Origin of the sequence: Allobosea sp. RAF48 (genome assembly GCF_052114025.1) — a bacterium.
Taxonomy (GTDB): Bacteria; Pseudomonadota; Alphaproteobacteria; order Rhizobiales; family Beijerinckiaceae; genus Allobosea.
Map to the genome: position 1 here is coordinate 1 of NZ_JBFRDZ010000005.1, position 112,540 is coordinate 112,540.

The 112,540-nt window shown below is 65.4% G+C and carries 105 protein-coding genes, 1 tRNA gene and 2 pseudogenes (1 of these 108 cut by a window edge); 61 read left to right on the top strand and 47 right to left on the bottom strand.

Going from position 1 to position 112,540, the window contains the following annotated elements; translation table 11 throughout:
* The 5 genes and pseudogenes from AB4Z10_RS10875 to AB4Z10_RS10895 form a co-directional block, all read left to right on the top strand.
* Positions 1-297, top strand: a pseudogene (locus AB4Z10_RS10875) (dihydrolipoyl dehydrogenase); the annotation flags it as partial.
* A gap of 147 nt (positions 298-444) precedes the next feature.
* A complete protein-coding gene (locus tag AB4Z10_RS10880) occupies positions 445-831 on the top strand; it encodes a GlsB/YeaQ/YmgE family stress response membrane protein (RefSeq protein ID WP_441470417.1) in 387 nt (128 codons plus the stop codon).
* A gap of 65 nt (positions 832-896) precedes the next feature.
* On the top strand, positions 897-1,175 hold the full coding sequence (locus AB4Z10_RS10885) for a GlsB/YeaQ/YmgE family stress response membrane protein (protein ID WP_441470418.1): 279 nt from the start codon (positions 897-899) through the stop codon (positions 1,173-1,175).
* A 101-nt stretch (positions 1,176-1,276) separates the two neighbouring features.
* Positions 1,277-2,284: a lipoyl synthase gene (lipA, locus tag AB4Z10_RS10890; RefSeq protein WP_441470419.1), complete on the top strand. Its 1,008-nt coding sequence runs from the start codon at positions 1,277-1,279 to the stop codon at positions 2,282-2,284.
* Positions 2,285-2,297: 13 nt separating this feature from the next.
* Positions 2,298-2,774 carry a type II toxin-antitoxin system RatA family toxin gene (locus AB4Z10_RS10895; protein WP_441470420.1) on the top strand — a complete coding sequence of 159 codons (477 nt, stop codon included), beginning with the start codon at positions 2,298-2,300 and terminating at the stop codon, positions 2,772-2,774.
* Positions 2,775-2,851: 77 nt separating this feature from the next.
* Here the strand turns inward: AB4Z10_RS10895 and AB4Z10_RS10900 are convergent, their stop codons facing one another.
* Positions 2,852-3,340: a CinA family protein gene (locus tag AB4Z10_RS10900; protein ID WP_441470421.1), complete on the bottom strand. Its 489-nt coding sequence runs from the start codon at positions 3,338-3,340 to the stop codon at positions 2,852-2,854.
* A gap of 4 nt (positions 3,341-3,344) precedes the next feature.
* Positions 3,345-4,580, bottom strand: coding sequence for a bifunctional 2-C-methyl-D-erythritol 4-phosphate cytidylyltransferase/2-C-methyl-D-erythritol 2,4-cyclodiphosphate synthase (locus AB4Z10_RS10905; protein WP_441470422.1), 1,236 nt, complete (start codon positions 4,578-4,580; stop codon positions 3,345-3,347).
* 107 nt (positions 4,581-4,687) lie between these two features.
* Here AB4Z10_RS10905 and dusB point away from each other — a divergent pair, with 107 nt between their 5' ends.
* From dusB to hflX, 7 genes are all read left to right on the top strand, one after another.
* Positions 4,688-5,716, top strand: a complete 1,029-nt coding sequence (gene dusB, locus AB4Z10_RS10910; protein ID WP_441470423.1) for a tRNA dihydrouridine synthase DusB — start codon at positions 4,688-4,690, stop codon at positions 5,714-5,716.
* 27 nt (positions 5,717-5,743) lie between these two features.
* Positions 5,744-6,883, top strand: a complete 1,140-nt coding sequence (locus AB4Z10_RS10915; RefSeq protein ID WP_441470743.1) for a two-component system sensor histidine kinase NtrB — start codon at positions 5,744-5,746, stop codon at positions 6,881-6,883.
* Positions 6,884-6,891: 8 nt separating this feature from the next.
* Complete coding sequence (ntrC, locus tag AB4Z10_RS10920) at positions 6,892-8,343, top strand: nitrogen regulation protein NR(I) (protein ID WP_441470424.1); 1,452 nt, start codon at positions 6,892-6,894, stop codon at positions 8,341-8,343.
* A gap of 120 nt (positions 8,344-8,463) precedes the next feature.
* Positions 8,464-10,746 carry a sensor histidine kinase NtrY-like gene (locus AB4Z10_RS10925; RefSeq protein ID WP_441470425.1) on the top strand — a complete coding sequence of 761 codons (2,283 nt, stop codon included), beginning with the start codon at positions 8,464-8,466 and terminating at the stop codon, positions 10,744-10,746.
* Positions 10,746-12,113 (top strand): nitrogen assimilation response regulator NtrX, encoded by a 1,368-nt coding sequence (gene ntrX / locus AB4Z10_RS10930; protein ID WP_441470426.1) that lies wholly within the window; start codon positions 10,746-10,748, stop codon positions 12,111-12,113. The genes AB4Z10_RS10925 and ntrX overlap by 1 nt, the downstream gene beginning before the upstream one ends.
* Before the next feature lie 203 nt (positions 12,114-12,316).
* Positions 12,317-12,565, top strand: a complete 249-nt coding sequence (gene hfq / locus AB4Z10_RS10935; protein WP_055726983.1) for an RNA chaperone Hfq — start codon at positions 12,317-12,319, stop codon at positions 12,563-12,565.
* A 1-nt stretch (position 12,566) separates the two neighbouring features.
* Complete coding sequence (gene hflX / locus AB4Z10_RS10940) at positions 12,567-13,949, top strand: GTPase HflX (protein WP_441470427.1); 1,383 nt, start codon at positions 12,567-12,569, stop codon at positions 13,947-13,949.
* Between the two features lie 113 nt (positions 13,950-14,062).
* Here the strand turns inward: hflX and mazG are convergent, their stop codons facing one another.
* Complete coding sequence (gene mazG / locus AB4Z10_RS10945; protein ID WP_441470428.1) at positions 14,063-14,899, bottom strand: nucleoside triphosphate pyrophosphohydrolase; 837 nt, start codon at positions 14,897-14,899, stop codon at positions 14,063-14,065.
* A gap of 98 nt (positions 14,900-14,997) precedes the next feature.
* Here mazG and arfB point away from each other — a divergent pair, with 98 nt between their 5' ends.
* Both arfB and AB4Z10_RS10955 read left to right on the top strand, forming a co-directional pair.
* Positions 14,998-15,417, top strand: coding sequence for an alternative ribosome rescue aminoacyl-tRNA hydrolase ArfB (arfB, locus tag AB4Z10_RS10950; RefSeq protein WP_441470429.1), 420 nt, complete (start codon positions 14,998-15,000; stop codon positions 15,415-15,417).
* Position 15,418: 1 nt separating this feature from the next.
* The gene (locus AB4Z10_RS10955) at positions 15,419-15,994 is read left to right on the top strand and encodes a regulatory protein RecX (RefSeq protein WP_441470430.1); all 576 of its coding nucleotides are present in this window, start codon (positions 15,419-15,421) and stop codon (positions 15,992-15,994) included.
* Positions 15,995-16,015: 21 nt separating this feature from the next.
* Here the strand turns inward: AB4Z10_RS10955 and AB4Z10_RS10960 are convergent, their stop codons facing one another.
* Positions 16,016-16,162, bottom strand: coding sequence for a hypothetical protein (locus tag AB4Z10_RS10960; protein ID WP_441470431.1), 147 nt, complete (start codon positions 16,160-16,162; stop codon positions 16,016-16,018).
* A 72-nt stretch (positions 16,163-16,234) separates the two neighbouring features.
* Positions 16,235-17,212, bottom strand: coding sequence for a Bug family tripartite tricarboxylate transporter substrate binding protein (locus tag AB4Z10_RS10965; RefSeq protein ID WP_441470432.1), 978 nt, complete (start codon positions 17,210-17,212; stop codon positions 16,235-16,237).
* A 162-nt stretch (positions 17,213-17,374) separates the two neighbouring features.
* Between AB4Z10_RS10965 and AB4Z10_RS10970 the strand changes: the two genes are divergently transcribed.
* Positions 17,375-17,872: a class I SAM-dependent methyltransferase gene (locus AB4Z10_RS10970; protein ID WP_441470433.1), complete on the top strand. Its 498-nt coding sequence runs from the start codon at positions 17,375-17,377 to the stop codon at positions 17,870-17,872.
* A gap of 111 nt (positions 17,873-17,983) precedes the next feature.
* On the opposite strand, the gene AB4Z10_RS10975 is transcribed toward AB4Z10_RS10970, so the two are convergent.
* The 4 genes from AB4Z10_RS10975 to AB4Z10_RS10990 form a co-directional block, all read right to left on the bottom strand.
* Complete coding sequence (locus AB4Z10_RS10975; RefSeq protein WP_441470434.1) at positions 17,984-18,904, bottom strand: M23 family metallopeptidase; 921 nt, start codon at positions 18,902-18,904, stop codon at positions 17,984-17,986.
* A gap of 82 nt (positions 18,905-18,986) precedes the next feature.
* Entirely contained in the window at positions 18,987-20,120 is a 1,134-nt protein-coding gene (locus tag AB4Z10_RS10980; protein WP_441470435.1) for a helix-turn-helix transcriptional regulator, read from the bottom strand.
* A 39-nt stretch (positions 20,121-20,159) separates the two neighbouring features.
* Entirely contained in the window at positions 20,160-21,560 is a 1,401-nt protein-coding gene (locus tag AB4Z10_RS10985) for an HlyD family type I secretion periplasmic adaptor subunit (RefSeq protein ID WP_441470436.1), read from the bottom strand.
* Positions 21,560-23,275 (bottom strand): type I secretion system permease/ATPase, encoded by a 1,716-nt coding sequence (locus AB4Z10_RS10990; RefSeq protein ID WP_441470437.1) that lies wholly within the window; start codon positions 23,273-23,275, stop codon positions 21,560-21,562. Before AB4Z10_RS10990 ends, AB4Z10_RS10985 begins: the two co-directional genes overlap by 1 nt.
* Before the next feature lie 863 nt (positions 23,276-24,138).
* Here AB4Z10_RS10990 and AB4Z10_RS10995 point away from each other — a divergent pair.
* Positions 24,139-25,548 carry a calcium-binding protein gene (locus AB4Z10_RS10995; protein ID WP_441470438.1) on the top strand — a complete coding sequence of 470 codons (1,410 nt, stop codon included), beginning with the start codon at positions 24,139-24,141 and terminating at the stop codon, positions 25,546-25,548.
* Between the two features lie 475 nt (positions 25,549-26,023).
* Here the strand turns inward: AB4Z10_RS10995 and AB4Z10_RS11000 are convergent.
* A tRNA-Ser gene (locus tag AB4Z10_RS11000) sits at positions 26,024-26,113 on the bottom strand.
* Between the two features lie 367 nt (positions 26,114-26,480).
* On the opposite strand from AB4Z10_RS11000, the gene AB4Z10_RS11005 reads away from it, so the two are divergent.
* The 5 genes from AB4Z10_RS11005 to AB4Z10_RS11025 all read left to right on the top strand — a co-directional run bounded on the left by AB4Z10_RS11005 (position 26,481) and on the right by AB4Z10_RS11025 (position 31,900).
* Positions 26,481-27,644, top strand: a complete 1,164-nt coding sequence (locus AB4Z10_RS11005) for a septal ring lytic transglycosylase RlpA family protein (RefSeq protein WP_441470439.1) — start codon at positions 26,481-26,483, stop codon at positions 27,642-27,644.
* 48 nt (positions 27,645-27,692) lie between these two features.
* Entirely contained in the window at positions 27,693-28,913 is a 1,221-nt protein-coding gene (locus AB4Z10_RS11010) for a D-alanyl-D-alanine carboxypeptidase family protein (RefSeq protein ID WP_441470440.1), read from the top strand.
* Between the two features lie 196 nt (positions 28,914-29,109).
* The gene (gene tmk / locus AB4Z10_RS11015) at positions 29,110-29,748 is read left to right on the top strand and encodes a dTMP kinase (RefSeq protein WP_441470441.1); all 639 of its coding nucleotides are present in this window, start codon (positions 29,110-29,112) and stop codon (positions 29,746-29,748) included.
* Between the two features lie 430 nt (positions 29,749-30,178).
* Positions 30,179-30,916 carry a VOC family protein gene (locus AB4Z10_RS11020; protein WP_441470442.1) on the top strand — a complete coding sequence of 246 codons (738 nt, stop codon included), beginning with the start codon at positions 30,179-30,181 and terminating at the stop codon, positions 30,914-30,916.
* Positions 30,917-31,288: 372 nt separating this feature from the next.
* Entirely contained in the window at positions 31,289-31,900 is a 612-nt protein-coding gene (locus AB4Z10_RS11025; RefSeq protein ID WP_441470443.1) for a hypothetical protein, read from the top strand.
* A gap of 197 nt (positions 31,901-32,097) precedes the next feature.
* Here AB4Z10_RS11025 and AB4Z10_RS11030 read toward each other — a convergent pair whose 3' ends face one another.
* Entirely contained in the window at positions 32,098-32,520 is a 423-nt protein-coding gene (locus tag AB4Z10_RS11030) for an acyl-CoA thioesterase (protein ID WP_441470444.1), read from the bottom strand.
* Between AB4Z10_RS11030 and AB4Z10_RS11035 the strand changes: the two genes are divergently transcribed.
* Positions 32,484-32,819 carry a bacterial transcriptional activator domain-containing protein gene (locus AB4Z10_RS11035; RefSeq protein WP_441470445.1) on the top strand — a complete coding sequence of 112 codons (336 nt, stop codon included), beginning with the start codon at positions 32,484-32,486 and terminating at the stop codon, positions 32,817-32,819. The two genes, AB4Z10_RS11030 and AB4Z10_RS11035, sit on opposite strands and share 37 nt — an antisense overlap.
* 1,317 nt (positions 32,820-34,136) lie before the next feature.
* Here the strand turns inward: AB4Z10_RS11035 and AB4Z10_RS11040 are convergent.
* The 3 genes from AB4Z10_RS11040 to AB4Z10_RS11050 all read right to left on the bottom strand — a co-directional run bounded on the left by AB4Z10_RS11040 (position 34,137) and on the right by AB4Z10_RS11050 (position 39,038).
* Positions 34,137-34,787, bottom strand: a complete 651-nt coding sequence (locus AB4Z10_RS11040) for a DUF6008 family protein (RefSeq protein WP_441470446.1) — start codon at positions 34,785-34,787, stop codon at positions 34,137-34,139.
* Between the two features lie 545 nt (positions 34,788-35,332).
* Positions 35,333-37,789, bottom strand: a complete 2,457-nt coding sequence (locus AB4Z10_RS11045; protein ID WP_441470447.1) for a hypothetical protein — start codon at positions 37,787-37,789, stop codon at positions 35,333-35,335.
* Positions 37,790-37,898: 109 nt separating this feature from the next.
* Complete coding sequence (locus AB4Z10_RS11050; RefSeq protein WP_441470448.1) at positions 37,899-39,038, bottom strand: tyrosine-type recombinase/integrase; 1,140 nt, start codon at positions 39,036-39,038, stop codon at positions 37,899-37,901.
* A gap of 87 nt (positions 39,039-39,125) precedes the next feature.
* Here AB4Z10_RS11050 and tmk (AB4Z10_RS11055) point away from each other — a divergent pair, with 87 nt between their 5' ends.
* The 5 genes from tmk (AB4Z10_RS11055) to AB4Z10_RS11075 are packed head-to-tail and all read left to right on the top strand — an operon-like array spanning position 39,126 to position 44,099.
* The gene (tmk, locus tag AB4Z10_RS11055; RefSeq protein WP_441470449.1) at positions 39,126-39,836 is read left to right on the top strand and encodes a dTMP kinase; all 711 of its coding nucleotides are present in this window, start codon (positions 39,126-39,128) and stop codon (positions 39,834-39,836) included.
* A complete protein-coding gene (locus AB4Z10_RS11060) occupies positions 39,836-40,906 on the top strand; it encodes a DNA polymerase III subunit delta' (RefSeq protein ID WP_441470450.1) in 1,071 nt (356 codons plus the stop codon). The genes tmk (AB4Z10_RS11055) and AB4Z10_RS11060 overlap by 1 nt, the downstream gene beginning before the upstream one ends.
* Positions 40,907-40,927: 21 nt before the next feature.
* The gene (gene metG, locus AB4Z10_RS11065; RefSeq protein WP_441470451.1) at positions 40,928-42,487 is read left to right on the top strand and encodes a methionine--tRNA ligase; all 1,560 of its coding nucleotides are present in this window, start codon (positions 40,928-40,930) and stop codon (positions 42,485-42,487) included.
* Positions 42,487-43,287 carry a TatD family hydrolase gene (locus AB4Z10_RS11070; RefSeq protein WP_441470452.1) on the top strand — a complete coding sequence of 267 codons (801 nt, stop codon included), beginning with the start codon at positions 42,487-42,489 and terminating at the stop codon, positions 43,285-43,287. The genes metG and AB4Z10_RS11070 overlap by 1 nt, the downstream gene beginning before the upstream one ends.
* A gap of 8 nt (positions 43,288-43,295) precedes the next feature.
* Entirely contained in the window at positions 43,296-44,099 is an 804-nt protein-coding gene (locus AB4Z10_RS11075; RefSeq protein ID WP_441470453.1) for an MBL fold metallo-hydrolase, read from the top strand.
* Between the two features lie 293 nt (positions 44,100-44,392).
* Here AB4Z10_RS11075 and AB4Z10_RS11080 read toward each other — a convergent pair whose 3' ends face one another.
* The 3 genes from AB4Z10_RS11080 to AB4Z10_RS11090 all read right to left on the bottom strand — a co-directional run bounded on the left by AB4Z10_RS11080 (position 44,393) and on the right by AB4Z10_RS11090 (position 48,609).
* Entirely contained in the window at positions 44,393-45,487 is a 1,095-nt protein-coding gene (locus AB4Z10_RS11080) for an ABC transporter ATP-binding protein (protein WP_441470454.1), read from the bottom strand.
* Positions 45,488-45,489: 2 nt separating this feature from the next.
* Complete coding sequence (locus tag AB4Z10_RS11085) at positions 45,490-47,208, bottom strand: ABC transporter permease (RefSeq protein ID WP_441470455.1); 1,719 nt, start codon at positions 47,206-47,208, stop codon at positions 45,490-45,492.
* A 75-nt stretch (positions 47,209-47,283) separates the two neighbouring features.
* Positions 47,284-48,609: an ABC transporter substrate-binding protein gene (locus AB4Z10_RS11090; protein ID WP_441470456.1), complete on the bottom strand. Its 1,326-nt coding sequence runs from the start codon at positions 48,607-48,609 to the stop codon at positions 47,284-47,286.
* A gap of 264 nt (positions 48,610-48,873) precedes the next feature.
* Between AB4Z10_RS11090 and AB4Z10_RS11095 the strand changes: the two genes are divergently transcribed.
* The 6 genes from AB4Z10_RS11095 to AB4Z10_RS11120 all read left to right on the top strand — a co-directional run bounded on the left by AB4Z10_RS11095 (position 48,874) and on the right by AB4Z10_RS11120 (position 54,133).
* On the top strand, positions 48,874-49,656 hold the full coding sequence (locus AB4Z10_RS11095; protein WP_441470457.1) for a DeoR/GlpR family DNA-binding transcription regulator: 783 nt from the start codon (positions 48,874-48,876) through the stop codon (positions 49,654-49,656).
* Positions 49,657-49,776: 120 nt separating this feature from the next.
* Complete coding sequence (gene phnD / locus AB4Z10_RS11100) at positions 49,777-50,766, top strand: phosphate/phosphite/phosphonate ABC transporter substrate-binding protein (RefSeq protein ID WP_441470458.1); 990 nt, start codon at positions 49,777-49,779, stop codon at positions 50,764-50,766.
* 38 nt (positions 50,767-50,804) lie between these two features.
* Positions 50,805-51,620: a phosphonate ABC transporter ATP-binding protein gene (gene phnC / locus AB4Z10_RS11105; RefSeq protein ID WP_441470744.1), complete on the top strand. Its 816-nt coding sequence runs from the start codon at positions 50,805-50,807 to the stop codon at positions 51,618-51,620.
* A complete protein-coding gene (phnE, locus tag AB4Z10_RS11110) occupies positions 51,617-52,423 on the top strand; it encodes a phosphonate ABC transporter, permease protein PhnE (RefSeq protein WP_441470459.1) in 807 nt (268 codons plus the stop codon). Before phnC ends, phnE (AB4Z10_RS11110) begins: the two co-directional genes overlap by 4 nt.
* Entirely contained in the window at positions 52,420-53,253 is an 834-nt protein-coding gene (gene phnE, locus AB4Z10_RS11115; RefSeq protein WP_441470460.1) for a phosphonate ABC transporter, permease protein PhnE, read from the top strand. The genes phnE (AB4Z10_RS11110) and phnE (AB4Z10_RS11115) overlap by 4 nt, the downstream gene beginning before the upstream one ends.
* A complete protein-coding gene (locus tag AB4Z10_RS11120) occupies positions 53,231-54,133 on the top strand; it encodes a TIGR01459 family HAD-type hydrolase (protein WP_441470461.1) in 903 nt (300 codons plus the stop codon). The genes phnE (AB4Z10_RS11115) and AB4Z10_RS11120 overlap by 23 nt, the downstream gene beginning before the upstream one ends.
* Before the next feature lie 60 nt (positions 54,134-54,193).
* On the opposite strand, the gene AB4Z10_RS11125 is transcribed toward AB4Z10_RS11120, so the two are convergent.
* The 4 genes from AB4Z10_RS11125 to AB4Z10_RS11140 form a co-directional block, all read right to left on the bottom strand.
* On the bottom strand, positions 54,194-55,192 hold the full coding sequence (locus AB4Z10_RS11125) for an extracellular solute-binding protein (protein WP_441470462.1): 999 nt from the start codon (positions 55,190-55,192) through the stop codon (positions 54,194-54,196).
* 82 nt (positions 55,193-55,274) lie between these two features.
* A complete protein-coding gene (locus tag AB4Z10_RS11130; RefSeq protein WP_441470463.1) occupies positions 55,275-56,915 on the bottom strand; it encodes an ABC transporter permease in 1,641 nt (546 codons plus the stop codon).
* Positions 56,912-57,970 (bottom strand): ABC transporter ATP-binding protein, encoded by a 1,059-nt coding sequence (locus tag AB4Z10_RS11135; protein WP_441470464.1) that lies wholly within the window; start codon positions 57,968-57,970, stop codon positions 56,912-56,914. Before AB4Z10_RS11135 ends, AB4Z10_RS11130 begins: the two co-directional genes overlap by 4 nt.
* Before the next feature lie 57 nt (positions 57,971-58,027).
* Positions 58,028-58,822: an inositol monophosphatase family protein gene (locus AB4Z10_RS11140; RefSeq protein WP_441470465.1), complete on the bottom strand. Its 795-nt coding sequence runs from the start codon at positions 58,820-58,822 to the stop codon at positions 58,028-58,030.
* Between the two features lie 56 nt (positions 58,823-58,878).
* Between AB4Z10_RS11140 and AB4Z10_RS11145 the strand changes: the two genes are divergently transcribed.
* The 6 genes and pseudogenes from AB4Z10_RS11145 to AB4Z10_RS11170 form a co-directional block, all read left to right on the top strand.
* Complete coding sequence (locus AB4Z10_RS11145) at positions 58,879-59,739, top strand: DeoR/GlpR family DNA-binding transcription regulator (RefSeq protein WP_441470745.1); 861 nt, start codon at positions 58,879-58,881, stop codon at positions 59,737-59,739.
* Between the two features lie 277 nt (positions 59,740-60,016).
* Positions 60,017-60,274, top strand: coding sequence for a hypothetical protein (locus AB4Z10_RS11150; RefSeq protein ID WP_441470466.1), 258 nt, complete (start codon positions 60,017-60,019; stop codon positions 60,272-60,274).
* Positions 60,275-60,301: 27 nt separating this feature from the next.
* Entirely contained in the window at positions 60,302-60,565 is a 264-nt protein-coding gene (locus AB4Z10_RS11155; protein ID WP_441470467.1) for a hypothetical protein, read from the top strand.
* Between the two features lie 45 nt (positions 60,566-60,610).
* Positions 60,611-60,991, top strand: a complete 381-nt coding sequence (locus AB4Z10_RS11160) for a SpoIIAA family protein (protein ID WP_441470468.1) — start codon at positions 60,611-60,613, stop codon at positions 60,989-60,991.
* A gap of 92 nt (positions 60,992-61,083) precedes the next feature.
* Entirely contained in the window at positions 61,084-61,695 is a 612-nt protein-coding gene (locus AB4Z10_RS11165) for an IMPACT family protein (protein ID WP_441470469.1), read from the top strand.
* A 61-nt stretch (positions 61,696-61,756) separates the two neighbouring features.
* Positions 61,757-62,005, top strand: a pseudogene (locus AB4Z10_RS11170) (glucose dehydrogenase); the annotation flags it as partial.
* An 89-nt stretch (positions 62,006-62,094) separates the two neighbouring features.
* Here the strand turns inward: AB4Z10_RS11170 and AB4Z10_RS11175 are convergent.
* Positions 62,095-63,420, bottom strand: a complete 1,326-nt coding sequence (locus tag AB4Z10_RS11175; protein ID WP_441470470.1) for an aspartate aminotransferase family protein — start codon at positions 63,418-63,420, stop codon at positions 62,095-62,097.
* A gap of 134 nt (positions 63,421-63,554) precedes the next feature.
* Here AB4Z10_RS11175 and AB4Z10_RS11180 point away from each other — a divergent pair, with 134 nt between their 5' ends.
* Positions 63,555-64,346: an IclR family transcriptional regulator gene (locus AB4Z10_RS11180; protein WP_441470471.1), complete on the top strand. Its 792-nt coding sequence runs from the start codon at positions 63,555-63,557 to the stop codon at positions 64,344-64,346.
* Between the two features lie 8 nt (positions 64,347-64,354).
* Here AB4Z10_RS11180 and AB4Z10_RS11185 read toward each other — a convergent pair whose 3' ends face one another.
* From AB4Z10_RS11185 to AB4Z10_RS11235, 11 genes are all read right to left on the bottom strand, one after another.
* Positions 64,355-65,302 carry an ABC transporter permease gene (locus tag AB4Z10_RS11185; RefSeq protein ID WP_441470472.1) on the bottom strand — a complete coding sequence of 316 codons (948 nt, stop codon included), beginning with the start codon at positions 65,300-65,302 and terminating at the stop codon, positions 64,355-64,357.
* A complete protein-coding gene (locus AB4Z10_RS11190) occupies positions 65,299-66,177 on the bottom strand; it encodes an ABC transporter permease (RefSeq protein WP_441470473.1) in 879 nt (292 codons plus the stop codon). The genes AB4Z10_RS11185 and AB4Z10_RS11190 overlap by 4 nt, the downstream gene beginning before the upstream one ends.
* 46 nt (positions 66,178-66,223) lie before the next feature.
* A complete protein-coding gene (locus AB4Z10_RS11195; protein ID WP_441470474.1) occupies positions 66,224-67,765 on the bottom strand; it encodes an ABC transporter substrate-binding protein in 1,542 nt (513 codons plus the stop codon).
* A 35-nt stretch (positions 67,766-67,800) separates the two neighbouring features.
* Complete coding sequence (locus AB4Z10_RS11200) at positions 67,801-69,309, bottom strand: M81 family metallopeptidase (RefSeq protein WP_441470475.1); 1,509 nt, start codon at positions 69,307-69,309, stop codon at positions 67,801-67,803.
* 349 nt (positions 69,310-69,658) lie between these two features.
* Positions 69,659-70,621, bottom strand: coding sequence for an ABC transporter ATP-binding protein (locus AB4Z10_RS11205; protein WP_441470476.1), 963 nt, complete (start codon positions 70,619-70,621; stop codon positions 69,659-69,661).
* Positions 70,618-71,430 carry an ABC transporter ATP-binding protein gene (locus AB4Z10_RS11210; RefSeq protein WP_441470477.1) on the bottom strand — a complete coding sequence of 271 codons (813 nt, stop codon included), beginning with the start codon at positions 71,428-71,430 and terminating at the stop codon, positions 70,618-70,620. The genes AB4Z10_RS11205 and AB4Z10_RS11210 overlap by 4 nt, the downstream gene beginning before the upstream one ends.
* Positions 71,427-72,305, bottom strand: coding sequence for an ABC transporter permease (locus AB4Z10_RS11215; RefSeq protein WP_441470478.1), 879 nt, complete (start codon positions 72,303-72,305; stop codon positions 71,427-71,429). Before AB4Z10_RS11215 ends, AB4Z10_RS11210 begins: the two co-directional genes overlap by 4 nt.
* Positions 72,302-73,243 (bottom strand): ABC transporter permease, encoded by a 942-nt coding sequence (locus AB4Z10_RS11220; protein WP_441470479.1) that lies wholly within the window; start codon positions 73,241-73,243, stop codon positions 72,302-72,304. Before AB4Z10_RS11220 ends, AB4Z10_RS11215 begins: the two co-directional genes overlap by 4 nt.
* Before the next feature lie 175 nt (positions 73,244-73,418).
* Positions 73,419-75,017 (bottom strand): ABC transporter substrate-binding protein, encoded by a 1,599-nt coding sequence (locus AB4Z10_RS11225; RefSeq protein WP_441470480.1) that lies wholly within the window; start codon positions 75,015-75,017, stop codon positions 73,419-73,421.
* A gap of 375 nt (positions 75,018-75,392) precedes the next feature.
* The gene (locus AB4Z10_RS11230) at positions 75,393-76,700 is read right to left on the bottom strand and encodes an alanine racemase (protein ID WP_441470481.1); all 1,308 of its coding nucleotides are present in this window, start codon (positions 76,698-76,700) and stop codon (positions 75,393-75,395) included.
* Positions 76,691-78,151, bottom strand: coding sequence for a M81 family metallopeptidase (locus tag AB4Z10_RS11235; protein ID WP_441470482.1), 1,461 nt, complete (start codon positions 78,149-78,151; stop codon positions 76,691-76,693). The genes AB4Z10_RS11230 and AB4Z10_RS11235 overlap by 10 nt, the downstream gene beginning before the upstream one ends.
* Before the next feature lie 179 nt (positions 78,152-78,330).
* Between AB4Z10_RS11235 and AB4Z10_RS11240 the strand changes: the two genes are divergently transcribed.
* The 5 genes from AB4Z10_RS11240 to AB4Z10_RS11260 all read left to right on the top strand — a co-directional run bounded on the left by AB4Z10_RS11240 (position 78,331) and on the right by AB4Z10_RS11260 (position 82,947).
* On the top strand, positions 78,331-79,836 hold the full coding sequence (locus AB4Z10_RS11240) for a M81 family metallopeptidase (protein WP_441470483.1): 1,506 nt from the start codon (positions 78,331-78,333) through the stop codon (positions 79,834-79,836).
* Positions 79,837-79,988: 152 nt separating this feature from the next.
* Positions 79,989-80,834 carry a transporter substrate-binding domain-containing protein gene (locus tag AB4Z10_RS11245; protein ID WP_441470484.1) on the top strand — a complete coding sequence of 282 codons (846 nt, stop codon included), beginning with the start codon at positions 79,989-79,991 and terminating at the stop codon, positions 80,832-80,834.
* Positions 80,835-80,853: 19 nt separating this feature from the next.
* Entirely contained in the window at positions 80,854-81,513 is a 660-nt protein-coding gene (locus AB4Z10_RS11250) for an amino acid ABC transporter permease (protein ID WP_441470485.1), read from the top strand.
* 7 nt (positions 81,514-81,520) lie between these two features.
* The gene (locus AB4Z10_RS11255; RefSeq protein WP_441470486.1) at positions 81,521-82,174 is read left to right on the top strand and encodes an amino acid ABC transporter permease; all 654 of its coding nucleotides are present in this window, start codon (positions 81,521-81,523) and stop codon (positions 82,172-82,174) included.
* Entirely contained in the window at positions 82,174-82,947 is a 774-nt protein-coding gene (locus AB4Z10_RS11260) for an amino acid ABC transporter ATP-binding protein (RefSeq protein WP_441470487.1), read from the top strand. Before AB4Z10_RS11255 ends, AB4Z10_RS11260 begins: the two co-directional genes overlap by 1 nt.
* Positions 82,948-83,149: 202 nt before the next feature.
* Here the strand turns inward: AB4Z10_RS11260 and AB4Z10_RS11265 are convergent, their stop codons facing one another.
* The 4 genes from AB4Z10_RS11265 to AB4Z10_RS11280 all read right to left on the bottom strand — a co-directional run bounded on the left by AB4Z10_RS11265 (position 83,150) and on the right by AB4Z10_RS11280 (position 88,429).
* The gene (locus tag AB4Z10_RS11265; RefSeq protein ID WP_441470488.1) at positions 83,150-83,770 is read right to left on the bottom strand and encodes a sarcosine oxidase subunit gamma; all 621 of its coding nucleotides are present in this window, start codon (positions 83,768-83,770) and stop codon (positions 83,150-83,152) included.
* Positions 83,763-86,747 (bottom strand): sarcosine oxidase subunit alpha family protein, encoded by a 2,985-nt coding sequence (locus AB4Z10_RS11270; RefSeq protein ID WP_441470489.1) that lies wholly within the window; start codon positions 86,745-86,747, stop codon positions 83,763-83,765. The genes AB4Z10_RS11265 and AB4Z10_RS11270 overlap by 8 nt, the downstream gene beginning before the upstream one ends.
* Positions 86,744-87,019, bottom strand: a complete 276-nt coding sequence (locus AB4Z10_RS11275; protein WP_441470490.1) for a sarcosine oxidase subunit delta — start codon at positions 87,017-87,019, stop codon at positions 86,744-86,746. Before AB4Z10_RS11275 ends, AB4Z10_RS11270 begins: the two co-directional genes overlap by 4 nt.
* 159 nt (positions 87,020-87,178) lie before the next feature.
* Entirely contained in the window at positions 87,179-88,429 is a 1,251-nt protein-coding gene (locus AB4Z10_RS11280; protein WP_441470491.1) for a sarcosine oxidase subunit beta family protein, read from the bottom strand.
* A gap of 55 nt (positions 88,430-88,484) precedes the next feature.
* On the opposite strand from AB4Z10_RS11280, the gene AB4Z10_RS11285 reads away from it, so the two are divergent.
* The 7 genes from AB4Z10_RS11285 (at position 88,485) to AB4Z10_RS11315 (ending at position 95,891) form a co-directional block, all read left to right on the top strand.
* Positions 88,485-89,486, top strand: coding sequence for a GlxA family transcriptional regulator (locus tag AB4Z10_RS11285; protein WP_441470492.1), 1,002 nt, complete (start codon positions 88,485-88,487; stop codon positions 89,484-89,486).
* Positions 89,487-89,574: 88 nt separating this feature from the next.
* Positions 89,575-90,396 (top strand): transporter substrate-binding domain-containing protein, encoded by an 822-nt coding sequence (locus tag AB4Z10_RS11290; RefSeq protein WP_441470493.1) that lies wholly within the window; start codon positions 89,575-89,577, stop codon positions 90,394-90,396.
* Positions 90,397-90,513: 117 nt separating this feature from the next.
* Entirely contained in the window at positions 90,514-91,254 is a 741-nt protein-coding gene (locus tag AB4Z10_RS11295; protein ID WP_441470494.1) for an amino acid ABC transporter permease, read from the top strand.
* A gap of 131 nt (positions 91,255-91,385) precedes the next feature.
* Positions 91,386-92,252, top strand: coding sequence for an amino acid ABC transporter permease (locus AB4Z10_RS11300; RefSeq protein WP_441470495.1), 867 nt, complete (start codon positions 91,386-91,388; stop codon positions 92,250-92,252).
* The gene (locus tag AB4Z10_RS11305) at positions 92,249-93,007 is read left to right on the top strand and encodes an amino acid ABC transporter ATP-binding protein (protein ID WP_441470496.1); all 759 of its coding nucleotides are present in this window, start codon (positions 92,249-92,251) and stop codon (positions 93,005-93,007) included. The genes AB4Z10_RS11300 and AB4Z10_RS11305 overlap by 4 nt, the downstream gene beginning before the upstream one ends.
* Before the next feature lie 98 nt (positions 93,008-93,105).
* Complete coding sequence (locus AB4Z10_RS11310; protein WP_441470497.1) at positions 93,106-94,716, top strand: FAD-dependent oxidoreductase; 1,611 nt, start codon at positions 93,106-93,108, stop codon at positions 94,714-94,716.
* Between the two features lie 8 nt (positions 94,717-94,724).
* The gene (locus tag AB4Z10_RS11315) at positions 94,725-95,891 is read left to right on the top strand and encodes an NAD(P)/FAD-dependent oxidoreductase (RefSeq protein WP_441470498.1); all 1,167 of its coding nucleotides are present in this window, start codon (positions 94,725-94,727) and stop codon (positions 95,889-95,891) included.
* A gap of 24 nt (positions 95,892-95,915) precedes the next feature.
* Here AB4Z10_RS11315 and AB4Z10_RS11320 read toward each other — a convergent pair whose 3' ends face one another.
* On the bottom strand, positions 95,916-96,386 hold the full coding sequence (locus AB4Z10_RS11320) for a chromate resistance protein ChrB domain-containing protein (protein WP_441470499.1): 471 nt from the start codon (positions 96,384-96,386) through the stop codon (positions 95,916-95,918).
* The gene (locus AB4Z10_RS11325; protein WP_441470500.1) at positions 96,383-97,354 is read right to left on the bottom strand and encodes a Fe-Mn family superoxide dismutase; all 972 of its coding nucleotides are present in this window, start codon (positions 97,352-97,354) and stop codon (positions 96,383-96,385) included. The genes AB4Z10_RS11320 and AB4Z10_RS11325 overlap by 4 nt, the downstream gene beginning before the upstream one ends.
* Before the next feature lie 96 nt (positions 97,355-97,450).
* Here AB4Z10_RS11325 and AB4Z10_RS11330 point away from each other — a divergent pair, with 96 nt between their 5' ends.
* The 3 genes from AB4Z10_RS11330 (at position 97,451) to AB4Z10_RS11340 (ending at position 101,085) form a co-directional block, all read left to right on the top strand.
* Positions 97,451-98,437, top strand: a complete 987-nt coding sequence (locus AB4Z10_RS11330; protein WP_441470501.1) for a chromate resistance protein ChrB domain-containing protein — start codon at positions 97,451-97,453, stop codon at positions 98,435-98,437.
* Between the two features lie 15 nt (positions 98,438-98,452).
* Entirely contained in the window at positions 98,453-99,868 is a 1,416-nt protein-coding gene (gene chrA / locus AB4Z10_RS11335; RefSeq protein WP_441470502.1) for a chromate efflux transporter, read from the top strand.
* 191 nt (positions 99,869-100,059) lie between these two features.
* Positions 100,060-101,085 (top strand): HAD family hydrolase, encoded by a 1,026-nt coding sequence (locus tag AB4Z10_RS11340; protein ID WP_441470503.1) that lies wholly within the window; start codon positions 100,060-100,062, stop codon positions 101,083-101,085.
* 291 nt (positions 101,086-101,376) lie between these two features.
* On the opposite strand, the gene AB4Z10_RS11345 is transcribed toward AB4Z10_RS11340, so the two are convergent.
* The 8 genes from AB4Z10_RS11345 to AB4Z10_RS11380 all read right to left on the bottom strand — a co-directional run bounded on the left by AB4Z10_RS11345 (position 101,377) and on the right by AB4Z10_RS11380 (position 107,434).
* The gene (locus tag AB4Z10_RS11345; protein ID WP_441470504.1) at positions 101,377-102,273 is read right to left on the bottom strand and encodes a ribokinase; all 897 of its coding nucleotides are present in this window, start codon (positions 102,271-102,273) and stop codon (positions 101,377-101,379) included.
* 17 nt (positions 102,274-102,290) lie between these two features.
* Positions 102,291-102,737, bottom strand: a complete 447-nt coding sequence (gene rpiB / locus AB4Z10_RS11350; RefSeq protein WP_441470505.1) for a ribose 5-phosphate isomerase B — start codon at positions 102,735-102,737, stop codon at positions 102,291-102,293.
* A gap of 62 nt (positions 102,738-102,799) precedes the next feature.
* Positions 102,800-103,588, bottom strand: coding sequence for a transporter substrate-binding domain-containing protein (locus tag AB4Z10_RS11355; protein ID WP_441470506.1), 789 nt, complete (start codon positions 103,586-103,588; stop codon positions 102,800-102,802).
* Positions 103,589-103,615: 27 nt separating this feature from the next.
* Complete coding sequence (locus AB4Z10_RS11360; protein WP_441470507.1) at positions 103,616-104,368, bottom strand: amino acid ABC transporter ATP-binding protein; 753 nt, start codon at positions 104,366-104,368, stop codon at positions 103,616-103,618.
* A 14-nt stretch (positions 104,369-104,382) separates the two neighbouring features.
* Positions 104,383-105,051: an amino acid ABC transporter permease gene (locus AB4Z10_RS11365; RefSeq protein WP_441470508.1), complete on the bottom strand. Its 669-nt coding sequence runs from the start codon at positions 105,049-105,051 to the stop codon at positions 104,383-104,385.
* A gap of 9 nt (positions 105,052-105,060) precedes the next feature.
* On the bottom strand, positions 105,061-105,744 hold the full coding sequence (locus tag AB4Z10_RS11370; protein ID WP_441470509.1) for an amino acid ABC transporter permease: 684 nt from the start codon (positions 105,742-105,744) through the stop codon (positions 105,061-105,063).
* Between the two features lie 8 nt (positions 105,745-105,752).
* A complete protein-coding gene (locus AB4Z10_RS11375) occupies positions 105,753-106,664 on the bottom strand; it encodes an NAD(P)-dependent oxidoreductase (protein WP_441470510.1) in 912 nt (303 codons plus the stop codon).
* Positions 106,665-106,684: 20 nt separating this feature from the next.
* Entirely contained in the window at positions 106,685-107,434 is a 750-nt protein-coding gene (locus tag AB4Z10_RS11380) for a FadR/GntR family transcriptional regulator (RefSeq protein ID WP_441470511.1), read from the bottom strand.
* 329 nt (positions 107,435-107,763) lie between these two features.
* On the opposite strand from AB4Z10_RS11380, the gene AB4Z10_RS11385 reads away from it, so the two are divergent.
* From AB4Z10_RS11385 to cysG, 6 genes are all read left to right on the top strand, one after another.
* Positions 107,764-108,738, top strand: coding sequence for a Gfo/Idh/MocA family protein (locus AB4Z10_RS11385; protein WP_441470512.1), 975 nt, complete (start codon positions 107,764-107,766; stop codon positions 108,736-108,738).
* A 297-nt stretch (positions 108,739-109,035) separates the two neighbouring features.
* Entirely contained in the window at positions 109,036-109,392 is a 357-nt protein-coding gene (locus tag AB4Z10_RS11390) for a DUF2849 domain-containing protein (protein WP_441470513.1), read from the top strand.
* 3 nt (positions 109,393-109,395) lie between these two features.
* Entirely contained in the window at positions 109,396-111,066 is a 1,671-nt protein-coding gene (locus AB4Z10_RS11395) for a nitrite/sulfite reductase (RefSeq protein WP_441470514.1), read from the top strand.
* Positions 111,053-111,577, top strand: coding sequence for a DUF934 domain-containing protein (locus tag AB4Z10_RS11400; RefSeq protein WP_441470515.1), 525 nt, complete (start codon positions 111,053-111,055; stop codon positions 111,575-111,577). Before AB4Z10_RS11395 ends, AB4Z10_RS11400 begins: the two co-directional genes overlap by 14 nt.
* A gap of 2 nt (positions 111,578-111,579) precedes the next feature.
* The gene (locus tag AB4Z10_RS11405) at positions 111,580-111,831 is read left to right on the top strand and encodes a hypothetical protein (RefSeq protein WP_441470516.1); all 252 of its coding nucleotides are present in this window, start codon (positions 111,580-111,582) and stop codon (positions 111,829-111,831) included.
* Positions 111,828-112,540, top strand: the 5' portion of a protein-coding gene (cysG, locus tag AB4Z10_RS11410; protein WP_441470517.1) for a siroheme synthase CysG. It continues 745 nt past the right edge of the window; 713 of the gene's 1,458 nt are visible here — the first part of the coding sequence; it begins with the start codon at positions 111,828-111,830; its stop codon lies off the right edge, out of view. Before AB4Z10_RS11405 ends, cysG begins: the two co-directional genes overlap by 4 nt.

Consider the following 112,540-nt stretch of genomic DNA (forward strand, 5'->3'; position numbering starts at 1 on the left):
GCCGCCGGCCATGAGATCAAGGTCGGCCGCTTCAACTTCGTCGCCAACGGCAAGGCGGTCGCGCTCGGCGAGGACAGCGGCCTCGCCAAGACGATCTTCGACGCCAAGACCGGCAAGCTGCTCGGCGCCCATCTGGTCGGCCCGGAAGTGACCGAGCTGATCCAGGGCTTCGTCGTCGCGATGAACCTCGAGACGACCGAGGAAGAGCTGATGCACACCATCTTCCCGCATCCGACCCTGTCGGAGGTGATGAAGGAGAGCGTGCTCGACGCCTACGGCAAGGTGCTGAACGCCTGAGGGTTCACCTTCGGGCGCTGGGCTCGCGGCGGTCGTTGGGGTACTCGCGCGTCATGCTCGGGCTTGACCCGAGCATCTCGTGACAAGAGTACGCCTGAGCCTCATCCTGCAAGAGATTCTCGGGTCGTCGCTTTGCGCCGCCCGAGAATGACGCTTCGACTTGGCGCCGGCCTGCCTGCGCTCCATATTGGCGCCATGCCGCCTCGCACCCGCAAACCGCCCAAACCCGACCGCGTCGTTCGCGACGAAGAGGTTGAGGTTCTGCCGCCGCGCCGGACGCTGCCGCTCGACTGGAGCGTCGTGTTGCCGACCGTGGCGTTCGGAACCGTCACGGGCTTCGTCGCCAGCCTCGTGGTTGGTGGTGGCGGGTTGATCCGTCATGCCGTCGTCGGCGTGCTCGGCATGCTGGTCGGGCAGGGCATCGTGCGGCTGACCGGCTGGCGGCTGAATACCGGCTACGGCTTTCTCGACGATGCCGGCATGGCTGTGCTGGGCGCGATCCTCGTCATCCTGCTGGCGCGCTTCATTGCCTGACCGGAACCGCCGGCCGCCGTCATCGTTATCCGGCGCATTCGCGCATGGCTAGGGGGACTTCTTCGATGGAAAGCTTTGCCGCCACCATGGCCCAGCCGGGCTACGGTTTCTTCATGACGCTGCTGATCGGCGTGCTCGCCGGCTGGATCGCCGAGCGCCTGACCTCGTCCGATCACGGCCTCTTCACCAACATGCTGGTCGGCGTCGCCGGATCCTTCGTGGGAACGAGGGTGGCAGAACTCCTGCAGATTCCGGTCTTCGGCTTCTGGCGCACGCTGATCGCAGCCATTGCCGGCGCGGTCATCATCATCGCGATCTGGAATGCGGCCCGCAGCCGCAGTTGAGGCCGTCCAGTGCGGCCCGGCAGTTGCGGGAGCGAGCTTTGGGGATTAGCTAGGGAGGAGCCGGCAGTGCCGGCTCCTGCTTTTGAAGCCCGGACCCCGACATGGCGCTTGTTCTCGACCTGCTGAACCGCGATCCGCGGCCCAACGCCGGCAATCCGAAGGCGCAGCCGGCCCCAGTTGCGGGCGAGGTGCGCCATCCGGAGAAGCAGAAGCGCCCGGAAAACCCCGTCCTGCGCAAGCCGGACTGGATCCGCGTCAAGGCGCCGGGCTCGCCCAAATGGGCCGAGACCAAGGCGATCGTGAAAGCCGAGAAGCTGGTCACGGTCTGCGAGGAGGCCGGCTGCCCGAATATCGGCGAGTGCTGGGAAAAGAAGCACGCCACCTTCATGATCATGGGCGACACCTGCACGCGGGCCTGCGCCTTCTGCAACGTGAAGACCGGCGTGCCGCAGGCTCTCGACCTCGAGGAGCCACGGAAGGTCGCGGAAGCCGTCGCCAAGCTCGGGCTCGAACATGTCGTCATCACCTCGGTCGACCGCGACGACCTCAAGGACGGCGGCGCCCAGCATTTCGCCGAGGTCATCCACGCGATCCGCAAGGCCTCGCCCGGCACCACGATCGAGATCCTGACGCCCGACTTCCTGCGCAAGCCCGGCGCGCTCGAGGTCGTCGTGGCGGCCAGGCCCGACGTCTTCAACCACAACCTCGAAACCGTTCCGGGCAAGTACCTCAAGGTGCGGCCGGGTGCGCGCTATTTCCATTCGCTCAGGCTGCTGCAGCGGGTGAAGGAGCTCGATCCGACGATCTTCACCAAGTCCGGCATCATGGTCGGCCTTGGCGAGGAGCGGAACGAGGTGCTGCAGTTGATGGACGACCTGCGCTCGGCCGAGGTCGATTTCATGACCATCGGCCAGTATCTCGCGCCCTCGCGCAAGCACCACGCCGTGATCCGTTTCGTCACGCCCGACGAGTTCAAGAGCTTCGAGACCATCGCCTATGCCAAGGGCTTCCTGATGGTGTCCTCGACGCCGCTGACCCGCTCCTCGCACCATGCCGGCGAGGATTTCGCGCGGCTGCGCGCGAACCGGGCGGCGCGGCTGGGCCAGTAACGGCAGCGCTGCCATGCCGATGTTCAACAGCACCCGCCGGGTGAAGCATTCGCCCGAGCAGATGTTTGCGCTTGTGGCGGATGTCGAGAAGTACCCGCTGTTCCTGCCGCTCTGCGAGGGGCTGGCGGTGCGTCGGCGCACGTCGCGCGAAGGCGGCGGCGAGGTGCTACTGGCCGACATGACCGTCGGCTACAAGGCCATCCACGAGACCTTCACCAGCCGCGTCACGCTCGATCCGGCGAACCTCAAGATCCTCGTCGAGTATGTCGACGGTCCGTTTCGCCATCTGGAGAACCGCTGGACCTTCAAGCCGCTCGAGACGGGCTGCGAGGTCGGCTTCTTCATCACCTACGAGTTCGCCAGCCGCATGCTCGGCATGCTGATGGGCGCGATGTTCGACAAGGCCTTCCACAAGTTTTCGGAGGCCTTCGCGCGCCGGGCCGATCTGGTCTATGGCGGAGCCGCGTCAAAGGCAGTGACGGGTACCTGATCTCGACGCGCAGCCGACGCTCGGCCAGCGGTTGATGCCTCCCGGCGATCTGGCACCGCCTTCCCCGCTGAGGCAGTTCAGCGCGCAGCGTCCCGCAGCAGCTCGAGCGCGACGATCACGGAGAGCCGCCGGATCTCGTCGCGCGACAAATTCCCGAAGCGCATTTCGCGGTGCACGGTCCCGGCGGACGTCGCACAGGCAAAATGCACGAGGCCGACCGGCTTGCGCTCCGTTCCTCCGCCCGGACCTGCGACCCCGGTGATCGCGACGGCCAGATCGGCGGACAACCGGGCGCGGCCGCCTTCGGCCATGGCGCGCGCCACCGGCTCGCTGACGGCACCATGCGCTTCGAGCAGTTCAGCCGCCACATCGGCGAGTGCCGTCTTGGCTGCGTTCGAATAAGTCACCAGACCGCCGTTCACGACATCGGAGGAGCCGGCAATCGCCGTAAGCGCTCCCGCGACGAGGCCGCCTGTGCAGGATTCGACGGTGGCGACCCTGAGACCGGCTTCACGGCACATTGCCAATACGGTCTCGGACAGCGTCGTGACTTCGGCATCGAACATCGCGCTACTCCGCTTCGGGCAACCGGATCGTCGCCGTTCCCAGTGCGACGAGGCCCTCGCGCCGGCCCGTGAAGCCCATGCGCTCGGAGGTCGTCGCCTTGATTGCGACCTTCTCGACCGGAATGCCGGCGGCCGCTGCAATCGCAGCGCGGATGGCCTCGCGATGCGGCCCTACCTTCGGTGCCTCGCAGACGATCGTCAGATCGAGATGGTCGATGCGCCCGCCGCGCAGGCGCACCCGTTCGGCGGCAAAAGCCAGGAACTGCGCTGAGGCAGCACCGCGCCATTGCGGGTCGCTCGGCGGGAAATGCGTGCCGATATCGCCATCGGCCAGCGCACCGAGCAGGGCATCCGTCAGGGCATGGAGCGCCACGTCGCCATCCGAATGGGCGACGACGCCGTGGTCATGGGCGATCCCGACGCCACCGAGCCAGACATGGTCGCCCGGACCGAAGGCGTGGACGTCATAGCCGGTGCCGACCCGCGTCACGAGCGTCTGGCCGGGGCGCGCATCCGTGCGGCGGAAATCCGCGGCATGGGTCAGCTTGATGTTGGCGAGTTCGCCCTTGAAGGTCGCGACCAGGTGGCCGGCCCACTCCATCAAGGCCGCATCATCGGTGAAGCCGTGCAGCGAAGCCGTTTCGGCTGCCTCATGCGCCGCCAGGAGGGGCCTGAAGCGGAAAGCCTGCGGAGTCTGGACGGTGACGAGCTGGTCGCGCGACGGGGTCTCTGCGACATGGCCGCCGGCGTCGATGCGCTTGACCGTGTCCGTGACCGGCAGCGCGGGGATGGCCGCCAAACCGGTTTCGCCGAGCGCGCGGATCGCCGCGCCGATCAGCGCCTGCGAGACGAAGGGGCGGGCGGCGTCGTGGACCAAAACGATACCGTCGAAACCCTCGCGTGCAAGCGCGAGCAATCCGCGTCGCACCGAATCCTGCCGGGTCGCACCGCCCAGCGTCGGAGCCGCAAGCCGGTCGTCGTCGACCCCGGCGACAGCATTGGCGTAGCGGATTTCGTCGTCCTCACCGATGACGACCACCACGCGGCCGATCGCGCGTTCGGCCAGAAACGGGGTGAGCGCGCGCGCGAGGACCGGAACACCGTCGACGAGCCGATACTGCTTCGGCTCGCCTGTGCCCGCGCGCAGCCCGCGCCCGGCAGCGACGAGCAGGGCCGCCACCGGAATGCGGCTATCGGCGCGGCCGGAAGCGGGGATGGATTCTGCAGGATGGCTGTTCATGCGGCAGCCATAGCCAATTCCGTCCGCACAGGGCAGGGGGTCTGTTGTCGCTGCAGTGCAACATAAATCTGTACACCCTTGCGCTCCTGCAGCATTGTCCAATAAATATGCATGCTGAAAGTTGCCTCAAAAGCAGGCTGGGCCGTTTGAACATCGCAGGAATATCAATCGAATCCCGCGCCTTTCTGGCGCCGATGTCCGGCGTGACCGATATCGTCATGCGCCGGCTGGCAGCACGCCGCCATGCCGGGATCGTCGTTTCGGAAATGGTGGCATCGGACGAATTTGTCCGAGGCAGCGAGGAAGCGCGCATCCGCGCCGAGGGCGAGGGTGTCTCGCCCCATGTCGTCCAGCTCGCCGGATGCGACCCTTATTGGATGGGCGAGGCTGCAAGGCTGGCCGAGGCCAACGGTGCGGCGATCGTCGACATCAATATGGGCTGCCCGGCAAAGAAGGTGACCGGTGGCTGGGCAGGCTCTGCGCTGATGCGGGATCTCGATCACGCCGTGGCGCTGGTCGAGGCGGCTGTCGCCGCCACCACGGTGCCCGTGACGGTCAAGATGCGGCTGGGCTGGGACGACGCCTCCCGCAACGCCCCCGAGCTCGCGCGCCGCGCCGTCGCCGCAGGGGCGCGGATGATCACCGTCCACGGCCGCACCCGCCAGCAATTCTACAAGGGCAAGGCCGACTGGCGCGCCATCGCCGCCGTGCGGGCGGCCGGTGATTTTCCGCTGGTGGCGAACGGCGACATTCACGATGTCGCCGATGCCGAAGCCTGTCTCGCCGAGTCGGGAGCCGACTTCGTCATGGTTGGACGGGCGGCACTCGGGCGCCCCTGGCTGGTCGGCGAGATCGGGGCCGCACTCGACGGCCGCAAGCTGGCGCCCCTGACCTTGGCCGACAAGCTCGGCGTCGCGCAGGAACACTATGAAGGGCTGCTGACCTTGATGGGAACGGCGCATGGCGTGCGCCACGCCCGCAAGCACCTCGCCGCCTATGCCGACGAGGCCGTGGCGGAGGGCTGTGAGCCGAATCCCGAGCTGCGGCGGACGCTGCTCACTTCGGAAGATCCTCGCCAGGTCCTCGCGGCGCTTGCGGGGCTGTTTTCGACGGAACGAAGCCGCGAAGCGGCATGAGACGGAAAGGAAGGGCCGATGACGGCGATGTTTGCCGACAAGGGGCTCGCGAGCGGGCGGACCTATTTGCTCGACGCTATCGAGGTTCAGACGTTGAATGTCCTGCCGATGCCGGTCCTGGTCATCGGCGAAGGGCACGTGGTCATCTACGCGAACACAGCGGCTGAGGATTTTTTCCAGTCGAGCGCCGCCGTGCTCAAGCGCCAGCGCATCGACGATCTCGTCGCCTTCGGCTCGCCGATCCTGGGATTGATCGAGGAGGTGCAGCGCCGTGGCGCGAGCGTCAGCGAATACCGTCTCGACTTTGGCTCGCCGCGCCTCGGCAGTGATCGTACCGTCGATGTTTTTGCCTCTCCGTTGCCCAGCCAGGGCGACGCCGTCGTCCTGATGCTGCAAGAACGGACAATTGCTGAAAAAATGGACAGGCAATTGACGCATAGAGGGGCAGCTCGTTCAATCACCGCACTCGGCGCCATGCTCGCCCATGAGATCAAGAACCCGCTTTCGGGCATCCGCGGAGCGGCGCAATTGCTCGAAGGCTCGATCTCGGATGCGGATCGAATGCTGACCCAGCTCATCTGCGACGAGACCGATCGCATCGTGAAGCTGGTCGAGCGTGTCGAGCTCTTCGGCGACGAGCGGCCGAGCGAACGCGACCCGGTCAATGTCCATGACGTGCTCGATCATGTGAAGCGCCTGGCGCAGTCGGGTTTCGCCCGCCACATTCGCTTCTCCGAAGTCTACGATCCCTCCCTGCCGCCTGTGTCCGGCAATCGCGATCAGCTCGTCCAGGTCCTGCTGAATCTGGTCAAGAACGCCGCCGAAGCCATTGGCGGACATGCGATCGACGGCGAGGTCACGCTGTCGACGGCCTATCGCCCGGGCATCCGCATGCAGGTTCCCGGATCGTCCGAAAGGATCGCGCTGCCGCTCGAAATCGTCATCCGCGACAACGGCCCGGGCGTGCCGCACGACCTCGTCCAGCACCTGTTCGATCCCTTCGTCACCACCAAGGCACAGGGAAGTGGCCTTGGACTTGCACTCGTCGCCAAGGTGATCGGCGACCATGGCGGAATCGTCGAATGCGAGTCCGTCCCCCGCCGCACGCAATTCAGGATCCTTCTGCCGCTGCACCAGCTTGGTCAGGGCAGTCAACGCAAGGCCTAATCGAACACATGCCGACCGGTCATATCCTCGTTGCCGACGACGACGCCGCGATCCGCACCGTCCTCAATCAGGCGCTCGCCAGGGCCGGCTATGAAGTCCGCACCACCGGCCAGGCCGCGACATTGTGGACCTGGGCCGCTCAGGGCCTCGGCGATCTGATCATCACCGACGTCGTGATGCCGGACGGGAACGCCTTCGACCTGCTGCCGCGCATCAAGCGCGTGCGGCCCGAACTGCCGATCATCGTGATGAGCGCGCAGAACACCTTCATGACGGCAATCAAGGCGTCCGAGCGCGGCGCCTATGAATATCTGCCGAAGCCCTTCGACCTGAAGGAACTCGTCGCCATCGTCGGCCGCGCCATGTCGCGGCCCCGCGGCGAGACCGCACGCAGCCACGCCGCCGAGCCCGAGGACATCCCGCTGATCGGCCGCTCGCCCGCGATGCAGGACGTCTACCGCGCGCTCGCCCGCCTGATGCCGATCGACCTGACCGTGATGATCAACGGCGAGTCGGGCACCGGCAAGGAGCTGGTGGCGCGGGCGCTGCACGACTACGGCAAGCGCAAGAACGGTCCTTTCGTCGCGATCAATATGGCGGCGATCCCGAAGGACCTGATCGAATCCGAATTGTTCGGTCACGAGAAGGGCGCCTTCACCGGGGCGCTGACGCGCTCCTCCGGCCGCTTCGAGCAGGCGGAAGGCGGCACGCTCTTCCTTGACGAGATCGGCGACATGCCGATGGAGGCACAGACCCGCCTCCTGCGCGTGCTCCAGCAAGGCGAGTACACGACCGTCGGCGGGCGCACGCCGATCAAGACCAATGTCCGCATCATCGCGGCGACCAACAAGGATCTGCGGATCTCGATCGCGCAGGGGCTGTTCCGCGAGGACCTGTTCTTCCGGCTGAACGTCGTGCCGATCCGGCTGCCGCCTCTGCGCGAACGCGTCGAGGACATCCCGGATCTCGTCCGCCATTTCTTCTCGCTGGTCGAGAAGGAGGGACTGCCGCGCAAGCAGGTCGATTCGGAAGCGATGGACGTGATGCGTCGCTACCGCTGGCCCGGCAACGTCCGCGAGCTGGAGAATCTGGTCCGCCGCCTGGCTGCGCTTTATCCACAGGAGACGATCACCGCCCCGATCGTCGAGGCCGAACTGCAGCCGGCAGCGGCCGGGGCGGGATATTCGAGCAGCCCGGCCGCCCCGGAACGCGCCGAGACCCTGTCCGGCTCTGTCGAACGCCATCTCAGCCAGTATTTCGGCGGTTTCGGCGAGAACATCCCCCCGCCGGGCCTCTATCACCGCATCCTGCGCGAGATCGAGCCGCCGCTGATTGCCGCGGCGCTGGCCGCGACGCGCGGCAACCAGATCCGGGCTGCCGAGCTGCTCGGCCTCAACCGCAACACCCTGCGCAAGAAGATCCGCGAGCTCGATATGCAGGTTGTCCGCTCGCCGCGGTGAGCGGCCGGAACGCCCGCCTTGTCCATGTCATATTTTGACAACACCGTTGCGGCGGCGCATCAGTCGCGCCCGTAGGTGCCGCCATGCTTCGGCGGCGCCGCATCGGAGTTGTCAGAACACGTGTCCGCTTCCGCAACTGAAGCCAGAATGATGCCGCGCGGCGAGGAGAAATCCCGCCGCGTTTCCGGCTGGATCGGCGGGATCATCGTCTTCCTGGCGCTGGTCTCGGCGCTGCTCACCTTCCTCGTCCTGTCGGGCGCGACGCCGATCGCCCCGGTGCATGAGGTCGTGATCGGCGTCTTCGTCCTCAACGGACTTCTGATTCTGGCCCTCCTGGTCGTCGTCGCGATCGAGGCAGCCGTGCTGATCCGGGCCCGCAAGGCGGGCGCCGCAGCCGCCGGGCTGCATGTGCGGATCGTCGGCCTTTTCAGCATCGTGGCAGCCTTGCCGGCCGTGCTCGTCGCGATCATCGCAACCGTCACCATCGAACGTGGCCTGGAGCCCTGGTTCTCGGACCGGATGCGGGATGCGATCTTCAAGTCGGTCGAGGTCGCGGATGCCTATGCCGCCAGCCAATGCCGCTCGCTGGGCCGCGAAATCCGTGTGCTCGCCGATGATTTGACGCGCGCCAAGCCCGCCTATGACGCCGACCGCAAATGGTTCGAGAATTTTCTGACCTCGCGCGCAACGGCGCTCGGCGTCCCGGTCGCTGCGATCATGCAACCGCCGGACAAGGTCCTGGTGCGCGCCAACATCGACGTGCTCAAGGACGCCCCCAAGCCCGATCAGGCCGCTTTCGACGACGCCCAGTCGGCGCCCGAGCCGATCTGCGTCATTCCGCGCACCGGCAGGGTCTTTGGCGCGGTGATGAAATTGCCCGCCTATGACAACAGCTTCCTGCATATCGCGCGGGAGGTCGATCCGCTGGCGGTCGAGTTCCCGGCGGTCGCTCGCGGCGCGGCTGTCGAATACCTCTCGATCGACGCCCGCCGCAAAGGGGTCCAGGTCGCCTTCGCTTCGATGTACGGGCTGATCGCGCTGATCCTGCTGCTCTCGGCAATCTGGCTTGGCCTCAGCTTCGCCAACGGGCTCGTCGCTCCGATCAGGCGGATGATTCACGCGACCGACCAGGTCTCCAGCGGCAATTTCTACGTCCAGGTGCCGATCCGAAGATCGGAGGGCGATCTTGCCCATCTCGGTGAGACCTTCAACAAGATGACGGCGGAGCTGCGCCGCCAGCGCGACAGCCTGGTGACGGCGAGCGAGGTCATCGACAGGCGCCGGCGCTTCACCGAGACCGTGCTCTCCGGCGTCTCTTCCGGCGTGCTGAGCCTCGACGGCGATGGCCATATCACGACGATCAATCGCTCGGCCGAAGCGCTCCTCGGTACGGGTGGTCGCCTGCTGGGCAAGCCGATCGCCGAGATCGCCCCCGAGGTCGCGGCCCTTGTCGCCGAGGCCCTGCAGGGCAGGCAGCGGCAGATTTCGGGGCAGGCGACGCTGACGCGCGCCGGACAGGAGCGAATGGTCAACATCCGCGCCGTACGCGAAGGCGAGGGGCTCAGCGCCGGTCTCGTGGTGACGCTCGACGACATCACCGACCTCGTCTCCGCCCAGCGCACGGCCGCCTGGGCGGACGTCGCGCGACGCATCGCGCATGAGATCAAGAATCCGCTGACGCCGATCCAGCTTTCGGCCGAGCGGATCAAGCGCCGTTTCGGCCGCGTCATCATCGAAGGCAAGGATGTCTTCGACCAATGCACCGACACGATCGTGCGGCAGGTCGAGGATATCCGGCGCATGGTCGACGAGTTCTCCTCCTTCGCCCGCATGCCGAAGCCGTCGCTGGCGCGCGAGGACATCGTCGAGACGGTTCGTCAGATCGTCTTCCTCTGGCGGGTCGGCAATCCGGAGACGACGATGGAGGAGAGCCTGCCGGCGGAAGCCGTCTTGGCCCGTTTCGACCGCCGCCTGATTTCCCAGGCCCTCACCAATGTCATCAAGAACGCGACGGAAGCGATTGAGGCGGTCCCGGCCGACGAGCGCGGCCGGGGTCGCATCGATGTCCGCGTGGAACGGCGTGACGACGGGCGCGTCGTCATCGAGATCATCGACAACGGCAAGGGGCTGCCGGCCGACCAGCGCCAAAAGCTGCTGGAGCCCTATATGACGACGCGCGAAGGCGGGACCGGTCTCGGCCTCGCCATCGTCGGCAAGATACTGGAGGACCATGGCGGCGGCATCGAACTGCTCGACCGCCCGGACGCCTCCAGCGGGGCGAGGGGCGCCCGTATCCGCCTCTGGTTCCCCGAAGCCGGCCCGTCCGAGGCCGATGGCGGCGATGATGCCGCCCAACCGGGCACCGGCCCGGTCAATCACGTTTCGCAGAATGGGATAGGTTGATGAGCGCTGACATCCTGGTGGTGGACGACGAAGTCGATATCCGCGATCTGGTCGCCGGCCTTCTCGAGGACGAAGGCTACCGGACCCGCAAGGCGGGCTCGGCCGACGAGGCGCTGGCCGCGATCGCGGCGCGGCGGCCGAACCTCGTCTTCCTCGACATCTGGCTTCAGGGCAGCCGCCTCGACGGCCTGCAGGTGCTCGAGCTGATCAAGGAGAGCCACCCGGATCTTGCCGTGGTGATGATCTCCGGCCACGGCAATATCGAGACGGCCGTTTCCGCGATCAAAAGCGGGGCCTACGACTTCATCGAGAAGCCGTTCAAGGCGGACAGGCTCGTCCTTGTCGCGGAACGGGCGCTGGAAGCGTCGCGGCTGCGCCGCGAGGTGCGGGAGCTCAAGACCCGCTCGGTCCAGGCCAACCGCATCGTCGGCCGCACGACCGTCGTCAACCAGCTCCGCCAGACCATCGAGCGGGTCGCGCCGACCAATGCGCGCGTCCTCATCACGGGCGAGCCGGGCTGCGGCAAGGAACTGGCGGCGCGAACGCTCCACGAGGCGTCGACGCGCTCGCACAGCCCCTTCGTCGTCATCAATGCTGCGACGATCACGCCAGAGACGATGGAGGAGGAGCTCTTCGGCGTCGAAAACGGCGACGGTCGCTCGCGCCGGATCGGCGCGCTTGAGGAGGCGCATGGCGGCTCGCTCTATATCGACGAGATCGGCGACATGCCGCGCGAGACGCAGAACCGCATCCTGCGCGTGCTGGTCGACCAGAATTTCCAGCGCGTCGGCGGCGCGACACGGGTCCATGTCGACGTCCGCATCATCTCCTCGTCGAGCCGCGATCTTGCGCAGCTGATCGCCGAGGGGCACTTCCGCGAGGATCTCTATCACCGCCTCAGCGTCGTGCCGATCCGCGTGCCCGCGCTCTCCGAGCGGCGCGAGGACGTGCCGGAGCTGATCGAGTTCTTCATGGACCAGATCTCGGTGGCGAGCGGCCTGCCCAAACGGCGGATCGGCTCCGATGCGATGGCCGTTCTGCAGTCGCATGAATGGCCGGGCAATGTCCGCGAGCTGCGCAACAACGTCGAGCGGCTGATGATCCTGACCAAGGGCGACCCGACTGCAGAGGTTACGATCGAGATGCTGCCGGCCGAGGTCGGAGCGATGGTGCCGACGACGCCGTCGGGCTCCGGCGGCGAGCGGCTGATGAGCCTGGCGCTGCGCGATGCGCGCGAGATCTTCGAACGCGAGTATCTGATCGCCCAGATCGCGCGCTTCTCGGGCAACATCTCGCGCACCGCCGAATTCATCGGCATGGAACGCTCCGCATTGCACCGGAAGCTCAAATCGCTCGGCGTCGGCTAGGCCTTTATTCGCGGGCATGTGTGCGCGCAACGCAAGCGCACATGCGAAAAAACGCGGTATTGCTGCACTTGCGTTGAAAGCAAACTCGACGATCTAATGGCTCGTCGGTGTTCCGAGGCTGGCGGAATGCGCCGCCGGCCTGAACGGAACGAACTGGATCGCGGGCGTAAACCGATCGACGATCCCAACAACAGGGACTTCCTATGGCCGCAGAGCGGGCACAGAACCTTCAGGACACCTTCCTCAATCATGTTCGCAAGCAGAAGATTCCGCTGACTATTTTCCTGGTCAACGGCGTGAAGCTGCAGGGCGTCGTCACCTGGTTCGACAATTTCTGCGTGCTGCTGCGCCGTGACGGTCACTCGCAGCTCGTCTACAAACATGCGATCTCGACCATCATGCCCGGTCATCCGGTGCAGCTGTTCGAGCCCGAGGACACGGACAAGAACTGACTTGGCGGCAAGCCGCGACAGCGACAAGGAGCGGGCGGCCGTGAAGCCGCTCGACGAGATCGAACGCGACATCGCGGCGAATACGCGCGCCTTTGTCGTGGGGCCCTATCTGCAGAAGCGCGGCGTCGCAGCCGACGCCAACCAGCGCTCCTTCGCAGCGCGCCTCGACGAGGCCGTAGGCCTTGCGGCCGCGATCGACCTGACGGTCGTGGAGCCGGTCCAGGTGCTGCTCACAGCGTTGCGCCCCGCGACCTATCTAGGCAAGGGCAAGGTTGACGAGCTCGCCGAGCGCATCAAGATCGAGGAAATCGGCCTCGTCGTGATGGACTGCGCGCTGTCGCCGGTTCAGCAGCGCAACCTCGAAAAGGCCTTCGGCTGCAAGGTCATCGACCGCACGGGCCTGATCCTCGAGATCTTCGGCCGGCGGGCGCGGACCAAGGAGGGCGCGCTCCAGGTCGAGCTTGCGCATCTCAACTACCAGAAGAGCCGATTGGTGCGGTCCTGGACCCACCTCGAACGCCAGCGCGGCGGATTCGGCTTCCTCGGCGGCCCCGGCGAAACCCAGATCGAGGCCGACCGGCGCATCATCCAGGAGCGCATGACCAAGATCGAGCGCGATCTGGAGAGCGTGAAGCGGACCCGTTCTCTGCACCGCGCAAGCCGGAAACGCGTGCCGTATCCGATCGTTGCGCTCGTCGGCTACACCAACGCCGGAAAATCGACGCTGTTCAACCGGCTGACGTCGGCCGAGGTGCTGGCGCAGGACATGCTCTTCGCCACGCTCGATCCGACGGCTCGGGCGATCAAGCTGCCGCATGGCGCACGAATCATGCTCTCCGACACCGTCGGCTTCATCTCCGACCTGCCGACGCAGCTCATCGCCGCGTTCCGCGCCACGCTGGAGGATGCGATCGAGGCCGATGTGCTGCTGCATGTCCGCGACGTCTCGCACGAGGACACGCAGGCGCAGGCCGCAGATGTGCAGGCGATCCTGCGCGACCTCGGCATCAACCCGGATGACGGCCAGCGCGTCATCGAGGTCTGGAACAAGGCAGATCTGCTCGATCCCGCCGAGCGCGAGCGGCAGCTCGGCGTTGCCTCGCTGCGGCCGGCCGAGACGCGCCCGGTCCTCGTTTCGGCGCTGACCGGCGAGGGAATCGATCGCCTGACCCGCGCCATCGAGACCCGGATCGCCTTGAGCCGCCCGGTCTACGCGCTCGAGCTCGCGCCTGGCGATGGCAAGTCGCTGGCCTGGCTGCACGCCAACGGCGAAATCCTGGAGCGTGAAGACGCCGAGGATGGCGGGCTGAAGCTCATCGTCCGGTTGCCGCCGGAGCGGGAAGGAGCCTTCACCGCTCGCTTTCCCGAGGCCGTTCGGCAGTAAGGCCGACAGGCTTCGTTCTCGGGCGGAGCGAAACGCAGACCCGAGAAACTCATGACGAGAGGCGCTGGTTTCCGAGATGGTCGGATCGAGCCCGACAATGACGGCTGTTCCGGCTAGCCGCCTGCCTTCTCATCCTGCTTCACACGCTGCCAGAGGGCTTCCAGCTCGTCGAGCGTCACATCCTTGGCGCTGCGCCCCTGGGTTTCGAGCTGCTCCTCGATGCCCTTGAAGCGGCGTTCGAACTTCGCATTGGCAGCGTTGAGGCAACCTTCGGGGTCGGCGTTGACATGGCGGGCGAGATTGGCGACGACGAAGAGCAGATCGCCGATCTCCTCCTGGATCGCCGCCTTGTCGCCGCTGGCCAGCGCTTCGTCGATTTCCTGGGTCTCCTCGCGGATCTTGTCGAGCACGAGCCGGGCATTGTTCCAGTCGAAGCCGACGGTCGAGGCGCGGGCCTGCAGCTTCCAGGCGCGGGTGAGGGCGGGCAGGGTGTGCGGCACGCCGGCGAGGACACTTCTGTCCTCCTGCAGCGGCGGCAGGCCGGCTGCTTCGCGCGCCGCCGCCTTGGCGGTCTTCTCCTCCGCCTTGATCCGGTGCCAGAGCACCTTCACCTCCGCCGGCGAGAGATCGCGCACATCGCCGAAGACATGCGGATGCCGGCGGATCAGCTTGCTGGTGATCGCTTGCACCACATCGGGGAAGGCGAAGGACCCTTCCTCCTCGGCCATACGGGCATGAAAGACCACCTGCAGGAGCAGGTCGCCCAGCTCATCCTTGAGGTCGAGCTTGTCGCCGCGCGCGATCGCATCGGCAACCTCATAGGCCTCCTCGACGGTGTAGGGAGCGATCGACGCGAAGTCCTGCTCCAGGTCCCAGGGGCAGCCGGTCCCCGGCGTGCGCAGCGCGGCCATGATCGCGATCAGGCCGTCGATCTCACGAGAAGGCTTCAACGCTGCATGTCTCCGTGGATTCGGGCAGGGCATTGCGCGACAATGGGAAACCGGCTTTTCGCTGAGGCAATGCGCAAAACTTTGATAATCCTCCTCCCATGATTCAAGCCACCCCGTCCATCGCGATCGACGAGAGCGAGATCGAGGAAAGCTTTGTGCGTGCGTCGGGCCCGGGCGGCCAGCACGTCAACAAGGTCTCGAGCGCGGTTCAGATCCGCTTTGATGCGCGCCATTCACCATCACTGCCGAATGATGTCGCGATCCGGCTGATGAAGCTCGCCGGCAGCAAGCTGACGCAGGACGGCGTCATCGTCATCGTCGCGCAGACGCATCGCAGCCAGAAGCGCAACCGCGAGGAGGCGGTGGAGCGTCTGCTTGAATTGATCCGCGCCGCCGCCGTGCGCCCTCAGATCAGGCGTGCGACGAAGCCGACCAAGGCATCGAAGGAACGCAGGCTCGCTTCCAAGGAGAAGCGCTCGGGCGTCAAGGCCGGACGGCAGAAGCCGGGATCCGACTAGCATGGCAGAGCAGGACGAGGGGCGAGGGCAGGGCGCGCGCCCCGCCCGGGCACCACGGCGAATTACGTCGGATTATCTCCAGCGCGCGGCGATGCACTATCTCGAACGTTATTCCGCGCCGGCCGCGCAGTTGCGCCGGGTGCTGGCGCGCAAGATCGTTCTGAGCTGCCGCCATCATGGTGAGGACCCGGCGCTTCACGGCGCCGCGCTCGATGATGTCGTCTCGCGCTGTATTGCCTCCGGGCTGGTAGACGACCAGCGTTTCGCCGAAGCGAGGGCTGCAACGCTCCGTCGCAGGGGCCGTTCGGCGCGCGCCGTCGCCGCCACGCTCGCCGCGAAGGGTGTGGCCCGCGAGCTCGTGGAACGGGTCAGCAGCGTCGACGACGACGAGGAGTTGGCCGCCGCCCGGAAAGCCGCGCGGCGCAAAAGGCTCGGTCCGTGGTCGCGCGGTGACCGGGCCGCGAGCCGTCAGAAGGACCTCGCAGCGATGGCGCGAGCTGGCTTCGCGATCACGGTTGCCCGTGTCGTCATCGACGGTTCAGGAGACGAGGATGCGAACTGCGGCACGCCGATCTGATGGACCGCCAAGCGCATCCAATCAGGTCGGAATGCAACGTTGCTTGGTCGCATCCCACACCCCATCCTGACAGGGCACGGTCGCGAAATCGGTAAAGAGACCTACCGCCAGTAGCGCGGCAAAAGCGGCCAACGCGATCGCCAAGCCAATGACGGCCAGTCTCATCATGCTCCATTCCTCTCCATCGGGCCCATCGTTCAGGCCGACGTGACAAGGAAGGGTGGCAGCAAGCTGCCGGCCTCACTCCAGCTTGACCTGCGCCTCCTTGACGACCTTGCCCCAACGCTCGACCTCGGCCGTGACGAAGCGACCGAAGGCTTCGCCGCTAAGGCTCGGGATCGGCGAGCCGTTCTTCTTCCAGGCCGCATCGATGGCCGGCGACTTCAGCGCTTTCTCGACCTCCGTCCGCATCCGCGCGACGATCTCAGGCGGCGTTCCCCTGGGAGCCCAGAGCGCATACCAGGTCGAGACCTCATAGCCGTCGAGCCCGGCCTCTCTGGCAGTCGGAACATCTGGCACGGCCTCCGAACGCCTGGGCGCGGCGACGGCCAGCGCCCGCAAGGCGCCGCTCTGAATCTGGGCTGCCGAAGAACCGAGCCCGTCGAACAGGATATCGACCTGCCCGGCGACGGTATCCTGCAAGGCCGGCCCTGCGCCGCGATAGGGCACATGGGTCAGCTTTGTTCCCGTCGACAGCTGGAACAGTTCGCCGGCGAGATGATGCGTCGTGCCGTTTCCGGCCGAGGCGTAGTTCAGCTTTTCCGGGTTCTTCTTCGCGAAGTCGATCAGCTCGGCCACGGTCTTGGCCTGAACCTTGTCAGGATGGACGACGATGACCTGTGGCGGCTGGGCGATGACCGCGATCGGCATGAAATCGGCCTCGATGCTGTAGTCGAGCTTCGGATAGAGCGCTGGCGCGATGGCGTGATGCGCCGCCCCGACGAAGAAGCTGTATCCGTCGGGCTTTGCCTTTGACGCAGCGGAGGCCCCGACCGTCCCGCCAGCGCCACCGCGATTCTCGATGATGATGCGCTGGCCCAGTTGCTGGTCGAGTTGCGCTGCAAGCGGCCGTGCAAAAGCGTCGGTACCGCCGCCGGCAGGGAAAGGCACGATGAAGGTGATCGGCCGTACGGGCCAGGCTTCCGCCCATGCAGGAGCATGCAAGGCCAGAACGGATGCGGCAGCGGTCGCCGCGATGAAATATCGCTTCGTGATCATCAGCTCTCTCCCTGGGCAAGGCTCTTGCTGGCCTTCGCTGCGTATCCGACGATGCGGACTGTCCTGGGGATTAGGCCATCGGGCCAATCCGTTTGGCAAGCGCGGGGCCAAGGGGGTACCGGTCGCGCGATCTCGACTTTGGGCATTGGCAGGCGAGGCACCATGAGCCGGCTCGACAGTTTCATTCGCCGCCTGGAGGCTCAGCGCAGTGTGCTGAACTGGGCAGCTGATTTCGTCGCGGACAAGGACGGCTTGATCCTGGAGCTGGGCCTCGGCAATGGCCGAACATACGACCATTTGCGCGAGAGGTTGCCGGGTCGCGCGATCCATGTATTCGAGCGCTCGCCCAGCCCCAATCCGCGATCGATGCCGCCGCAGCACCTCCTCATCGTCGGCGAGATGGAACAGACGCTGCCGGCCTTCGCGGCCCGGCATGGCGCCGCGGCGAGTTTGATCCATGTCGATGTCACGACGGGTGTGCCCACGCGCGACCGGGTGGCCTTTGCATGGCTGCCGGAACAAGTGGCGGCGCTCGCGCGCCCCGGCGCGCTGATCGTCAGCGGCTGGCCGCTCGACGATCCGGCGTTCGAGGCGGTGCCGCTTCCCATCGACATACCCGAAGAGCGCTACTTCGCGTATCGGCGCCACGGCGCCGGCTAAGTCGACGGCGGAAGGGGTGCCGAAGACGTCAGCCGGCAGATCTGCGGAGCAATCGCGGCTTTCGGCCCGACGGCCGCCGATGGCTCATGCGACCTGCCGGTAAGTCCGGCTCTATTGAAGATCGATATCGAAACTGCGTTCGAGAACCACATTTTTATCGTGGAACACCGTATAGTTGGCGCGATAAGTGCCTCTATCCCATCCGGCTGCGGGCTTCCGGAGACCGGCAAAGATCAAGGTTTGCGCCTGATTTCGCTCAAGCGGCTGGGCTTCATGCTTGGCAAGCACCTGACCGGACGGACTGCTGACGACCATGGCCTGGACATCGCCGACCTTGAGGCCGATCCCACGGGCATAGGCGACGAGCGCAGGGGCCGTGATGCCGGGCGGCTGTTCGGCGTCTCCCGCCTCCAGCATCTCCATTGTCACGGAGGCGGCGGCAAAGCCCGCATTCAAGACCCACCGCGGCCTGTAGGCGAGCAGGGGAACCAGTGCGGGGTCCCAAAGCATGCGACCTCCTCCGCATGAGTTCGGCGATGCCTCGTGAGCGAAAGGATCTGCGATCTCGCCGCGATGACGGACGATGAAATGAAGATGCGGATATTCGGTCAGACCGGACAGGCCGACCCGTCCGATCGCCTGACGCGCTTCGACCCGGTCGCCGACCTCGACGCGCAGGCTGCCGCGAGCCATGTGGCAATACTGCGTCTGCCAGCCGGCGGAATGCTCGATCACGACGGCGTTGCCGCATTCGGACCCCTTCACCGACGCTGCGCCGTTGCCGCGGACGGACACGTCGGCCATGCCGTCGCGCCGGCGGACGACCCGGCCGGCGGCAGCAGCCAGCACTTCGACCCCTGCTCGCTGCGCGGCCATGTTCGGCAGGCGGAAATCCGTCCCGTTATGGCCGTCATAGGAGAGGGTGCCGCATTGATAGTCGCGGGCTGAGGATGTGGGGTCCGTATCGACGTAGTTTTGAATGAAGCAGCTGCGTCCGAGCTCGCAGGCGACGGGCAAGGCGAAAACCGGCACCTCCTCGGCAAGAACGACTGTCGGGAAAACGAGAAGGACGACGGCATTGGCTACGCGAAGGCAACAGCCGCCGATCATGAAATCAAGCCTCCTCGTGCCGAAACCGGTCCGGCTTAATGCATGAATTGGGAAGATGTATTTCGTCCGGGAACAGTTGATCCCGGCACCCTTCGGCGAACGGCGACAATGTCAGAATATAGAGCAGGAAAAACTCGATCTGCCGATTGATTCCGAGCTTGAGCATGATGCGTTTGATATAGGTCCTGACTGTCGCTTCGGTCAGCTCCAGGGTCTGGCCGATCTTCCATGGCGGCTCGCCACCCAGGATGCGCATCACGATTCTTTCCTCGGCCCAGGGCAGGCCAAAGGCCGTCGCAATCCGCTTGGCCCCCGCGGCCGGGTCGATCTGCGGGATGACGACGAGCAGCCGGTCCATATGCCGCTCGGTGGGGGCAGCGCCGATCCATGCGAACGCAAAGGCGCGGTGGTCGGTCGACAGGGGAATGATCGTGTTCGTCCAGCCCCGCCCTGAGCGGGATGCCATCGTATCGCGCAGCGCGTGGCGCAAGAGGTTGTTGACGAGCGAGTTCGGGCCGGCGAGGGCGCCATGATCGAGGCGAACCGGGTTCTTCGCCAGAAGCATCTGCCGGCCGGCGTCGTTGGTTTCGAGGACGCGCAGTTGATGGTCCACGGCGAATGCCGGAAAGGCCAATTCCTGCAGGAGGGTGTCCAGGCTCAGGTTTTCGTGTCGCCGCTGCGTGAAGCCCTGGGTCGTCGCCCAGATCACGCTTGCGGCGCGGGATACGCAGACCATCTCCGTGGCCGAGAGAGAATGCGGCCGCCAGCCCGCCAGGAAAACCAGATCATTCCCGTCGCTGGCGGGCAGGCACCCTGCCAGCGCGTGCTCGGCCTCGTCCGGCTCCTTGCCGAGCAGTTCCGCGACCAGCGCATCGGTCGAATCGACGGCGAACAGACCGCTGCCCTGCCAATCCGGCCTGCACACCAGGCGCGTGATCACATCTGCCGATGGCTGCACATCGCCGTCAAGGCCGACACGAACCGCCGCGACGGCGAAGCCGCTCGGCCGGGAAAGCGTCAGGACAAAGCATCGCTTGCATTCGAGCAGTCCGAGCATCGCCCGTCCGAAAGCTTCCAGAGCGAGAAGCGTCGCGGCTCTGCCCGGCTGCGCCGGCGTGGTGGAATCGTCCCGCAACATCGAGGCCTCCTCAGTCGCATTGATCCCCCGCCGTGTTGGTCAACTCTCCTTGAAGGCGCGCTGCATGCGCAGCATCAACGGCTGCAGCAGGTATTCCGCGAATGTCCGCCGACCGGTCTCTATGAAGATCTCGACCGGCATGCCCGGCTGAAGCGAAGCGAAATAGGGAGTGAGCTCCGGCGTTTGCCGGAGGTCAACCTCGGCCTTGTAGAACGACTTGCCTGATCTCGGTTCGATGAGCGCATCAGCCGTAACCATCGTGACGGCGCCGGTCAGCATGGGCGTGCGTCTGGAGTTGAAGGCGAGAACCCGCACGCGAGCCGGCTGTCCGACCCTTACCTCGTTCCGATCGCTCGGCTTTACCTCGCCCTCGACGATCAGACGGTCCTGCATCGGCACGATGTCGAGCAGGGTTTCACGCGGATTGAGGACCGCGTTCAGGCTGCGCGTGTTGAGGCCGACGACCGTGCCCGCCTCAGGGGCGCGGATCTCGCTCCGACTGAGCATGTCCCGCGCCGCCTCTATTCGGTGCCGCGCGTCGGCGATCCGTTCACGAGCGGCGTGGCTCTGCTTGGCGACATCCTCGAGCCAGGTGTTGACGGTTTGTCGACGCCTATCCTCCAGCTCGGCGATCTTGCCTCTTGATTGGGCCACCGACGATGCGTTCGTCGCCATCTGGGCTTCGACATCGGCTTCCGCTCGCTTGAGGGCGAGAACTTTCGGTCTTCGCGCCAGCCCCTTCGCCAAGAGAAAGTCTGAATCCTTGATTTCCTCCTGGAGGTAGGCGAGCTGTCGCCCCAAGCCTCCAGAACCGCTCTGGAGTCCCCGGATCGCCTCTTCGAGCTGCAATATCTGCTGATCGATGAGCTTGCGCTCCCCTTGGAGCGAAGTGGCCCTTGCGGCGAATTCGGAAAGCTGGGTCGCCATTGCAGACCGCGCCTCCCTGCTTGTCGTATTGGTTTGCAGCTCGTCGGGGAAGGAAACCTCGGCAGCGCCAGCCTGTTCCGCCTCCAGGCGGGCCACCGTCGCAAGATCGGAGAAGAGCTTCGCTTCGAGGACGCCGAGATTGGCTTCGATCTGCGTCGTGTCGAGCTGGGCAAGGAGCTGACCACGCTCGGCCTGCTCGCCTTCATGGACAAGAATAGCCTTGACGATCCCTCCTTCGAGGTGCTGCACCGCGCGATGCTGGGACAATACCTTGACCACGCCGGGCGCGATGACCGCGCTCGCAAGCGGCACGGTTGCAGCCCAGATGCCGAAGATGCCGAAGAGAAGGATCACCAGCGCGGCCCCCCAGCGGACGAGGGAGGCGGTGTCTGACCGGGGAAGCTCCGGTACCTGCTCCAGGTCGGTGCTTGCGGCCCGGATCAGCGCGGCGGGCCGGCCGTCCTGGGCTACGCTCAGCCCACGCGAAAGGGACGGAAGGTCGACGGCAGGCATCAGCGCCTCCTGTCAACAATGTCGGACCTGACCTTCTCACTCGGGACAGGATGTGAATGCCGCATCGGCGTGGCGCCGGCCATGGTCTGCGGGAGCACCTGGCAGGGAGGCCCGAAGGCAACCTGGGCGCCGTCCCGCAAGAACAGAATCAGGTCTGCCACAGTGAAGAGCCGCGGGCGATGCGTGACGATGACGAGCGTCGCTCCCCGCGCTTTCGCCTCGCGGATCGCTGCGCACAACGCCTCCTCGCCATCCGGGTCGAGATTGGAATTGGGCTCGTCCAGCAGGATCAGCTTGCGCTTGCCGAAGAGCGCGCGCGCCAGTCCGATGCGCTGGCGTTGCCCGCCTGAAAGCTTGTTGCCATCCCGGCCGATGTCGGTCTCATAGCCGTTCGGGAGAGACAGGATCATCTGATGAGCGTTGGCTTGCCTGGCGGCGCTGATCACGTCCGTATCGGTTGCCGTTTCATCGAAGCCGGCGATAGCTTCCGCGACCGTGCCACCCAATAATTCGACATCCTGCGGCAGGTACCCGACGTAGCGTCCGAGTTGATCCGGGTCCCAGTGCTCCAGCGAGGCGCCGTCCAGACGAATCGTGCCCGTCGTCGGCCTCTCAAGGGCGGCAATCATCCGCAGGAGTGTCGACTTGCCCGCACCGGTCGGGCCGATGACGACGATGACGCTGGCCGGGAGGCAGCGGAAACTGATGCCGGCCAGGATAGATCGCCTCGCATTCGGGTTGCGAAAGGTGACGGCATTGATGTCGAGCGCGCCCAGCGGAGGCGGCAGGAGCGTTCGGCCCTGGCTTACAAGGGCGGAAGCGGCGGCGCTGCTGACATGCCCCCAGGCATCGCGCGCCGAAGTCAGCGTGCGCAAGCCGGCGACGAGTTGCTCCATTGGCGCCAGCGTGCGGCTGATGAGGATGGAGCTTGCCATCATGCTTCCGCTGAGCACCTCGTTCTGCAGCACGAGCCAGGCACCGGTCCCGATAGCGGCGACCTGAAGCACGATCCGGATCGCGCGCGCGACGGAGGCGATCAGGGCCACGTGCTCATTCGCCTTGACCACGGGCACCAGCGCGGCGTCGTTGAGCCGGAGGAATTCGCGGATCGCCCCGTGCGTCCACCCCATCGCACGGACGAGATTGGCATGAGCGACGATGCCGTCCAGCGCACGCTGCGCGCGCAGGGCGGTGCCCGAAGCCTGCACCAGCTCGGCGCGCGCCACGCGCCCGCTCACAAACGCCAGGAGGAGCAGGAGCAGGGAGCCGATCAGCGCGATCGTGCCGTACCAAGGGTGAATCAGGAAGAGCACGGCGACAAAGGCCGGCAGGAAGGGCGCGTCGATCAGGGTCGAGGCGGTGCCGCTCGACAGGACGTTTCTGAGTTCGCGCACCCGCACCATGTCGTGAGTGCCGCCCTCGTTGCGCTTAGCCGAGTCCGCGATCGCGGCCTTGAGCACGAGGGGCGCGAGCAATCGCTCGAAGCCGACCGCAAAGCGACCGAGCAGGCGGTTGCGCAGGATATCGAAGCAGGCGCTGAAGCCGAGCGCCGCGACGGCAAGGCCCGTCAGCCCGACGAGCGTCTCGATATTGCCGCTCGTGATCACCCGGTCGAAGACCTGGATCGAATAGAAGGGCAGGATCAGCAGCAGCAGGTTGATCGCGACGCTGAAGACGACGACCCACAGCAATGAACGCCACCCCGGAATCGCCATGAGAAGCCTGCGACCTCTCAATATGGCGGTGTCGGCGGTGACCCTGGTGCGAAACCCGGAAGTCGTGCGGCCTGCAGACGCGTCGGACATGTGTCCTCGGACTGAAAGAAGCGTTTGCGCGATATGGCAGGAGGATGACGCCGACTCGGACAAGCCGATTCACGGACGCGATCATGCTCCGGCGCAATGGAGCGAGGCGGGAGGCAGCCTTCAGATCGCGCCGTATCGCGATTTCACCTGAAGCTGTCGGCCTCTGGCCGGGGGCGGCGAGCCCCTGTTGCACAGTCGTGTTGCTATCGAGAAGTTCTTCAGCGCCCACGCCACCGCAGCCATGATCTCGCCTCCCTTGATCCAGCACGCCCCCGTCGTGGATTGCCGCAAACACCGGGCTCGGCCGGGCGCCGCTTTGCTGCCACGGAAGGCGGCCCGAGAGCGGACAAGCGACGCTAGGGAAGCTTATCCTCCGGCATAATCCCCATTTGGTGACAGAAACGGTTTGAGGCGATGAACGCCTGCAAGTCTCGCGATCTGAGCATCCTGGACACCCGGGGCATCCGTGCCTTTGCGTCGATCGCCACGCGGAATCCATTCGACGGCGATTTGTTTTGATCGCTGCGCAAGTTGCAGCGTCTAACGCTCGGATTCTCGAAGATAAAACCAATTAGACTTGCGAAATGACGACAGAATAGCGTCGGCGTCGCCGGCTTTTGTCTCCAAATGGGGATTGCGTCGCCCCCCTGTATCTCCCTAGCTTCCGCCACCTTCGCAAATCTCTCGATCCGTAACGATCGATACCCGGCGCACGACAGCGCATGGGCGGTCGCTTGCCTATGCGAGGGCCATCTGCAGCAGGGAGAACTGCCATGGCGATTATCAATGGTACACCCGGCGACGATATCATCCCCCCTCCCGATACCAGCGGTGACGACATCATCCATGGCTTCGCCGGCAATGACACGATCGACGCCGACGGCGGCAATGATTTCGTCAGCGGCGGAGCCGGCGACGACAATATTCTCGGCGGCGTCGGAGACGACACGCTGGATGGCAATGCCGGCAACGATACGATCAGCGGTGGCGACGGCGACGACGTCGTCAACGGCGATGCCGGCAACGACATCCTGTCCGGCGACGCCGGCAACGACACCATCAGCGGCGGCGCCGGAGACGACAATATTCTCGGCGGCGTCGGCAACGACACCCTGTCCGGCGATGCCGGAAACGACACGATCGGCGGCGGTGACGGCGACGACGTCATCAACGGCAACGCCGGCGACGACACCCTGTCCGGCGATGCCGGCAACGACACCCTCAACGGCGGCGCCGGCAACGACACCATCGATGGCGGCGATGGCGACGATGTCCTGAACGGGGCGGCAGGTGCCGACACGCTGAACGGAGGGGCGGGGGTCGACACGATGGACGGCGGCGCCGGCAACGACACGCTGAATGGCGATGCCGGCGACGACGTCATGAGCGGCGGCATCGGCAATGACACGCTGAACGGCGGCGACGGCAATGACGTCATGAATGGCAACGCCGGCAACGATACGATGAGCGGCGATGCCGGCAACGATACCATGGAGGGCAATGCCGGTGCCGACGTGATGGATGGCGGTGATGGCGACGACAACCTGAGCGGCGGCGACGGCGACGACACCCTGGACGGTGGGGCAGGGCTGGATACGCTCAGTGGCGGCGACGGCGATGACACGCTGAGCGGCGGAGCGGGAGCGGATACGCTGAATGGCGACGCCGGCAACGACGAGCTGGCTGGCGGCGACGGCAACGACACGGGCAATGGTGGCGACGGCGACGACGCCCTGGCCGGAGGGGCCGGAAACGACACCCTCTCGGGCGACGCCGGGGACGACGAGATCAGAGGTGACGCCGGCAGCGACGAACTCCATGGCGGCGACGGCAACGACGAGATCGACGGCGGCAACGGAGCCGACAACCTGTACGGGGATGCTGGCGACGATCTGCTGACGGGCGGTGCCGGCACCGACACCTTCCATTTCGGTGATGGCGCAGACACTCCGTTCGGCGACGACGAAGTCACCGACCTCAATGCAACGGACGAGGACACCATCCAAATCGACGTTGCCGACCCGACGACGGTCTCGGTGACGGTGGATGATTCCGGCTCGAGCGTCGTTCTGGATTTCGGCTTCGGCACGATCCAGATCGACGGCGTTTCCGGCGGCGGCACGTTCACATCGATCGACGACATCAACAACGCGTTGGGATACGACGCCATCACGCTCGTGTGACGTCGCCTTGCCAAGGGTGGCGGCGAACCGCGGCGCCACCCGCCGCGAATCTCGGCCTCGCGTCCCGCGGAAGCCCATTGGCGTCACGGTGCGGTGTTTGCCACATCATGACGCCGGCACGGCCGGGATTTCCGTGCGCGGGCAGCCGTTGCCGACCCCATGCAGGTCCGGACGGAGCGCCGAGTCGTTTGCGGGTTTCTTCCATCTCGGCGTCGCAACGGACGCTCTCGAATCGCGCTCGCGGCCTCGCCTCGGGAAGGCCCTTTGCCTTGAGCGATTTCCCACGGTCCCCAGACTTGAACACGTGCTGCAAGCCGGCCGGATGTTTGGCTCGAAGGAGCAGGTTCCGTCTCGCGCATGGAGGCGGTCAGACATCTCGTCTCAGCCCCCGGCGCAGCGTCCCGGTATGGCAGTTGCAGGAATTTTGCTTGAGACGCCACGGGCTTAGAAGGAAACCAGCGACTTGGAGATGCGCTGGCGGAAGGGGTGGGATTCGAACCCACGGTGGGCTTGCACCCACGGCGGTTTTCAAGACCGCTGCCTTAAACCACTCGGCCACCCTTCCGGCCATGGTTCAATGCAATCGGGGCTGCCGATTTGCAAGGGGCCCGTGAGGCGTAAAGCGCAACTTCCCGATAAAACGAACATACATCCCGATCGCAATCCAAGCGCCGGGCCTTCGTCGTCGATAGTGGCGATAAGGTCACTGCCGGTGGAAAAAGTGGCGAAGTTCTGTCGGGCCGGTTGACACCCGTCACCGTTCGAACACCTTTGTGCCCGCTCAAAGGCAGGGACGTCCTGTTCAGCGAATCCTCAACGCAGGTATTTCGCTGTTTAACGATCCCTTAAAGGAATTGACCGAAAACTCGGTCAAGCCGTGCATGCGGCTTGGGCGAAGCCGTGGTTTTTGGCGCAGAAAGCGGAAGAGCAGAATGATGCGAGACGCTAGCCTTTCGGCCAAGCAGCTCCCCTCCAGCGTGACCGGATCGCCTCCAGCGTCTTCTTCCGTCTCGTCCATTGCGCGTCTGGGCTGCGTCGTGCTGGCCGGGCTGTTCGTCGCCAACTGCGCAGGCAATCAGACTGCGGGCCGCCGCTCCAAGGAGATCGGTGCCTTCCCGCAGTGGAAATACGGCCCCGCCAGCCCGCGCGTCGTCGCGGATGGCGAGGAGGTGCCAAAGGGGGGCGGTCGCCAGCTCGTCGGCAAGGCCTATTCGGTCGCCGGCAAGCGCTACGTGCCCTACGAAAAGCCGCTTGGCTATTCCGCGGTCGGCATGGCCTCCTGGTATGGCGAGGCCTTCCACGGCCGGCGCACGGCCAATGGCGAGGTCTATGACCGCAACAGCATCTCCGCCGCGCATCCCACCATGCCCCTGCCGGCCTATGCGCGTGTCACCAACCTTTTGAACAATCGCTCGATCATCGTACGCGTCAACGACCGCGGCCCCTACCACGGCAATCGCCTGATGGACGTGTCGCAGAAAACCGCCGACGCGCTAGCCTTCCGCCATCTCGGCACCGCGCGCATCAAGATGGAATATCTCGGCCAGGCTTCGCTCGCCGGCTCCGACGATAATCTCCTGCTCGCCACGCTCCGCACCGACGGCAGCCAGGCGCCGATCCCGGGCACCAGCGCACGGACGATGGTCGCCAGCACGGAAGGGGTCGCCACCACGCGCACGCGCAGCGCCGATATCGACGCCCCGGCCCCAGCCCCGGTGGTCGAGCTCGAACCTGCTCCGGCGCCCGCGATCAGCCAGCCTGTCGCCCAGGCCTATGCACCGCAGGCGACGCGGACGATCTCGCCCTCGTCGCCGGTCATGGCGACATTGGCCTCGGCCGGTCCCGCGGCTGCTGAAGCCACGCCGGTCCGTGCCGCCCCGCTGCCGCCGAGCCGGCCTTTCGATCTCGATACCATCGCCAACGCCGGAAAGCCGGTTGCGGTTCCGACGGCACTACGCTCCACGCTGCCGCCGCCGCGCGCGAGCATGGCCCGCCTCTTCACGGCGCCCGAGAAGGCTCCGGCAGAGCGCCTCGCCAAAGGCCATCCGCTCAACCAGGTGGCTCCCCAGACTCTTCAGTCGCTAGCGCGCAACTGACGCCAATCGCCTTGACCTGATACCGGGCGCTCTGCTTCACATTGAGGCATGAGCGCCTTTTGTCGTCCCAACCCGTATGCCGCGGCCACGCCGCCGGTTCGGTGGCTGGTCGCTCGCCTGCTTGTCCTCTTCATCGCGCTGGGGTTTGCCGCTGCGGTCCAGGCGCAGAGCTTTCAGTCGCAGGCGCCTTTCGCTGTCCTGCTCGATTCGGATACCGGCGCCGTCCTCTACGAGAAATCGGCCGACGAACTGATGGTCCCGGCCAGCATGGCTAAGCTGGCAACGGTGCTGGTCGCCTTTCAGGATATCAACGCCGGCCGCTTGTCTCTCGACAGTGAGATCGGCATCTCCGAAAATGCCTGGCGCAAGGGCGGCGCGCCCTCGGGCGGCTCGGCGATGTTCGCCATCGTCAACAGCCGCATCAAGCTGTCCGACATTCTGCAAGGCATCATCGTTCAGTCCGGCAACGATGCTTCGATCGCTCTCGCCGAAGCCATCGCGGGGGATGAAGCGACGTTCGGCCGAATCATGACCGAGCGGGTCCGGGGGCTCGGCTTGACGAAATCCGTGTTTCGGAATGCGACCGGCATGGCCGACCCGCAACAGCGGGTGACGGCGCGCGAGCTCGCCTTGCTCGCCGACCACGTCATCAAGACCTATCCGGAACTCTACAAGATCTTCGGCCAGCGCGAGTTCACATGGAACAAGATCAGGCAGCAGAACCGCAACCCGCTGCTGACGATGGATATCGGCGCCGACGGGCTGAAGACGGGGAACATCGACGAGTCGGGCTTTGGCCTCGTCGGCTCGGCCGTCCAGAACGGTCAGCGCCTGATCGTCGTCGTCAACGGCCTCAAGACGGCGCGGGACCGGGCAAGCGAGGCCCGCAAGCTGCTGGAATGGGGCTTTCGCGCCTTTGAACGTCGACAGCTCTTCGCCAATGGCGAGATCGTCGGAGAGGCGAGCGTCTATGGCGGGGAAAAGGGGCGCGTCGGGCTGCGCAGCAAGGGCGCCATCAGCCTGCTCCTGCCGCGGGGCAGCACTGAGCGCCTGGCTGCGCGCATCGTCTATCGCGGCCCCCTAGCGGTTCCAGTCCAGGAAGGGGCGGAAGTTGGCCGCCTCATCGTGACGCGCGGCGATATCAAGACCTTGGACGTGCCCCTCTACGCGGCCGAAACCGTGCAGGCCGGCACGCTGCAGAGCCGCGCACTCGATGCGCTGTTCGAGGCCACGACCGGCTGGGTCCGCAAGGCGCTGGGCCGGAGCTGAACGGATCGACATGGACAAGGGACGTTTCATCACCCTCGAAGGAGGTGGTATCCACCCCCGTCAACTCTCACTTCAGCATGAGGCCCGTAATTTTCGATGCTTCCTGATATGAGAGTCCTCGACTGTCTCACTCCTGCTAACAAGAAAAGCTCCCCAATTCCGTAGCGAGAATTCTATTGGGCTTATGAGAGATGTGATGAGAACCGCTGGTTTAATGGTGGCGCTGGAAGGCGTGGATGGCAGCGGAAAGACCGGGCTAGCAAAAATGCTGGTCGAAAAGCTCCGCGAACTCGGCCGGGATGTCATCGCTACACGCGAGCCAGGCGGCACGCCTGCTGGCACCGCGTTGCGGCAACTTCTTTTAGCTGAACAGGCTTACGATTGGACGCCGACAGCGGAATTGCTCTTGATGAATGCCAGTCGACGTCAGCACGTCGACGAATTAATTCGCCCCGCACTTGATTCGGGAAGCATTGTCCTCTGCGACCGATTTGTGGGCTCAACTCTCGCCTATCAAGGGGCTGGACGAGGGCTTTCCGAGGCACTCATTCTAGATCTCCACAGGCTGGCCATCGATGACCTATGGCCACATCTGACCCTGGTACTGGATATCGACCCTGAAGTTGCATTGGCGCGAAGCAAGAGGCGATTGGCCGAGTCGCTTAGCGATGAAAGTCGATTTGAGGCCTTAGATCTCACTTTTCACAGACGAGTTCGGCAGTCATTTTTGGATCAAGCCACGAGATTTCCATATTCCTATCGCGTGATCAGCGCCGATCAATCGCCCGAAGCCGTTTTCGCGGAAGCCTTCGCGTCCATTCAAGCTGTGATCTGAAAATCAACGCTTCAATACGGCCTCTCGCGCCGAAGTTGATCTCGCTTCCAGCGGTATTTTTCCTTCAATCGCGATTATTCGAGCGGTGGCTCTTGGACCAGATCGCCCACGCTCGCCTCCAGCGCCTGCGCAATTTCCGATAGGCTTACGGCCGTAGGATTGCGTTGGCCCATTTCCAGAGCGCCCGGCCCGTCTCCGTCGCCAAAACGGTCGAGCTATGACGATGATCTCAGGACGGCCATGAACCGTGGTCCGTCTGTTGGATAGGCCGAGTGCGTTAGAGTTAGGTCATTGGTCGTAAGGTATTCTATCTGAGCCTTCGAACATGCCCATGAAAGCGGTTTCCGCCCACCGCTGAAGGTTGGATCTTGACAGGATCTATCAAGAAGGCGCTGCTCATTCGGACACTCCGTGTATGGGGAGCACTCGAATGACAGCGAGTCAGGGCAAATTCGTCCGCTTCGAACTGCATGCGCTGGATCCATCCTCGGCCTTGACCTTCTACGAAAAGGTCCTTGAGCCATCTGGGCCAAATAACCTTCGGGAACTCTTGCCGCAAAACGCCTTCAAGGTTCGATACGTGCATGCAGAACGTCCCGAAAACGCAGGTAGAATAGCTGGAACAACCTGGATCGGATATATAGAAGTCGGCAATCTTGACGATTGTTGCGCGAAGGTTGTTCAAATTGGAGGAAAGCTCAAGGCCGGCCCATTTCAAACCGCTGGCGGCCGAGCTGCTATAATTGAGGATAATTTCTCTGCTGTATTTGGCGTGTTGGAGCGTGAAAATTCTAGATCAGACGATAGCGAGCAAGCTAAAATTGTGGCGTGGCATGAGCTTGTAACGAGGGATTTTAAAGAGTCATTTAAATTATATTCAGATATATTCGGGTGGACGCGCGGCGATGAATTGGATTTAGGAGATATAGGTAAGATTCTATTAATCATTTGCGGAGGAGATACGATAGGGGCTTTTGCTAGCTGTGCGAATTCATCAGTGAAATCTTACTGGAATTACTATTTAAATTGCTCAGATATACAATCGAGTGCTAAAGCAATTGAAGTGAACGGCGGAGCGATTCTGAGAGGTCCGATATCAGTGCCTGGAAATCAGGTTGCTGTCGAAGCAGTCGATCCTTTCGGAGGGCCATTTGGGCTGTTGGCGTAGAGGCCAGAGCAGCGAACTATTTTCGGCTGGCTACATCTCGCTTATCTGCTGTTTCGGGTGGTTTTTGGCCGCACCTTTATCCTGCGTAGCGGCGGGGACCGCTTCGTCGACGCGGCTGATTTCGAGATCGAGACGTGGTCCTAATGGACGAACCTCGGCCTCATCGCAGGCCCTTCTCCCCCAACCGAATGCAGCAACTTCTTCACCGCCGGAGGCTACCAACCCGAGGGAAAGGGAAGGGGCTCTGGTTTCTCCAACCCGAGATCGACCCGTGACTTTAAAGCAATAGCCACACCATGTTCGAGCGATAGAGGGCAGGTCCCATAAATCTAAAGTCCTTGTCAACGTTGTGCGTATGCAAGGAGATCCAAGTTGGCGACTGCACCACAAAGTTACAGAATCGGGGCCGCGCCTATGTTCCACGTGGCGCCACACCATTTTCCGCCGGCAGCGGAATATATCATCTACTCCAAACCCATCTTTACGCTCCAGATCGGCACACAGAGCGAAGTTCTAGAGTTCTCCGCCGAAATGCATGTGCGCTGCTCCGATCCGCAGATCGGGCCAGATAACAACCGCCAAGTTGCCGTCGAAGTTGTAAAGTGGGAGGCGAGGGGGCGAAGCGGTATCCTTGGCGTGGAAGTGACATTTGCATCGGTGCGCGATAAGGGCAGTGTTGTTGTAGCAGGAAGCCCAGCTGCGGATCTTCCCGGCAAAATGAAACTCTGGATCGACTCCGCGATTTATGTCGATGGTCGCAAAATCGAAGAACATGAGGGTCGAGCGGAGGGGTGGGGGGTCTCTTCATTCCCTCCCAGCGAAGGTGACCTGTTTTCACTTACCAAAAGCCCTCAACGATCTCATGACCTCGCCGTGCTAACCGGCGGTCAAGTGCACGGTCTTTTGTCAGTTGGCGCTGTGGCGTGCGCCTGTTCCTCGTCGTCGCTCTTGTTCTCAGCTCCGTCTAGCACCGGATCGCCCTAAGCAGGTGTGTCTCGATAGGCCACGCGAGCTGGGGATCCATTGTCGGGGAGGTCATTGTAAAGACCGAAGCCTTGCACAGCTGAGATTATAGGCTCAGTTCGCTTCTTGTTGTCCGCTCAAACGTAACCTGAGCGATGGGATGATTTTGGGCCGCGGCTTCATCTGAAGCTCCGTGGCGGTAAGTGCCCGCAATTCGCTTACCCGAGTTTGAGAGTCGGTGACGCGTCAACCTCCGGAGGGATGGGGACTGCACGGTATTCTTGCAACGCTCTGGTCAAGGCAGGCGGGAGCTCAGCGGGAATAAGCCCGCTGCTCGTGGCGCGCATGCAGGCGATCTCCTGAAAACCCCGCGCAGCTAGGGTTTGAGTCCGCTCCCGAAGCAGGAGATATTCAAAGCTCAGCCCGATGCGATGAGCGTGGTGTTGCGCAAGGCGCATCGCGACTTCAACTTCGTCGAAGGCTCGTAGCTCCTCATAATATTCGCATGACACCTTCAGTGTGACGAGGCGGAGATCGCTCGCGAGATCGTTTAAGATCTGCGGCACATGTTCCCGCAAGAACATCTCCCGGCAACGACCTTGCCATGAGACATGCCGCGCGTAGTACACATTGCCCACCACGTTCGTCTCGCCGCCGCGACCATGAGCGTGCGCTCCAGTACGGCCAAAGTGTTATCGAAGCGGACCCGTTACGAGAAAGTGTTCAGCGCGACGTGATGCTTCTTCTTGTCCTCAGTGGGCAGCAAGCGAAGGCGCTCGTTGCCTATCAAAAGCTAAAGAGCGTTCTGAGGACGGATCTTGGCATCGAGCCGATGCCAGATACCAAACAGTTGTATCAGGAGATCGAGTCCAGGGCGATCTTCGATCGCCTGGATAGTTACCTATTGTCGCATTTTGGATCTGCACAAGCGCAAGCCTAACCGAGCTGCATGCGACGGCCCTCGCCGATGCTCCGTCGAGGGCTTTTGACCTTTCAATTTTTGCAAGTTGGCCGTGAGCCACCCGTGATAGCTTCGGAACAAGGCCACTACTTCGCGTCCAAGTGTACGAGACAATCCGGAGGTCTGTAAGCCTTAAGTCTGTCACCCATGACTTCAGCGGCTCGTATTCCCCCCCCTGTCTTGGAAAAGACCTTCGTGCTCAAGTTCTGGTTCGAGTGGAGCGAGCTCGAAGCTAGCCACTGGCGCGGAAAGGTCCGCGACGATCAGGTAGACCCCAGGGGCATTTACCGGCCTGTCGCAAATCCCGAGAACGCTCTCGAATTCGTGCGTGACGCGCTCAGTCGAGCGACGCCGGCAGCTTACGCCATCGTCTCAGATCCCGGCAATGATTCAGCCACCGCTAATGCCGAAGTGCGACCGTTGCGGAGGGCCGTTCTCCTTTTTCACGAGATAATTCGGAGGAGCATATGACCTCCGCCGCATCGGAGAGCTGCGCATCGCATGAGCTCAAGGGAGCTCCTGACGAAAATTCCGTGGAGGCGTTCCCGCTCCTGAAGGACCCAATCACCATCGTCGCCATCCAGAAATGGCCCAGCGTAAGAATCGACTGCAGCGCCAATCTCTTCCTCGTCGGCGGTGCTGAGATCAGCACCTTGGGGTTTGCCCAGTGCGCGTTTCGACAGTCTCTGCAGTGCTCGAGTGTCGACCTGCACCGAATTGGAAGGCTCTAAGAGAACATCTTCTCCGATCGTAACTAGCCTGCGGCCGTTTCCTTTGCCTCCGAGGTCCAGCAATTTGCGGATCCGCCACACAGCTGTATTCATGGCGGATCGCGCCTTGTCCGGCTCCATCTCGCCCCAAAACAAGTCAGCAAGACGTTCACGGCGATGTGGCCGCCCCATGAACTCGAAAAGATAGCAGGCAAGAAGGCGCCCAGCAGGACCGAGGTCCGATCTGATTACAGCGCCGTCGACCGAAAACGAAGCTCCGCCTAGCAATGTGACATTGAGCATGGCGCCCCCCATGCAACGAAATCGTACAACCCCTGCTTATCGGCAGAAGCCGATTGCAACCGATCTGGATCGAAGGGTCAATGGATCACGGGAGGATCACGGCTGGTCGCACAGGCCTTTGGCCTCATTTTTGGAGGTTGGGTCGCGGAGCTCAAAAGTCATCTACTGCTCAGGCTTCAGAAGAGCAGGCTAGGCCATCCGGATGGCAGCCATGATCCCCCGGAAGATCGGCTGACATCTCGGTCGTGCTGCCGCTATGCCCAGCGGGGCCGTCACGCCGCCATCAGGCCTGGGCGGGGGCCTTAGAGCGCCAATGTTTCATTAACCCGATCATGGCGAATGGCATCGGGAGCAAATTCATCGCGAAATGCCAAGTAACTCGGCATCCGACAGCAAATTCACGATTTCCAAGAGCATTCACACCACCGAATAAAGTGCTCAACCCGATCGGCTTGCCTATAAAGAAGGCCGTCGCGGTAAGCATGATGTGCTCATAGAGATGAAATGCCTCGATATAGAAGGCCCAGCGAATCCATTTGCTTCGAACGCAATAGTAGAGTGACGCAATTCCCACGAGAAAGATGCTGTTTCCGACAAGATGCAGTAACTCCATGCCGAGCATCATGCGTCGGGCCTCGTCGGCTGTTGGGAAGAGCAGTAGGCCGGTCTGGCTTACCAGTTCGGTCACCCAGGGTGACATCCACGGTGTATCGCGGCCGCAAATATTGGAAAGATCGCCCAACACCCACACAGCGAATTGGAAGGCGTGCTCAGCAAAATGCCCGACTTGAAATAGCAGGCCAAGCGCAGCGATGGTGCCAAGCAAAACCGCCAAATTCAGTGTCTGCCGATCGGGATGGAGGCCGCGCGCAGCGATAAGGGCGGAGGGTGGATCGCCACGCCATGACGTGGAAGGGTCTGCGTGTGGGTTCATGCTCGCCCTCTTTTCGCGGATAGGCCGTAGGGTCTTGGTACGCCCAGCCCCGGAGGCCGTTTGATAGGCCAGCCTCATCACGAGAGAATCTCGGAGTACTCGGGAGCTTAAACGGACGGAAGCTTACCGCTCGACGGGCTCAACTGCTCCGCCAATTCGACCACGAGCGAGATATTGCAATTGTCCTACGGGTCGTGCTCACTCCGCAGACCGGCAATGGCTGCTCTCAGTCACCGAGGAGAGGGGACTCCCCTAATTCTCTGCTCCTCTGACCTCGACACTCATTCAGCAGTCGAGGTCGGGAACTCTCGCCCTTTCCGGAAACGCCAGATCTCCCCAGAATGCGAGAGGTTCATCATTGGCATCGCCGCCTTGCCCCACGATACGGGAGTTCATCGAAAGCGAAAGACCGACATCCCGCCCTAAGCAACCTTTGAGCGAGCGAGCCGAGCCAATGTGTGGAATCGTCTCTTGTGCAGGAGAGCCTCCAAAGACACCGATGCAAAGTGTCCGCAGGCCCGACATTCTAGGGTGTGCAGCCGATCTTACCGGCAATCGACATGGTCGCCCGCCCAGCGCGACGGAAGTTCCTGTGAAACGGGGGGCCTCGATCGAGGGGCCCCTTCGTCTGCGTGCGGGCACCGGTAGTCCGCTGCTGTGCCTCGGGGAGGGACTGCAGCTATGTGTCCGCCCAAACTCGATTTAGGATCCTGGCTGCGATGGCAGACTTGTCTTGCGGCAGGAAGCGCCCGTAATGATTCGCGATCATCTCCGGTGTGTCCTGGATCGCGTAACTTGCCTGCTCGTATGACCCGCAGCAGTTCCCTGATCCGGTTGCGGCCGTGCTCATGCATAGCGTCGCAGGCTGCGTACCAGTCGGCCTTGGCCGTGGCGATATCGGCGGCAGAGATCAGGCCGGGAATGGGCTCGAGATTGGTGGCGAGAGCAGGCGTCTGTCGCAGCCATCCTGTTTCAGCTTTTACGAGAGAGAGGGCGATCACGAGCATGTCGACCTCCCATTGCGTGAAAAAGCCGCGTCGGCGTTCTCGCCAACCGAGATACCAATCCCACACCGCCGGAAAGACGAGCATCGCAAAGGTGAGGCGTTTTGCTGTGGCGCCGAATCCGGCGACGTCACCCTTGGGGTCGGCTGTTAGAGCGCCGAACATAAGGGCGAAATGTTCGACCTTCTGCGAAGCCGTCTCGGCATTCCAGACGCCATTCCGACGCAAGCCGGCCGCGGTCAACGTGGAGGTCTTGAAACGCAAGAGCTCTAACATCTCGCGACGGAGTCGAGCGGGCGCTTCGGTGAGCGCGCTGCGGCGAGCACGGTCAACAGTAGAAGTCCTTTCCCCAGCGGCCTCCAAGCCGAGATCAGTGAACCGCAGGGCGTAGCGCTGCTTTGCAGCGGCTGATTGATACCGTCGATATTCGGTGCTGCCGCTGATGATGACTCGTCGGACCCAGGTGAGGATCTCCTGCTGCTCGTCCGGGGCACGACGCGCAAAATCAGCGGGTAGGTGCCACGCGAGACGGCGTCGCTCGTATTGCGGGAGAGGGACCATGCCGAGCTGTGTCACCTTCGCGCTTTGGTTAGGTAACTTGGCGGCGAAGTAGCCTTGCGGCAGCACATAGCGACGCTCGATGGCGGCTAGAGCTGAGAAGCTCGCAGCGGTAGCAGGCTTCGATGCACCTCGATACCAGTGCGCCAAGGTATTGAGCGAGGGAGGAGCGCTCGAAGAGGCCAAGGCCGCATGCAAGCGGCGGATGCTCTCCCTATGCCTTGCCATATGCAGGCGAAGCGCCGCATCGAACGTTTCCGGCTCGGCCCAGACCGTCCATAGTGGCGCAGGGGACGCCGGCGGCGAAGTTCGCCTCTCATGCGCTGATGTCTGACTCTGCAGTGAAGATTGGCCTCGTCCGATGGCTTGGCAAGGTGCATATGTGGCAAGATAAGCGATCAGATTGTCGAGGTTCTTGCCCCAAGTCGCTTCGCTCTCCCCGGAGAGAAGGTTCGCTCGGCCCCGTGCCGCGCGCGCGGGCCCCTCGACAAGGAGGCGCGATTTGACACGCCGGATGGCAGCTAGGCACGCGGCTTCGATCGCTTGGAAGTCGGCCGGCGTCAGCCCTGCCGACTTGACGCGCCGCCGCACGCGCCCTGGCTCGCTAAGGGCTGCCAAAACGAATTCGTCGGCGAGCAGATGGCGCCGCTGTCGTTCGATATGCCGCAGGACCTTTGTCAGTGTGTAGTAGATCTCTTCAATCGATTTTGTCGTTAGTCTCTTTGCATGTGGAGGGCGTGTGTCAGTCACCGATCTCGACGACGGAGCCGCTTGCTGCGCCCGCAGTTTCGGCATGCGAAGTCCTTGGCGCTGAGCTGCTTCGGCCACGATCAACAACAACGATGCGTGCTTCGAGATGTACGAGGCCGGCGCGTGGATCGCGCTGCACAGCTCTTTTAAATTGACGATCGGTTCAGTTGTCAGCTTACGGCGAGGTATCGGCTGAGTTTTAACAATCGCGATGAGAGCAGCCTTGCGTGCATCCAAGTCGCTGTAACGTGTATTGTCTGTCCGATCGCCGAGCCAATGCTCGAAATCGCGCAAAGTCTGGAATGATATATCCTTCAGCGTAGCCGGTGAGTGTCTGGAAGAATAGGGAGAAATGCCGTCATCAATAAAGCGCAAGAAATTGCGCAGGCGCCCAACATCCCCGATTACGGTCCCTTGATCTAATCCGGTCGCGATCTCCCAATAAGCGACAAGCAACTCCTCAGCGATCTGGCGGAAAGGCCTGTCGGCCCACTCTACCAATCTCAAAATCTGAGGTTGCCCTTTTCCTTCCACAGGCATGTGCCGGAAGCTCAGGGTGGCACGGATCGCCGCCCGCTCCGTCTCCACGTCCAGAGCGAGATGTGGCGAGTTCGTGGGCCGCCCCGTGACGACTTCACCTACTACCCCAGCACAATCCGGTTTCTGCGGCGGGTCAAACGCGTCAGGCATCGAGATAGGCCGACTGAAGTTCTGCGATTGCCATCGAAATAAGAGATCTGTGCTCAGAAATGTGGTCGAGATATATCATCGTCGTCTCGATGGAAGCGTGACCTAATCGCTATTTTACTTCTCGCAGTGGATCGAAGAAGTAAGTGCGATGTCCTCTTGATCCTAGTTCACGCTCAATAATCTCCTGCTTCACTTGACTCTTGATCAGCATTGACAACGTGACGATCGCGTAAGTGTGGCGCAGACAGTGCGGCGAGCAGTGAATACCTCTCGCGGCAAGTTTAGAGCTGGCCTTTGCGAAATCCTTCCCCCAGCGATGGTAGGAGAGTGGATCGCCATTCTCGGCGAGCCATAGAGGCGCGTCGGTCCGCTCAATCAAAGTTTGTTCGCCGGTCCTCGCGTCGACTTCCTCCTTGAGATAAGTGCTCTCCAGTCGCACCAAGCCGCGCCGGACCCTATCGATGAGCGAGTCGACCGCTATGGCGCGCTCTTGCACGACATAGTGCGTGACGCGCTTTACCGCTTGAATTGGCCAGTAGATCGTCCGTTGCTTGTTTCCCTTTCCGACGATCACCCCCTCGAGGTAATTGCGACCTCGGTGCCGTGGGTGATCGGGGTTGGGGACCTGAGAGACTTTGAGGCTGGCGAGCTCCGCTACTCGGACCCCCGTCCCAGCACAGACGGAGCAACCGGCCTGCATCCGCTGGCTTGTGGCTTCACCGAGAAACAGGCGGAATTCGGAGGGCGATAATGCTCGCACCGGCGGCGCCGAGATGCCGCGCTCCTTCAAATCTGATGGCTCGAAGCCGATACCGTCGATATAGCCCTTTCGTTCGGCATAGCGGAGAAAGGGATACCAATGGTCGACCCACTGGTTCCAAGTGCCCTTGGTGATGGTGGGCCGATCCGTGCCTCGGAAAGCGCGGTGCATGAGATTCATATGCGCCAGCTCGGTGCAATCTTGCCAGCGCAGGTTGCGTCCGTCGAACCATCGAATGATGGCCTTCAGTGCGCTAGATCGCGTCATGCGGGTGTGGGGAGACGGCGTTTTTAGCCCTTGCTCGATTTGCCATCCATTGACTTCTTCTAGATAAGCCCCGTTGTCGTCGTAGAGGAATTGGATTCCTGCAATGTTGTTTAAGCCAGCGAGTCGCTCCGTGGTCGTGACCCGTTCACAGCAATCTGGATCCAAGGCTTGATGAAGCAGCTCTTGAACGCACCCAGGCGCGATGCTGACACCTTCGACCACCTTGCCTCCCGGCCGGTTCGTGCGGACTGTCTCGAAGATCGAAGGCAGTCTAGAGTCCTGAAGTGAAACAAAAGTTAGCTTCATCTCATGAGCGAAATGGATTCGAAGGAAACGAGGGGGCAGCCGACCAAGCCCGGATTCTACGTTGAGCTGATAGATCCGCTGGAGGGGTGTATAAGCGGGGAGGGCGCCGGCAAATCGACGCTGGCGCGCGCGCTGGCTGCGCGGCTCGGAGACGCCGGCTTCCCGACGCGGACGACGCGTGAGCCCGGCGGCTCGCCCAAGGCCGAGGCCATTCGCGAGATGATCCTGGCCGGGCAAGCCAAGGACTACGGCGCCTTTGCGGAGGCCCTGATGTTCTCGGCCGCGCGGATCGACCATATCGACAGCCTGATCCGCCCTGCGCTGGAAGGCGGCGAATGGGTGATCTGCGATCGCTTCATCGATTCCACGCGGGTCTATCAGGGCGTGCTGGGCAAGATCGATCCGATTCTGCTGGCCGAACTCGAATCCGTGACCATCGCCGGGCTGATGCCGGATCTCACCCTGATCCTCGATCTCGATCCCGAAATCGGCCTTGCCCGCGCCGCAAAACGTCGTCGTCCGGGGGAGGCGGTCGATCGCTTCGAGGGCGAGACGCTGGCCTTCCATCGCAATCTGCGCCAAGCCTATCGCGACATTGCCGCCCGCGAGCCGCAGCGCTGCGTCGTGCTCGATGCGACGCTGCCGCCCGAGGCGCTCGCCGAAGCGGCATGGAAGGCGGTGGGCGAGCGCCTTCAGATCAGACCGGAAGCGTGATGCGAGAGACCAGCGACGAACCCGACCGGCTGCCGACCGCGCCGCATCCGCGCGAGACGTTGAGCCTGATCGGCCACGAGGCGCAGGAGCGAGCCTTCCTCGACGCCGTCACGTCCGGCAGGATGCATCACGCCTGGCTGCTCGGCGGGCCGGAAGGCATCGGCAAGGCGAGCTTCGCCTATCGCGCGGCGCGCTTCATGCTCGCCGCTGGCGATCCGAGGACGCGGGCGGCGCAGAAAACCGATCTCGCCATGCCCGAAGGCGACCCCGCCTCGCGGCGCATCATGGCGCAGTCGCATCCCGATCTGCATCTGCTGCGGCGGCTGCCGAAGCCGGACGGCAAGAGCTACACCAGCAACATTCCCGTCGATGCGGTGCGGCGCGTGATCGATCGCTTCGGTGCGAGCGCCGCCGAAGGTGGCTGGCGCGTCTGCATCGTCGATTCCGCCGAGGATATGGAGCGCTCCGCCGCCAATGCACTGCTGAAGTTGCTGGAGGAGCCGCCGCCGCGGGCGCTGTTCCTGATCGTCGCCCATGCGCCGGGGAGGATGCTGCCGACGATCCGCTCTCGCTGTCGCCTTTTGACCTTCGCCCCGCTCGATGAGGCCGGTGTGATCGAGGCCGGAAGCCTGGCGCTCGCGCGCATGGAGGCGCCGTTCGACGCCTCCGCATTGCGCCGCGCCGCGGGCCTCGCCGAAGGCTCTGTGCGGCGGGCGCTGACCTATGTCGATCCGGAGACGCTCGCTCTGGTCGAAGCGGTGAGGGCGCGTCTCGACGCGTTGCCGCATGTCGATACCCCGGCGTTGCTGGCCCTGGCCGAGGATGTCGCCGGCAAGGCCGGCGAGCGCGATTTCGCGGTGATGATCGAGACGGTGCAGGGCTGGATCTCCGATCATCTCCACGCGCATGCTGCAGCGCAACCGGCGCGCCTTGCACCACTTGCCGAGGTATGGGAAAAGCTGGGACAGCAGGCGCGAGAGGTCGAGACCTACAATCTCGACCGTCGACCGCTGGTGATGACGATGTTTCATGATCTGTCGGCTGCGGTTTCCCGCTCGCGCGCAGCGTGAAGCGAAGCTCTCGGACAGACGATGGCAACCGCCCCGAAATTCTACCTGACGACCGCGATCCATTACACCAACGGGCCGCCGCATATCGGCCACGCCTATGAGATGGTGGCGGCGGACGCGATCGCGCGCTTCAAGCGGCTCGACGGCTTCGACGTCTTCGCCATGACCGGCACGGACGAGCACGGCCAGAAGGTTCAGCGTACGGCGGCCCAGAACGGCCTGTCGGCGAAGGAGTTCGTCGACAAGATCGCGGCGCGCTTCCAAGAGATGGAGCAGCGCCTCGGCTGTTCCTTCGACCGCTTCATCCGCACCACCGACCCCGACCACGAGGTCTCGACCGACGAGCTCTGGCGGCGGATGGAAGCCCATGGCGACATCTATCTCGCCAAGTATTCCGGCTGGTATTCCGTGCGCGACGAGGCCTTCTACGGCGAGGAGGAGACCACCCTCCAGCCCGACGGCACGCGGCTGGGAGGGCAGGGCACTCCGGTCGAATGGGTCGAGGAGGAGAGTTATTTCTTCCGGCTCGCCAAGTACCAGGACGCGCTGCTCAAGCTCTACGAGGATGTGCCGGACTTCGTCTCGCCCGAGACACGGCGCAATGAGGTCGTCTCCTTCGTCAAGGGCGGGCTCGAGGACCTGTCGATCAGCCGCACGACCTTCGACTGGGGCCTGCCGGTTCCGGGCGACCCGAAGCACGTCATGTATGTCTGGGTCGACGCGCTCAACAACTACCTGACCGGAACGGGCTTTCCCGATCCGGCGAGCCCGCGCGCGCATTACTGGCCGGCCGATGTCCACATCATCGGCAAGGACATCGTGCGCTTCCACACGGTCTACTGGCCTGCTTTTCTGATGTCGGCGGGGCTGCCGCTGCCGAAGCGTGTCTTCGGTCACGGATTCCTGCTGAACAAGGGCACGAAGATGTCGAAGTCGCTCGGCAACGTCGTCGACCCCTTCGACCTCGCCGCGACCTATGGCGTCGACCAGCTGCGCTATTTCTTCCTGCGCGACGTCTCCTTCGGCCAGGACGGCAATTACAGCCACGATGCCATCGTCGGGCGGATCAATGCCGATCTCGCCAATGATCTCGGCAATCTGGCGCAGCGCTCGCTGTCGATGATCGCCAAGAACTGCGAGGGCAGGGTGCCGCATTGCGGGGCGCTGACCGAGGCGGACGAGGCGATGCTCGCCATGGCCGACGGCGCGCTCGCCAGGGCGCGGACCGCGATGCTCGACTATGCCCTGCATAACCTGCTGGCCGATCTCTGGGCTGTTGTCGCAGAGGCGAACCGCTACTTCGCCGCCAACGAGCCCTGGCGCCTGACCAAGACCGATCCGGCGCGCCGCGACACCGTGCTCTACGTCACGATCGAGGTGATCCGGCAGGTCGCAATACTGGTGCAGCCGGTAATGCCGGAGGCGGCGGGCAAGCTGCTCGATCTGCTCGGTGTGCCCGCCGATGCGCGCAATTTCGCTGTCCTGGGCGAGGCCGGCCGTCTGGTCAGCGGCACGCCGCTGCCGGCGCCGAGCGCCGTATTTCCGCGCTACGTCGAGCCCGAGGACGGTCAGGCCGCGTGATGGTCATCGACACACACTGTCATCTCGATTTCCCGGACTTCGCCGCGGAACTGCCGGCCTATGTCGCGCGGGCCGAAGCCGCAGGCGTCAGCCGGATGGTCACGATCTCGACCCGCGTCGCGCGTTTCGCGGATTATGCCGCGATCGCGGAACGCTTCCCGTCGGTCTGGTTCTCGGTCGGGACGCATCCGCACAATGCGCATGAGGAACTCGACGTCACAGCCGAACGGCTGGCGGAGCTGTCGCGCCATCCGCGCTGCGTCGCCATCGGTGAGGCGGGGCTCGACTATCACTACGATTCCAGCCCGCGTGATGCACAGGGGCAGGGACTGCGAACCCACATCGCCGCCGCCCGGATGACGCAGCTTCCGCTCGTCATCCACGCCCGCGAGGCGGATGACGACATGATCGCGATCCTGCGGGAGGAAACCGGGAAGGGCGCCTTCCCGGCCATCCTGCATTGCTTCACGGCCGGCGAGGCGCTCGCCATGGCCGGCGTCGAACTGGGCTTCTACGTGTCCTTCTCCGGCATCCTGACCTTCAAGACCTCGGAGAACCTCCGCCGTATCGCGCGGATGGTGCCGCGCGAGCGCCTGCTGGTCGAGACGGACGCCCCGTATCTGGCCCCCGTTCCGTTCAGGGGCAAGCGCAACGAGCCGGCCTATGTCGTTGAAACGGCGAAGGTTCTGGCGGATGCGATCGGTGTGTCCTTCGACGAGGCCGCACGGATCACCAGCGAGAACGCCCGGCACTGCTACTGGAAGATGGACCACGCCGCGCCGGTCGCGCAGGTCGCCTGATCCGCGCCATGACGCTGACGGCTACGATCCTCGGCTGCGGTTCCTCGGGCGGCGTGCCAAGGCCGGGGTCCGGCTGGGGCGCATGCGACCCGAGCAATCCAAAGAACCGCCGGCGGCGCTGCTCGATCCTGCTGACGCGCTCGGGGCCGGACGGCGCCACACGCGTTCTGGTCGATACCTCTCCGGATCTGCGCGAACAGCTGCTGTCCGCCGAGGTGGAGGCGCTCGACGGCGTGCTGATGACGCATGACCATGCCGACCACCTCCATGGCATCGACGATCTGCGCGCGCTCGTCCTGCATATGCGCCAGCGCATCCGCATCTATGCCGACACGACGACGCAGGCCTCGCTGCGCTCACGCTTCGGCTATCTCTTCGAGACCCCAGCAGGCAGCTATTACCCGCCGATCCTGGATGTCGATCAGATCACGGCTGGCCGCAGCCAGACCATCGATGGCGCCGGCGGGCCGATCGAGGCGCTGCCATTCCGGGTCGAGCACGGGCCGAACTACGAGGCGCTCGGCTTCCGTTTCGGCTCCCTGGCATATCTGCCGGATGTCAGCCTGATCCCGCCAGCGGCGTTGGAGACCATGGCCGGCCTCGATGTCCTCATCCTGGACTGCCTGCGCGAGACGCCGCATCCGAGCCATTTCCATCTGGCGCAGTCGCTCGCCGCGATCGCCGAACTGAAGCCGCGGCGCGCAATCCTGACCAATCTCCATGTCGATCTGGATTATGCCAGACTTACCAGTCGCTTGGCGGACAATATCACAGTGGCGTTTGATGGAATGACGCTGACGATTGCCGGGTAAGGCACCAGTTTCGACACCCAAGACTGTTCCATAATATGTCTTATGCGAATCGCTTGTGTCGAAAGCAGATTCCATTTCCAGGTGCGGCTTGTGGGAGAAATCCGCGAGTTACGCCGCGAGTGCTTTTGGACGGCCGTCGCCTATCGGCATTTCGATCCGCACGAACGCCGCCGGATCTCCCCTGCATGCCAAGAAGCTGTCGGTTGACGCGAGCGCGCGTGAGCTTGGTCCAGTCGACGCCGTTGATGGAGCAGATCATCGAGGCGCCGGCGCCGCTTCCGGCAGGAGCACGGCTAGCAATCCAGCCACTGCAGCGACTTCGTGGAGAGCCGCAGCGAGACGTCGGTGCCGACCCCGAAAACCGTACGGCCCGACTGAAAGGGCATATCGACCGAGACTTCCGTAGCACCGACGAGGACGCCGTAGCGCATGCTGGAGCCCAGAAACTCGCAGCGGGCGATCCTGGCCGGCAAGGACAGAGCATCGCCTGCGCCCGTCCCCGGAAGCTCCAGCGCGGCATGTTGCGGGCGGAACAGCAGCTTGGCATGGTCCGGCACCGATGCCTCGCCGGCCACCGGAAATGCGATCCCACCTTCGAGCTCGAAGCGCTGCGCGTCACCGCTGCCGACGATCTTGCCGGCGAGGATGTTCGCTGTGCCGAGGAAGTTCGCGACGAACAGATTTGCCGGGCGCTCATAGAGCTCCATCGGGGTGCCGACCTGCTGGACGATACCGTCGTTCATCACGGCGATGCGGTCGCAGATGGTATTGGCCTCCTCCTGGTCATGGGTGACGAAGATCGTCGTCAACCCGAGCCGTTGCTGCAGGTCGCGCAACTCGCGGCGCACCTGCACGCGCATCTTCGCGTCGAGATTGGAGAGCGGCTCGTCGAGGAGCAGCACCTTCGGCTCCACGGCGATGGTGCGCGCCACGGCGACGCGCTGCTGCTGCCCTCCCGACAACTGCGAAGGCCTCCGACCGGCCAGGTGCGAGAGCCCCACCAAGCTGAGCGCAGCCTCGACCCGCCGCTCGATCTCGGCCTTGGGAACGCCCCTTTCCTCCAGCCCGAAGGCGACATTGGCGCGCACCGTCATATGCGGCCAGAGCGCATAGGACTGAAAGACCATGCCGACATCGCGCTTCCAGGGCGGAAGTGATGAAATATCCCTGCCGCCGATGACGACGCGACCGGTATCGGCCTGGTTGAAGCCGGCGATCAACCTGAGCAGCGTGGTTTTGCCGCAGCCTGACGGCCCGAGGAAGGCGAAGAATTCACCCGGCCGGATCGCCAGGCTCACATCCTTCAGCACATGGTTGTCGCCATAGGAGAGGTTGACGCTCTCGATATCGACGGAGACGGCGGGCGTGGCGATCGCGGATGCGGTCATGGTCAATGGCCCTGCCCTCTGGCCTTCTGGCTGCGTTCGATGATGAGATGCGACAGGAAGGTGCAGAGCGCCACGAGCAGGACGGCCACCACGCCGAGCGCCGCACCGGGCCCCCTGCCCGCCGCCGACTGCATGAAGACGTAGAGCCCATAGGCCAGCGGAGCGTCGGAGTTGGATTGCACCAGCATCAGCGTCGCCGAAAGCTCGACCGCCGCGGTCGAGAAGCTGGTGACGAAGCCCGCCAGGATGCCGCCCGTCATCAGGGGCACGACGATCCGGCGGACGGTTCGCGCCTTGGTCGCCCCGAGATTCTCCGCCGCTTCCTCGAGCGAGGCCGAGATCTGCTGCAGCGCCGCGTAGCAGGCGCGCAGGGCATAGGGCAGCCTCCGTATCGCCAGCGCGAGCACGATGGTGACCCAGAGCGCCGCGAGCGGCGTACCGTCCGGCAAGGTGATGCCGTAGAATGTCCGCAGATAGCCGATGCCGAGCACGACGCCGGGAATGGCGAGCGCCGCGGAGGCAGCCCAGTCAAGCCATTCGCGGCCGATCAGCTTGGTCCGCAGCACGAGATAGGCGATGGCGACGCCGATCACCACGTCGATCGCGCCGGCGAGCGTCGCATAGATCAGGGTGTTCTTGATGTAGAGGGAGCTTTCGCCGAAGACGCGGGCATAATGGGCGGTCGTGAAGCCATCGGGCAGCGGCGAGAATGACCAGACCGTCGCGAAGGACAGAACCAGAAGGCCGAGATGCGGGGCCAGCACCAGCCCCAGGATCAGGATGACGATGCCATAGCCGAGCACGGCTTCGCCCCGCGTCATCCTGCGCTTCGTCAGGCCGCCGCCGCCGCGCTGCGTGGTTGCGTAGTCGCGCCCTTTCAGCGCCAGCGCCGACAGCCACATCGCGATCACCGATGCGACGATCAGCACGACGGAGATCACGTAACCCATCGGATCGGCGATACCGATCGAGGTGACGCGCAGATAGGCCTGCGGGGCCAGCATATCCTTGACGTTGAGCAGCAGCGGCGTGGCGAGATCGTCGAAGACCTTGACGAAGACCAGCGAGGCGCCGGCGAGATAGCCCGGCAGCGCCAGCGGGAAGACGATGCGGCGGAACAGCCGAAAACCCGAACATCCAAGGTTCTGCGCCGCCTCCTCCATGGCCCGATCGATATTGCGCAGCGCCGCGGAGAGATTGATCAGGATGAAGGGAAAATAATGGACGGACTGGACGAAGATGACGCCGTTCAGCCCCTCCATGAACCCGATCTTGAAGCCGAACCAATCGTCGAGCAGCAGGTTGATCGAGCCGTTCCGCCCGAAGAAGAGCTGCATCGCCACCGCTCCGACGAAGGGTGGCATGATCAGCGGAAGGAAGCCGAGCGTCTGGATCAAGACCGCGCCGCGAAAGACGAAGCGCGTGGTCAGATAGGCGAGCGGCAGCGCAAAGGCCGAGGCCCATGCCACCGACATGGCCGAGACATAGAACGAGTTCCACAGCGAGCGAATGAACAGCTCCGTGCGGACGAAATCGTAGAAGTTGATGAGCGTGAACCCGCCGGAGCCCTTTTCGGTAAAGGCGACGTAGAGCACCGTCGCCACCGGCAGGACGAGGAACAGCAGCAGGAAGATCGCGATGGCGAGCGCCAGCACGATCTGGCCGGGCGTGGCCGATAGCCTGCTTGCGCGGAGGGAGGCAGCGACTGGGACGGCGGTCATGCGCTCTCGATCGATCGTCGGTGCACCATGTCATCCCGGACCGGCCGCAGCCTTCCGGGATGACGGCATGGGCTCTTACTTCGCCGCCTTGAGCGCTTCTTCGGCCTTGGCCTTGGCCTTGGCATAGTTGTCTCGCGCGAAGCTCGCCCACTGGCTTTCGAGCTGGGCCTGACGGGCGCCCTTCTCCTTGCCGCCGGTGAAGGCGCCCTTGATCTCTGCGCTCGACGCCTGCGTCTCCGTCACCGGCATGGCGGCGATCAGATTGCGGGCCTCGTCGGCCAATGCACGGGCCTGGGCGTTGGGCTTCTTCGCCAGCGCGGCATCCACCTCGTGCAGCACCTTGGTCACGCCCTTCAGATTATCGAGCTGGAAAGAGATCAACTGGTCGAACAGCGTATCGACGCTGGCGGTGCGGGCTTCCGACTTGTCGACATCGAAGCCGATCATCTTCTGGAAGCGTGGATCGGTGAAGGGATTGGGGTAGTCGGCGCCTGCCTTGGCATAAACAGCCGGATTGATCGGAAGGCGCCGAATGCCCGGCTCGAGCAGCACCTCCTGCCCCGTCGCCGAGAGCAGGAACTCGACGAAGGCTTCGGCTGCCGCCTTGTTCGGCGCGTTGGCCACGATGCCGACATTGGCCGGCACCACCGTCGTCACCGTGGGATAGACGAACTTGACGGGAAAGCCGGAAGCCTGGGCCGAGAAGGCAAAGAAATCGATGACGATGCCGACGCCGACCTGACCCGAATTCACCGCCTCCGGCACGCCGAACGAACGCTCGGTGATCGCATTGAAGTTGCCGGCCATCTCCTTGATGGTGCCCCAGCCCTTGTCCCAGCCTTCACCTTGGAGGATCGTCTCGATCGTCAGATGCGTCGTGCCGGAACGGGCCGGCGAAGCGATCGAGACATGGTCATAGAAGGCCGGTTTCGCGAGGTCTTGCCAATCCTTCGGCTCGGGCAGCTTGTTGGCCTTGGCGTAGCGCTCGTTCCACATGATGCCGTAGCCGGACGCCGCGAAGCCGAAATAATACCCCTGCGGATCGTTGACGGGATAGGAGCCGATCTTGTCGGGTATGCCCGCCGCCTTCGGCTTGTACTGCATCAGCAACTGCTTGCCCTTCAGCACCTCGAAGGCATCGGGCGCTGACGCCCAGAACAGGTCGACCTGGTTGTTGGCCTTGGTCTCTTCAAGATATTTGACGCCGGCATTGGTGTTGCGGTTCTGGACCTCCAGCGCGACGCCGGGAACGGCTTTCTCGAAGGCCTTCTTGATCGGATCCGTGACGTCCTTGGAAAAGGAGGTCACCACCGTGACCTTGCCGGAAGGCGCTTGCGCCGACGCTGCTGAGGCGGCCGCGACGCCGAACGCGACAGCAAGAGCGACCCTGCGGGTAAACATGCCGATTTCCTCCCTCTATGCGCTTCGCGAAGCTCATGCTCGCGAAACACCCCTGCCGCTGTTGTCGCGGCCTTTTGTCATGAGGCTGTCACAAAACCGCGTCGGCTGTCACCCTCGCAATTGGAAGAAATCGACCATCATCAATCGTCACGCGTCCGGATAAGCTTGGGTGGGGCTGCCCGCCTCCGCAGGTCGACGGGCTTTTAGAACGGGCGTCCACGTGCAAGCCTGCGACTTCCGGCCCCCCTTGAAGCCCGTGCATCCATGAGTGCCTCCGCCCCGCCCTCCTCCGACCTCACGCCCCGGCAGCGTGAGATCCTGACGCTTGTCCAGGAGCTCGGCTTTACAACGATTGAGACCTTGGCGGATCGTTTCGGCGTATCGGCGCAGACCGTCCGGCGCGAGATCATCCGGCTCCAGGCCGGCAATTTTCTGCAGCGTTTCCATGGCGGCGCGGGGCTGGCTTCCGGCGGGATCCGTTCCGCCTATGCCCAGAAACTGACAATCGCCCCGGAGGGTAAGCAGCGGATCGGCAAGGCGGTTGCGGACCTCGTGCCGCCCGGCGCTTCGGTCTTCCTCGATGTCGGCACCACCGTGGAGGCAACAGCTCGCGCGCTGCTGAGGAAGCCCGGGCTGCGGGTGGTGACAGCGAGCGTTTCCGTCGCCCAGATCTTTTGCAGCGGCGGCGTCTTCGATGTCGTCGTCACCGGCGGCACCACCCGTGGGGCCAATGGCTCCCTCGTCGGGCATGCGGCGATCACAAGCATCATGGGCTTCCGCTTCGACTATGCCATTCTCGGATTGGGCGGCTTCGACGATGACGGCGCGCCGATGGATTTCGACCTGGAGAAGATCGCTGTCCGCCAGGCGGCAATCAGCCGTGCGCGGCGGACGATCGCCGTGGCCGACCACACCAAGTTCGAGCAGGTCGGCACGGCGCGGGTCGCGGCCGCCGAAGCCTTCAGCCTCGTCGTCGTCGATGCCGAGCCCCCCCTCCCCTTGCGGGAAGCCTGGGAGCACGCCGGAACGAACTGGCTCGTCGCCTGACGGGCTTGCCGCGCCCCGCTATTGCTTAGCCGGCGCTTGCCTCGCTGGTCGATTTTGATCAGGATGGAAGAAATCTTACACGAGCGCCGTTTCAAGAGCGCCGGTTCCAGGGAGGTTGCCATGCTCAGCGCCAAGATCGCGTCCATTTGCCTGTTCGCTCTCGGCTTCGGGCTCGCGGGCCCGGCTCAGGCGCAGGAATGCCCGAATCGGGGCACGCTCGATGCCCGCTACTGCGACGCGAACCGGGACCTCCTCGCCGACACGCCCACCGACGCAGCGAAGCAGAAGGACCCGGACACGCTGATCTTCTCCTATACGCCGGTCGAGGATCCGTCGGTCTACGAGAACGTCTTCGCCGATTTCCTCGCCCATCTGAGCAAGATCACCGGCAAGAAGATCAAATGGTTCGGCGCGGAATCCTACGCCGCGCAGGTCGAGGCCATGCGCTCCGGGCGGCTGCACATCGCGGGCGTCGCCAGCGGGCCGACACCGTTCGCGGTCAATCTCGCCGGCTTCGTCCCGATCGTCGCAATGGCCAAGAAGGACGATTCGATCGGCTACACGCTGCAGCTCATCGTGCCGAAGGACTCGCCGATCAAAAGCATCGCCGACCTGAAGGGCAAGCGCGTCGCCCATGTCGCCCCGTCCTCAAACTCCGGCGATACCGCGCCGCGCATCCTGTTCAAGGAAAAGGGCATCGTGCCGGGCAAGGACTACGAGGTCCTCTATTCCGGCAAGCACGACAATTCGATCATGGGCGTGGTCAACAAGGACTATGACGCCGCCCCGGTCGCCTCCAGCGTGGTCGAGCGCATGGCCGACCGTGGCATGTTCAAGCGCGACGACATCCGCATCGTCTATGAATCCAGCCCGTTCCCGCGCACGGCCTTCGGCGTCGCGCACGATCTCAAGCCCGAGCTGCAGGCCAAGATCAAGCAGGCCTTCCTGAGCTTCGACTTCCTGAATTCCGCCCTCGCCAAGGAGTTCAAGGACACCAAGGGCTTCAAGGAGCTGAGCTACAAGGACGCCTGGAGCGACATCATCCTGATCCAGAGCAACAGCGGCATCACCTATACCCAGGACGGCCTCTCGAAGCTGAAGGGCGATTGATGTCGACGGTCTCAGGGGCTTCGGCCGGCGGCGCTCCGCTGCTGGCCGTCGCGGGGCTCGCCAAGGTCTATCCGACCGGCAAGAAGGCTCTGGGCGGCGTCGACGTCGTCATCAACCGACCGCAGCTTGTCGCGGTCATCGGCTCTTCCGGCGCGGGGAAGAGCACCTTCATCCGCTGCATCAACCGGTTGGTCGAGCCGACCGCCGGCAGCGTCCGGCTCAACGGCGAGGACATCGTCGCGCTCGACCGCAAGGGCCTGCGTGCCGCGCGCCGCCGCATCGGCATGATCTTCCAGGAATACAATCTGGTCGAGCGGCTCAGCGTCATGCAGAACGTGCTGTCCGGGCGGCTCGGCTATACCGGGCTCCTCGCCTCGCTGCGCTATCGCTTCCCGCCGGCGGACATCCAGGCCGCCTTCGCGCTGCTCGACCGTGTCGGGCTCGACGGCTACCACAACCAGCGCGCCGACGCGCTTTCCGGCGGCCAGCGCCAGCGCGTCGGCATTGCCCGCGCGCTGATGCAACGGCCGGACCTGCTGCTGCTCGACGAGCCGACCGCGAGCCTCGACCCCAAGACCTCGCGGCAGATCATGCGGCTCGTGCGCGAACTGGTCGCCGAACGGCAGACACCGGCGATCATCAACATTCACGATGTCGCGCTCGCCCGCGCCTATGCCGACCGCATCATCGGCATGAAGGACGGGCTGATCGTCTTCGATGCCGAAGCCGCCGCACTGACCGATGCCGCCTTGACCCGAATCTATGGCGAGGAGGACTGGTCGAGCCCGCAGGAGGAGGATGAGGAGGCGACCCCCGCCGCTGCCGCCCCGGCCTCGCTGGGCGCGCTGCCATGACGACGGCGCCCGCCGCCTACCCGAGCAATTGGCGCGCGCCCAGCATCTTCGGCAGCCCCGGACGCCGCCTGGCGTTCTGGGCGCTGGTCGCTGCCTATCTCGTCTGGTCGCTCTCGACGCTCAACATCGACACCGCCCGCATTCTGGCCGGGCTGCCGCGAGCCTGGAATATCCTGGCGCGGATGGTGCCGCCGGATTTCGGGCGTTGGCAGCTTCTGCTCACCGGCATGGTCGAGAGCGTGCAGATCGCCATCGCCGCGACCATCATCGGCGCCCTGCTCTCGATCCCGCTTGGCATCGCTGCGGCAGCCAATCTCTCCCCTCGCCCGTTGTATCTCGCTGCGCGCGGTTTCATCGTGGTCGGCCGCACCTTCCACGAGGTCATCATCGCGATCTTCTTCGTGAAGCTCTTCGGCTTCGGTCCAGTGGCGGGCCTGCTGACGCTCGCTTTCTCCTCGGCGATCTTCCTCGGAAAGATGCTGGCGGAGGACATCGAGAACATGAAGCCCGGTCCGGTCGAGGCGATCCGCGCCACGGGGGCGAGCTTCGGACAGACCTTCTTCTACGCCGTCGTGCCGCAGGTGCTGATCAAGACGCTCGGCGTGCTGATCTACCGCCTCGATTCCAACCTGCGCCATTCGACCGTGATCGGCATCGTCGGCGCCGGCGGCATCGGCCAGACGCTCTCCGCCTCGTTCTCGCGCTATGATTTCGACTTCGCCAGCGCGATCCTGCTGACGATCGCAGCCATGGTGGCCTTCGGCGAATGGTTCAGCGACTGGGCCAGGCGGAGACTGAGATGACGGCGCATCAGCAGCCTCCGCGCGGCGGCGCGCCCATGCGCGGCTATCCCGACCGTTGGGAGCGCTATTCGCCGCGCGAGCGCATCGTGCACTGGCTCTGGCTGGCCGGCATCGCCATCGCGGCCGCCTGGTCGGTCTCGGCTCTCGACATCGAATGGGCCTTCTTCGCCGACGCTCACGAGCAGGCGGCAGATCTGATCGCGCGGATGTGGCCGCCGCGCTGGTCCTATCTGCCGCGCATCGTCCAGCCGCTGATCGAGACGCTGCACATCGCCACGCTCGGCACGATGATCGCGATCGTATTCGCCCTGCCGGTCGCTTTCCTCGCCGCCCGCAACACCACCTGGAACCAGGGAACCTGGCTGATCGGCCGCGGCATGCTCGTGCTGTCGCGCTCGATCAATACGGTGATCTGGGGGCTGGTTTTCGTCGCGATCTTCGGGCCGGGGCCGGTCGCCGGCATCTGCGCGGTCGCGGCGCGTTCGGTCGGCTTCATCGCCAAGCTGGTCGCCGAGGCGATCGAGGAGGTCGATGCCGGCCAGATCGAGGCGGTGGAATCGACTGGCGCCAGCACGCTGCAGGTCTATGGCGTCGCCATCCTGCCGCAGATCCTGCCCGTGCTGATCGGCACCTCGATCTATCGCTGGGACATCAATGTCCGTGAATCGAGTGTGCTCGGCTTCGTTGGGGCGGGTGGCATCGGGCTGCTGCTCTACGCCTCGATCAACCAGTTCGCCTGGTCGCAGGCGATCGTCATCCTCATCGCGATCCTCGGCATCGTGATCATCAGCGAGGCGCTCTCGGCCCATGTCCGCTCCCGCATTGTCTGAGCCGCAGGCGCAGACCGTCCTTCTCGCCGGGCTGGCGGAGGTCGCGGAGCGCTACGACGGTTTCCTGCTCGATCAGTGGGGCGTGCTGCATGACGGCAGCAAGCCGTATCCACACGCCGTCGCCTGCCTCGAACATCTGCGGGCTGCCGGAAAAGCCGTCGTCATCCTGTCCAATTCGGGCCGCAGCGGCAGCGAGAACGAGGCCGTTCTCGCGAGCATGGGATTTGCGCGCCGGCTCTACGATCACGTCGCCTCTGCCGGAGACGATGCCCGCGACGCCCTGGCCTCGCGCAGCGAGCCCGCCTATCGCAATCTCGGCTCACGCTGCCTCCTGCTCGCCCGGCCCGGCGAGGAGCATTTGGCGAACGGGCTTGGCCTGACGCTGGTGGAGTCACCGGAGGAGGCTGATTTCCTCTTCGCGATGACCATGGATGCCGAGCGGCAATCCGTGTCCGGCTGGAAGCCGTTGCTCGTGCGGGCGTTGCAGCGTGGCTTGCCGATGATCTGCAGCAATCCCGATCGCCACCGGGTCCATGCCGATGGCAGCCTGCGCGAGGCGCCGGGACTGGTCGCACTTGCCTATGAGACCATGGGCGGCACCGTGCACTATCACGGCAAGCCACACCCGAGAATCTATGCAAGCTGCCTGAGGTCGACGGCTTTGCCGGCGAGCCGGCTTCTCGCGATCGGGGACTCGCTCGAGCACGACGTCGCGGGGGCGGCAAATGCCGGTATCGATGCCTGCTTCATCGCGGGGGGCATCCACAAGGATGATCTGAGCTGGTCGAAAGAGACGGAACTGGAGGCCGATAGTTGCGAAGCGCTCTTCGCCCAGGCGGCGTTCCGGCCGCGATATTGCCTCGCCGGCTTCGCCTGGTAGCGTCGCAGCTCATCGACCCCGGCCAGCCGGTCAGGCGGCCGGGGATTTCACAGAACGGAGCTACTTCGCGGCGCTGGCGTAGGACTGCCAGCGCTTGAGAAACTCGTCGCGCTTGGCCGCGGCTTCATCCTCGTCGATGGCGAAGACCTTGACGCTGTCGATGGCGGGCAGCTCGACATGCTTGGAGACGTCGATGTCGCTGCGGCTCGGCCGGCGGAAGGCGTTCTCCAGCAGTGCGATCTGGGCTTCCTTCGACAGCATCAGATCATAGGCCGCCTTGGCGGCGGCACCGGCAGGCGCGCCCTTGACCAGAACCTGGAATTCAGGCGTCGAGAAGGTTCCCTCGGCGGGATAGAGCAGCGAGATCTCGCGCTGTCCGCCGGCAACATACGCATAGGCGTTCGACTCGAAGGTGAGGCCGATCGCGTATTCGCCCTGGCCGACGGCGCGCAGCACCGTCGAGGCGGCGCTGGAGACCGTCAGGTTGGCCGCGAGCGCCTTCAGGCCGTCCGATCCCAGAAGTTTGTCGACGCCCCAGAGGATCGTGTAGGCGGTCGAGCTGTTGGCCGGATCGGCGATGATGATCTTGCCCTTGAAGGCTGGGTCGAGCAGGTCCTTCCAGGTCTTCGGCGCCGGCTTGCCGCCGAGCTGGTTCTTGTTGACCATGGCCACGACGAGATGGACGTTCGAGGCGGTCCAGAGATTTTCGGGCTGGCGCAGCGCCGCCGGAATCGCCTTGGCTTCGGGCGAGGCATAGGGCTCGAAGAGCTGCTTGAAGGCGCCGAGCGTATTTGCGCTGGAGCTCCAGAACAGATCGGCCTGCGGCTTGGCCGCTTCCGCCTCGATGCGTCGCAGGAGCTGGCCCGAACCGCCGGTGATCGTGCTGATCTTGAGGTTGGGCTGCTTCTCCTTGGAGACGCCGAGCACGGCGTCGACCGCCTGGGCATTGTTGGAGGTGTAGAGCACCACGGTGCCCGACGCGCTCTGGGCAAGTGCCGGGGCGGCGGCCATGCCGGCAAGGCCGGCGATCACGGTGCGGCGGTCGATCAGATGGGTCATGGTCGTTCCTTTCTCTCCGCCTTCCCCTCTGGACGCGGGCGGCAGGCGGCGCCGGCCCGGCCTTGTCGTTCGGTGGCTCTGCTCAGCTCTTCGACGAGAACAGGTCGATCTTGAAGACGCGGGTCGCGACGATGATCGGGATCAGGATCACCGCGACCAGCACGAGGCCATAGGCCGAGGCCGGCGCCATCAGGTTGGAGTCGATCAGCTTGTAGATCTGGATCGGCATGGTCTCGCGCCCGCCGGAATAGACGATGATCGAGGCCGAGAGCTCGGCGACGGTGGTCGTCCAGGTCAGCACCGCGGCGGCGGCGACGGCGGGCAGCATCAGCGGCAGCACGACCTTGAAGAAGGTCGCGACCGGCGGCACGCCGAGGCTGATCGAGGCTTCCTCGATCGAGTTCGGGATGTTGTAGAGCGTCGAGGAGGAGTTGCGGATGCCGAAGGGCAGCCGCCGCACGATATAGGCGAGCACGATGATGCTGGCCGTGCCGGTCAGCGGCAGGAAGCCGATGTTGAAGGACATGATCAGGCCGATGCCGATAATCGTCCCCGACAGGGCCAGCGGCAGCGCCGTCAGATAGTCGAGGGCCGGCGTCAGGATGTTCCGCTTCTTGACGATGAGGTAGCTGACGAGCGCGCTGAAGGTGATGCCGATGGCGGTGGCGGCAGCCGAGTAGAGCAGCGTGTTGATCACCGGGTCGGGCGCGATCCTGACCAGTCGCTCGACATGGGCCGTGGTCCATTCGCCCCAGCGCATCACCGGGCCGCGCGAGACGGTGAAGGCGCCGGCGACGATCGAGCCGAGCGGCAGCAGCGAGACCACGACCAAGAGGCCGGCGAGCGTGCCGATGACGAGGCCCGGCACGCCTCGCAAGCGCTCGGATCGGGCGCCGCGGCCCTGTACCACTTCGTGGCGGCCGCGCGCGACGATCCAGCGCTGGACGAAAAGCACGATCATGACGAGAGCGATCGAGACCGTCGCCAGCGTCGACTGCATCACCGGGTCGGAGCCGCCTTCGGCGACTGCCGCCTGATAGGTGAGCACCGAGAGCAGCTGCACGCGGCTGCCGAGAATGGTGGCGGTGGCGAAATTGCCGACGACCAGCGTGAAGACCAGCAGCGCGCTTGCCAGCACGGAGGGCAGCACCACCGGCAGCATGACCTTGAAGCGCGACTGCGCAGGCGAGGTGCCGAGGCTCTGCGCGGCCTCTTCGAGCTGGACGTCGAAGCCGCGGATCGCCGCGAGCGTGCCGATATAGGTGTAGGTGTAGTAGGTGAAGGTCAGCACGGTGATCAGGCCGGGCCAGCCGTAGAAGCTCGGCATGTCGATGCCGCGCGCGCCCAGCCAGCGGGTGATGAAGCCGTTGTTGCCGAGCATCATCAGCCAGGTCTGCGCGGCGATGACCTCAGGGATCACCAGCGTGATCAAGGGCAGCACCGCGACGATCGGCTTGCCGGGAAAATCGAAGCGCGCCGTGAAATAGGCGAGCGGCACGCCGATCAGCGTTGTCGTGAGCGTCACGGCGACGCCCAGCACGATCGTGTTGGCGATGGCCGCAAAGTATTTCGGGTCGCTGGCGAGCGTTGCCCAACCGTTGCGGCCGCCGCTCCCGAGGCTACCGGTGAGCACGTTCAGGAGCGGATAGAGCAGGAAGACGGCCAGGATCGCCAGCGCCAGTGCCGAGAACCAGAACCAGACAGAGCGAAGCTGGTGGCTCATGACGCAAGCACCAGCGTGCGGGCGGGGTCGAAGCCGAGGCCGACGCTCGCGCCGGGCTCGAAACGGTCATGTGCACCGCTCTGAAGATCCACCGCCAGGACGCGGCCACTGTCGAGCGCGACCTTGTAGCTGGTCTTGCCTCCCAGATATTGCCGGTGTGCGATCCTGGCGGGCAAGGTGCCGGCGCTCCCGGGCTCCGCGAGCAGGATGTCCTCCGGCCGTGCCACGAGCGTCGCGCGGCCGGCCGCCACCGCCGCCGGCGCGCGCGCCGCGATGGCGGTGCCGTCGAGCGTAACGGGGCCGGTCTCACCCGCCAGCCGCGCCGGTGTCTCGATCTCGACCAGATTGGCTCCGCCGACGAAATCCGCCACATAGCCGGTCCGCGGCTCGCGATAGATCTGGGCGGGCGTGCCGACCTGTTCGAGCCGGCCCTTGTTCATCACGCCGATGCGGTCGGACATGGCGAGCGCTTCTTCCCGGTCATGAGTCACGAAGACCGTGGTGATCTTCGCCTCGCGCTGGAGCTCGACGATGGTCTCGCGCACCTGCAGGCGCAGCTTGGCGTCGAGATTGGAGAGCGGCTCGTCCATCAGCAGCACCTGCGGCTGGATGACGAGGGCGCGCGCCAGCGCCACGCGCTGGCGCTGGCCGCCGGAGAGCGCGGCCGGATGGCGGCCACCGAGATGGCCGAGGCCGACGCGTTCCAGAGCCGCCTGGACCTTGGTCTTGATCGAGGCTTCCGGCTGCCTGCGGGCGCGCAGGCCGTAGGCGACGTTGTCGAAGACCGTCTTGTCTGGAAACAACGCATAATCCTGGAAGACCATACCGATGTCGCGCTTGTGCGGCGGCAGATGCGTGACCTCCGTGCCGCCGAAGCGCAGGTGCCCGCGCTCGGCCGGAACGAAACCCGCAATGGTGCGCAGCAGCGTGGTCTTGCCGCATCCGCTCGGGCCTAGCAGGGTGAAGAACGAGCCCGGCTCGATCGTCAGCCCGAGCCCGTCGATGACGCGCTGGCCGCCATAGGCGACGGCCAAGCCCTCGATTGCGATACCCATGTCTCCCCTCTCGAATGGAGGCTCCGGCGGATCGGCGCCGTCTCGGAGCGGTTCAGGCTAGTTCTGCATCGCTCTCCCGACGAGATTCAGCATCTCGCGATGGCGCTCGGGATCTCCCGCGGCCAGGATGCGTTGCCCCGTCTCGCGCGTGATCGGCCGGCCTTCCCAGTCGGTGATGACGCCGCCGGCACCTTCGATGATCGGGCGGCAGGGTGCGAAGTCCCAGAGCTTCAGGCCGGCATCGAAGGACATGTCGGTGCGGCCGCTCGCAAGCAGCCCGAAGCTCATGCATGCGCCGCCCCAGATCCTCCATGCCGTCGCCGCCCGCATGGCATCGAGCGCCGGGCGCTCCTCGTCGTTGAACAGATCGGGGTTGCTGGCGGACAGGATCGCCTCTTGCATGGAGCCACAGCGGCGCGTGCGACAGGGCCTGCCGTTGAACAGCGTCGGGCTTCCCCTCACCCCGACCCAGCGATCGCCGGTCGCCGGGTGGTCGATGATGCCGATGATGGGTTCGCCGGCCTGCATCAATGCGATCAGCGTGCCGTAAACCGGCAGGCCTGCGATGAAAGCCGCGGTGCCGTCGATCGGATCGAGCACCCAGACATGCTCGGCGTCAGGGTTGGCCGGACCCTCCTCTTCGCCGAGGACGCCATGCGCGGGAAATCCGTCGGCCAGCATTTCGCGCAGCCTGCGCTCGATGCGGGCGTCGAGCGCCGTGACGAAGCTCTTGTCGGGCTTGACCTCGACGTCCGGGCGAACGGCGGCCGCCTCCCGGAGGATAGCCCCGCTTTCGGCTGCCATGCGGAGGGCAAAGGCCAGCCATTCCGCCTGATTGTTCTCGATCCGCATCCGCGTGCCCCCAAGCGCCTTTGAAGTCGGCTTAGCATTCGTGCGTATTTGTGGCAATGTGGGATTGTGAGGTTTTTTCAGGCGGCTGTTGCGCTGCTTTCACGAGCGGTGCAATTAACCGGTTCGGGGAGATGCATGGCATGTGGCAAGGGGAGAGAAAGCAGCGAATCCGCGCTCTGCTCGAAACGTTTGGCAGCGTTTCGGTCGAGCGGCTGGCCCACGAGTTCGGCGTCTCGCATGAATCGATCCGCCGCGATCTGGTGGCGATGGAGCAGGAGGGCAGTCTGCGGCGGGTCCATGGTGGGGCGATCAGCGTGACCACCGAACAGGATCCGTCCTACGGGGCTCGGTCCTCTGTCCGCCTGAAAGAAAAGCGCGCCATTGCTCTCGCCGCGATGGCCTTGATCAAGAGCGGGCAGACACTGTTCCTGGACGGGGGCACGACCACCGCGGCGCTGGCCGAGGAACTCAAGACCGTACCCGAGCTGAACATCCTGACGAATTCCCTGCAGGTCGCGACGACGATGGCATCGACCCAGCAAAGGACCGGCAGCCGAGTCTTTCTGCTCGGCGGTTCGATCGTGCATGAGCTGCCAGAGACCGGCGGCGCATCGACGATCAATGACATCTATCGGTTCAAGGCAGACCTGGCTCTCCTGTCGCCCTTCGGCGTCGACATCAATGGAGCTGCGACGAATTTCTTCGAGCACACCGGCGAGATCGCCCGGGCCATGGCGATCAATTCGGGAGGCGTGGTTCTGATCGCCGATCATTCGAAGATCGGCGTGATCAGCCGCGTCCGCTTCTGTGAGCTCGATCGCGTTTCCGCGCTGGTCACGGACAAGAAGGCCAGGGCATTGCCGGCATTGGCGGCCCTTTCGGGTGCAGTCGGGCGCGTTATCGTTGCTGACAGTTAGCGACGCACCGCTTCCCGTTCGCCATCCGTTGTGTCTGCCCCATCGGCGATGGGCTCCGCCCCCGTGATCCAAATGAGCCGGGTCAGCGGGAATCCTGCGCGTTGTGACGGTGGATAGCCCCATCCGCCGCTGAGGTATTGTCCTCAGGGACAATAGCGCCTGCCTCCCTTTCGGGCGCCATCTGACACTCCCCGATCAGCTGGCGCAGATCTGCCAGACCGGCAGACTTCCTTCGCCAGAGATTGCCTCTGCAAAAACTCGGTCGACGGAGGGCAAAATGAAGCTCCCAATCCTGTTGGCGGCGATTACGGCCGCGATGACTGCCGCAAGCACCGGAGAGGTCCGAGCGGCTGTCTATTGTCAGTACGTCGGCTACCCGGCGGGCTGCATCGCAAGGCCCGGTGTCGTGCTGCGTCCCAGGCCGGTTGCGCGCGCCGCAGTGGCAACCCCCGGTGTCGGTGCGCCGGGCGTCGGAGTGCGGCCCGGAACTCCCATGAATCGCGGTGGTCCAGTGAATCGAGCAGGTCGGCGCTGAGCATCCTCGCAACAGGGGGCCGTCCTCATGTGGGTCCTGATGTACGTCTTCTCCTACTCAGTGAGCCCGATCGCCACGAGCGACCGGGCAGAATGGCGGCTTCTGCCCACCGTGGTCTTTCAGGAATTCACCAGCGAGGAGCGGTGCAAGTCAGCGAAGTCAAAACTGGAGGACAGCCTGAAGGAGGCCGGAACCAGGCTAAAAAGCGCTCTCGATGAACTTCAGCTCGTTGGCAAGGTCGGGCCGAAGGAGATCATCGTCGCCTACAATGTGGAGTGCCTTCCCAAATAGGGCTGGCGGCGGCCTTGCCGGCCTCGTCACAGCCGGGAGAGGATGATGCTGCAGATCGACCTTCTCCAAGACGAGGGAATCGTGACCCTGGCGCCTCACGGGCCCCTTGAGAAGGCAGACTTCGAACGGCTGTCCGAGGTTGTCGATCCTTACATCGCCGCCAAAGGGTCGCTCAAAGGACTGATGGTTGATGCCGCTTCATTTCCTGGCTGGGAAAGCATCGGCGCCCTCCTCTCCCATCTGGAGTTTGTGATCGGCCACCATCGCAAGGTCGAACGCGTTGCGATCGTTTCAGACAGCGAGCTTTTGAAATTCGCTCCCCACGTCGCGAGGCACATTGTGGCGGCCGAGATCCAACAGTTTCCAGCAAAAGAGAACGCACGCGCGCTGGCTTGGCTGAAGGGCAACGCGGCCCAGGATCGTTAGCGAACGATCGCAGAAAGCGGTCGCTTCGATGATCGCCAGGCGCGCGTTGCGCTGCGCCGCGTGACTGAAGATCGACTTGCCTGGAGCGGACCATGCTACATGGGCGCATGGTCGCGCGCTTTACCCTTGTTGAGCTCACAACTGCCCAGCAGGAGATCAAGAAAAGCCGCTTCATTGCGGCTGCCGGTCCTGTTGCCGACGAGGCGACGGCGAAGGACTTCGTCGCAGCACACTCCGACCCCGCAGCCAACCACAATTGCTGGGCATGGCGCTTCGGGCAGAGCTATCGCTTCAACGATAACGGAGAACCGAGCGGCACTGCGGGCAAGCCGATCCTCGCGGCGATCGATGGGCAAGGTCTCGACGGCGTCGCTGTCGTCGTCACGCGCTGGTTTGGCGGTGTCCTGCTGGGCAGCGGCGGATTGATGCGTGCCTATGGCGGTACGGCCGCCCTGAGCTTGCGCGCAGCCGAAAAGGTGGCGCTGGTCGAGTCCATCTCGGCGACGATCGCATGCGGGTTCGGCGACCTGACGCTCGTCCAGGCGCGGCTTGGTGCGTTTCCGGGCGTGCAGGTGCGCGACCAGGCTTTCACGGATACTGGCGCCGTATTGTCAGTGTCGGCTCCAAAAGCCAAGGCGGATGGCGTGGCTCGACTGGTGACGGATCTGACCAGCGGACGCGCGATCATCAGGTGGGACGAATAGCGGCAAAGCTCGCTGGACCACCGCTTCATCGACGGATTTCCGGAGAGATCGAGCGGCCAAAATTCAGGCTTTCGTCCATACGCTGCGCCGGCAGGTCATTCCGCACGGCCTGCGCGTCGGGGCGATCCCGCCCGGCCCCGTCGTGACGGCCCTGATCGCCGACTGGCCCCAGGATAAGCTCGATGCCGAGCGCGCTCGCGGCGGCCTGATCTAAGCGGAAGAGGTGGCTGAAGCCGTGCATTTCATGCTGACGAGGCCCCGCAACGTCACGATCCGCGACCTCGTCATTCTTCCCCAGAGCACCGACCTCCAAGGGAACGCTTTGCCCGTTCCGCCACCGAATTGGAGGGCGGTGTGGAGCGCAGGACGGTGGAGGCCGGCAATCCGCCGGCATCGAGCTCACTGAGACTGGACGACCTCGCGCGCCGCAGCCCTGACCGCATCCAAGGTTCGGTCAACGATCTCGCCGTCGTGCTCCGACGACACGAACCAGGCGCCGCGTTCCAGCACGCGCACGCCGCGCTTGAGGAGCGCATGAGCGAAGCGGCTATAGGCGGCCTTGTCCGCGCGCGCGACGTCACGGTAATTCCGCGCCCGGCCGTCCAGTCCGAAAGCGACGTGGAACATCAGCGGGAAACCGGCGACCTGCGCCTTGATGCCCTCTTCCGCCAGGATCGTGCGGATGCCGTCCTGCAGGCGCTGGCCATGGGCGGAGCTGCGCTCGTAATGCTCCGGCGTGAGCGCCTTCTGCGTCGCGACAAGAGCCGCCATCGCGATCGGCTGCGCGTTGAAGGTGCCGCCATGGAGCACACCATCGGCGAACAGATCGAGCAGATCGGCGCGCCCGGCCACCGCCGCGACGGGAAAGCCGTTGGCGATCGCCTTCGCCATGATCGTCAGGTCCGGCGTCACGCCGAAACGTTCCTGCGCCCCACCCCGGCCGAGCCGGAAGCCGGTGATCACCTCGTCGAAGATCAGCAGCGCGCCATGCTTGCGGCAGGCGGCGAGGGCGCCCTCCAGATAGCCCGGCGCGGGAGCGATGGCGCCCTGGTTGCACATCGCCGGCTCCATCAGAACGGCGGCGACATCGCCCTTTGCGAGCCGCTTCTCCAGCGCAGCAAGGTCGTTCCAGCCGAGGATCGAGAGCCCCTCGCCTGCCTCTGGGTCCTGGCCCTTGCTGCCGATCACCGGCGTCGGCGCCTCTTCCGGGCCGGCGGCGTTCAGCCCCGGTGCGGTCGACCACAGGATGTTGTCGAACCAGCCGTGATAATGCCCCTCGAACTTCACGATGGTGCGCTTGCCTGTGGCGGCGCGTGCCAGCCGGATCGCTGCCTGCGCCACTTCCGAGCCTGACGAGCCGAAACGCAGCCGCTCGGCCGAGGGGATGCGCTCGCAGATCAGCTTCGCGGCCTCGTATTCGATCGGCGCTTGGCCGGCGAAGAGGATGCCCTTTTCCGCCTGCCGCTGCACGGCCTCGATCACCGTTTTCGGCGAATGGCCGAGCACGGTCGCGCCCATGCCGCAGTAGTAGTCGATGATCCGATTGCCATCGACGTCGATCAGATAGGCGCCCTCGCCGCGCTCGAAGATCAAGGGCCCAGGGGCCATGCCGAGCCGGAAGTTGCTGTTCACGCCGCCGGCGACGAAGCGCGCATTCTCCGCGATCTGCCGGGCTGATTCCTCGAAGCGCAGTGTCCCCGCCTGCTGGGTGCCGTTACCTGCCACGTGCGTTGCCTCCGCTGTTGTTGGCTCGACCTCACCAGACCGACCTCACCGTGTAAAGGAACGTCGGTTTCGTGTTGCGGAATTCATTCGCGCCCGCTATGCGGCCTTGTCCCCTCGCAAGGAACGCAGCCGCCATGACCAAGAAAGCCGACAACCCTTACGTCGTGCAGCCGGTGATGAAGGCGCTGAAGGTGCTGGAACTGGTTGCCCGCCACGGCCATGAGATCGCGCTCACCGCCGTCAGCAAGGAGCTGCGGATTCCGAAGACGACGACCTTCCGCTATCTGCAGACGCTGACGGCAGCCGGCTTCCTCGACCACAACCGCACGAGCGACCGCTACAATCTCGGCCCGCAGCTGCGCGCCATCGCCCGCGCCGATGCCAGCGTCAGCAAGGTCCGCGAGCTCGCCCGGCCGGCCATGATCGAGCTGATGCACGAGTTCAACGAGACGGTGAACCTTGCCGTGAAGGGCAACGGCACAATCGTCTATATCGACCTTGTCGAAGCCAACCGTTCGCTCAGAATGCAGGCGCGCATCGGCGACAGCCATCCGATGCATTCCACCGCCCTCGGCAAGGCGATCCTCGCCTTCCTTCCCGACGCGGAGCGTCAGCGCCAGCTCGACTTGCCGCTGACGGAACGCACCGGCCGCACCCTGCTCGAGCGCGAGGAGATCGAGCGCCAGCTTCGGCAGGTCAAGCGCAGCGGCTATGCCACGGAAATGGGCGAGAACGAGGACGGAGCGATGTGCGTCGGCGCGCCGATCCTCGACGAGGACGGTTATCCGGTCGCGGCACTGTCCATCTCGGCGCCCTTGATGCGCATGCCGCATTCGCTGGCGGCCAAGGCCGGCATGCGCCTGCGCGAAGTCGCAGCCGGCATCTGCGCCCAGCTCGGCTCGCATCCCACCGCCCCGCCGCGCTGAGACCGCGCTCATCGGTATTCGATCCGCGGGTCGATCCAGGCATAGAGCATGTCGACCAGAAGGTTGATCAGCATATAGGCGACCAGGATCACCAGGATGCAGCCCTGGATCAGCGGATAGTCGCGTGTGCTGATCGCCTGGATGAGGAGCCGGCCAAGGCCGGGATAGGTGAAGACCGCCTCCGTCACCACGGCGCCGCCGATGAAGTTGGCCATCATCAGTCCGACGATGGTCACGAAGGGCAGCATCGCATTGCGCATGATGTGCAGGCCGACGATGCGATTCTCAGGCACGCCCTTGGCACGGGCGGTGCGGACATAGTCTGCGCGCGCCTCCCCGATCAGCGAAGCCCGCAGGAACCGCGCCAGGATGCCGGAAACATAGATGCCGAGCGTGAGCGCCGGCAGCGCCAGACTGCGCAGCGCATCGAGCGGTGACTGCCAGAACGGCACATGGCGCGAGGCCGAGGGCAGCCACCTGAGCTCGACAGCGAAGAGCAGGATCAGCAGGATGCCGAGCCAGAAGGTCGGCACGCCCAGCGCGAGCGCGCTCCAGCCGCTGAGCAGCCTGTCGAGCCAGGAATTCGGCTTCACTGCGCTGGCAATCGCAACCGGGATGCCGATGACGAGCGCCACCACGATCGCCGTCAGCGCGAGCTGCAGCGTCGCCGGCAGCCGTTCCCCGATGAGCTGCAGCACCGGCTGGCGGCTGTGCAGCGACAAGCCGAAATCGCCCGTGGCTGCCCGGCTGAGCCAATCGAGATACTGGACGACCATCGGCCGATCGAGCCCGTAGCGCTGGATCGCCGCCGCGATCTCCTCCTGCGAGGCGTTCTCGCCGACGATGACCGCAACCGGCCCGCCGGGCACCGCATAGATCATCGCGAAGATCGCGAAGGAAGCGAGCAGCAGCACCGGCAGCATCTGGGCGAGACGACGCAGGACATAAGCCGTCATCGCCGCCCCCCGATCGTCACGCCGGACGCATCCGTCTCGTCGCGGTCGAGGAGCGCGGTCAACGCCCGGCCGATCGTGTCGAAGGACAGGATCGTCAGGGTCAGCACAAGGCCGGGCAGCACCGCGTAGGTCGGCGCCTCGTAGAGATAGGATTTGCCGGTACGCAGCATCTCGCCCCAGCTCGGCGTCGGCGGCGGCACGCCGACCCCAAGGAAGGCGAGCGCAGCCTCGAGCAGGATCGCGATCGAGGCCAGGACGACCACCTGAACCACCAACGGACTCAAGGCATTGGGCAGGATCGTTCGAAACATGATGTAGCCCGGCCGCCCACCAAATCCGCGTACTGCCGCGACGAAATCGAGCTGGCGCAGCGCCATCACCTGCGCCCTGGCGATGCGGGCGAAGCCCGGAATGCCGGCGACGCCGACCGCGATCAGCGCCGCCCCCTGGCTGCGCCCGAGCACCGCGATCAGCGCCATCGCGAAGAGGATATTCGGCAAGGCGAGCAGCACGTCGATGCAGCGCATCAGCAGCGAGTCGCGCCAGTCACCGTAGAACCCAGCGACGACCCCGACGGGCACGCCGATCAGCGCCGCGATGAAGACCGCCCCGAAGGCCGTGACCAGCGAGGTGCGTGCGCCGTATATGACTCGGGCGAGGATGTCGCGGCCGAGTTCATCCGTCCCGAACCAGTTCTCGGGCGAAGGTGGCTTCAGCGAATCCGCGATGCTCTGCGTGAGCGGGTCGAGCGGCAGGAAATCGGCGAAGAGCGCCGCAAGCGCGACCAGCAAGAGGAAGGTCACGCTCACTGCGGCGCCGCGCCGCGCGAGCAACCGGCGCAGCAGCCGACCCAGGGATGCGAAGGCCTCACTCATGCAGCGACGCCGCGCTCCCGCACGACGTCCCTCACGCCTGTCCGGCTCATTTGAAGCCGATGGTGCGCGCGACGAAGAGGTTGTCGATGTCGAGCGTCACCCCGCCAACCTTCTCCGAAGCGACGATCAGGCCGACATCGTAGGAGTTGGTCGGAACCCCGAAGGCCTCATCCACCAGCACGCGGTTGAGGTTGTCATAGGCCGCCTTGACCTCGGCCTCGCTGCCGGCCGCGCCATCCACCTTCGCGATCGCCGCAACATAGTCCGGGTGCGGATGCGGGTCCTTGAGGATCGGATTGCCCGAGGTGCGGTAGATCGAGTTGGTCGTGACGCGCGACGGGAATTTCTGGACATTGCCGACCGCGCCGAAGGTCGCCGCGAAATCGCCGCCGAGCAGCGCGGTGACGTATTCGGCGCCCTGGCGCATGTCGAGTTCGATCGGGATTCCCACCTTCTGCAGGGAACCCTGCACGATCTGGCTGATGGCGACGGAGGATTCGTCGCTGCCGTTCACCAGCAGCTTCCAGCCCTTCATCTCATCGGCGGAAAGGCCGGAAGCGGCGATCAGCTTCTTCGCCTTGTCGAGATCGTAGGCATAGGTCTTGGTATAGCTGTCGTCGAAGGCCGGGCTCGCCGGCGCCCAGGGCAGAGCCACCACCTTGCCCATCCCGGCATAGCCGACGCGCAGGATGCTCGCGCGGTCCATCAGATGGTTGAAGGCCTGCCGGAACGACTTGTTGCGGAAAGGGCCGCGCGTCGAGTTGATGCGGAAGACCTGCACGAGCTGGCCCGGCCCGTCGAAGACCTGGAAGCCAGCGTTCTTGAGCCGGGCCGCACTGCGCGAGGAGCCGTTGTAGACGATGTCGACGGCCCCGGATTCGAGCGCCGCACTGGCGGCCGCGTCCTCGCTGAACACGGTGAAGGCGAGATCCTGAGCGATCGGCTGCTTCTCGCGCCAGTATTTCGGATTGGCCTTGAGCGTCAGGCTCTGGCCGACAGCTCGGTTGACCAGCGCGTAGGGCCCGGTGCCGGCCGGCACGGTCTCGACCGTGTCGATGCCCTTCGGATCGATCGGGATCAGGAATTGAAGGAGGTCGAGGATCTGCCGGTCGGGCACCGGCGCCTTGAAGTTGATCGTGACCGTGCGCTCATCCGGCGCCGACCAGTCCTTGACGATCGACATGGTCGCGAAGACGTTCTTGCCGCGCTTGGGGTCGGCGCCCTTCTGCAGGGTTGCGACCACGGAGTCGGCCTTGAACGGCGTGCCGCTGTGGAAGCTCACGCCATCGCGCAGCTTCAGCGTCACCGATTTCTTGTCCGGGGCGATGGTCCACTCCGTCGCCAGACTCGGCTCCGGCTTTCCCTCCGGCGTGTACTCGATCAGGCTGTCATAGAGGTTTTTGATGACGTGGAAATTGACCGTCGAGAGCTGCTGCGGATCATAGTTCGCCAGCTCGCTCAGCACGGCCACGCGCAGCGCCCCGCCCTTGAGTTGCTGGGCTGCGGCGGGCAGAGCTCGCGCCAGAGGGGCCGCCGCCGCCAGGGCAAGGCCGGTCATGCAGAATTGACGTCGCGACAGCTTTGTCATCGCTTTCCCCTCTCGTTTTGGTTTTCAGTCGCCGTTCAAGCCGTCCCCGCTCCCGGCTGGGACGAATGCGCCCGCCAGTCGCTTATTGTCTCCAAAGGATAGACCGGGCGCGGAATCCGCTGCCACGGCAAGGTGAACACGTCGGACTGCCCCGGCCCGCGCGTATCGGCACGGACCAGCCCGGAGGCGACACGATCGAAATACTGGAAGTTCGAAGCTGTCTTGAGCACGGCCATCTTGTACTCGGAGAGGTCGATGCCGAAGGCCTCGTAGACATCCGGCACATTGCCCGCGACGCCGCGCAGTTCCGAGATCAGCAGCGTCACCGGCCCGACATCGAAGACGGCGACCCGCCCCATGTCGACTTCGGTCTGATGGTTGAATTTGAGCGGGATCGCCCCACTTCCGAGTTTCCGGACCCGTCCCGTCACCGTGAGCGGCTTGAAGAAGGCCGTGGCAGCATCGCCCCCGAGCGGCAGCGTCACCTCGGCGCCATCACCCGCCGCGGTCAGCGTCGCCACCGCCTTGGGCGAGATCAGCGGGATCAACGCCTTGTTCTTGATGCCGAGCCGCAGCATCGCTTCCAGCAGCAGGTTACTGTCGCCGGCCGCCCCGCCGAAGACGGTGTCGCCGGTGTCGCTGAGCACAATCATGCCGCGCTCCGCCGCATCGGCCTTGCGCACGGCATCGTCCACCGAGACGGCCTCGCGGATCTGGAAATCGTCGCGCATCGACCAGGCGAGATCGGCAAGTTCGTCGGCCAGCTTCTCGGCCAGCGCCTGGTCGCCATCGGTGACGACGATGGTCGACCAGCCGCCTTCGGCGACGTCGAGCCAGGGCTGCATCGGATAGTTCGAGGCCTGCAGCACGCGCCGGTCGGCCTCGAGCGCCCGCGCGCGGTCGAACCAGAGCTTCATCGGCCCCTTCGAGGTCAGGAACTGTTCCTGATGCGAGAGCAGCGGGATCTTGCGCCAGGCCATCACCGGCTTGGCCTTTTCCCGCAGGATGCGCAGCAGCACCTCGGTGCCGACCTTGCCGGTGTCGAACACGTCGTGCGGCTGGGTGCGGTGCCCGACGATGGCCGTGCAATTGGCCATGATCTTCTGCGTGACATTGGCGTGGTGATCGAGCCCGAGCAGGATCGGCACGTCAGGCCCGAGGATTTTCCGGCAGAGCTCCGCCTGCTCGCCCTCGACGTCGTCGATGCCCTCGGCTGCGCAGGCGCCGTGCAGCTGCAGGACGAGGCCGTCGATCGGCCCGAGGGTTTCGAGTCCAGCCCGGATCTTCGCCTGGAAGTAGTCGAAGGCTTCGCGCGAGATGCGGCCGCCCGCCACCGCCCAGGCCCGAATGATCGGGACCGTCTCGATGGAGAGACCGGACTCCTTCACTGCTGCGTAGTGACCGCCGATCTGGCCGATCTCGCTGAAATGCCGGACGATCTCCTCGCCCTCATAGATGCCGAAGGCCTCGAAATCGGCCAGCGTGGTCAGCACCGGATTGAAGTCGTTCGTCTCCTGAACGATGTGGATCAGAGCCAGACGCAAGGCGACCTCCCGGATTACGGCTCTGCCATGCCGGCCGATGCCGGGCGAAGCGGTTTTTCACTTCAGGGCAACGTTCCGGGCTACTTTTCAGTCGATCCGCAGCCCGGCCTCATCCCTCAAAAGCGTAATGGCGCCAAACATTTCGCGTCAAGGATTGGATGTTCCATCTGAAGGAACATTCTCTATCGAGCCCGAACGAATCCTCGTCATCCCGGGCGACCGAAGGGAGACCCGGGATCCATGCCGGAACCTCCATCGGAAGCCCTCCGGAATGGATCCCGGATCTCCGCTTCGCTGCGTCCGGGATGACACGGACGGTAGGTTAAGAGCTTGCCTTTCCGGCGAAAGCTCACGCAGCCGCATGCAGCGGCTTCGGCCAGTAGCGGCAGGAGACACCATGCCCCGGCGCGACCTCGTGCCATTCCGGCGTCCCCTCCCGCACGTGGTCTACGCCATGGACGCAAGCGCCGCCATCGCCGTCGAGGAAGCGCAAATCCGGCGGCGGGCGCCTCAGCCGCTCGCGCTGAAGTATGGGATCGGGCACCGGCACCGCATCGAGCAGGAACTGCGTGTAGGGATGGGCCGGGCTGTCATAGACCTGTGCCGCGCTGCCCATTTCGACGATGCGGCCGCGGAACATCACGGCGACGCGATGCGCCATCTCGCGGACGATGGCGAGGTCATGCGCGATGAAGAGATAGGACAGTCCAAGCCTCTCCTGCAGCGATTGCAGCAGCGTAACGATCTGTGCCTGCGTGCGGACATCGAGTGCCGAGACCGGTTCGTCGCAGACGACGAAGTCCGGATTGACGGCCAGCGCCCGGGCGATGACGACGCGCTGGCGCTGCCCGCCCGAGAATTCATGCGGGTAGCGCCGCATCATCGCCGGGTCGAGATTGACCAGCTCCAGCAACTCCGCGACGCGCGCTAGGATATGGCTCGCCGGCACGCTGCGATGAACCTGCAGCGGCTCGCTCAGGATCTGCCCGATGGTCATGCGCGGATGCAGGCTGGAATAGGGGTTCTGCAGCACGAACTGCATGTGCCGGCGCATCCGGCGCAGTTCGCCTGCGCGCATCGTCGTCAGCTCCTGCCCGAGCAAGCGGACCGAGCCCTCATGCGCCTTCTGGAGCTGGAGGATGGCGCGCCCGGCCGTGGTCTTGCCCGAACCTGACTGGCCGACGAGCCCGAGCGTCTGCCCCGGCGCGATGTCGAAGGACAAGCGCTCGACGGCCTTGACCGGCGCGGCTCCGCGCCTGGCCGGAAACAGCACCGAGAGATCGCGAACCTGCAGCAGCGGCGCGGCCGTCATCGGACCGCTCCCGCCCCGTGCAGGCGCGGAACCGCATCGAGCAGCGCCCGCGTATAGGCGTGCTGCGGCTCGGCGAAGACATCGTCCACGGGCCCGCTCTCGACGATCTCGCCGCGATACATCACGTTGACCCGGTCGACCATGCCGGCGACGACGCCGAAGTCATGGGTGATCAGCATCAGCGCCATGCCGCGCTCTTCCCGCAGCCGCAGCAGCAGGCGCAGGATCTGCGCCTGCACGGTGACGTCGAGCGCCGTCGTCGGCTCGTCGGCGATCAGCAGGTCGGGCTCGCAGGAGATCGCGATGGCGATCAGGATGCGCTGGCGCTGGCCGCCCGAGAACTGATGCGGGAAATCGTCGATGCGATCAGCCGGATCGGGAATGCCGACGAGAGCGAGCAGCTCGATGCTGCGCTCGCGCGCATCCCTGACGGAGAAGCCAAGATGACGGCGCAGCATGTCGCCCATCTGCGCACCGATGCTCATCACCGGGTTGAGCGAGGTCATCGGGTCCTGGAAGACCATGGCGATGCGCCGGCCGCGCAGGTCGCGCATCTCGTCCTCGCCGAGCCCGAGCAGGTCCTGCCCCCAGAAGGCGACGGAGCCGCCGAGCCCGATCGAGGCCCCTTCCGGCGCCAGTCGCATCAGCGCCTTGGCGGTGACGCTCTTGCCGCAGCCGGATTCGCCGACGAAGCCGACCGCCTCGTCGGCATTGATGTCGAAGGAGATGCCGCGCACCGCCTGGATCACCTCGCGCCGCGTCGTAACGGTCGCGGTGAGGTCGCTCACCCTAAGCAGCGGGCCAATCATCGCACGCTCCCCACGTCGAGAACCTCGCGCAAGCCGTTGGCAATGATGATGAAAGTCAACGTCGCGAAAACGATCGCAGCGGCCGGGCCGATCACCGTCAGCGGCGCCAGCTCCATGAACTGCCGCGCTTCGGAGAGCATGCCGCCCCAGTTCGGATCGGGCGGCGGCGGACCGAGGCCCAGGAAGGACAGCGCCGTTACCGTGAAGATCGTTTGGGACAGGGTCAGGCTCGTGGCGACGAGGATCGGCGAAACCAGGATCGGCAGGATATGTCGCAGCACCAGCCGCATCTCGCTCATGCCGACGCTGCGGGCTGCCTCGACATGGTCCCATTGCTTCACGCTCAGCACCGGCGCGCGCACCACCCGCGCCATGGCCGGCGTGTAGACGATAGCGATGGTGAGGATGAGGTTCGGCACGGTCGGACCGAGCGCCGCCACGACCGCTATCGCTAGCAGCAGCACCGGGAAGGCGAAGACGACATCGAGCACGCGCATGATGATCTCGTCGACGAATCCACCGAGATAGCCGGCCGCCAGCCCGAGGATCAGCCCCGTGACCAGCGCGATGAACACCGCCGTCACCGTGATCAGCAGCGTCGTGCGCCCGCCGACGATCAGGCGGCTCAGCACGTCCCGCCCGATCGAATCCGTGCCGAGCCAATGCGCGGCGCTGGCCGGCGCCAGCGAATCCGGCGAGGTCGCCGAGGGGTCATAGGGCGCAACCAGCGGCGCGAAGATCGTCAGCACCAGCATCGCCGCCAGCATGGCCAGTCCCAGGCCGAGCAGCAGCCAACCTTGGCTGATCCCCGCCCCCCTGCGCTCGCCGCGCCGCGCCGCCGCAACCGGGGCGCGCTCCTGCACGGCGCCGCTCACATCTGCACCCGCGCATCGATCCGCGCATAGGCGATGTCGATGGCCGTGTTGACCAGCACGACGATGCCGGCCGCGACAAGCACGATCGCCTGGATCACCGGATAGTCGCGGCTGTTGATTGAATCGAACAGGTATTGCCCCATGCCGGGAATGGCGAAGATGGTCTCGACCAGGATGCTGCCGCCGAGCAGCGCCGCGATCTTCAGGCCCGCTGCGGTGACGACTGGCGTCAATGCGTTGCGCATCAGGTAGTCGCGCAGGATCGCGGCCGGCGTCAGGCCCTTGGCGCGGGCGACCATGACGAAATCCTGGTTGGCGACCTCAAGCACGGCGGCGCGCGTGTTCTCCGCGATGGTGACGGAGACCGCGAGCGCCAGCGCGAAGGCCGGCAACAGCAGACCTGCGAGATTGGCGAGCGGGTTCTCAAGGAAGGGCGTGTAGCCCAGCACCGTGATCTCCGGGAAATACAGTCCGAAGAGCAGCACGATCAGCGTCGCGACGACATAGTTCGGCACCGCCAGCATCAGCCCGTTCCAGAGCCGGGCCAGCCAATCGGTCGCGCCGCGCAGCCGCGCTGCGGCGAGCCCGGTCGCGACACCCATCACGGCAGCAATGATCGCAGCGAGCAGGGTGAGCTGGACGGTGACGGCGAGCCGGTTCAGCAACTCTCTCAGCACCGGCTGGCGGGTGACGAAGGAGGTGCCGAGATCGCCCGTCAGCGCATGGCCGAGCCACGCGAAGTATTGCGTCATCAGAGGCTGGTCGAGGCCGAGATCACGGCGGATCGTCGCCAGAACCTCCGGCGCCACGCTCTGCGAGCCCGCCGCCGCAATGGCGAAATCGCCGGGAATGGCCCGCATCAGCATGAAGGCGACGAAGGAGACGCCGAGCAGGATCGCGGCCATCCAGGCAAGACGCCCGAGGACGAAGCGCGTCATCGCACGCCCCACCTTGGAGCCAACACGAAAACTCCGCGAGCCCTCATCCTGAGGAGCCATTCCCTCGGGAATGGCGTCTCGAAGGAGGCTTCAGGAGGCTCCGGAGATCGCTGGACCATCCTTCGAGACGCCGCTTTGCGGCTCCTCAGGATGAGGGCTCGCATGTTCAGAATTCTTATTTCTTCAGCCATGTCGTACGCACGAAGGAGCGGATATTCGCAGCGAGCGGCACATAGCCCTGCACATGGTTCCACCAGATCTCCCAGCGCAGTGGGTACTGATAGATCTGGATGACATAGGCGTTGTCGGCGATGCGCTTCTGGATCGCCTGGTTCTTCGCCGCGCGCTTGGGCACGTCGAGCTCGGCCCGCGCCTCCGCGATCATCTTGTCGAGCTCGGGGTCGTTCGAGCCCATCGCCTTGCCGTAGCCGCTGGTCGAGGTGATGTACTGGAACACTCCGTCGGGATCGGGCGTCCAGGACAAAGCGACAGAGAGCAGCGTCGGCCAGTCGCCGCTCGCCCATTTGGCGAGAAGCGGCGCGGTCTCCATCGGCACCAGCTTCACGGTGATGCCCGCCGTCTGCCATTGCTGCTGCAGGATTTGCGCGCAGGCGACGTCGAGCGGGTTGGCCGCGACGACGATATAGTCGCCGAGATCGATGCCGTCGGGATAGCCGGCCTCGGCGAGCAGCGCCTTCGCCGCCGCCGGATCGTGCTTGTAATAGGGCAGCTCACTGGTGCCGTCATAGCCGCCGACCTGGCTTTCCGGGATCATCGCGCCGACCTTGCCCGAGCCGCCGAGCACGGTGTCGAGGGAGGCCTTGCGGTCGGTCGCGAGGCTGAGCGCGCGACGCACCTTCACGTCGTTAAGCGGCTTCGCCTTCATGTTCAGCCAGATCGGGAAGGTGCGCGAGGTCTGGCCCGGCGCCGAGACGAAGTTCGATGAAGCGCGCGAGATGGCGGTCGCCACCTTCGGGTCCTTCACCCAGGTCATGTCGATCGCGCGTGAGCGCAGAGCCGAGGTCAGCGTCGCCTGGTCCTTGTAGAACTTGAAGATTACCTTCGCGAGATAGGGCTCGCCCTTCTCGTAATAGGCGTCGAAGCGCGTCAGCGAGAATTGCTGGTTGGGCTGATAGGCCTCGAAAGAGAAGGGCCCGGTGCCCACCGGCTGGGTGGCGAGGTTCTCGACGCCTGCGGGAACGATCGCGCCGTTGGGGTTGCTCGCGAGATTGCTGAGGAAGGCCGCATCGGTCGCGTTGAGCTGGAACTTCACCGTGAAGGGATCGACCACCGTCACCGACTCGACGCTGGAATAGAGCGCCTTGAGCCGGCTGCCCGTCGCCGGGTTCATGATCCGGGCGAAGGTGTGCTTCACGTCCTCGGCGCTGAAGTCCTTGCCGTTGTGGAACTTCACGCCCTGCCTGAGCTTGAAGACGTAAGTCTTTGGATCCGGCTGTTCATAACCCGTCGCCAGATCGGGCTCGACCTTCATCTGCGCGTTCCAGCGCAGCAGGCCGGAATAGAGCAGGCTGGTGAAGTCATAGGAGGAGAAGGCGTTGACCGTGACCGGGTCGAGCCCGATCGGATCGGCATCCGCGCCGATCGTCAGCATCCCGCCCGCGACTGGCGCCTGGGCCGAAGCCAACGTGCTCCAGAGACCTGGAGTCGCCAGCGCCGCGCCGCCCGCTGTCAGCAGTTGCAGCAGGCTGCGTCGCCGCAGGCCCTGCGCCGCCGCATCGGGCTCGTCAGCCATCGGGAATGACGGTGTCTTCACGAACGATCCTCCCAGCATCCTGCTTGCCGGCCGAACCCGGCCGATCCGCGCGAGACAGGAGCCGGCCTGCGCCGAGCTTCCAATCATCGCCGCCCGGCCCGTCTCGTCCGCGTCGCGGATGGCAGGCCTTCCCTCTGTGGACGCAGGCTAGAAACGGCCGAAATTCGCGTCAAGGATCGCCGGTTTCACTGGAAGAAACAGCGCGCAATGCCTGCCCTCCGCGGCCCGGCTCAAACATCCACAAGCCCTCATCCTGAGGAGCAACCGAAGGCTGCGTCTCGAAGGATGCTCTAGGAGGCTCCGGAGACATCTGGAGCATCCTTCGAGACGGCCCTGCGGGCTTCCTCAGGATGAGGGCTGCCGTGAAACAGGCCGTCAGAAGAAGGTCTTGATCGCGCCCGTGACGCGATAGTCGTCATCGACCAGCATCAGCACCGCCCATTTGTCGAAGGTGGTGCAGGGGTGGCCGATGCCGAAGGCGACCATGTCGCCGACCTGCAGCGGGCTGTCGTCCGGCGTTCCGAGATGGCAGTGCTGGTCGTTGAGCGCCAGCACCGCATGTCCCGGCGGCATCGTCTCCGGCCGCGCCATCGTTCCGCCTGGACGGAACCAACGCAGCGGCACCGGCATTCCGGAATCGAAGCTAATGTCGCGCTTGCCGACGGTGAGCAGGCTGCGCCCGCGCTCCGGCCGCGACTGGACATAAGCCCAGACCTCGAGCGCCGGCTCCAGCCCGCCCGGCGGCAGCTTCAGGCTGGTCTCCAGCGTGATCCGCCGGAACGCCGCCGAATAGACCGTGGAATCATGGGTCAGGTAGCAGCCCGAGCGCAGCACCTTGATCACCGGCCGAGAGAAGGCGGCCGCGTTGAAGGCTTCGCCGACCCGGTCGAACAGCGAGGTCCCGCCAGCAGAGAGCACCATTGGCTCCGGGCCGAGCAGCCCCTCGCCCTCCGCCGCCGCCGCGACCGCGACGACCTCGCCGAGCAAACGGTCGGCACCGGCCGTGTCGCTATGCAGCCCCTCGAAGCACTCGAAGCCGGCGAGCCGCAGGCCCGGCGCGCCTGCGACGGCGCGTGCCACGGCCAGCGCCTCCTCGCGAGTCCGCGCGCCGGTGCGTCCGCCCATGAAGCCGATCTCGACGAAAATGCGCAGCGGATTGGCGCCAGTATGCCCCTTCGCGGCTTCCGCCAGCAGAGCGACGCCGGCGACGCTGTCGGCAAGGCAATAGAGCTCGAAACCGGGCTCCCGCAGCGCCTCGAAACAGGCGGCCACTTCCAGCCGCCCCACCGGCTGGTTGGCGAGGATCACTCGCTTGACGCCGAAATGCCGGGCGACGGCCAGCTGCTGCATCGTCGCGACGGTGATCGCCCAGGCGCCGTCGGCGATCTGCAGGTCGAAGAGCTGCGGCGCCATCGTCGTCTTGCCATGCGGCGCTATCAGCAGGCCGTTGGCGGCGCTGAAGGCGCTCATCCAGGCACTGTTGGCCTTGAGCACGCTTTCGCGGATCACGGCGAGTGGCATCGGCATGTCGCCGGCGAGCACATTCCAGCCCTGCTTGCCGACATCGCCGAGGCGAAGGGATGCGCCCGGCGGCAGGCCTTTCACGAGCATATCGAGGTGCTGATCCTCGATCTCGCCCAGCGACAGGCGCGGAAGAACGGCGGCGGAAGCAGTCACAGCCATGGGTTTGGATCCAGCGGAGAGAAGGGGCGCCTGACCTTGGTATAGGGGATCTTGCTCGCATCGGGCGGATAAGGCCCGCCGCTGTCGAGATAGAGCACGGCCGCCGCGATCGGCGCGAAGGCGGCGTGGAAATGATTGGAGGATTTCACCACCACGACCGTCTTGGCGCCGAGGTCGATGCCGAGATCGGTGAAGACCGGCGGGCTGAAGGTCTGCGCCCGCGTCGAGGCCAGCACGATGTCGAGCTTGCCGATCCGGATCGCGGCGGCCGGGCCGAGCGAAACCCAGCTCTGCTCGAACGGGATCAGCAAATCCCCGATCGTCCCGATGATCTGGACCGTCGCATCAATCGGCCTGCCTGAGGAGGGCGCGGCCTTGCCGATGAAGCGCAAAGGGATTTCTGCGCCGACGCCAGCGGCCCGGCAAAGGCTGACCGCGACGGGGTCCCACAGCGCCCCGATCGCCGCCGGCACGTCCGGATGCCGCAGCAGCGCCTCGACCATCACCGAGGAATCGCCGGCGACGCCGCCGCCCGGATTGTCCCAGCGATCGGCGAGCACGACCGGCTTGCCGGGCTCAGCCAGTTCGAGCGCCGCCGCGATGGCCTCCTCCGGCTTGTAGTGCCTCGGCGAAGCGCCCTGCCCCCAGCGCAGGATTTCGAGGCCGAGTTCCTTCGCCAGCGCCGCCGCCTTGGCACTGTCGCCATCGGCAATGACCAGCACCTTCGTCCCGACATCGGCGACATCCGCGGCCTGGAAGCCGTGCGCGACCGAGATCGAGAGGATTCCGTCCCGTCCCTCCATCGCCATGAGCCGGTAGACGAAGCTGCGGCCGGGCTCGCGGCTGGTCATGAAGGCGGCGAGCCCTCGGCAATCGAACACGCCGCTGACCGGCTTCACCTGCCTGCGGGCAGCCTTCAGGCAGAGCTCCAGCAAATCCTCGGCCCGCGCTAGGAAATCCGTGTGCGGAAACTCCTTGAAAGCGACGATGATGTCGGCACCCGCGACCATCTCGGCCGTCAGGTGGCAATGCATGTCGAGCTCGGCTCCGATGACACAATCTGGGCCGGCCAGCGACCTCACCCGCGCGATCAGGTCGCCCTCGCAGTCGTCATAGCCGCGCGCCACCATCGCGCCGTGCAGGCCGAGCAGCACGATATCGACGGGCAGCGCCGCCTTGAGCTGGCCGAGGATTTCATCGCGCAGGCTTTCATAACCCTCCTGCGAGACCAGCCCCGCTGGCTCGGCCCAGGTCGCCGTGCCCTCGATGAGTTCGTAGCCCTCGCGGGCGGCGCGGCGCCGGGCTGCGACGATCGGCGCGGAGCACAGGGTCGGGGTCTCCGGATGGGTGCCGGGCGGGCAGTAGAAGCCGCTCTCGAAGGCGCTGCGATCGACGAAGAGCGGCGCGAAAGTGTTGGTTTCCGTCGCCAGCGACGCAGTGAAGACGCGCATCCGCATGCATTCCCGACCAGCAGCAGCACGTCCCCTCCGACGCGCCCGACCAGCGCCATGAAACGGGAGGTTGGCGCAACCTGTCAAAGCACCCGCGTTCCTTCGAGCGGAACAATGCCGGCTTGATTCGGAACAGCGCAGCGGCCGAGATGAGGAGGCTTCAGGGAGCCTTGCCGATCATGCCGCAGCCTCGCCGGATCCTGCTGGGGTCCCTCTTTCACGAGACGCACAGCTTCGTCGACGAGGTCACGCGGCTGGCCGATTTCACCATCCGCACCGGCGACGAGCTATTGCGCCGGCGTGGCGACGGCTCGACCATCGACGGCTTCCTCGAAGTGGCCGAAGCCGAGGGCTGGCAGGTCGTGCCAACGGTCGATTACACGGCGCTGCCGGCCGGAACCGTCGATCACGCCGTCTTCGCGCGCTTCCTGTCGGAATTCGATGCCGGGCTGAGGTCCGCGCTCGCCGATGGCGGTCTCGACGGTATCTGGCTTGCCCTGCACGGCGCCATGGTCACGGCCGATTGTCCCGATCCGGAAGGCGCGCTGCTCGCTCATATCCGTTCCGTGCCCGGCTGCGAGACCCTGCCGGTTTTCGGCGTCTTCGACCTGCACGCCAATTTCACCGCGGCGATGGCTGAGCATGCCAACGCCCTCGTCGCCTATCGCGAGAATCCGCACACGGATGCCCGCGCATCCGCCCTGCGCGCGGCCGGTCTGCTGGCGCGGGCGCTCAGGGAAGGCGTTCTGCCGCGGATGCTCTCGACCAACGCACCCGTGGTCTGGCCGCCGACCGGCACCGGCACGGCCGACCGGCCGATGCGAGACCTCGAAGCGCTGGCGCGCCGGATCGAGCAGGAGAACCCGGCGATCTGGGTCGCGAATGTCGTCGGCGGATACTCCTTCTCCGATGTGCCCGAGGCGGGCGCCGCCTTCGCGGTCGCCTTCACCGGGCCGGAAGCCGAGGCGCATGATGCCCTCGCCCGCCTGACCGGGACGGCCGTCGAACTGCAAGAGCTGGGCCTGCCGACGGAATGGGATATCGACGAAGCCATCACGGAAATCCAGCGTTTGCCGGGCGGCCCCTATCTCGTCGTGGAGCCCGCCGACAATATCGGCGGCGGCGCGCCGGGAGACGGCACCTCGGTGCTGCGGGCCTTCCTGCGTCACGGTGTCGAAAATTGCGCCGTCGCCATCGCCGATCCCGCGGCCGTCGCGGCCATGGCAGGGGCGCAGCCAGGCGAGATCCGCAAGCTCTCGATCGGCGGCAAGGGCAGCGCCATCGCCGAAGGCCCTGTGGAGGTCGAGGCGCGCTTCGTCAGTGCCAGCGACGGGCAGTTTTCGTTGGAAGACCTCAACAGCCACCTCGCCGCCTCGCAGGGCTCGCGCTTCAGTATGGGGCCGAGCGTCGTGGCCGAGGCCGGCGGCGTCACCATCCTGTTGACCAGCCGCAAGACCCCGCCTTTCGATCTCGGTCAGTTCCGCTCGCAGGGCATCCACCCCGAGACGCTGAAGGCGATCGGCGTCAAGGCGGCGGTGGCGCATCGGCGCGCCTATGACAAGATCGCCAAGGGCAGCTTCACGGTCTCGACACCCGGCCCCTGCACCAGCAAGATCGCGGGGTTGCCCTATACGCGTTTGCGCAAGCCGGTCTTTCCGATCCACGCTGGCGCGTCGCATCGATAGTGCGACGTTGCCTGCGCCACGCAGAAGCGCAGCGGCGAATGGCCTGTTCCCTCTCGCGAAACAGGCGCATCTTGCTTGAGGTGGGTGGCGCGTCGTCTGCTGCTGCCGCGCTGGCCATCGAACGGTTTTCAGCAACAGGCGGAGGGGAAGCCATGTTTCACAATCTGATCAAGATCGCCGCTGGGCTTGGCGTGGTCGCCTGCGCCCTGCTGCCCGCCACCGGGGCTTCGGCCCAGGGCAAGCTCAAGGAAGTGCTGAGCCGCGGCAAGCTCATCGTCGGCACCGGCAGCACCAATCCGCCCTGGCATTTCCGTAACGAAAAGGGCGAACTCGTCGGCTTCGACATCGAGATCTCCAAGATCATCGCGCAGGGACTGTTCGACGATCCCAACAAGATCGAGTTCGTCAACCAGGCCTCGGATGCCCGCATCCCGAATATCGTCACCGGCAAGGTCGACATCGCCTGCCAGTTCGTGACCGTGACGGCGGCGCGCGCGCAGCAGGTCGCCTTCACCGTGCCTTATTACCGCGAAGGCGTCAGCCTGATGCTCGTCGCGGGCGGCCCCTTGGCCGATTTTGCGGCGTTGAAGGCGGCCGGCAGCAAGGTCACGGTTTCGGTGCTGCAGAACGTCTTCGCCGAGAAGATGGTCAAGGACGCGCTGCCTGAAGCGAAGGTCGATCAATTCGAGAGCGTGGACCTGATGTATCAGGCGCTGAACTCGGGCCGCGCCCAGGCCGCCGCGACCGACTCCTCGTCGCTGCGCTTCTACATGAAGCAAAACCCCGGTCGCTATGTGGATTCCGGCTATAGCTGGAACCCCCAGACCTATTCCTGCATCGTCAAGCAGGGCGATCCGGACTGGCTCAACTTCGTCAACGTGGCGCTGCGCGAGTCGATGACCGGCACGACCTTCCCGATCTACAAGGCGGCCTATGAGCGCTGGTTCGGCGAGACGCCGCCGGAGCCCAAGATCGGCTTCCCGCAGGAGTTCCGCTGAGCCTTAGGCTAGCTGCCCCGTGGACTACTCGCTGCATTTCGGCGCCGTCTGGGCGAGCTTCGACAGGCTTCTGTTGGGGCTCGCCATCGGGCTGGGGCTTGCCGTCGTCGCCGTGGCGATCGGCACGGTGCTCGGCCTTCTGTCCGCTTTCGCCAGCGTCGCGCCCTATCGGGCGCTGCGCAGCCTTTCCGCCCTCTATGTCGCGCTGATCCGCAACCTGCCGCTGCTGGTGCTGGTGCTGCTCGCCTATTTCGCCCTGCCCCAGGCCGGCATCACGCTCGACAAATACCAGAGCTTCGCCGGCGCGCTGGCGCTCTATTCCGGCGCCTACCTCACCGAGGTGTTCCGCGCCGGACTGATCTCCGTGCCAAAGGGTGTGATCGAGGCGGCCCGCTCGATCGGGCTGACGCGGCTGCAGACCAATACCTCCGTCGTCGCGCCGATCATGCTGCGCAACGCCCTGCCCTCGCTCGGCAACACCTTCATCGGCATGTTCAAGGACAGCTCCATCGCCGCCGCCATCGCGGTGCCGGAACTCACCTTCGAGGCCCGCAAGATCAACGTCGACACCTTCCGCGTCATCGAGACCTGGACGGTGGCGAGCGGGCTCTACATCGCTGCCTGTGTCGTCATCGCCATGCTGCTGCGCGGCCTCGAACGCCGTTTCCCGAAGTTCTGAGCCGCTGATGCAAGCTTTCCTCGATCAGCTCTGGATCGCCCGCTTCGCACTCTGGGACGGCTTCGTCCTGACCGTCGAGATCGCCGCCGCCTCGATCCTGTTCGGCACGCTGCTCGGCGGTCTCGTCGGCATCCAGCTGTCCTATGCACCCTGGTGGCTCAAGCTGCCGTTCCGGCTCTATGTCGACATCATGCGCGGCACGCCCGTGCTCGTCCTGATCCTCGCGGCCTTCTACATTCCCGCCGTCGCGGGCCTGAACCTCGGCCCGACCCAGGCCGGCATCCTGGCGCTGTCGCTCTTCGCCGGTGCCCATATCGGCGAATTGCTGCGCGGCGCGCTGCAGTCGATCCCGCCGGGGCAGGCAGAGGCAGGACGCAGCATCGGGCTGACCTTCCCGCAGCTCCTGGCCTATGTGTTGCTGCCGCAGGCGGCGCGCAGCGCCCTGCCGCCCTGGATCAATACCGGCGTCGAGCTGATCAAGGGCTCGAGCCTGCTCTCGATGATCGGCGTCGGCGAACTCCTGCTCAAGACGCAGGAGATCATCGGCCGCAACTTCATGACCATCCAGTTCTATGTCTTCGCCGGCATCCTCTATCTGGTGATCAACATCGTGCTGGACCAACTGGGCAAGGCCGTCGAACGGCGGGTCGGGCAGCACTGATGGACAAGCAGCACCCTCTCCTCGCGATCCGCGGCCTGACCAAGCGATTCGGCTCCACCGAGGTACTCAAGGGCGTCGATCTCGACCTCAACCAGCGCGAGGTGGTCTCGATCATCGGCTCCAGCGGCTCGGGCAAGACGACCCTGCTGCGCTGCGTCAACCTGCTGGAGGAATACCAGGGGGGCGACATCGTTCTCGATGGCGAGACGATCGGCTACCGCTCGGCCGCCGGGCGCCGTCATCGGCTCGGCGACCGCGAACTCTCGCGCCAGCGCGCGATGACCGGCATGGTCTTTCAGAGCTTCAACCTGTTTCCGCATCTGACGGCGGCCGGCAATGTGATGCTCGGCCTGCGCAAGGTGCTGCGGCTGCCCAAGGCCGAAGCCCGGGCCATCGCCGAGAAATGGCTGGCGCGCGTCGGCCTCGCAACGCGGGCGGACCACTATCCGAGCCAGCTCTCCGGTGGCCAGCAGCAGCGCGTCGCCATTGCCCGGGCGCTCGCGATGAACCCCAAGCTCGTGCTGCTCGACGAGGTGACCTCGGCGCTGGACCCCGAGCTCGTCCAGGAGGTGCTCAATACGGTGAAGAGCATCGCGGAGGATGGAGCGACGCTCTTGATCGTGACCCACGAGATGCGCTTTGCGCGGGACGTCTCGAGCCGCGTTGTCTTCATGGAACATGGGCGGATCGTCGAGGAGGGGCCGCCCGCGGAGATCTTCGGCAATCCCAAGAGCACCCGGCTGGCGGAGTTTCTGCGCAATACGCGGGGCTAGCGGCCGGCCGCGGCGAACTGTCCTGCTCGCACTGCCCGCGTCCTCCGGGTCGTAGCTCGCGCGCCGACGCGTGGGCGAAGTCCCGCTGCGTTGTGCCGGCGCCGGAGAAGCAAGAAGCATGATTGACCCGCTCACGCGGGTCCCCGAGAGAAGGAGAATGTCGGCAAGGCCGGCGGCGCGAAGGGCGCGCGACGCGCTGCAATCAACCTCGGCCGGTGGCAACACGGCAGCCGAATTCGGCCGCCGATGCGGCAAACCAGGACCAGAAGCTCCCTGCCATGCTGCGTGCGACCATGATCTCGAATACGGGCCCGTCCGGGCCGTCGGCGAGCCGCCACAGATGCACGCCGACATAGGCGACGCTGATCAAAGCGGTATCGCCGACGGCGAAGGCCGCCGGGTGCAGATCGAGCATCACGCCCTTCGCCAGCACATCGCGAACACGCGAACCCGAGAGCCTGAAGGCGGCGCGCGCATCGCTCTGATCGCTGACGGCAGCATGGGCCGAGAGCTCGCCGAGAAGCCCGGCAAAGCCATCGCGCGAGGCCGCGCGCAGCAGCCATTGCCCCGGGCCGGCCCAGACCACGTCATGCGCCGCGGCCTGAACAATTCTCGGCGTCTCCGGCAGGGCGATGCCGAGCCTGCCTTCGACGGCCCGTGACAGAGCCGCTGCCCGGCCGGGTTCGGCGATCAGCGTCGCCAGACCAAAGCCATGCAGCAAAGTCGCACAGATGCCAGCATCCCCCTTCATGCCGAAGGAGCCGGGCTGCGCGATCCCGGCCCAGGCGCCGCGCGGGACCCAAGAGATCGCTGTCTCAGCCATGGAGGTGGTTTCCTTCGGGATCGACGAAGACCGGCGAGCAGATCTCGACGACGATGTCGCCGTTGCGGACGGGGTCGTAGGCGCGCACTCGCTCACCGATGCGGCTGGCGCCGTTCCGGATCAGGCCCAGGCCGATCCAGTGATTCAGATGCGGCGAATGGGCGACCGAGGTCATGTAACCCTCGTCGTTTTCCATCACCGCCGCCTTGCCGATGCCGATGAAATGGGCGCCCGCACGCAGGCGCTGGGACGGATCGACCGGCTTGAAGCCGACGAAGGACGGCCGGTCCCCCTCGACCAGGGCCTGCCGGCCCGCCATCAGCCGCCCGACGAAGTCCTTCTTCGTCGACATCATCTTGCCGAGGCCGAGATCGCGCGCCGTGGTCTGGCCGTTGAGCTCGTTGCCCGCGACATGGCCTTTCTCGATGCGCAGCACACCGAGCGCCTCGGTGCCGTAGGGCGTGATGCCGAAGGGCTCGCCCGCCCGCATCAGGGCGCGCATCATCGCGTCGCCATAATCGGCCGGGACTGAAAGCTCGAAGGCCAGTTCACCCGAGAAGGAGATGCGGAAGAGCCGGGCCGGAATCCCGCCGCCGACCGTCACGGTGCGCGCCGCGAGATAGGGGAAGGCCTCGTTCGAGATGTCGTGCGCGGGATCCACGACGCCGCGCAGAGTTTCGCGCGCCTTCGGGCCGGCCACGGCCACCTGCGCCCATTGCTCGGACACCGAGACCATGCGGACATCAAGCTCCGGCCACAGCACCTGATGGCAGAATTCCAGATGTTGCATCACCCTGCCGGCATTCGCCGTCGTGGTCGTCATCAGGAAATGATGCTCCCCGAGGCGGGAGGTGGTGCCGTCATCCATGACGAAGCCGTCCTCGCGCAGCATCAGCCCATAGCGGGCCTTGCCGACCGGCAGCGCCTTCCAGCCGTTGATGTAGACCCGCTCAAGAAATTGGGCGGCGTCCGGACCCTGGATGTCGATCTTGCCGAGCGTCGAGACATCGCAGATGCCGACCCTCGCGCGCACGGCCTTCACCTCGCGATTGACGGTCGTCAGCCAATCGCCCTCCCCGGGCTTCGGATAGTACTGGGCCCGCAGCCACTGGCCGGCTTCGATGAAGACGGCGCCCCCCTCCTTCGACCACTCATGGGTCGGCGCCAGCCGCACCGGCTTGAAGTCCTTGCCGCGGTGGTGGCCCGCCAGCGCGCCGATCGCGACCGGCGTATAGGGCGGGCGGAACGTCGTCGTGCCCGTCTGCGGGATCGTCCTGCCCGTCTGCTCGGCCATGATGGCCAGGCCGGAGAGGTTCGAGGTCTTGCCCTGATCGGTCGCCATCCCGAGCGTCGTGTAGCGCTTGAGATGCTCGACCGGCCGGAAGCCTTCGCGCGCGGCCAGCTCGACATCCTTGTCGGTGACGTCGTTCTGGTAGTCCACGAAAGCCTTGCCCTTGGCACCTGTCACCCGCCAGACGGGCTTCAGCGCGGTCGTCTCGGGATCGGTCGCGGGCGCGGGCTCAGCCGCCGCAGGCGTCAGCCCCGCATCGGCCACAGCCTCGCGGCCGAGCCGAGCGCCGTCCTCCAGCGCCTGCGCCAGGGTGAAGTGCCCGGCTGCGCTGCCGGCGACGGAGAGCCCCGGCGGCAAGGTGCCCGGCACGAAACATTGCAGGACCTCGTCCCAGGCCGGCTTGCCGTTCTGGTGCGAGGTCAGATGCAGCGTCGGGTTCCAGCCGTTCGAGACGGCCAGCAGATCGCAGGCGAGAGCCGTCTTCGCGCCGGAGGCATCGCGGATGCTGACGCCGCCGAGCTGACGGCCCCCGCGCGTGCCTTCGATCACGGCGCCTGCGAACAGCCTTGCGCCGAGCTTGTCGGCGAGCGCCTTGCGCGCTGGATCCGCGTCGGGACGGCTATCGACGATGGCCGCCACCTTGCCGCCGGCGGCTGCGATGTCGCGCGCTGTCGTCCAGCCATCGTCGCCGGCCGTGAACAGCACCGTTTCGCGGCCCGGCATGACGCCGTAACGGTTGACATAGGCGCGCGCCGCCCCGGCCAGCATCACGCCGGGCGCATCGTTGCCGGGGAATACGATCGGCCGTTCCAGCGCGCCCGCGGCGAGGATCGCGCGTTTGGCATAGATGCGCCAGCCGCGCTGGCGCGGCTGATGGGCCGCAGGCTCCGGCAGGTGATCAGCGACGCGCTCGACCGCGCCGTAGATGCCGTGGTCGTAGAGGCCGAAGATCGTGGTGCGCGGCATAATCCGCACTTCGGGCAGGCTTTCGAGCTCCGCCAGCGTCGCCGCCAGCCATTCGGCCGCCGGCTTTCCAGCGATCTGGCGCTGCTCCGCCAACAGGCGACCGCCCAGGCGGAAATCCTCGTCGCAGAGGATCACGCGGGCACCGCTGCGGCCTGCTGCCAGCGCCGCCGAAAGACCGGCGGGCCCGCCGCCGATCACGAGCACGTCACAGAAGGCGAAGGCCTTTTCGTAATGGTCGGGATCTTCCGCTCCGGCCGCGCGGCCAAGGCCTGCGGCGCGGCGGATCAGCGGCTCGTAGAGCTTTTCCCAGAACGCCGCCGGCCACATGAAGGTCTTGTAGTAGAAGCCGGCGACCAGAGCCGGCGAAACGAGCCCGTTGAGCGAGAGCAGATCGAAAGCGAGCGAGGGCCAGCGGTTCTGGCTTGCGGCATCGAGCCCGCCGAATAGTTCGATCATCGTGGCGCGGGTGTTCGGTTCCCGGCGGGCGCCGGTGCGCAGCTCGACCAGCGCGTTCGGCTCCTCCGGGCCAGCGGAGAGAATGCCGCGCGGGCGGTGATACTTGAAGGAGCGGCCCACCAGCCGCACCCCGTTGGCGAGCAGCGCAGAGGCCAGCGTGTCGCCGGCATAGCCCTGATATGGCTTGCCATCGAAGCTGAAGGTCAGCGCCCGGCCGCGATCGATCAGACCGCCGGAGGCGCGGCGGAAGGACTGCCCGCTCATGCGGCCGCTCCCGTCTTGCGCGTCTTTGCCGGCTCGACCGCCGCGATCGCATGAGTGCGGGTATCGCGGGTCACGACCAGCCAGGCATGGCAGCCGGCGCCGTGATACCAGAGCTCGCGGTGCGTGCCCGCCGGATTGTCGCGCAGATAGACATAGTCGGTCATCGCCGACTCTGTCGCCGCCATGCCGTCAGGGCGTTGCGGGTCGGCCGCGCCGAGATAGCTGAATTCCTGGGCGTCGCGCGCGCCGCAATGGGGACAGGTGATGCGCATGGTCAGGCTTCCACGATTTTCGGGATGCGACGCGCCGCAACCGTCATGCTCGCCCTCGTGGCGAGCATCCACGTCTTGAACACAACGTTCGACCAGCGAAGACGTGGATGGTCGGGACAAGCCCGACCATGGCGGGGATGGTGAGCGCAGCTTGTCATCTCAGTGCAGGTTTGGCTGGGCGCCGGCGCCCTTCTCGTCGATCAGGCGCCCGGTGGCGAAGCGATCGAGCCGATAGGCGGTCGCGACCGGGTGCGGCTGTCCCGTCGCGATCAGATGCGCGAAGCAGAAGCCGGAAGCCGGCGTCGCCTTGAAGCCGCCATAGCACCAGCCGGAATTGAGGTAGAGCCCATCGACCGGCGTCAGATCGATGATCGGAGAGCCGTCCATCGACATGTCCATGACGCCGCCCCAATGCCGCAGCATGCGCACCCGGCCGAGGCCCGGCCAGAGCGCCATGGCAGATTCCATCACGTCCTCGATCACAGGCAGATTGCCGCGCTGGGCGTAGGAGTTGTAACCGTCGATATCGCCGCCGAAGACGAGCCCGCCCTTGTCCGACTGGCTGATGTAGAAATGCCCGGCGCCGAATGTGACGACGGTATCGATCAGGGGCTTCAGTCCTTCGGAGACGAAGGCCTGCAGGACATGGCTTTCGATCGGCAAGCGCAGGCCCGCCATCGCCGCCACCCGTGAGGAGTTGCCGGCCACCGCCATGGCGATCTTCCTCGCCCGGATCGGCCCGCGCGAGGTCTCGACGCCGACGGCCCGCCCGCCAGCCATGGTGATGCCGGTGACCTCGCAGTTCTGGATCATGTCGACGCCACGGCTGTCGGCGGCCCGCGCATAGCCCCAGGCAACGGCGTCGTGCCGGGCCGAGCCGCCGCGGCGCTGCAGCAGCCCGCCCTGGATCGGGAAGCGGGCGTTGTCGAAATCGAGATAGGGCAGCATCGCCCTCACCTGCTCGCGGCCGAGCAGCTCGGAATCGACGCCGGCGAGCCGCATCGCATTGCCGCGCCGGGCGAAGGCGTCACGCTGCGCATCCGAGTGGTAGAGGTTGATCACGCCGCGCTGGCTGACCATGGCGTTGTAGTTCAGATCCTGCTCCAGCCCCTCCCAGAGCTTCATCGAAAGCTCGTAGAACGGCGTGTTGCCCGGCAGCAGGTAGTTCGAGCGGATGATCGTGGTGTTGCGGCCGACATTCCCGGAACCGAGATAGCCCTTCTCCAGCACCGCGACGTTCGTGATGCCGTGCCGGCTGGCGAGGTAATGCGCCGTCGCGAGGCCATGCCCGCCGCCGCCGATGATCACGACATCGTATTCGGCCTTGGGCGCGGGATCGCGCCAGGCGGGGGTCCAGCCCTTATGCCCCTGGAAGGCCTGGGCGAGCAGCGAGAAGACGGAATAGCGCATCGAGGGGTCCGGGCGGTCTTGTCATCTGGAGATTGACCGACATAGGCTCCGCGACATGCTCGATAGCGACATCCGATTGCCCAGCAGCGACGACAGCGCACCGGCTCATGTCGGCTTTCTGCTGATCCCTGATTTCGCTCTGCTGCCCTATGCCTCGGCGATCGAACCCTTGCGCGCGGCCAACCGGCTCTCCGGCAGGCCGCTCTATCGCTGGAGCCATGTCTCGATCGACGGCGCGCCAGCTTCGGCCTCGAACGGCGTCGCCATCGCGGCGGATGCGAGCGTCGGCGCCGAATTGCGGCTCGACTACCTGTTCGTCTGCGCCGGGGGCAACCCGGCCCTCTTCCACCATCAGCCGACCTTCGCCTGGCTGCGCCAGCTCGCCCGGCGCGGTGTGCGGATCGGCGGCGTCTCGGGCGGCCCCTATCTGCTGGCGCGCGCCAATGTGCTGACCGGCTATCGCTTCACCCTCCATTGGGAGCATGCGCCGGCCTTCCTGGAGGAGTATCCGGACCTCGATCTGCGCCGCTCGCTCTACGAGATCGATCGCGACCGGCTGACCTGCAGCGGCGGCACCGCCCCGCTCGACATGTTGCATGCCGTGATCGCGCGCGAACACGGCAGCGAACTGGCGCTGGCCGTGAGCGAGTGGTTCCTGCAGACCCATGTCCGGGAAGGAGCCGGTCCGCAGCGTATGCCGCTGCGCGAGCGGCTGGGCATCGCGCATGCGCCGCTGCTGCGCGTCATCGGGCGCATGGAGCAGACCATCGAGCATCCCGAACCGCGCGAGGACCTCGCCCGCCTCGCCAATGTCTCGCTGCGCCAGCTCGAGCGCCTGTTCCGCCAGCATCTCGGCCGGTCGCTCGGCGAGCACTACCTGGCCCTGCGCCTTGACCGCGCGCGCGACCTGCTGCGGCAGACAAGCCTCTCGATCCTCGAAACGGCACTCGCCTGCGGCTTCGCCAGCGCCAGCCATTTCTCCCGCAGCTATCGCGAGCGCTTCGGCCATCCCCCGCGCGGCGAGAGAGTGCAGCAAGCTCACTCTGATCGACGCTGACAGGCAAGAAAGCGTCGCACAGGATCAAATCCGCGCACCGATCCCCCGGAAGTCTAGGGCTTCAAATAAAAACAGGGGATCGCGACCGATGAAACGTTTGACCGCTCTGGCGCTGGCTGTCGCCGCCACGCTCGCCGCCATGCCGGCCCTCGCTCAGGACACCCTCGCCAAGATCAAGGAGAAGGGCGTCCTCACTGTCGGCGTGAAGAACGACTACAAGCCCTGGGGCTTCCTCGACCCGTCGGGCAAGATCGTCGGCCTCGAGATCGATCTTGCGCAGGAGGTCGCGGACAAGCTCGGCGTGAAGATCGAGATGGTTCCCGTCATCGCCGCCAACCGCATCGAGTTCCTGCGGCAGGGCCGCATCGACATGATCCTGGCGACGCTCGGCGACACGCCCGACCGGCGCAAGCAGATCGGCATGATCGAGCCGAACTACTATGCCGGTGCCACCAACGTGCTCGCGCCGAAGAGCGCCGGTCTCAAGAAGTGGGAAGATCTGAAGGGCCGAAAGGTCTGCGCCGTGCAGGGCGCCTACTACAACCGCCGCGTCTCGCAGATGTATTCGCCCGAGCTGGTGGTGTTCCCCTCCGTGCCGGATGGGCTGAACGCGCTGCAGGGCAACAACTGCGTCGCCTTCCTCTTCGACGACACGCTGATCGTCTCGACGCTGGCGGGCGGCGATCCGAAATGGGCCAATTACGAAATGCCCCTGACCTCGGAGGATCCGCAGCTCTGGGCGATCGGCGTGCGCCTCGACGACCTCGACGGCGCCTTCGGCAAGCTGCTGAAGGACATGTCGGTCGAGTGGCACAAGAGCGGCAAGCTGCTCGCGCTCGAGAGCAAGTGGGGCATCAAGCAGAGCCCCTACCTGATTGAGACCAACAAGAAGCTGAAGGGCGGCTCGTAGCCTCGGGGCGTCATTCTCGGGCTTGTCCCGAGAATCTCATGACCAGAGGGCTCTGGTTTCCGAGATGGTCGGGTCAAGTCCGACCGTGACGCGCCAAGCCTACCCGAGGTTTCGGACATGATTGCCGCCTTCTTCGAGCGCCTGAACGATGTTCATGGCCTCAACTTCTCGATCTTCTACGACGCCTTCGATCGTTCCCGCTTCCTCACCGGGCTGTGGACCACGACCTATATCTGCGTCGTCTCCATCCTGGCCTCGCTCGCGATCGGGCTCCTTGGGGTCTGGGTGGCCGGCAGCCAGTCGCGCCTCGGACGGCTGCTGGTGCGGATCTACGTCCAGTTCTTCCGCAATACCCCGCCGCTGGTGCAGCTCTCCTTCTTCTACTTCGCCGTCGGCGGCCTGCTGCCGACGGTGTCGGACGGTTTCGGCGGACAGTCACCGCTTGTCAGTGGCACAGGCTGGGCGATCATCGCCTTCTCGCTCTTCGCCGGCGCATTCAACGTCGAGATCTTCCGCGCCGGGATCGAGGCCGTGCCCGAGACGATGGTCGAGGCCGCGGAATCGCTCGGCTACACGCGCTTCCAGCTCTGGCGCCAGATCGTGCTGCCCCTCGCCTTCCGCATCTGTCTGCCGGCGCTCAACAACAACCTCGTCAATCTCGTGAAGACCACCACCCTCGCCTACGCGATCGGCGTGCCCGAATTGCTCTACGCCGCCTCGCAGATCTGGTCGGAGATGTTCAACGTCCGCGAGATGATGAACGTGTTGCTGGTGACCTATGTCCTGCTCGTCGCAGTTCTGGTCTGGGTGATGCATCGCTGGGAGAAAGCCATGCGCATTCCGGGCTACATGCCATGAAAGCGAGCCGACCCATCTCCTCAGCCCTCATCCTGAGGAGCCGCGAAGCGGCGTCTCGAAGGATGCTTCAGGAGGCTCCGGAGACATCTGGATCATCCTTCGAGACGCGCTCTTGCAGAGCGCTCCTCAGGATGAGGGCTCGTCATGACGTCCGCCCCGAAAGCGACCTTCCGGTCCTCAAGCCATTCCGCGCCGCGCCGATCGCGCCGAGCGGCCTTGCCGCACCTGCCCTCCTGAGCGCCGGGCTCGTCGCGGGCGCCGGAATCCTCTTCGCCGCTTCGCTGGCCGTGGCGCAGGTGACCGCACCGGCGGCACGCGACGGTGCCGTCACCATCCTGCTGCGCTGGGCACCGCTGATCTTCCAGGGCTTCCTGTTCAACCTGCTGATCAGCTTCCTCTCGATGGTGTTGGGAACGGCGGTGGGCGTGCTGTTCGGCATCGGCCAAGTTTCGCCATCCGCGGCGCTGCGCAAGCCTGCCTGGGCCGCGACGCAGTTCTTCCGCAACGCACCCTGGCTCGTGCTGCTGTTCTACGCGATGTTCCTGCTGCCCTTCGAATTGAAGCTCGGCCCGGTCACCCTGGCCTTTCCCGCCTGGGTCAAGGCCATCATCGGGCTGGCGCTTCCGGTCGCGGCCAACGTCTCCGAGATCGTGCGCGGCGGCATCCGCTCGATTCCGTCGGGCCAATGGGAATCGGCCGAGGCGCTCGCCTTCACCCGCCGCCAGACGATGTGGATGATCATCCTGCCACAGGCCTTCAAGCGGATGATCCCGCCCTGGATGAACCTCTACGCCATCCTGACGATGGCCACGACGCTGATCTCGGTCGTCGGCATTCAGGACGGGCTGACGGTGACGCGCGCCGCGCTCGTGGCCGAGAGCCGGCCGGAGCTGATGCTGCCGATGTATCTCCTGCTCCTGCTGATGTTCTTCGCCTACTGCTATCCGATCGCGCGCCTCACCATGGCGCTCGAACGCCGCTTCAACGTGAAGGGATGACCATGGTCGCCAAGCATCAACTCGGCGAGCCGGTCGTCGTCGTCGAGGGCGTCGAGAAGGCCTTCGGCGCCTTCCCGGTGCTGAAGGACGTCAGCCTGACCATTCGCCGCGGCGAGACCGTCTGCATCATCGGCCCCTCGGGCTCGGGCAAGTCGACGCTGCTGCGCTGCATCAATGCGCTGGTGCCGATCAGCAGGGGTTCGATCACCGTCGCCGGCCGGCAGGTCAACGACCCCATGCTCGACAAGCTCGCCCTGCGCCGCGACGTCGGCATCGTCTTCCAGCAGTACAACCTGTTCCCTCACAAGACGGCGCTGCAGAACGTGATGATGGCGCCGGTCCATGTGCTGAAGCAGGATCGCGCAGAGGTCGAAGAGCGGGCCAAGCGCCTGCTCGCCAAGGTCGGATTATCGCACAAGCACCAGGCTTATCCGGGCGAGCTTTCGGGCGGGCAGCAGCAGCGCGTCGCGATCGCCCGCTCGCTGGCGATGAACCCCAAGGTGATGCTGTTCGACGAGGTCACCGCCGCGCTCGACCCAGAGACCAAGAAGGAGGTGCTCGTCACCATCCGCGACCTTGCCGCAGAGGGGATGACCTGCATCCTCGTCACCCACGAGATGGGCTTCGCCCGCGAAGTCGCCGACCATGTCTATTTCACCGACGGCGGCGTCATCGTCGAGCACGCGGCACCGGCGGAGTTCTTCGGCGCGCCGCGAGAAGCCCGCACCCGCGCCTTCCTCGATCAGGTGCTCTGACGCGACATGTCGCGTCAGAGCCGGTCGATGTCGCAAACCGGCCGGCCACCGCAGGCCGCCCGTCCAAGAATGAACGCCGTCATTCGAGAGCGTGCCTCATGAACACTCTGGCCTCAGACCCCAAATCCGTCACCGGCAAGCCGCTGGCCATCGACGAGACGGTGGACGTCCTGGTCATCGGCGGCGGGCCCACCGGGCTCGAAGCGGCGATCCAAGCCGCGAAGCGTGGGTTCGGCGTCCTGCTGATCGATGAGAACCCCGTGCCATTCAAGACGATGGGCGACGACGTGCCCTTGCATTTCGGGCAGGGCATGGCGGCCAGCGCCCGCAATCGCAACGCCATGATGGAGGCATTCGTGGCCTCCGAACCGCGGATCGCAGAGGCTTTCGAGGCCGGCATCGATGTGCGCCTCGGCACCGCCTGCTGGGGCCTTTATGCGAACGGTCCGGCACTCGGCTGGATGCCCGGCCTCGTCGCGGGGCTCGCCGACGAGGAACGCAGCGCCCTGGTCCAGGCGCGGCACGTTATTCTCGCCTGCGGCCGACGCGACATGGGTCTCGGCTTCCCTGGCTGGGAGAAGCCGGGGGTGCTGGGCGCCACCGCCGCGCTTAGTCTCGCGACACGCTACGGCGCGCTCGGCCCGCGCCGGCTCGTCATCCTCGGCTCCAGCACGGAAGCCCTGACCACGGCGCTGGCGCTGCGCGAGACCGGCGCCAGCGTCGCTGCGATCGTCGAGCAGGCTCCCGAAGCCGTCGGCGACGCGGCGCTGCTGGCCAGCCTGCGCGAGGGCGGGACGGATATCCTGACGCGCCATGTCGTCCGCGAGGCGGCCGGGCGCGATTCCGTCGAGGCGGCAATGGTCGCTGGGCTCGACGACGAAGGCCATCCGGCACAGGACGAGCGCGCCATCGCCTGCGATGGCATCGTGCTCGCTGTGGGAGCCACCCCGGTCGTCGATCTGATCGATGCCGCCGGCTGCAAGGTGGCGTTTCAGCCCGAGCGCGGGGGCTATGCGCCGGTCCTCGATGCGAACCAGCGCACAAGCATCCCGAACGTGTATGCGGTCGGCGACTGTGCCGGCATCTGGGCCGCGAAGACCCGCGACCGCGCGGTCGCCGAAGCGGAAGCCCGATGCGCCGTCGCGGCGCTCGGCACGGATGCAATGGCAGACAGCGCCACGAACCCGCCGGCACCGGGATACGACATCTCCGATTACCGCCTGGCCTGGGTGCGGGCGAGTGTCATCGAGGCGCGCGCGGAATTCCATGTCTGCCAGTGCGAGGAGGTGACGGCCCGCGAAATCCTCGAAGTCCGTCCACCGCGTTATCTCGACTGGCAGAACGAGCGCCGCAACGACCGTTCGCTCGCGGCCTTGCTCGGCAATGGCCCGCCCAACCCCGATCAGGTCAAGCGCCTGACCCGTGCCGGCATGGGCCCCTGCCAGGGCCGCCGCTGCCGCGAACAGGTTGCGGCGCTGCTGGCGCTCGGCGCGGCCCTGCCGCTCTCGGCGATCCCGCTCGCGGGCTATCGCACGCCGGCGCGGCCGATGCCGCTGTCGATGACGGCCCATGTGCCGGAAGCGCCGGAGCAGGCCGAGCATTGGGACACCTGGTTCGGCATGCATGCGCAATGGGTGCCGTTCTGGGAGGTTCCGGAGCGCTACACCGTCGCGACCAACGACGCGACCGGCCCCGTCGCGAGCGAGTGAGAGCCAACATGAGCGAGATCAACGGAGCTTCCGTCGTTATCGTCGGCGGCGGCGTGACCGGTCTCTCCGCCGGCTGGTGGCTGGCGCGCGAGGGCGTCGACGTGCTTGTGCTGGAAAAGGGCCTGATCGGCTGGGAGGCCTCCGGCCGCAATGGCGGCGGCTGCTCGCACCACCATTCGCCGCTCTTCGCCGAAGAACAGCGGCTCTGGCCGATCATGGACGAGTTGCTGGGATACCCGACCGAGTTCAGGGGCGAGCGCATCCGCCTTGCTTCCAGCGAGCACCAGATGGCGCTCTACGGCCGCGCCCTGCGAAACGCCGAGCGGCAGGGCTTCCAGTCGGACATGCTCGACGTCCGGCAGGCGAAGGAGCTCGTGCCGCTGGCGGGCGACACCATCGTCGGCGGCTATCACTACAAGTTCGGCGGCCATGCCAATCCGCACCGCACGCTGCAGGGCTATGCCTGGGCGATGCAGGACCATGGTGGGCGCATCCTGCAGCATACGACGGTCACCGGCTTCCGCAGCGAAGGCGGGCGCGTGACGGCGGTCGAGACCGACCGCGGCGTCATCGGCTGCGACAGCCTGGTGCTCGCTGCCGGCCCACAGACCGGGCGGCTCTCGGCGATGCTCGGGCAGGAGGTGCCGGTGCAATCGGCCCGCTGCGAGATGATCGTGACGGAGCCGTTGCCGCTGATGCCGCTCGGCGGCGTCGACGGCTGCGGCCTCTATGGTCGACAGACCCTGCGCGGCAACCTCGCCTATGGCGGCGGGCCGCATGAATGGCTGGCGATGGCCGAGGAAGGCACGCCGGCGAAGCCGACCACGCCGCTGATGCTGCATATGGGCAAGCGCCTGGCCGAGCTTCTGCCGAAGGCGGCACATGCCCGCATCATCCGCTCCTGGGCCGGCGTGATCGAGAATACGCCGGACGGCCGTCCCGTGATCGACCGGTTGGATTCACAGGCGAATGTCGTGGTCGCGACCCTGTCGAGCGTCGGCTTCGGCCTCTCGCCCGCGAGCGGCCACGCGATCCGGGACCTCGTCGTCGACGGCGCGTGCAGCTTCGCCGATATTTCCACCTTCAAGCTGTCGCGCTTCGCGAAGCTGGAGCCGAACTGGCGGGAATTGCAGGGCTGGCAGGTGACGGCGGCGACCGAAGCGCTGGTCGCGTGACGGTCCAAGACCGGAGCAAAGTCGTCAGGCAGCCGTGGCCTTCATCGCCGGCGGCCAATTGTGGGTCTCGCCCTTGCGGCGGGATGCCCAGGCGTAGAGCGCATCGTAGATGATGAAGCCGCGCTTCAACACCTCGTGATCGTCCGGGGAGAGATCGCGAAGCCCCATCGAGATTGCCAGCAATCCTGCCGATTGCGGCGTGAGATCGTGCCGGTCCGTATCGGCGCCGCGAACGATCGCGGCAATCGTGGCGATGGCCGGATCCTTGGCCAGATCATGCTTCTCGACGAAGGCATCGAAGCTGCATCCCTCGCCGAAATGCGTGTATTCGACACCGGGTACGTCATAGGGAATGGCGCCGCTTTCCTCGGCCACCTTCCTGACCTGATCCGGCGGCACGAACAGGAACTCCGGCTCCTTGTCGATGAACCGCGTGATCAGCCAGGGACAGGCGATCCGATCGATGACGGGGCGCTCGCGCGTGACCCATTTCATGGCGTAGGCCTCCCTTCAGCGGTGATGAGCGGAACGGTTGGGGCGCCGATCGCATGCCAGGCGGCAATGCCGCCTGCGAGCGAGCGGGCATCGAGGCCGCGACGGCGAAGTTCGGCGACGGCGTCGCCACTGACCTGGAAGCCGTAGACGCAGTAGGCGACGATCGGCTTGTCCTTCGGCAGGTCCCCGGCCCAATCGGCGATCTGTTCTGGCGCGCGCAGTTGCGCCCCCGGGATCATGTCGCCGCGGTTCGCCAAATCCTCCGCGAGGCAGACGTCCAGCAGGACGAAATCGTCCTGGCGCTGCAAGCGAGCCAGCAAATCCTCCGCGGCTACGGTGTCTCCGGGAACGTCGGCGGCAGCTAAGCCGACCGCGCGTCGGTTCAAGGCGAGCCGCTGGAACCGAGCGCCAACCCGCTCCCAATGGATGTTCTTCATGAAGGCGTCGACATAGGCTCCGGCTTTAGCCCCGAAATCGATGTGATAGGCGTGCTCGTACATATCGAGCGCCATGATCGGGATACTGCCGGCGAGGTAGCTCGTGTGATCCTGCCCCCATTGGATCATCAGGCGTTCGTGACGCTCGGACCAGACCAGCAAGGTCCACCCCGAGCCGCCGGCTTGTGCCTTCGCGCAGGCCGAGAATTTCGAGCGCCAACCGGCGACACTGCCAAAATCCCGCTCCAGCGCCAGCGCGAGGTCGCCCGCGGCATCGCCGGTGCCGCCGAGCCCGTCGAAATAGATCTCATGCAGGATCGCCGAATTGGCGGCGACGAGTTCCTCCCGCTTGAGGCCGTTAATGTCGAACACCGGCGTCTGGCTCCAGTCAAGCTCGTCGAGGCGGCGCTCGATGGCGTTGAGGCGTCGCACGGCGCCTCCGTAATTGTTCTCGTAATGGCTCGCCAGAAGCCGCTCGGAGAGCCCGTCAAGGCGCGGCGGCTTGAACGGCAAGGGCATGATCCGATGCATGGCACCCTCTCCAGGATACGCAATGACCGGACACTACGCCCGAATCAAAAATGATACAAGTGTTGCTTTTTATATTTCGAATGATACGGTACGAACATGAGTGACGATGCGAATTCCGCGGAGCAGCGCTGGCTCCTGCTGATCCACCAGTTGCCGAGCAAGCCGGCGTATTTCCGGGTGAAGATCTGGCGGCGCCTGCAAGGGATCGGCTCCGTCGCGGTGAAGAGCACGGTCTATGCCCTGCCCGCGAATGCCGAAACTCAGGAGGATTTCGAGTGGCTGCTGAAGGAGATCGTTGAAGGCGGCGGCGAGGCCATGATCTGCGAAGCGCGTCTGATCGACGGCCTCTCGGACAGCCAGGCCAGGGCTCTCTTCGACGCGACACGCGATGAAGATTACGAGGAAATCTCCAAGGAGGCGCGCGCTCTTTCCGCCCGGCTCACGGCAACCGCCACGCCCGAGGACAAGGCGGAAGCTCGCTCGCAAACCGGTCGTCTGCGGAAACGGCTCGCAGACGTCGCCGCCATCGACTTCTTCGGAGCGACCGGCCGCCTTTCGGCCGAGAGCCTGGTCGCCGAGATCGAGCGCAGGCTTGCAGAGGATGCCCATATGACGACGCCGTCGCCGGAAACACCGACGCGAACTGCAGCCGACCTCAAGGGCCATGTCTGGGTGACGCGCAAGGGCGTGCATGTCGACCGGATCGCCTGTAGCTGGCTGATCCGCCGCTTCATCGATCCCAGTGCCGTCATCCGCTTCGTTCCGGGCAAGGGATACGAGCCCGAACCAGGAGAGCTGCGCTTCGACATGTTCGAAGGCGAGATCACGCATGAGGGCGATCATTGCAGCTTCGAAGTCCTGCTCTCTCGCAGCGGCATCACCGATGCGGCGCTCCAGGCCGTTTCCGAGATCGTCCACGACATCGATTTGAAGGACGGCAAATTCGGGCGCGAGGAAACGACAGGCATTGCGAGCCTGATTTCGGGCGTCTGCACCGCATACCCTCAGGACGAAGAACGCATTGCGCAAGGCGCGGCTGTCTTCGACAACCTCTATCAATACTTCAGGTCGAAGCGCGCCTGACGACCGGGGAATGTGATGAACAAGAGCGAGACCATCGACGCTGCGCCTCCCAATCGGAGCGCCGAGCCCGACCATGGGATTTCATTCGGTGAGGCCCTGCGCGTCTGGGCGCGGGTCGCGGCGCTCAGCTTCGGCGGCCCTGCCGGGCAGATCGCGGTGATGCACCGCATCATCGTGGAGGAGAAGCGCTGGATCGGCGAGACGCGGTTCCTGCATGCGCTTAACTACTGCACCTTGCTTCCCGGGCCGGAAGCGCAGCAACTGGCCGTCTATATCGGCTGGCTCCTGCACAAGACCAAGGGCGGCCTCGTCGCCGGAACCCTGTTCGTGCTTCCCGGCCTCATTGCCATCATGGCGCTGAGCTGGATCTACGCCATCTTCGGCAATGTCGGGAGTGTGCAGGCGCTGTTCTTCGGGTTGAAGGCGGCGGTGCTGGCGATCGTGCTCGAAGCCGTGCTCCGGATCGGCCGGCGCTCCCTCAAGAACGGAGTGATGATCGGCCTCGCCGCGGCCGCCTTCCTCGCCCTGGCGCTCTTCCATGCCCCCTTCCCGCTTGTCGTTCTTGTAGCGGGCCTGATCGGCTATGTCGGCGGCCGCGCCGGCTGGTCCGCTTTCCGGGTCGGAGGCGGTCACGGCAAGGTCGGAGCCAAGCAGGTCGCCGACATCGATTCAGCGCTCGGCGATGGCATTCCGGCACATGCCAGGCCGCCGCTGAGTTGGTCTTTGAAGGTCGCCGCCATCGGCTTCTTCCTCTGGTTCGCTCCGATCGTCGCCTTGCTGGCGACGCTCGGCCGAGGCGACGTGTTCACCGAGATTTCCATCTTCTTTTCCAAGATGGCGATGGTCACCTTCGGCGGGGCCTATTCGGTCCTGTCCTATGTCGCCCAGCAGGCGGTCGAGCATTACGGCTGGCTGAAGCCGGGTGAGATGCTGGACGGCCTCGGCATGGCCGAAACCACGCCCGGGCCGCTGATCATGGTCACGCAGTTCGTCGGCTTCATGGGGGCCTACCGTGCGCCGGGCTCGCTGAATCCGCTGCTGGCCGGCACGCTCGGCGGATTGCTGACGACCTGGGTGACCTTCGTTCCCTGCTTCCTCTGGATCTTCCTGGGCGCGCCGTTCATGGAGACAATGCGCAACAACAGGGCGCTTTCCGCCGCTCTTGGGGCGATCACGGCCGCCGTCGTCGGCGTCATCCTGAACCTGTCGATCTGGTTCTCGCTGCACGTCCTGTTCGCCGAAGTCCGACAAATCCGCGCCTATGGCTTGGAACTCGACGTGCCGGTCCTGAGCACGGTCAACGTCGCCTCGCTGCTGTTGACGCTGGCCGCCATGATCGCCGTGTTCCGCTTCAAGGTCGGGATGATCAAGGTCATCGCAGCATGTTCAGCGGCCGGGTTGCTCTACGGGATGCTGCACGGGCTCACCTGACGGAAATATTACCCGTCGACAGCACCAAGTATCGGAGCGTGTTCAGCCGGATCGCGCCCGCCGCCCAGCGCGGTTGCGCAGCATCCGCAACCCGTCAAGTCCTCCAGCCGGTCCGTAACAGTTACACGCTTCTGATGATCGGCCGAATGCTGTTCGATAGCCGCCCCGATGATGCGTGCGCGAGGCGTGTGATGACTCGTTCCACCGGACCTTTCCCACTCGCGACGAGGCGTGACGCTCTCGTCACGGCTCTGATTGCCTCGGTGGCGATGGCCACTGGCACCAGCCCCGTCACGGCCCAGACCGATCCGCTGCCCTCCTGGAATGACGGGAACGCCAAGCAGGCCATCAAGACCTTCGTCGAGAAGGTCACACGGCAAGGCGGCCCGGATTTCGTCCCGGTGGCCGAGCGGATTGCCACCTTCGACAATGATGGAACGCTCTGGTCGGAGCAGCCGCTCTATTTCCAGGGCATGTTCCTGCTGGACCGGATCAAGGCGCTCGCGCCCGGCAGGCCGGAATGGCAGACGCAGGAACCCTTCAAGTCCCTGCTCGCCGGAGACCTGAAAGCCGTCACGGCAAGCGGAACCAGGGGAATCGAAGAGCTCGTCCTGGCGACCCATGCGGGGATGGACAGCGCCGAGTTCGAGCGGATCGTCAAGGAGTGGATGGCGACAGCGCGGCATCCGAAGTTCAACCGCCCCTATAACCAGCTCGTCTACAAGCCGATGGTCGAGCTGCTGGCCTATCTGCGGGCAAACGGCTTCAAGACCTATATCGTCTCCGGGGGCGGGGTAGAGTTCATGCGGCCCTGGGTCGAAGCAGCCTATGGCATTCCGCCCGAACAGGTCGTCGGGTCCGGCATCAAGCTCAAATATGAACTCGTCGGCGACAAGCCGGAGCTGCAGCGGCTGGCCGAGGTGGATTTCATCGACGACGGTCCTGGCAAGCCCGTCGGCATTGCCAAGTTCATCGGCCAGCGCCCCGTCTTCGCCGCCGGCAACTCTGACGGCGACTTGCAGATGCTCCAATGGACGACCCTCAACACGGGTCAGCGCTTCGCACTCATCGTGCACCACACCGACGCCGAGCGCGAATTCGCCTACGATCGGCAGTCCCAGGTCGGGTGGCTCGACAAGGCCCTCGATGAAGCTCCGTCGCGCGGATGGCTGGTCGTCGACATGCGCAACGACTGGAAGACGATATACGGCCCGTAGCAGATGCGAAGGCAAAGCCGCCGATCTTCAATCCGCGGGAGCACGGCGGCAAAATGTGCCGGCGGCCATTTCGATCTGCCGCTCGGCTCGGTGACGTTCGCGACATAATGAAATCGGCCGGGTAGAAGCCGTGCTTGACTAGGCCTGCCCTCCTGCCCGGTCACGATGACGGCGAGAGCTCTGGACGCAAGGCGGCCTGCAATACTCCTGCCTCCCGGCGAAGGGCCGATGCCGGAACAATGGCAAGGCGCCTTTGCGCCGACTGCGCCGAAAATCTTCAGCCCGGTTCGCTCAGCCGAGCGCGCTTCGGAACGGCATACCCGCCTGCGCTCCCGGTGCGAGGCAGGAGAGAGCGGCGGCGCGGCAGCCGAGGTCGAGCGCCTGCTGGAGATCCAAGCCCTCATCGAGAGCAGCCGCGATCGCGCCGACGAAGGTGTCGCCGGCGCCTGTCGTATCGACCGGTTCGATACGCGGAGCGGGCACGTGGAACGTTTCGCCCTCCGGCGTGTACGCGAAGGCGCCCTCGGCACCGGCCGTGACGATGCAGCGCGTCGCGGTGCCCGCGATCAGGCCCGCGATCTCGCCGCCCGGTTTCCCGAGAATGGCGGCGATATCGGCGGCCTCGTGCTCGTTGACGATCAGGACATCGCTGGCGGCGAGCAACGCCGCCGCATCCGCCGCCGGGAAGCCGTCCGGCACCGGCGCGCAGTTCCAGATGACGCGCCCGCCCGATTGCCGGACGCGCCGCGCAAGCGCCAGCGACTGTGCGAAGGGCACCTCCATCTGCAGCACAAGCGTCGTGCCGGCGGTCAACAGCGCCTCCGGCACGTCGTCCGCGCTGGGCTCGAGATTGGCGCCGCTGGCGACGGTGATCGCATTCTCCGCGTGCGCATCGACGGTGATGAAGGCGCAGCCTGTCGGAGCCGCGCCGGCGCCCACCAGATCGGTCCCGACGCCGTTGGCGACGAGGTTGTCGATCGACTCGCGGCCGAAGCCGTCATCGCCGACGCGGGCCGCCATGGCGACCCGGCCGGGCGCAGCCAAGCGCGCTGCGGCAACGGCCTGGTTCGCTCCCTTGCCGCCGAAATGGCGCTCATAGGACGGAGCGAGCACCGTCTTGCCCGGTCCCGGAATGGTCGCGACCCGCGCGACCAAATCGACATTGATCGATCCGAAGACCAGGATCATCGGGCCCTACCCTCGTTTCAGCCTTCGGCATCCATCTGATGCAGCTTCTCGACACGGCGGCGGAAATCCTCGTCGGTCGAGAACTCGGCGGAGAGATAGGACGAAATCAGATCGCTGGCGAGCCAGGGGCCGACGATCTTGGCGCCGATACACATGACATTGACGTCGTCATGCTCGACGCTCTGATGGGCGGAGTGGATATCGTGGCAAACCGCGGCGCGGATGCCCTTCATCTTGTTGGCGGCGATCGAGGCGCCGACGCCGGTGCCGCAGACCATGATGCCGCGCTCGGCCTCGCCGGACGTGACCTTGCGGGCGACTTCGCGGGCGATGTCGGGGAAATCGACCGGCTTGTCGTCATGGGAGCCGACATCGATGACCTCGTGGCCCAGCGATTTGATGTGGTCGATGACGTGCTGCTTGAGGGACCAGCCGGCATGGTCGGAGCCGATGACGAGGCGCATGGGAGTTCCTGTTGGTTAGAGCGAAGCGCCGGCGCCCTTGTCGGGCGCCGGCGAGGAATGGATCAGCCGCGCATGTTCGCGGGCAGTTCGGTGCCGTGGAACTTCTTGTAGATCGCGTTGAGCTTGCCGTTCTTGAGGTTCTGCTCGACCCAGGCGTCGAGCTTCTCGAGCAGCTTGGGCTCGCCCTTCTTCACGCCGACGGCGAGATCGAAGTTGGTGATCGAGACCTTCGGCTCGAAGGGACGCGCAGGCGCCTTGACGCCGATCTGCGAGACGATCGTCGCCGAGGTGGCGACACAGTCGGCCTGGCCGGAGATGGCGGCGGTGACCATCGTCGCATCGTCCTCGAAGCGGGCGAGCTTGAGGTCGCGCTCCTTCATGTTGGTCAGCGTCGTGTCCTGCGTGGTGCCGCGCGAGACCGCGATCGTCTTGCCCTTCAGATCGTCCCAGCTCTTCACATCGAGGGATTTCAGGCAGCCCACGACCGACTGCAGCGCGGCATAGGGCTTGGAGAAATCGATGACCTTGGCGCGCTCGGGCGTGACCGAGAGCGTCGAGATGATGATGTCGGCCTTGTTGGTCTGGACGTTGGGGATGCGGGTAGCGCCGGTCGTCTGGACGAATTCGAGCTGCAGGCCCCAATCCTTGGCGAGGAGCTCGGCGGTCTCGACATCCGAGCCGGTCGGCTTCATCGCGCCGTCGATCATGCCGGACGGCGGGATCGCGAGATCGGTCGCGATGCGGATCTTGCCGGCCTTCATGATGTCGTCGAGCATGTCGGCGCGGGCGGCCTGGCCGGCGCAGCCGAGCGCCGCCGTGCCGAGCAAGGCAATCGTGAGAAAGCGTTTCATCCTTGGTTTTCCTTCCCTTTTTGGTCGTTAGAGCCCGGTTCCGACGAACTGGGCGAGTTCCGGCGTGGCCGGTGCCGACAGGATCGAGGCACTTCCGGCCTCGTGAACCCTGCCCGCGTGCATGAACACCACCTGATCGGCGATGCCCCGTGCGAACCCCATCTCATGGGTGACCATGACCATGGTCATGCCGTCGGCAGCGAGCTGCTCGATGACCTTGAGCACCTCGCCGGTCAGCTCCGGATCGAGCGCGGAGGTGACCTCGTCGAACAGCATCACCTTGGGCTGCATGGCGAGCGAGCGGGCGATCGCCGCGCGCTGCTGCTGCCCGCCGGAAAGCTGCTCGGGATAGGCGTCGAGCTTTTCGGACAAGCCCACCTTCGCCAGCATCACCTTGGCGAGCTCTCGGGCCTCGGCCTTCTTCATGCCCTTCACCGAAACCGGCGCCAGCGTGATGTTCTGCTCGATGGTGAGATGCGGGAACAGGTTGTAGCTCTGGAAGACGATGCCGACATCCTGCCGCAGCGCCCTGAGATCGATATCGACAGCGTCGACCCGGTGATCGCAGACGCGGATCTCGCCGGAATCGATCTTCTCGAAGCGGTCGATGCAGCGCAGCGCGGTGCTTTTGCCGGAGCCGGAGCGGCCGATCAGCACCAGCACGTCCCCGCGCGCGACCGTGAAGCTGACGCCGTCCAGCACCTTGAGGGTGCCGAAGCTCTTATGGACCTTGTCGAGGACGACGATGGGACGTTCAGCGGTGGGACGTTCCTTGCTCATGGCTTTGAGTCTCGTCAGGCCGGCATCAGCTTCGCGCGGCCGACGCCCATGCGGCGTTCGAGACGCCGGCTTAGGAGCGAGATCGGGAAGCAGAGCGCGAAGTAGATCAGGGCGATGATCGCGTAGATCAGGAAGGGTTCGAACAGCGAGTTGTTGATGATCTGGCCGGAGCGGGCGAGCTCGACGAAGCCGACGACAGAGGCCAGCGAGGTGTTCTTGATGATCTGCACCATGAAGCCGACCGTCGGCGGCGTCGCGATGCGCATGGCCTGGGGCAGGATGACCTTGAGCATACGCTGCGCGCGGCTCAGCCCCAGCCCTTCGGCCGCCTCCCATTGCGGGCGCGGCACGGCCTGAATGCAGCCGCGCCAGATCTCGCCGAAATAGGCGCCGACATAGATCGTCAGCGAAGCGCCGGCCGCCCAGAGCGGCGTGATCGCGAAGCCGAGTGCCGAGAGCCCGAAATAGCCGAGGAACATGATCACCAGCAGCGGCGTGCCCTGGACGAGCTGCACATAGGCGCCGCTGATCAATCGCACCGCCTTGCTCGGCGACACCCGGGCAAGCGCGATCAGGAAGCCGACGAGCCCGCCGCCGATCAGCGCGATAGCCGACAGCCCGATGGTCCAGAGCGCGCCCTGGCCGAGAAAGAAGAGATGGTTCGCGTTCAGGGAGCCGCCCATGACGATCCTCTAGAGCGGCGTGCCGAGGCGCCGGCGGCGCGGGAAGAGGACGAGCCCGAGCGCCCAGAAGGCAGCGCGCAGGACGACCGAGAGCGCGATGTAGCCGAGCGCGACGAGGATGTAGGTCTCGAAGGCGCGATAGGTGTCGGACTGGACGTAGTTGGCGACTGCCGTCAGCTCCTCGGCCGAAATCTGCGAGGTGACGGAGGAGGCCAGCATCAGCAGCACGAACTGGCTGGTCAGCGAGGGATAGACCTTCTCGACCGCCGGCAGCAGGATGACGTGCCAGTAGATCTGGAAGCGCGAGAGCGCGAGACCTTCCGCCGCCTCGATCTGGCCGGGCGGGATCGACTCGAAGCCGGCCCGCATGATCTCGGCGGTATAGGCGCCGACATTGATCGCAAGCGCCGCCGCCGCGACCGAAAAGGCCGAGAATTTCAAGCCGATGCTGGCGAGGCCGAAATAGACGAGGAAGATCTGGACGAGCAGCGGCGTGTTGCGGATCGTCTCGACATAGCCGGCGCAAAGCCCGGCAATGAAGCGGTTGCTGCTGCCGCGGCCGATGGCGCAGAATGTGCCGATCGCGCCTCCGATCAGGATCGCCATGAAGGCGAGCTGCAGCGTCATCACCGCACCGTCGAGGAAGAGCGGCCAGCGCTCCAGAACGACGGAGAAGTCGAGGTCGAGACCCATCGCCGCCGTCAGGCCCGGTTCGTCATGCGGTCATAGACGCGAAAGAGCGCCTGATTGCCGTTGCCGCCTTCGCCATGGGCGCGCGCCTCGATGTATTGGCTGGTGACGAGCGCGGTGCCCGGCAGCGGCACAGAGAGCGCCTGCGCCTGCTCCTGCACGAGGCGAAGATCCTTCAGCATCAGGTCGATGCGGAAGCCCGCCCCGGCATCGCCGGCGATCATGGCGGGGCCGAGCTTCTCGAGCATCCAGGACGCCGCCGAGCCTCCGAGCAGCACGCTGCGCATCTGCTCGAGATCGACGCCCGAGGCGCGGCCGAGCGCGATCGCCTCGCAGACCGCCTGGATGTTGATGCCGCAGATCAGCTGGTTGCAGAGCTTCACCGCCTGGCCGGCCCCCGGAGCGCCGACATGGGTAATGGTCGTGCCCATGCCGCGGAAGAAGGGTTCGGCCCTGGCGAAGGCGGCGGCGTCACCGCCCGCCATGATCGTCAGCGTCGCGTTCTTGGCGCCGATCGGGCCGCCGGAGACCGGCGCATCGATGAAGTCGGTGCTCGCAGCCTTGAGGTCGGCATGGATCCTGCGGACGGCGACCGGCGAGATCGTGCTCATGTCGACGATCAGGCGGCCGCGCGGCGGCGAGGCCAGGAGACCACCCTCGCCATAGACGACATCCTCGACCTGCGGCGTGTCCGGCAGCATGGTGATCGCGATATCGGCCTCGGCCGCAGCCTCGGCCGGGCTCTTCGCCGGCTTTGCGCCTTCCGCCGCCAGCGTCGCAACCGCATCCCCAACGATATCGAAGACGGTGACCTTGTGCCCGGCCTTCAGAAGATTGCGCGCCATCTCCCGGCCCATCGTGCCGAGGCCGATGAAGCCGACGCTGCCCGTCTGGTTCTGTCCCATGCTCTGTTCTCTCGGCATTGTCTCTGGAAACCGGAGCCTCAGGCCCCCTGCGCGCTGCGCGTCTCGGGCCGGTCGCCTTCGCCGGTGACGGCGCGGCGGCGGTACTCGTCGCCGATCGCGAAATGGCGCCGCAGCGTCACCTCCGCACGATCCGGATCGCGCCCGACGATGGTGTCGAAGACGCGCTTGTGGTCGTCGATCAGGTAGCTCTTCATCGAGCCGAACTGCTGGACGAGCTCGCGGCGGCTGCGATGCGAGCGCGCGAGCAGCGTGGACATCGATTCATGCAGCACTGCGAGCGTCGGCGAGCGCGACGCCAGCACGATGGCGCGGTGGAACTCGAAATCGGCCGCACCGCCCGCATCTGCATCGTCGATCGTCTCGCCGATGCGGACGAGCGCGCGCTGCAGCCGCTCGAAATCGGCAATGGTGGCCCGCTCGCAGGCCAGGCGTACGGCCTGGCACTCGATCGCGATGCGGGCCTCCATCACGTCGTCGATGAGGTCGGCCTGCTGGGCCAGGGCGAGCGTGAAGAAGTCCTTCAGCATCGAGGCGTCCGGCCGCTTCACGATGGTGCCGACGCGCTCGCGGATCTCGACGATGCCGAGCATGTGAAGTGCGCGCAGCGCCTCGCGCACGATCGGCCGGCTCACCCCGAGCTGGGCGGCCAGTTCGCGTTCGGCCATGAGCCGCTCGCCCTGCTTCAGCGTGCCGTCGAGCAGCCGCTCCCGCAGATAGGCGAAGACGCGCTCGAACCCCGACGCGCTGTCGGTACCTTGAGCATCCATCCCTGAAACCATTCTTCTTCGTTCTGGTAAGACCAGTACGATGACCAGCATGAAAGGTCAATCGGGGGGCGCAATGACGAAAGGGGCGCCCGGCGAGCAGTGGCGCAAAGCTCAGCGCACCGGCGTTCGCGAAGCCTTCATCCTCAGCCGGGCCAGCCCGCTCCGGGCGCTGCTCGCGCTGGCCGTGATGGGCCTCTCGCTCACGGCGCGGTCGCGGGTCGTCTCGGCCCCCTCTGCATCCGGCGCTGAAACGGCTTCCGTCCGATGGTCCGGGCGTGGCATGCAGGGCGCAGCGTTTCCGCCCTTCACCGCCTGCTCGAGATTCCGCCATGTCCCAGACCTCCATCTCCTTCGGCCTGATCGGCGCCGGCATCATGGGCGAGCGCATGCTGCGCGCGGCGCTGGACCAGCCGGCGACGGCCCTGCGCGTCTCCGGCATCTGGGACCCTTCCGCCGAAGCCATGGAGCGGATCGCCGCTGCCCTGCCCGCAGTGGCGCAGCAGCCGGACGCCGCTGCCCTGATCGCGGCGAGCGATTGCGTCTACATCGCCTCGCCGCCCTCCTCCCATCTCGCCCATGCCCGCGCGGCGCTCGCCGCCGGCAAGGCAGTGTTTTGCGAGAAGCCGCTTGCCGTCGATCTCGCGGATGCGCGCGCCTTCGTCGCGGAGGCAGGAGAACGCGGCGCGGTGAACTTCCCCTTTGCCTCCTCGCCCGCCGTGGCACGCTTGCGGGACTGGATCGCCTCCGGCGTGGTCGGCACGCCCGAGCGCATCTCGATCGAGGTCGCCTTCGCGACCTGGCCGCGCTCCTGGCAGGTCGATGCGGCCGGTTGGCTCGACGGCCCCGCGCAGGGCGGCTTCACCCGCGAGGTCGTCTCGCATTTCCTTTTCCTGACCCGGCGCATCGCCGGCCCCTTCGCCGACCTTGCCGCCAAGGCCAGCTTCCCCGAAGCCGGCAAGAGCGAACGCCGCATCGAGGCGACGCTGACCGCAGGCGCCCTGCCCGTCACCCTGACCGGCAGCGTCGGCACGACCGCCAAGGACGACCACAACGTCTGGACACTGGAAGGCAACAAGGGCGCGGTGCGGCTCTGCGACTGGTCGCATGCCGAGCGCCGTCGCCCCGACGGCAGCTGGGAGCGCGACCCGGAGGCGCTCTCCCAGAACGAGGCTCGGCCCCTGGCGCTGCGCCGCCAGCTCGAAGGCGTGGCGAAGCTCACGCGCGGCGAGAAGCACCACCTTGCAACGCTGCGCGAAGCGTTCGATGTGCAGGAAATCGTCGAAACGATCCTGAAGAGCGCCTGACGCGCCCATCGGACGGTGGCGGCGCCCCGGCCTCATTCCGGCGCCGCCTGAATTGGCATAAATTTGCGGCGGAAGGGCCAGGAATCCGGTCCGCGAGATTATTTTACTCCCTGACCCTGAGAATACAGCAAAACACCCTATCTGATGTGAATTGAGCTGCAGCCCGCTCGTAGCGTAAAATCCCTGTTCGAAAGACCGAACGGGGATGGGTATTGCTGTGGCGATTCTGGACGTCATCGATCGACAGGGCCTGAGCCATCACAATGGGTCGTCGCCGACGCTCGCGGAGGCCACGTGATGGCCGCCACGACGAAACGCGTCCCGCTGCCGGCAATCCTGCTCGCCAACGACCTTCTCGACGGCGATGTCATCTTCGCCGCAGCCGGCGATGCCGGAGCCCTCATCTGGACGCGCGATCCAGCGCCGGCCCTCGTCGCCGCCGACGAGGCGGCGGCGGAGCGGCTGGAGGCCTTCGCTGCCGCCGAGCTGCGCGGCAACAAGGTCGTCGACGCCTATCTCGTCGACGTGTCGATCGAGAGCGGCCACCCGGTTCCGCGCCATTTCCGCGAGCGTTTCAAGACGCTCGGCCCCAGCAATCGTCCCGATCTCGGCAAGCAGGCCGGTGAAGGCATCGCCTCCGCGCCGAAGGGCTGATCCATGTATCGTTACGACGAATTCGACGAGCGTTTCGTCCGGGAGCGGGTGGCGCAGTTCACCGACCAGGTCGCGCGCCGGCTCGATGGCTCTCTGACCGAGGACGAGTTCAAGCCACTGCGGCTCAAGAACGGCGTCTATCTCCAGCTCCACGCCTATATGCTGCGGATCGCCGTTCCCTACGGCACGCTGAACTCCCGGCAGCTGCGCCAGCTGGCCCTGATCGGCGAGCGCTATGACCGCGGCTACGGCCATTTCACCACGCGCCAGAATCTGCAGTTCAACTGGCCGAAGCTGCGCGACATCCCGGCGATCCTCGGCCTGCTCGCCGATGTCGAGATGCATTGCATCCAGACCTCGGGCAACTGCATCCGCAACGTCACCGCCGACCACTTCGCCGGCGTGGCGCAGGACGAGATCGAGGATCCGCGCCCGACCGCCGAGCTGATCCGGCAATGGTCCTCGGCCCATCCCGAGTTCAGCTACCTGCCGCGCAAGTTCAAGATCGCTGTGACCGGCGCCGAACACGACCGGGCCGTGACCAAGGCACACGACATCGGGCTCAGGCTCCGTCGCCACCCCGATACACATGAGGTCTGCTACGAGGTCAGCGTCGGCGGCGGGCTCGGCCGCACGCCGATGATCGGCAAGGTGGTGCGCGACTACCTGCCGAAGCAGGACCTGCTCGCCTATCTCGAAGCGGTCATGCGGGTCTACAATCTCGAAGGCCGGCGCGACAACAAGTACAAGGCCCGCGTCAAGATCCTCGTCCACGAGATCGGCGCCGAGGAGTTCACCCGCCGGGTCGAAGCCGAGTTCGCCGAGCTCAACGGTCCTTCGATCAATGCAGATCCCGACGAAGTCGCGCGGATCGCCGCCTATTTCGCACCGCCGCGCTACGAGGCGCTGCCGCCCGTCAGCAACACGCTGGAGGCGGCCAAAGCCGCGAACCCGGCCTTCGCCCGCTGGGTCGAGGTCAACACCCACAAGCACAAGGCGCCCGGATATACGGCGCTGACGATCTCCCTGAAGCCGCTCGGCCAGGCGCCGGGCGACGCGAGCAGCGAGCAGATGCGCCTCGTCGCCGATCTGGCCGAGCGCTACTCCTTCGACGAGCTGCGCGTGACCCATGCGCAGAACCTCGTGCTGCCGCATGTGCGTCAGCGCGACCTCCCCGCAATCTGGCAGAAGCTCGGGGAAGCGGGTCTGGCGGAGGCCAATATCGGCCTCGTCACCGACATCATCGCCTGCCCCGGCCTCGACTACTGCGCGCTGGCGACGGCCCGCTCGATCCCGATCGCACAGGCGATCCAGCAGCGTTTCGCCGATGCAGCGCGCCAGCGCGAGATCGGCCCGCTCGGCATCAAGATCTCCGGCTGCATCAACGCCTGCGGCCACCACCATGTCGGCCATATCGGCATTCTCGGCCTGGAGAAGCGCGGCATCGAATCCTATCAGATCACGCTCGGCGGCGACGCCACCGAGAACGCCGCGATCGGTGAGATCCTCGGTCCCGGCCTCGCTGCCGAGGAAGTGCCGGACGCGATCGAGCGGATCGTCGCCGTCTATCTGACCGAGCGGAGCGAGGGCGAGAGCTTCATCGACAATGTCCGCCGTATCGGCCTTGCGCCGTTCAAGGCCGCGTTCCAGGAGACCGCCCGTGCCGCTGCTTGACCGGAATGGAAGTCGGGAAGATCGCTGGACCCGCAGCGAAGGCGCCGCGATCGGCAACATCCCGGCCGCGCTCGTGCCGTGGGAGGCTCTGGCTGAGGCGCTCGAGGCGCGAACGCCCGATCAGCAGATCGGCGTGATCCTGCCCAACTCCGTCCCCTTCGCCGCGCTCGCGCCGTTCCTGCCACGACTTGCGCTGGTCGCCATCGCCTTTCCCGCCTATTCGGACGGTCGCGGTTTCAGCCTTGCCCGCCAGATCCGGCGCGCCGGCTTCGAAGCTGAAGTCCGCGCCAGCGGCCCCCTGATCGCCGACCAGTTCGCCTATGCCCTTTCCTGCGGCTTCGACACCATCGAGCTGCCGGAGGCGAGCGCAGCCCGCCAACCCGCGCCGCAATGGCTGCATGCTCGGGAATCGTTCAGCGCCACCTATCAGCGTGGCTATGGCGAGGCCGGGCGCAACATCCTCGACCAGCGCCGGGCGGCGGCAGCCGCGGCCCCCATCGCGGCGGAGTGAGCATGACGATCTCGACCGCCGCGCACAGCTCCGTCGAACGCCCCGGCGCCGCCGCGGGCATCAACGAGGACGACCTGAACGCCGAGTTCGAGGTCATGCTGCCCCGCCAGTCTGCGAGCGAGGCACGCGGGCGCTGGTTCGATCTTTGCTTTCGCCTTATCATCCTGGCACTGGCCGCGTTGTGGCTGCTGACTCCACCGGCGGGCGGCGAGCACAGTGCGGCAGATCAGAAGGCCGCAGCGACCACGCAATGATCGACAGACAGCCCGAAACCACCGCGGCGCGCATCGAGCCGCTGGCGACGCTGCCGCTCTTCCACAAGCTGGACAGGCGCAAGGTTGTGCTCGCTGGCGCGACCGAGGGCGCGCTGTGGAAGGCTGAGCTGCTCGCCGCGACCGGAGCGGAGCTTCATGTCTTCGCCGATGGCGAGGCCGGGCTGTTCGCGGGACTTTCGCAGGGCGAGACCGGCGGTCGCGTCCATGTGCACGACCGGCCCTGGCAGGCTGGCGACCTCGTTGACGCCGCGATCGCCGTGGCCGATCTCGACGATGCCCACGCGGTCCGCGCCTTCGTGGCCGCAGCCCGGCAGGCGGGCGTCCCGGTCAACATCGTCGACAAGCCGGAATACTGCGATTTCGCCTTCGGCGCGCTGGTCAACCGCTCCCCGCTGATCGTCGCCGTGTCCACGGATGGCGCCGCGCCGGTTTTCGGCCAGGCGATCCGCACCAAGATCGAGGCACTGCTGCCGGCAGGGCTGAAGAATTGGGCGCTGGCCGCAGCCGACTGGCGCCCGTCGGTCCAGGCTCGCGAACTTCCCTTCGCGCTGCGGCGTGCCTTCTGGGAGCTCTTCGCCGGCAGGGCGATGGCTGAACCGGGGCGCGCCCCCAGCAAGCAGGACGAGGCGGAACTCTTCGCGCGGCTCGCCCTGATCGAGGCCGCGCATGACGGCAAGGGCCGAGTCAC

Coding starts and splice junctions, on each gene's coding strand:
- AB4Z10_RS10880 (WP_441470417.1), top strand. CDS start 445: ATGACGCTTCGACTTGGCGCCGGCCTGCCTGCGCTCCATATTGGCGCC.
- AB4Z10_RS10885 (WP_441470418.1), top strand. CDS start 897: ATGGAAAGCTTTGCCGCCACCATGGCCCAGCCGGGCTACGGTTTCTTC.
- lipA (WP_441470419.1), top strand. CDS start 1,277: ATGGCGCTTGTTCTCGACCTGCTGAACCGCGATCCGCGGCCCAACGCC.
- AB4Z10_RS10895 (WP_441470420.1), top strand. CDS start 2,298: ATGCCGATGTTCAACAGCACCCGCCGGGTGAAGCATTCGCCCGAGCAG.
- AB4Z10_RS10900 (WP_441470421.1), bottom strand. CDS start 3,340: ATGTTCGATGCCGAAGTCACGACGCTGTCCGAGACCGTATTGGCAATG.
- AB4Z10_RS10905 (WP_441470422.1), bottom strand. CDS start 4,580: ATGAACAGCCATCCTGCAGAATCCATCCCCGCTTCCGGCCGCGCCGAT.
- dusB (WP_441470423.1), top strand. CDS start 4,688: ATGCATGCTGAAAGTTGCCTCAAAAGCAGGCTGGGCCGTTTGAACATC.
- AB4Z10_RS10915 (WP_441470743.1), top strand. CDS start 5,744: ATGTTTGCCGACAAGGGGCTCGCGAGCGGGCGGACCTATTTGCTCGAC.
- ntrC (WP_441470424.1), top strand. CDS start 6,892: ATGCCGACCGGTCATATCCTCGTTGCCGACGACGACGCCGCGATCCGC.
- ntrX (WP_441470426.1), top strand. CDS start 10,746: ATGAGCGCTGACATCCTGGTGGTGGACGACGAAGTCGATATCCGCGAT.
- hfq (WP_055726983.1), top strand. CDS start 12,317: ATGGCCGCAGAGCGGGCACAGAACCTTCAGGACACCTTCCTCAATCAT.
- arfB (WP_441470429.1), top strand. CDS start 14,998: ATGATTCAAGCCACCCCGTCCATCGCGATCGACGAGAGCGAGATCGAG.
- AB4Z10_RS10955 (WP_441470430.1), top strand. CDS start 15,419: ATGGCAGAGCAGGACGAGGGGCGAGGGCAGGGCGCGCGCCCCGCCCGG.
- AB4Z10_RS10960 (WP_441470431.1), bottom strand. CDS start 16,162: ATGATGAGACTGGCCGTCATTGGCTTGGCGATCGCGTTGGCCGCTTTT.
- AB4Z10_RS10965 (WP_441470432.1), bottom strand. CDS start 17,212: ATGATCACGAAGCGATATTTCATCGCGGCGACCGCTGCCGCATCCGTT.
- AB4Z10_RS10970 (WP_441470433.1), top strand. CDS start 17,375: ATGAGCCGGCTCGACAGTTTCATTCGCCGCCTGGAGGCTCAGCGCAGT.
- AB4Z10_RS10980 (WP_441470435.1), bottom strand. CDS start 20,120: ATGTTGCGGGACGATTCCACCACGCCGGCGCAGCCGGGCAGAGCCGCG.
- AB4Z10_RS10985 (WP_441470436.1), bottom strand. CDS start 21,560: ATGCCTGCCGTCGACCTTCCGTCCCTTTCGCGTGGGCTGAGCGTAGCC.
- AB4Z10_RS10990 (WP_441470437.1), bottom strand. CDS start 23,275: ATGGCGATTCCGGGGTGGCGTTCATTGCTGTGGGTCGTCGTCTTCAGC.
- AB4Z10_RS10995 (WP_441470438.1), top strand. CDS start 24,139: ATGGCGATTATCAATGGTACACCCGGCGACGATATCATCCCCCCTCCC.
- AB4Z10_RS11005 (WP_441470439.1), top strand. CDS start 26,481: ATGATGCGAGACGCTAGCCTTTCGGCCAAGCAGCTCCCCTCCAGCGTG.
- AB4Z10_RS11010 (WP_441470440.1), top strand. CDS start 27,693: ATGAGCGCCTTTTGTCGTCCCAACCCGTATGCCGCGGCCACGCCGCCG.
- tmk (WP_441470441.1), top strand. CDS start 29,110: ATGAGAACCGCTGGTTTAATGGTGGCGCTGGAAGGCGTGGATGGCAGC.
- AB4Z10_RS11020 (WP_441470442.1), top strand. CDS start 30,179: ATGACAGCGAGTCAGGGCAAATTCGTCCGCTTCGAACTGCATGCGCTG.
- AB4Z10_RS11035 (WP_441470445.1), top strand. CDS start 32,484: ATGAGACATGCCGCGCGTAGTACACATTGCCCACCACGTTCGTCTCGC.
- AB4Z10_RS11040 (WP_441470446.1), bottom strand. CDS start 34,787: ATGAACCCACACGCAGACCCTTCCACGTCATGGCGTGGCGATCCACCC.
- AB4Z10_RS11045 (WP_441470447.1), bottom strand. CDS start 37,789: ATGCCTGACGCGTTTGACCCGCCGCAGAAACCGGATTGTGCTGGGGTA.
- tmk (WP_441470449.1), top strand. CDS start 39,126: ATGAGCGAAATGGATTCGAAGGAAACGAGGGGGCAGCCGACCAAGCCC.
- AB4Z10_RS11060 (WP_441470450.1), top strand. CDS start 39,836: ATGCGAGAGACCAGCGACGAACCCGACCGGCTGCCGACCGCGCCGCAT.
- metG (WP_441470451.1), top strand. CDS start 40,928: ATGGCAACCGCCCCGAAATTCTACCTGACGACCGCGATCCATTACACC.
- AB4Z10_RS11070 (WP_441470452.1), top strand. CDS start 42,487: ATGGTCATCGACACACACTGTCATCTCGATTTCCCGGACTTCGCCGCG.
- AB4Z10_RS11075 (WP_441470453.1), top strand. CDS start 43,296: ATGACGCTGACGGCTACGATCCTCGGCTGCGGTTCCTCGGGCGGCGTG.
- AB4Z10_RS11080 (WP_441470454.1), bottom strand. CDS start 45,487: ATGACCGCATCCGCGATCGCCACGCCCGCCGTCTCCGTCGATATCGAG.
- AB4Z10_RS11085 (WP_441470455.1), bottom strand. CDS start 47,208: ATGACCGCCGTCCCAGTCGCTGCCTCCCTCCGCGCAAGCAGGCTATCG.
- AB4Z10_RS11090 (WP_441470456.1), bottom strand. CDS start 48,609: ATGTTTACCCGCAGGGTCGCTCTTGCTGTCGCGTTCGGCGTCGCGGCC.
- AB4Z10_RS11095 (WP_441470457.1), top strand. CDS start 48,874: ATGAGTGCCTCCGCCCCGCCCTCCTCCGACCTCACGCCCCGGCAGCGT.
- phnD (WP_441470458.1), top strand. CDS start 49,777: ATGCTCAGCGCCAAGATCGCGTCCATTTGCCTGTTCGCTCTCGGCTTC.
- phnE (WP_441470459.1), top strand. CDS start 51,617: ATGACGACGGCGCCCGCCGCCTACCCGAGCAATTGGCGCGCGCCCAGC.
- phnE (WP_441470460.1), top strand. CDS start 52,420: ATGACGGCGCATCAGCAGCCTCCGCGCGGCGGCGCGCCCATGCGCGGC.
- AB4Z10_RS11120 (WP_441470461.1), top strand. CDS start 53,231: ATGTCCGCTCCCGCATTGTCTGAGCCGCAGGCGCAGACCGTCCTTCTC.
- AB4Z10_RS11125 (WP_441470462.1), bottom strand. CDS start 55,192: ATGACCCATCTGATCGACCGCCGCACCGTGATCGCCGGCCTTGCCGGC.
- AB4Z10_RS11130 (WP_441470463.1), bottom strand. CDS start 56,915: ATGAGCCACCAGCTTCGCTCTGTCTGGTTCTGGTTCTCGGCACTGGCG.
- AB4Z10_RS11135 (WP_441470464.1), bottom strand. CDS start 57,970: ATGGGTATCGCAATCGAGGGCTTGGCCGTCGCCTATGGCGGCCAGCGC.
- AB4Z10_RS11140 (WP_441470465.1), bottom strand. CDS start 58,822: ATGCGGATCGAGAACAATCAGGCGGAATGGCTGGCCTTTGCCCTCCGC.
- AB4Z10_RS11145 (WP_441470745.1), top strand. CDS start 58,879: ATGTGGGATTGTGAGGTTTTTTCAGGCGGCTGTTGCGCTGCTTTCACG.
- AB4Z10_RS11150 (WP_441470466.1), top strand. CDS start 60,017: ATGAAGCTCCCAATCCTGTTGGCGGCGATTACGGCCGCGATGACTGCC.
- AB4Z10_RS11155 (WP_441470467.1), top strand. CDS start 60,302: ATGTGGGTCCTGATGTACGTCTTCTCCTACTCAGTGAGCCCGATCGCC.
- AB4Z10_RS11160 (WP_441470468.1), top strand. CDS start 60,611: ATGCTGCAGATCGACCTTCTCCAAGACGAGGGAATCGTGACCCTGGCG.
- AB4Z10_RS11165 (WP_441470469.1), top strand. CDS start 61,084: ATGCTACATGGGCGCATGGTCGCGCGCTTTACCCTTGTTGAGCTCACA.
- AB4Z10_RS11180 (WP_441470471.1), top strand. CDS start 63,555: ATGACCAAGAAAGCCGACAACCCTTACGTCGTGCAGCCGGTGATGAAG.
- AB4Z10_RS11185 (WP_441470472.1), bottom strand. CDS start 65,302: ATGACGGCTTATGTCCTGCGTCGTCTCGCCCAGATGCTGCCGGTGCTG.
- AB4Z10_RS11190 (WP_441470473.1), bottom strand. CDS start 66,177: ATGAGTGAGGCCTTCGCATCCCTGGGTCGGCTGCTGCGCCGGTTGCTC.
- AB4Z10_RS11195 (WP_441470474.1), bottom strand. CDS start 67,765: ATGACAAAGCTGTCGCGACGTCAATTCTGCATGACCGGCCTTGCCCTG.
- AB4Z10_RS11205 (WP_441470476.1), bottom strand. CDS start 70,621: ATGACGGCCGCGCCGCTGCTGCAGGTTCGCGATCTCTCGGTGCTGTTT.
- AB4Z10_RS11210 (WP_441470477.1), bottom strand. CDS start 71,430: ATGATTGGCCCGCTGCTTAGGGTGAGCGACCTCACCGCGACCGTTACG.
- AB4Z10_RS11220 (WP_441470479.1), bottom strand. CDS start 73,243: ATGACGCGCTTCGTCCTCGGGCGTCTTGCCTGGATGGCCGCGATCCTG.
- AB4Z10_RS11230 (WP_441470481.1), bottom strand. CDS start 76,700: ATGGCTGTGACTGCTTCCGCCGCCGTTCTTCCGCGCCTGTCGCTGGGC.
- AB4Z10_RS11235 (WP_441470482.1), bottom strand. CDS start 78,151: ATGCGCGTCTTCACTGCGTCGCTGGCGACGGAAACCAACACTTTCGCG.
- AB4Z10_RS11240 (WP_441470483.1), top strand. CDS start 78,331: ATGCCGCAGCCTCGCCGGATCCTGCTGGGGTCCCTCTTTCACGAGACG.
- AB4Z10_RS11245 (WP_441470484.1), top strand. CDS start 79,989: ATGTTTCACAATCTGATCAAGATCGCCGCTGGGCTTGGCGTGGTCGCC.
- AB4Z10_RS11255 (WP_441470486.1), top strand. CDS start 81,521: ATGCAAGCTTTCCTCGATCAGCTCTGGATCGCCCGCTTCGCACTCTGG.
- AB4Z10_RS11260 (WP_441470487.1), top strand. CDS start 82,174: ATGGACAAGCAGCACCCTCTCCTCGCGATCCGCGGCCTGACCAAGCGA.
- AB4Z10_RS11265 (WP_441470488.1), bottom strand. CDS start 83,770: ATGGCTGAGACAGCGATCTCTTGGGTCCCGCGCGGCGCCTGGGCCGGG.
- AB4Z10_RS11270 (WP_441470489.1), bottom strand. CDS start 86,747: ATGAGCGGGCAGTCCTTCCGCCGCGCCTCCGGCGGTCTGATCGATCGC.
- AB4Z10_RS11275 (WP_441470490.1), bottom strand. CDS start 87,019: ATGCGCATCACCTGTCCCCATTGCGGCGCGCGCGACGCCCAGGAATTC.
- AB4Z10_RS11280 (WP_441470491.1), bottom strand. CDS start 88,429: ATGCGCTATTCCGTCTTCTCGCTGCTCGCCCAGGCCTTCCAGGGGCAT.
- AB4Z10_RS11285 (WP_441470492.1), top strand. CDS start 88,485: ATGCTCGATAGCGACATCCGATTGCCCAGCAGCGACGACAGCGCACCG.
- AB4Z10_RS11290 (WP_441470493.1), top strand. CDS start 89,575: ATGAAACGTTTGACCGCTCTGGCGCTGGCTGTCGCCGCCACGCTCGCC.
- AB4Z10_RS11295 (WP_441470494.1), top strand. CDS start 90,514: ATGATTGCCGCCTTCTTCGAGCGCCTGAACGATGTTCATGGCCTCAAC.
- AB4Z10_RS11300 (WP_441470495.1), top strand. CDS start 91,386: ATGAGGGCTCGTCATGACGTCCGCCCCGAAAGCGACCTTCCGGTCCTC.
- AB4Z10_RS11305 (WP_441470496.1), top strand. CDS start 92,249: ATGACCATGGTCGCCAAGCATCAACTCGGCGAGCCGGTCGTCGTCGTC.
- AB4Z10_RS11310 (WP_441470497.1), top strand. CDS start 93,106: ATGAACACTCTGGCCTCAGACCCCAAATCCGTCACCGGCAAGCCGCTG.
- AB4Z10_RS11315 (WP_441470498.1), top strand. CDS start 94,725: ATGAGCGAGATCAACGGAGCTTCCGTCGTTATCGTCGGCGGCGGCGTG.
- AB4Z10_RS11320 (WP_441470499.1), bottom strand. CDS start 96,386: ATGAAATGGGTCACGCGCGAGCGCCCCGTCATCGATCGGATCGCCTGT.
- AB4Z10_RS11325 (WP_441470500.1), bottom strand. CDS start 97,354: ATGCATCGGATCATGCCCTTGCCGTTCAAGCCGCCGCGCCTTGACGGG.
- AB4Z10_RS11330 (WP_441470501.1), top strand. CDS start 97,451: ATGAGTGACGATGCGAATTCCGCGGAGCAGCGCTGGCTCCTGCTGATC.
- chrA (WP_441470502.1), top strand. CDS start 98,453: ATGAACAAGAGCGAGACCATCGACGCTGCGCCTCCCAATCGGAGCGCC.
- AB4Z10_RS11340 (WP_441470503.1), top strand. CDS start 100,060: ATGACTCGTTCCACCGGACCTTTCCCACTCGCGACGAGGCGTGACGCT.
- AB4Z10_RS11345 (WP_441470504.1), bottom strand. CDS start 102,273: ATGATCCTGGTCTTCGGATCGATCAATGTCGATTTGGTCGCGCGGGTC.
- rpiB (WP_441470505.1), bottom strand. CDS start 102,737: ATGCGCCTCGTCATCGGCTCCGACCATGCCGGCTGGTCCCTCAAGCAG.
- AB4Z10_RS11355 (WP_441470506.1), bottom strand. CDS start 103,588: ATGAAACGCTTTCTCACGATTGCCTTGCTCGGCACGGCGGCGCTCGGC.
- AB4Z10_RS11360 (WP_441470507.1), bottom strand. CDS start 104,368: ATGAGCAAGGAACGTCCCACCGCTGAACGTCCCATCGTCGTCCTCGAC.
- AB4Z10_RS11365 (WP_441470508.1), bottom strand. CDS start 105,051: ATGGGCGGCTCCCTGAACGCGAACCATCTCTTCTTTCTCGGCCAGGGC.
- AB4Z10_RS11370 (WP_441470509.1), bottom strand. CDS start 105,744: ATGGGTCTCGACCTCGACTTCTCCGTCGTTCTGGAGCGCTGGCCGCTC.
- AB4Z10_RS11375 (WP_441470510.1), bottom strand. CDS start 106,664: ATGCCGAGAGAACAGAGCATGGGACAGAACCAGACGGGCAGCGTCGGC.
- AB4Z10_RS11380 (WP_441470511.1), bottom strand. CDS start 107,434: ATGGATGCTCAAGGTACCGACAGCGCGTCGGGGTTCGAGCGCGTCTTC.
- AB4Z10_RS11385 (WP_441470512.1), top strand. CDS start 107,764: ATGTCCCAGACCTCCATCTCCTTCGGCCTGATCGGCGCCGGCATCATG.
- AB4Z10_RS11390 (WP_441470513.1), top strand. CDS start 109,036: ATGGCCGCCACGACGAAACGCGTCCCGCTGCCGGCAATCCTGCTCGCC.
- AB4Z10_RS11395 (WP_441470514.1), top strand. CDS start 109,396: ATGTATCGTTACGACGAATTCGACGAGCGTTTCGTCCGGGAGCGGGTG.
- AB4Z10_RS11405 (WP_441470516.1), top strand. CDS start 111,580: ATGACGATCTCGACCGCCGCGCACAGCTCCGTCGAACGCCCCGGCGCC.